General features: G+C 60.1%; 108 protein-coding genes and 2 pseudogenes (1 of these 110 only partly in view). 61 read left to right on the forward strand and 49 right to left on the reverse strand.

Translation table 11 applies throughout. From position 1 onward, the window contains the following. From rho to KGB23_RS00550, 3 genes are all read right to left on the reverse strand, one after another. A protein-coding gene (rho, locus tag KGB23_RS00540; RefSeq protein ID WP_007942421.1) for a transcription termination factor Rho crosses the window boundary here: on the reverse strand, positions 1 to 1,251 show its 5' portion. Its footprint begins 9 nt before the window's first position; the window shows 1,251 of its 1,260 coding nt (coding positions 1-1,251); its start codon is at positions 1,249 to 1,251; the stop codon falls past the left edge of the window. A gap of 248 nt (positions 1,252 to 1,499) precedes the next feature. Continuing rightward, positions 1,500 to 1,829: a thioredoxin TrxA gene (trxA, locus tag KGB23_RS00545; RefSeq protein WP_008150340.1), complete on the reverse strand. Its 330-nt coding sequence runs from the start codon at positions 1,827 to 1,829 to the stop codon at positions 1,500 to 1,502. Between the two features lie 120 nt (positions 1,830 to 1,949). Further along, on the reverse strand, positions 1,950 to 2,657 hold the full coding sequence (locus tag KGB23_RS00550; RefSeq protein ID WP_223429507.1) for a FadR/GntR family transcriptional regulator: 708 nt from the start codon (positions 2,655 to 2,657) through the stop codon (positions 1,950 to 1,952). Between the two features lie 256 nt (positions 2,658 to 2,913). On the opposite strand from KGB23_RS00550, the gene KGB23_RS00555 reads away from it, so the two are divergent. From KGB23_RS00555 to ppx, 5 genes are all read left to right on the forward strand, one after another. Next, complete coding sequence (locus tag KGB23_RS00555; protein ID WP_223429508.1) at positions 2,914 to 3,699, forward strand: transporter substrate-binding domain-containing protein; 786 nt, start codon at positions 2,914 to 2,916, stop codon at positions 3,697 to 3,699. 21 nt (positions 3,700 to 3,720) lie between these two features. Further along, positions 3,721 to 4,389: an amino acid ABC transporter permease gene (locus tag KGB23_RS00560; protein WP_223429509.1), complete on the forward strand. Its 669-nt coding sequence runs from the start codon at positions 3,721 to 3,723 to the stop codon at positions 4,387 to 4,389. Continuing rightward, a complete protein-coding gene (locus tag KGB23_RS00565; RefSeq protein WP_033060645.1) occupies positions 4,386 to 5,036 on the forward strand; it encodes an amino acid ABC transporter permease in 651 nt (216 codons plus the stop codon). Before KGB23_RS00560 ends, KGB23_RS00565 begins: the two co-directional genes overlap by 4 nt. Next, positions 5,023 to 5,760 carry an amino acid ABC transporter ATP-binding protein gene (locus tag KGB23_RS00570; protein ID WP_140894860.1) on the forward strand — a complete coding sequence of 246 codons (738 nt, stop codon included), beginning with the start codon at positions 5,023 to 5,025 and terminating at the stop codon, positions 5,758 to 5,760. The genes KGB23_RS00565 and KGB23_RS00570 overlap by 14 nt, the downstream gene beginning before the upstream one ends. A 231-nt stretch (positions 5,761 to 5,991) precedes the next feature. After that, positions 5,992 to 7,494: an exopolyphosphatase gene (gene ppx, locus KGB23_RS00575; protein WP_223429510.1), complete on the forward strand. Its 1,503-nt coding sequence runs from the start codon at positions 5,992 to 5,994 to the stop codon at positions 7,492 to 7,494. A 179-nt stretch (positions 7,495 to 7,673) separates the two neighbouring features. Here ppx and ppk1 read toward each other — a convergent pair whose 3' ends face one another. Both ppk1 and hemB read right to left on the reverse strand, forming a co-directional pair. Next, a complete protein-coding gene (ppk1, locus tag KGB23_RS00580) occupies positions 7,674 to 9,896 on the reverse strand; it encodes a polyphosphate kinase 1 (protein WP_223429511.1) in 2,223 nt (740 codons plus the stop codon). An 18-nt stretch (positions 9,897 to 9,914) separates the two neighbouring features. Continuing rightward, a complete protein-coding gene (gene hemB / locus KGB23_RS00585; protein WP_008150323.1) occupies positions 9,915 to 10,928 on the reverse strand; it encodes a porphobilinogen synthase in 1,014 nt (337 codons plus the stop codon). A 208-nt stretch (positions 10,929 to 11,136) separates the two neighbouring features. Between hemB and KGB23_RS00590 the strand changes: the two genes are divergently transcribed. Beyond that, entirely contained in the window at positions 11,137 to 11,769 is a 633-nt protein-coding gene (locus tag KGB23_RS00590; protein ID WP_008150321.1) for a DedA family protein, read from the forward strand. Here the strand turns inward: KGB23_RS00590 and KGB23_RS00595 are convergent. Then, a complete protein-coding gene (locus KGB23_RS00595; RefSeq protein WP_223429512.1) occupies positions 11,750 to 12,985 on the reverse strand; it encodes a sterol desaturase family protein in 1,236 nt (411 codons plus the stop codon). The genes KGB23_RS00590 and KGB23_RS00595 overlap by 20 nt on opposite strands. 115 nt (positions 12,986 to 13,100) lie before the next feature. Here KGB23_RS00595 and elbB point away from each other — a divergent pair, with 115 nt between their 5' ends. Further along, complete coding sequence (elbB, locus tag KGB23_RS00600) at positions 13,101 to 13,769, forward strand: isoprenoid biosynthesis glyoxalase ElbB (RefSeq protein ID WP_223429513.1); 669 nt, start codon at positions 13,101 to 13,103, stop codon at positions 13,767 to 13,769. 132 nt (positions 13,770 to 13,901) lie between these two features. Here the strand turns inward: elbB and KGB23_RS00605 are convergent, their stop codons facing one another. After that, positions 13,902 to 14,357, reverse strand: a complete 456-nt coding sequence (locus KGB23_RS00605) for a YaiI/YqxD family protein (protein ID WP_223429514.1) — start codon at positions 14,355 to 14,357, stop codon at positions 13,902 to 13,904. Positions 14,358 to 14,384: 27 nt separating this feature from the next. Continuing rightward, the gene (locus KGB23_RS00610; RefSeq protein ID WP_223429515.1) at positions 14,385 to 16,283 is read right to left on the reverse strand and encodes a cytochrome c/FTR1 family iron permease; all 1,899 of its coding nucleotides are present in this window, start codon (positions 16,281 to 16,283) and stop codon (positions 14,385 to 14,387) included. Between the two features lie 166 nt (positions 16,284 to 16,449). Between KGB23_RS00610 and KGB23_RS00615 the strand changes: the two genes are divergently transcribed. The 4 genes from KGB23_RS00615 to KGB23_RS00630 are packed head-to-tail and all read left to right on the forward strand — an operon-like array spanning position 16,450 to position 19,595. Beyond that, the gene (locus KGB23_RS00615; protein ID WP_223429516.1) at positions 16,450 to 17,847 is read left to right on the forward strand and encodes a COG3014 family protein; all 1,398 of its coding nucleotides are present in this window, start codon (positions 16,450 to 16,452) and stop codon (positions 17,845 to 17,847) included. Between the two features lie 12 nt (positions 17,848 to 17,859). Then, positions 17,860 to 18,234 (forward strand): YcfL family protein, encoded by a 375-nt coding sequence (locus tag KGB23_RS00620; RefSeq protein ID WP_223429517.1) that lies wholly within the window; start codon positions 17,860 to 17,862, stop codon positions 18,232 to 18,234. 23 nt (positions 18,235 to 18,257) lie between these two features. Further along, positions 18,258 to 18,848: a penicillin-binding protein activator LpoB gene (lpoB, locus tag KGB23_RS00625; RefSeq protein ID WP_008150305.1), complete on the forward strand. Its 591-nt coding sequence runs from the start codon at positions 18,258 to 18,260 to the stop codon at positions 18,846 to 18,848. Between the two features lie 3 nt (positions 18,849 to 18,851). After that, on the forward strand, positions 18,852 to 19,595 hold the full coding sequence (locus tag KGB23_RS00630; RefSeq protein ID WP_223429518.1) for a penicillin-binding protein activator LpoB: 744 nt from the start codon (positions 18,852 to 18,854) through the stop codon (positions 19,593 to 19,595). A 55-nt stretch (positions 19,596 to 19,650) separates the two neighbouring features. Here KGB23_RS00630 and KGB23_RS00635 read toward each other — a convergent pair whose 3' ends face one another. The 3 genes from KGB23_RS00635 to KGB23_RS00645 form a co-directional block, all read right to left on the reverse strand. Beyond that, the gene (locus KGB23_RS00635; protein ID WP_223429519.1) at positions 19,651 to 20,283 is read right to left on the reverse strand and encodes a LysE family transporter; all 633 of its coding nucleotides are present in this window, start codon (positions 20,281 to 20,283) and stop codon (positions 19,651 to 19,653) included. Positions 20,284 to 20,398: 115 nt separating this feature from the next. Next, positions 20,399 to 20,980 carry a mechanosensitive ion channel family protein gene (locus tag KGB23_RS00640; RefSeq protein WP_223429520.1) on the reverse strand — a complete coding sequence of 194 codons (582 nt, stop codon included), beginning with the start codon at positions 20,978 to 20,980 and terminating at the stop codon, positions 20,399 to 20,401. After that, positions 20,980 to 22,890, reverse strand: coding sequence for an ATP-binding cassette domain-containing protein (locus KGB23_RS00645; protein ID WP_046045102.1), 1,911 nt, complete (start codon positions 22,888 to 22,890; stop codon positions 20,980 to 20,982). The genes KGB23_RS00640 and KGB23_RS00645 overlap by 1 nt, the downstream gene beginning before the upstream one ends. Before the next feature lie 50 nt (positions 22,891 to 22,940). On the opposite strand from KGB23_RS00645, the gene KGB23_RS00650 reads away from it, so the two are divergent. After that, on the forward strand, positions 22,941 to 23,405 hold the full coding sequence (locus tag KGB23_RS00650; RefSeq protein WP_223429521.1) for a TIGR02444 family protein: 465 nt from the start codon (positions 22,941 to 22,943) through the stop codon (positions 23,403 to 23,405). Here KGB23_RS00650 and KGB23_RS00655 read toward each other — a convergent pair. Further along, positions 23,402 to 24,550 carry an AlgP family protein gene (locus tag KGB23_RS00655; RefSeq protein ID WP_223429522.1) on the reverse strand — a complete coding sequence of 383 codons (1,149 nt, stop codon included), beginning with the start codon at positions 24,548 to 24,550 and terminating at the stop codon, positions 23,402 to 23,404. The genes KGB23_RS00650 and KGB23_RS00655 overlap by 4 nt on opposite strands. 192 nt (positions 24,551 to 24,742) lie before the next feature. On the opposite strand from KGB23_RS00655, the gene KGB23_RS00660 reads away from it, so the two are divergent. Continuing rightward, a complete protein-coding gene (locus KGB23_RS00660) occupies positions 24,743 to 25,408 on the forward strand; it encodes an FKBP-type peptidyl-prolyl cis-trans isomerase (protein ID WP_223429523.1) in 666 nt (221 codons plus the stop codon). Between the two features lie 63 nt (positions 25,409 to 25,471). Here KGB23_RS00660 and KGB23_RS00665 read toward each other — a convergent pair whose 3' ends face one another. The 8 genes and pseudogenes from KGB23_RS00665 to KGB23_RS30300 form a co-directional block, all read right to left on the reverse strand. Then, the gene (locus KGB23_RS00665; protein WP_033053386.1) at positions 25,472 to 25,930 is read right to left on the reverse strand and encodes an Rsd/AlgQ family anti-sigma factor; all 459 of its coding nucleotides are present in this window, start codon (positions 25,928 to 25,930) and stop codon (positions 25,472 to 25,474) included. 179 nt (positions 25,931 to 26,109) lie between these two features. Then, positions 26,110 to 26,661 (reverse strand): disulfide bond formation protein B, encoded by a 552-nt coding sequence (locus KGB23_RS00670; RefSeq protein ID WP_223429524.1) that lies wholly within the window; start codon positions 26,659 to 26,661, stop codon positions 26,110 to 26,112. Positions 26,662 to 26,891: 230 nt separating this feature from the next. Further along, positions 26,892 to 28,130, reverse strand: a complete 1,239-nt coding sequence (locus KGB23_RS00675) for a heme biosynthesis protein HemY (RefSeq protein WP_223429525.1) — start codon at positions 28,128 to 28,130, stop codon at positions 26,892 to 26,894. Next, on the reverse strand, positions 28,127 to 29,281 hold the full coding sequence (locus tag KGB23_RS00680; protein ID WP_223429526.1) for a uroporphyrinogen-III C-methyltransferase: 1,155 nt from the start codon (positions 29,279 to 29,281) through the stop codon (positions 28,127 to 28,129). Before KGB23_RS00680 ends, KGB23_RS00675 begins: the two co-directional genes overlap by 4 nt. Positions 29,282 to 29,297: 16 nt before the next feature. Beyond that, entirely contained in the window at positions 29,298 to 30,065 is a 768-nt protein-coding gene (locus KGB23_RS00685; RefSeq protein WP_223429527.1) for a uroporphyrinogen-III synthase, read from the reverse strand. Continuing rightward, on the reverse strand, positions 30,062 to 31,003 hold the full coding sequence (hemC, locus tag KGB23_RS00690) for a hydroxymethylbilane synthase (protein WP_056738742.1): 942 nt from the start codon (positions 31,001 to 31,003) through the stop codon (positions 30,062 to 30,064). The genes KGB23_RS00685 and hemC overlap by 4 nt, the downstream gene beginning before the upstream one ends. 138 nt (positions 31,004 to 31,141) lie before the next feature. After that, positions 31,142 to 31,888, reverse strand: a complete 747-nt coding sequence (locus KGB23_RS00695) for a LytR/AlgR family response regulator transcription factor (protein WP_046045093.1) — start codon at positions 31,886 to 31,888, stop codon at positions 31,142 to 31,144. After that, positions 31,885 to 32,204, reverse strand: a pseudogene (locus KGB23_RS30300) (sensor histidine kinase); the annotation flags it as partial. The pseudogene KGB23_RS30300 and the gene KGB23_RS00695, both read right to left, overlap by 4 nt. A 143-nt stretch (positions 32,205 to 32,347) precedes the next feature. Between KGB23_RS30300 and argH the strand changes: the two are divergent. Continuing rightward, positions 32,348 to 33,742, forward strand: coding sequence for an argininosuccinate lyase (gene argH, locus KGB23_RS00705; RefSeq protein ID WP_010465079.1), 1,395 nt, complete (start codon positions 32,348 to 32,350; stop codon positions 33,740 to 33,742). 116 nt (positions 33,743 to 33,858) lie between these two features. Here the strand turns inward: argH and KGB23_RS00710 are convergent, their stop codons facing one another. After that, positions 33,859 to 34,518, reverse strand: coding sequence for a glutathione S-transferase family protein (locus KGB23_RS00710; RefSeq protein WP_223429528.1), 660 nt, complete (start codon positions 34,516 to 34,518; stop codon positions 33,859 to 33,861). Between the two features lie 124 nt (positions 34,519 to 34,642). Here KGB23_RS00710 and KGB23_RS00715 point away from each other — a divergent pair, with 124 nt between their 5' ends. From KGB23_RS00715 to KGB23_RS00725, 3 genes are all read left to right on the forward strand, one after another. Next, entirely contained in the window at positions 34,643 to 34,939 is a 297-nt protein-coding gene (locus KGB23_RS00715) for a hypothetical protein (RefSeq protein WP_046045090.1), read from the forward strand. A 215-nt stretch (positions 34,940 to 35,154) separates the two neighbouring features. Next, complete coding sequence (locus KGB23_RS00720) at positions 35,155 to 35,400, forward strand: TIGR02647 family protein (protein WP_008150272.1); 246 nt, start codon at positions 35,155 to 35,157, stop codon at positions 35,398 to 35,400. 205 nt (positions 35,401 to 35,605) lie between these two features. Next, positions 35,606 to 38,452 carry a class I adenylate cyclase gene (locus KGB23_RS00725; protein ID WP_223429529.1) on the forward strand — a complete coding sequence of 949 codons (2,847 nt, stop codon included), beginning with the start codon at positions 35,606 to 35,608 and terminating at the stop codon, positions 38,450 to 38,452. A gap of 5 nt (positions 38,453 to 38,457) precedes the next feature. On the opposite strand, the gene rnk is transcribed toward KGB23_RS00725, so the two are convergent. From rnk to cyaY, 3 genes are all read right to left on the reverse strand, one after another. Continuing rightward, positions 38,458 to 38,868 carry a nucleoside diphosphate kinase regulator gene (rnk, locus tag KGB23_RS00730; protein WP_046045088.1) on the reverse strand — a complete coding sequence of 137 codons (411 nt, stop codon included), beginning with the start codon at positions 38,866 to 38,868 and terminating at the stop codon, positions 38,458 to 38,460. Positions 38,869 to 38,994: 126 nt separating this feature from the next. Beyond that, entirely contained in the window at positions 38,995 to 39,219 is a 225-nt protein-coding gene (locus KGB23_RS00735) for a DUF1289 domain-containing protein (RefSeq protein ID WP_150657861.1), read from the reverse strand. Between the two features lie 4 nt (positions 39,220 to 39,223). Continuing rightward, positions 39,224 to 39,556, reverse strand: coding sequence for an iron donor protein CyaY (gene cyaY / locus KGB23_RS00740; protein WP_223429530.1), 333 nt, complete (start codon positions 39,554 to 39,556; stop codon positions 39,224 to 39,226). A 239-nt stretch (positions 39,557 to 39,795) separates the two neighbouring features. Between cyaY and lptM the strand changes: the two genes are divergently transcribed. The 6 genes from lptM to KGB23_RS00770 are packed head-to-tail and all read left to right on the forward strand — an operon-like array spanning position 39,796 to position 44,412. After that, on the forward strand, positions 39,796 to 39,978 hold the full coding sequence (lptM, locus tag KGB23_RS00745) for an LPS translocon maturation chaperone LptM (protein WP_223429531.1): 183 nt from the start codon (positions 39,796 to 39,798) through the stop codon (positions 39,976 to 39,978). Between the two features lie 9 nt (positions 39,979 to 39,987). Beyond that, the gene (lysA, locus tag KGB23_RS00750; protein WP_223429532.1) at positions 39,988 to 41,235 is read left to right on the forward strand and encodes a diaminopimelate decarboxylase; all 1,248 of its coding nucleotides are present in this window, start codon (positions 39,988 to 39,990) and stop codon (positions 41,233 to 41,235) included. 4 nt (positions 41,236 to 41,239) lie between these two features. After that, entirely contained in the window at positions 41,240 to 42,070 is an 831-nt protein-coding gene (gene dapF / locus KGB23_RS00755) for a diaminopimelate epimerase (RefSeq protein ID WP_223429533.1), read from the forward strand. A gap of 13 nt (positions 42,071 to 42,083) precedes the next feature. Beyond that, on the forward strand, positions 42,084 to 42,809 hold the full coding sequence (locus KGB23_RS00760; RefSeq protein ID WP_046045082.1) for a DUF484 family protein: 726 nt from the start codon (positions 42,084 to 42,086) through the stop codon (positions 42,807 to 42,809). Between the two features lie 2 nt (positions 42,810 to 42,811). Beyond that, a complete protein-coding gene (gene xerC / locus KGB23_RS00765) occupies positions 42,812 to 43,711 on the forward strand; it encodes a tyrosine recombinase XerC (RefSeq protein ID WP_223429534.1) in 900 nt (299 codons plus the stop codon). Next, complete coding sequence (locus tag KGB23_RS00770) at positions 43,708 to 44,412, forward strand: HAD family hydrolase (protein ID WP_223429535.1); 705 nt, start codon at positions 43,708 to 43,710, stop codon at positions 44,410 to 44,412. The genes xerC and KGB23_RS00770 overlap by 4 nt, the downstream gene beginning before the upstream one ends. A gap of 201 nt (positions 44,413 to 44,613) precedes the next feature. Here KGB23_RS00770 and sutA read toward each other — a convergent pair whose 3' ends face one another. The 4 genes from sutA to glnK all read right to left on the reverse strand — a co-directional run bounded on the left by sutA (position 44,614) and on the right by glnK (position 47,386). Beyond that, on the reverse strand, positions 44,614 to 44,934 hold the full coding sequence (sutA, locus tag KGB23_RS00775) for a transcriptional regulator SutA (RefSeq protein WP_223429536.1): 321 nt from the start codon (positions 44,932 to 44,934) through the stop codon (positions 44,614 to 44,616). Between the two features lie 102 nt (positions 44,935 to 45,036). Next, a complete protein-coding gene (locus tag KGB23_RS00780) occupies positions 45,037 to 45,462 on the reverse strand; it encodes a secondary thiamine-phosphate synthase enzyme YjbQ (RefSeq protein WP_111448318.1) in 426 nt (141 codons plus the stop codon). A 212-nt stretch (positions 45,463 to 45,674) separates the two neighbouring features. Then, positions 45,675 to 47,012, reverse strand: a complete 1,338-nt coding sequence (locus KGB23_RS00785; RefSeq protein ID WP_150657653.1) for an ammonium transporter — start codon at positions 47,010 to 47,012, stop codon at positions 45,675 to 45,677. Between the two features lie 35 nt (positions 47,013 to 47,047). Beyond that, a complete protein-coding gene (gene glnK, locus KGB23_RS00790; protein WP_002555808.1) occupies positions 47,048 to 47,386 on the reverse strand; it encodes a P-II family nitrogen regulator in 339 nt (112 codons plus the stop codon). Between the two features lie 418 nt (positions 47,387 to 47,804). On the opposite strand from glnK, the gene KGB23_RS00795 reads away from it, so the two are divergent. The 3 genes from KGB23_RS00795 to KGB23_RS00805 all read left to right on the forward strand — a co-directional run bounded on the left by KGB23_RS00795 (position 47,805) and on the right by KGB23_RS00805 (position 50,972). Beyond that, the gene (locus KGB23_RS00795) at positions 47,805 to 48,065 is read left to right on the forward strand and encodes an accessory factor UbiK family protein (protein WP_008076132.1); all 261 of its coding nucleotides are present in this window, start codon (positions 47,805 to 47,807) and stop codon (positions 48,063 to 48,065) included. Positions 48,066 to 48,374: 309 nt separating this feature from the next. After that, the gene (locus KGB23_RS00800; RefSeq protein ID WP_223429537.1) at positions 48,375 to 49,250 is read left to right on the forward strand and encodes a TylF/MycF/NovP-related O-methyltransferase; all 876 of its coding nucleotides are present in this window, start codon (positions 48,375 to 48,377) and stop codon (positions 49,248 to 49,250) included. 228 nt (positions 49,251 to 49,478) lie between these two features. After that, positions 49,479 to 50,972, forward strand: coding sequence for a YifB family Mg chelatase-like AAA ATPase (locus tag KGB23_RS00805; protein ID WP_223429538.1), 1,494 nt, complete (start codon positions 49,479 to 49,481; stop codon positions 50,970 to 50,972). Positions 50,973 to 50,978: 6 nt separating this feature from the next. On the opposite strand, the gene KGB23_RS00810 is transcribed toward KGB23_RS00805, so the two are convergent. After that, positions 50,979 to 52,193: an aldose 1-epimerase family protein gene (locus tag KGB23_RS00810; protein ID WP_223429539.1), complete on the reverse strand. Its 1,215-nt coding sequence runs from the start codon at positions 52,191 to 52,193 to the stop codon at positions 50,979 to 50,981. A gap of 266 nt (positions 52,194 to 52,459) precedes the next feature. Between KGB23_RS00810 and KGB23_RS00815 the strand changes: the two genes are divergently transcribed. The 11 genes from KGB23_RS00815 to KGB23_RS00865 are packed head-to-tail and all read left to right on the forward strand — an operon-like array spanning position 52,460 to position 68,870. Next, positions 52,460 to 53,833 carry an SrfA family protein gene (locus KGB23_RS00815; protein WP_223429540.1) on the forward strand — a complete coding sequence of 458 codons (1,374 nt, stop codon included), beginning with the start codon at positions 52,460 to 52,462 and terminating at the stop codon, positions 53,831 to 53,833. A 17-nt stretch (positions 53,834 to 53,850) separates the two neighbouring features. Continuing rightward, the gene (locus tag KGB23_RS00820) at positions 53,851 to 56,916 is read left to right on the forward strand and encodes a virulence factor SrfB (RefSeq protein WP_223429541.1); all 3,066 of its coding nucleotides are present in this window, start codon (positions 53,851 to 53,853) and stop codon (positions 56,914 to 56,916) included. After that, entirely contained in the window at positions 56,913 to 59,624 is a 2,712-nt protein-coding gene (locus KGB23_RS00825) for a putative virulence factor (protein WP_223429542.1), read from the forward strand. Before KGB23_RS00820 ends, KGB23_RS00825 begins: the two co-directional genes overlap by 4 nt. A 3-nt stretch (positions 59,625 to 59,627) precedes the next feature. After that, on the forward strand, positions 59,628 to 60,659 hold the full coding sequence (locus tag KGB23_RS00830) for a hypothetical protein (protein WP_223429543.1): 1,032 nt from the start codon (positions 59,628 to 59,630) through the stop codon (positions 60,657 to 60,659). Further along, entirely contained in the window at positions 60,659 to 62,653 is a 1,995-nt protein-coding gene (locus KGB23_RS00835; protein ID WP_223429544.1) for a vWA domain-containing protein, read from the forward strand. Before KGB23_RS00830 ends, KGB23_RS00835 begins: the two co-directional genes overlap by 1 nt. Before the next feature lie 10 nt (positions 62,654 to 62,663). Then, positions 62,664 to 63,365, forward strand: a complete 702-nt coding sequence (locus tag KGB23_RS00840) for an ABC transporter ATP-binding protein (RefSeq protein WP_056738715.1) — start codon at positions 62,664 to 62,666, stop codon at positions 63,363 to 63,365. Further along, on the forward strand, positions 63,349 to 64,572 hold the full coding sequence (locus KGB23_RS00845) for an ABC transporter permease (RefSeq protein WP_223429545.1): 1,224 nt from the start codon (positions 63,349 to 63,351) through the stop codon (positions 64,570 to 64,572). Before KGB23_RS00840 ends, KGB23_RS00845 begins: the two co-directional genes overlap by 17 nt. Then, a complete protein-coding gene (locus tag KGB23_RS00850; protein WP_223429546.1) occupies positions 64,562 to 66,106 on the forward strand; it encodes an SUMF1/EgtB/PvdO family nonheme iron enzyme in 1,545 nt (514 codons plus the stop codon). The genes KGB23_RS00845 and KGB23_RS00850 overlap by 11 nt, the downstream gene beginning before the upstream one ends. 34 nt (positions 66,107 to 66,140) lie before the next feature. After that, a complete protein-coding gene (locus KGB23_RS00855; protein ID WP_223429547.1) occupies positions 66,141 to 66,875 on the forward strand; it encodes a hypothetical protein in 735 nt (244 codons plus the stop codon). 4 nt (positions 66,876 to 66,879) lie between these two features. Next, on the forward strand, positions 66,880 to 67,386 hold the full coding sequence (locus tag KGB23_RS00860) for a hypothetical protein (protein ID WP_150657666.1): 507 nt from the start codon (positions 66,880 to 66,882) through the stop codon (positions 67,384 to 67,386). A 56-nt stretch (positions 67,387 to 67,442) separates the two neighbouring features. Continuing rightward, a complete protein-coding gene (locus KGB23_RS00865) occupies positions 67,443 to 68,870 on the forward strand; it encodes a vWA domain-containing protein (protein ID WP_223429548.1) in 1,428 nt (475 codons plus the stop codon). A gap of 143 nt (positions 68,871 to 69,013) precedes the next feature. On the opposite strand, the gene KGB23_RS00870 is transcribed toward KGB23_RS00865, so the two are convergent. Both KGB23_RS00870 and KGB23_RS00875 read right to left on the reverse strand, forming a co-directional pair. Beyond that, positions 69,014 to 70,990 (reverse strand): methyl-accepting chemotaxis protein, encoded by a 1,977-nt coding sequence (locus KGB23_RS00870; RefSeq protein ID WP_223429549.1) that lies wholly within the window; start codon positions 70,988 to 70,990, stop codon positions 69,014 to 69,016. A gap of 180 nt (positions 70,991 to 71,170) precedes the next feature. Then, the gene (locus KGB23_RS00875) at positions 71,171 to 72,091 is read right to left on the reverse strand and encodes a LysR substrate-binding domain-containing protein (protein ID WP_046045061.1); all 921 of its coding nucleotides are present in this window, start codon (positions 72,089 to 72,091) and stop codon (positions 71,171 to 71,173) included. A 159-nt stretch (positions 72,092 to 72,250) separates the two neighbouring features. Here KGB23_RS00875 and KGB23_RS00880 point away from each other — a divergent pair, with 159 nt between their 5' ends. Then, a complete protein-coding gene (locus KGB23_RS00880; protein WP_223429550.1) occupies positions 72,251 to 73,648 on the forward strand; it encodes a NorM family multidrug efflux MATE transporter in 1,398 nt (465 codons plus the stop codon). A gap of 108 nt (positions 73,649 to 73,756) precedes the next feature. Here KGB23_RS00880 and KGB23_RS00885 read toward each other — a convergent pair whose 3' ends face one another. Further along, positions 73,757 to 75,430, reverse strand: a complete 1,674-nt coding sequence (locus KGB23_RS00885) for a putative bifunctional diguanylate cyclase/phosphodiesterase (RefSeq protein WP_223429551.1) — start codon at positions 75,428 to 75,430, stop codon at positions 73,757 to 73,759. Between the two features lie 262 nt (positions 75,431 to 75,692). On the opposite strand from KGB23_RS00885, the gene rep reads away from it, so the two are divergent. Together rep and KGB23_RS00895 are read left to right on the forward strand one after the other, a co-directional pair. Next, positions 75,693 to 77,702, forward strand: coding sequence for a DNA helicase Rep (gene rep / locus KGB23_RS00890; protein WP_223429552.1), 2,010 nt, complete (start codon positions 75,693 to 75,695; stop codon positions 77,700 to 77,702). A 56-nt stretch (positions 77,703 to 77,758) separates the two neighbouring features. After that, positions 77,759 to 78,331, forward strand: a complete 573-nt coding sequence (locus KGB23_RS00895; protein WP_007934646.1) for a xanthine phosphoribosyltransferase — start codon at positions 77,759 to 77,761, stop codon at positions 78,329 to 78,331. A 68-nt stretch (positions 78,332 to 78,399) separates the two neighbouring features. Here KGB23_RS00895 and KGB23_RS00900 read toward each other — a convergent pair whose 3' ends face one another. The 6 genes from KGB23_RS00900 to dadA form a co-directional block, all read right to left on the reverse strand. Then, positions 78,400 to 80,322, reverse strand: a complete 1,923-nt coding sequence (locus KGB23_RS00900; protein WP_223429553.1) for an acetyl-CoA hydrolase/transferase C-terminal domain-containing protein — start codon at positions 80,320 to 80,322, stop codon at positions 78,400 to 78,402. A 134-nt stretch (positions 80,323 to 80,456) separates the two neighbouring features. Next, positions 80,457 to 80,873 (reverse strand): c-type cytochrome, encoded by a 417-nt coding sequence (locus tag KGB23_RS00905; RefSeq protein WP_111448290.1) that lies wholly within the window; start codon positions 80,871 to 80,873, stop codon positions 80,457 to 80,459. Positions 80,874 to 81,054: 181 nt separating this feature from the next. After that, positions 81,055 to 81,603 (reverse strand): cupin domain-containing protein, encoded by a 549-nt coding sequence (locus tag KGB23_RS00910; RefSeq protein ID WP_008150195.1) that lies wholly within the window; start codon positions 81,601 to 81,603, stop codon positions 81,055 to 81,057. A gap of 127 nt (positions 81,604 to 81,730) precedes the next feature. Then, entirely contained in the window at positions 81,731 to 82,804 is a 1,074-nt protein-coding gene (gene alr, locus KGB23_RS00915; protein ID WP_223429554.1) for an alanine racemase, read from the reverse strand. 96 nt (positions 82,805 to 82,900) lie between these two features. Beyond that, entirely contained in the window at positions 82,901 to 83,254 is a 354-nt protein-coding gene (locus tag KGB23_RS00920; RefSeq protein WP_008150191.1) for a RidA family protein, read from the reverse strand. Further along, complete coding sequence (gene dadA, locus KGB23_RS00925; protein WP_223429555.1) at positions 83,226 to 84,530, reverse strand: D-amino acid dehydrogenase; 1,305 nt, start codon at positions 84,528 to 84,530, stop codon at positions 83,226 to 83,228. The genes KGB23_RS00920 and dadA overlap by 29 nt, the downstream gene beginning before the upstream one ends. A gap of 157 nt (positions 84,531 to 84,687) precedes the next feature. Here dadA and KGB23_RS00930 point away from each other — a divergent pair, with 157 nt between their 5' ends. Continuing rightward, the gene (locus tag KGB23_RS00930) at positions 84,688 to 85,176 is read left to right on the forward strand and encodes an Lrp/AsnC ligand binding domain-containing protein (RefSeq protein WP_003177284.1); all 489 of its coding nucleotides are present in this window, start codon (positions 84,688 to 84,690) and stop codon (positions 85,174 to 85,176) included. Positions 85,177 to 85,197: 21 nt separating this feature from the next. Here KGB23_RS00930 and KGB23_RS00935 read toward each other — a convergent pair whose 3' ends face one another. Beyond that, positions 85,198 to 85,551 carry a YkgJ family cysteine cluster protein gene (locus KGB23_RS00935; protein ID WP_007947437.1) on the reverse strand — a complete coding sequence of 118 codons (354 nt, stop codon included), beginning with the start codon at positions 85,549 to 85,551 and terminating at the stop codon, positions 85,198 to 85,200. A gap of 147 nt (positions 85,552 to 85,698) precedes the next feature. On the opposite strand from KGB23_RS00935, the gene KGB23_RS00940 reads away from it, so the two are divergent. Next, on the forward strand, positions 85,699 to 87,012 hold the full coding sequence (locus KGB23_RS00940; protein WP_223429556.1) for an NAD(P)/FAD-dependent oxidoreductase: 1,314 nt from the start codon (positions 85,699 to 85,701) through the stop codon (positions 87,010 to 87,012). A gap of 159 nt (positions 87,013 to 87,171) precedes the next feature. On the opposite strand, the gene KGB23_RS00945 is transcribed toward KGB23_RS00940, so the two are convergent. Beyond that, positions 87,172 to 87,417, reverse strand: coding sequence for a DUF1127 domain-containing protein (locus KGB23_RS00945; RefSeq protein WP_223429557.1), 246 nt, complete (start codon positions 87,415 to 87,417; stop codon positions 87,172 to 87,174). Between the two features lie 179 nt (positions 87,418 to 87,596). Here KGB23_RS00945 and KGB23_RS00950 point away from each other — a divergent pair, with 179 nt between their 5' ends. Beyond that, positions 87,597 to 89,018, forward strand: a complete 1,422-nt coding sequence (locus tag KGB23_RS00950) for a PLP-dependent aminotransferase family protein (RefSeq protein WP_223429558.1) — start codon at positions 87,597 to 87,599, stop codon at positions 89,016 to 89,018. Positions 89,019 to 89,074: 56 nt separating this feature from the next. After that, positions 89,075 to 90,655 (forward strand): phospholipase D family protein, encoded by a 1,581-nt coding sequence (locus KGB23_RS00955; RefSeq protein ID WP_223429559.1) that lies wholly within the window; start codon positions 89,075 to 89,077, stop codon positions 90,653 to 90,655. A 166-nt stretch (positions 90,656 to 90,821) separates the two neighbouring features. On the opposite strand, the gene KGB23_RS00960 is transcribed toward KGB23_RS00955, so the two are convergent. Together KGB23_RS00960 and KGB23_RS00965 are read right to left on the reverse strand one after the other, a co-directional pair. Next, a complete protein-coding gene (locus tag KGB23_RS00960; protein ID WP_223429560.1) occupies positions 90,822 to 91,967 on the reverse strand; it encodes an MFS transporter in 1,146 nt (381 codons plus the stop codon). Positions 91,968 to 92,158: 191 nt separating this feature from the next. Beyond that, on the reverse strand, positions 92,159 to 93,652 hold the full coding sequence (locus KGB23_RS00965; RefSeq protein ID WP_223429561.1) for an aldehyde dehydrogenase: 1,494 nt from the start codon (positions 93,650 to 93,652) through the stop codon (positions 92,159 to 92,161). Positions 93,653 to 93,879: 227 nt separating this feature from the next. Between KGB23_RS00965 and KGB23_RS00970 the strand changes: the two genes are divergently transcribed. Further along, on the forward strand, positions 93,880 to 94,242 hold the full coding sequence (locus KGB23_RS00970; protein WP_046045049.1) for a cupin domain-containing protein: 363 nt from the start codon (positions 93,880 to 93,882) through the stop codon (positions 94,240 to 94,242). 72 nt (positions 94,243 to 94,314) lie between these two features. Here KGB23_RS00970 and rpmG read toward each other — a convergent pair whose 3' ends face one another. Continuing rightward, complete coding sequence (gene rpmG, locus KGB23_RS00975) at positions 94,315 to 94,470, reverse strand: 50S ribosomal protein L33 (RefSeq protein ID WP_007894709.1); 156 nt, start codon at positions 94,468 to 94,470, stop codon at positions 94,315 to 94,317. An 11-nt stretch (positions 94,471 to 94,481) separates the two neighbouring features. Further along, entirely contained in the window at positions 94,482 to 94,715 is a 234-nt protein-coding gene (gene rpmB / locus KGB23_RS00980; RefSeq protein ID WP_007894701.1) for a 50S ribosomal protein L28, read from the reverse strand. 446 nt (positions 94,716 to 95,161) lie between these two features. Between rpmB and KGB23_RS00985 the strand changes: the two genes are divergently transcribed. Continuing rightward, positions 95,162 to 96,748 (forward strand): ABC transporter substrate-binding protein, encoded by a 1,587-nt coding sequence (locus KGB23_RS00985; protein ID WP_223429562.1) that lies wholly within the window; start codon positions 95,162 to 95,164, stop codon positions 96,746 to 96,748. Positions 96,749 to 96,875: 127 nt separating this feature from the next. Here KGB23_RS00985 and radC read toward each other — a convergent pair whose 3' ends face one another. Then, positions 96,876 to 97,550, reverse strand: coding sequence for a RadC family protein (gene radC / locus KGB23_RS00990; RefSeq protein ID WP_223429563.1), 675 nt, complete (start codon positions 97,548 to 97,550; stop codon positions 96,876 to 96,878). Positions 97,551 to 97,686: 136 nt separating this feature from the next. Between radC and coaBC the strand changes: the two genes are divergently transcribed. The 7 genes and pseudogenes from coaBC to KGB23_RS01025 all read left to right on the forward strand — a co-directional run bounded on the left by coaBC (position 97,687) and on the right by KGB23_RS01025 (position 103,377). Then, positions 97,687 to 98,895, forward strand: coding sequence for a bifunctional phosphopantothenoylcysteine decarboxylase/phosphopantothenate--cysteine ligase CoaBC (gene coaBC, locus KGB23_RS00995; protein WP_223429564.1), 1,209 nt, complete (start codon positions 97,687 to 97,689; stop codon positions 98,893 to 98,895). A 5-nt stretch (positions 98,896 to 98,900) separates the two neighbouring features. Then, positions 98,901 to 99,356, forward strand: a complete 456-nt coding sequence (dut, locus tag KGB23_RS01000; RefSeq protein ID WP_223429565.1) for a dUTP diphosphatase — start codon at positions 98,901 to 98,903, stop codon at positions 99,354 to 99,356. Positions 99,357 to 99,696: 340 nt separating this feature from the next. After that, positions 99,697 to 101,073: pseudogene (locus KGB23_RS01005) on the forward strand (phosphomannomutase/phosphoglucomutase); the annotation flags it as partial. Between the two features lie 25 nt (positions 101,074 to 101,098). Then, positions 101,099 to 102,004, forward strand: coding sequence for an acetylglutamate kinase (gene argB / locus KGB23_RS01010; RefSeq protein ID WP_008007602.1), 906 nt, complete (start codon positions 101,099 to 101,101; stop codon positions 102,002 to 102,004). A 203-nt stretch (positions 102,005 to 102,207) separates the two neighbouring features. Further along, on the forward strand, positions 102,208 to 102,417 hold the full coding sequence (locus KGB23_RS01015) for a hypothetical protein (RefSeq protein ID WP_223429566.1): 210 nt from the start codon (positions 102,208 to 102,210) through the stop codon (positions 102,415 to 102,417). Between the two features lie 17 nt (positions 102,418 to 102,434). After that, positions 102,435 to 103,007: a hypothetical protein gene (locus tag KGB23_RS01020; RefSeq protein ID WP_223429567.1), complete on the forward strand. Its 573-nt coding sequence runs from the start codon at positions 102,435 to 102,437 to the stop codon at positions 103,005 to 103,007. Further along, positions 102,994 to 103,377, forward strand: coding sequence for a hypothetical protein (locus tag KGB23_RS01025; RefSeq protein WP_223429568.1), 384 nt, complete (start codon positions 102,994 to 102,996; stop codon positions 103,375 to 103,377). Before KGB23_RS01020 ends, KGB23_RS01025 begins: the two co-directional genes overlap by 14 nt. Before the next feature lie 43 nt (positions 103,378 to 103,420). Here the strand turns inward: KGB23_RS01025 and pyrE are convergent, their stop codons facing one another. Further along, positions 103,421 to 104,065 carry an orotate phosphoribosyltransferase gene (pyrE, locus tag KGB23_RS01030; protein ID WP_095633618.1) on the reverse strand — a complete coding sequence of 215 codons (645 nt, stop codon included), beginning with the start codon at positions 104,063 to 104,065 and terminating at the stop codon, positions 103,421 to 103,423. Between the two features lie 82 nt (positions 104,066 to 104,147). On the opposite strand from pyrE, the gene KGB23_RS01035 reads away from it, so the two are divergent. Further along, positions 104,148 to 104,927 (forward strand): exodeoxyribonuclease III, encoded by a 780-nt coding sequence (locus tag KGB23_RS01035; RefSeq protein ID WP_007934608.1) that lies wholly within the window; start codon positions 104,148 to 104,150, stop codon positions 104,925 to 104,927. A 61-nt stretch (positions 104,928 to 104,988) separates the two neighbouring features. On the opposite strand, the gene KGB23_RS01040 is transcribed toward KGB23_RS01035, so the two are convergent. Next, positions 104,989 to 105,357, reverse strand: coding sequence for a DUF4870 domain-containing protein (locus KGB23_RS01040; RefSeq protein ID WP_095126911.1), 369 nt, complete (start codon positions 105,355 to 105,357; stop codon positions 104,989 to 104,991). A gap of 28 nt (positions 105,358 to 105,385) precedes the next feature. After that, a complete protein-coding gene (gene rph / locus KGB23_RS01045; RefSeq protein WP_046045041.1) occupies positions 105,386 to 106,108 on the reverse strand; it encodes a ribonuclease PH in 723 nt (240 codons plus the stop codon). 269 nt (positions 106,109 to 106,377) lie between these two features. Between rph and KGB23_RS01050 the strand changes: the two genes are divergently transcribed. The 6 genes from KGB23_RS01050 to KGB23_RS01075 all read left to right on the forward strand — a co-directional run bounded on the left by KGB23_RS01050 (position 106,378) and on the right by KGB23_RS01075 (position 111,686). Then, positions 106,378 to 107,241, forward strand: a complete 864-nt coding sequence (locus KGB23_RS01050; RefSeq protein ID WP_223429569.1) for a YicC/YloC family endoribonuclease — start codon at positions 106,378 to 106,380, stop codon at positions 107,239 to 107,241. Positions 107,242 to 107,253: 12 nt separating this feature from the next. Next, positions 107,254 to 107,874, forward strand: a complete 621-nt coding sequence (gene gmk, locus KGB23_RS01055) for a guanylate kinase (RefSeq protein ID WP_223429570.1) — start codon at positions 107,254 to 107,256, stop codon at positions 107,872 to 107,874. Positions 107,875 to 108,041: 167 nt separating this feature from the next. Next, a complete protein-coding gene (gene rpoZ, locus KGB23_RS01060) occupies positions 108,042 to 108,305 on the forward strand; it encodes a DNA-directed RNA polymerase subunit omega (protein ID WP_007894670.1) in 264 nt (87 codons plus the stop codon). A 56-nt stretch (positions 108,306 to 108,361) separates the two neighbouring features. Then, positions 108,362 to 110,467: a bifunctional GTP diphosphokinase/guanosine-3',5'-bis pyrophosphate 3'-pyrophosphohydrolase gene (gene spoT / locus KGB23_RS01065; RefSeq protein ID WP_008150141.1), complete on the forward strand. Its 2,106-nt coding sequence runs from the start codon at positions 108,362 to 108,364 to the stop codon at positions 110,465 to 110,467. A 24-nt stretch (positions 110,468 to 110,491) separates the two neighbouring features. Next, on the forward strand, positions 110,492 to 110,872 hold the full coding sequence (locus KGB23_RS01070) for a RidA family protein (RefSeq protein WP_003229509.1): 381 nt from the start codon (positions 110,492 to 110,494) through the stop codon (positions 110,870 to 110,872). A gap of 73 nt (positions 110,873 to 110,945) precedes the next feature. Continuing rightward, positions 110,946 to 111,686, forward strand: a complete 741-nt coding sequence (locus KGB23_RS01075; RefSeq protein ID WP_223429571.1) for a hypothetical protein — start codon at positions 110,946 to 110,948, stop codon at positions 111,684 to 111,686. Between the two features lie 74 nt (positions 111,687 to 111,760). Here KGB23_RS01075 and KGB23_RS01080 read toward each other — a convergent pair whose 3' ends face one another. Then, complete coding sequence (locus KGB23_RS01080; protein ID WP_223429572.1) at positions 111,761 to 112,618, reverse strand: SDR family oxidoreductase; 858 nt, start codon at positions 112,616 to 112,618, stop codon at positions 111,761 to 111,763. A 189-nt stretch (positions 112,619 to 112,807) separates the two neighbouring features. On the opposite strand from KGB23_RS01080, the gene exbB reads away from it, so the two are divergent. Further along, positions 112,808 to 113,770 (forward strand): tonB-system energizer ExbB, encoded by a 963-nt coding sequence (gene exbB / locus KGB23_RS01085; protein ID WP_223429573.1) that lies wholly within the window; start codon positions 112,808 to 112,810, stop codon positions 113,768 to 113,770.

Here is a 113,770-nt window from a genome sequence, read left to right on the forward strand (position 1 = left end):
TTTCATCGACAGGAAGAACTCATCGTTGGTCTTGGTCGTTTTCAACTTGTCGACCAGGAACTCGATGGCAGCGATTTCGTCCATCGGGTGCAGCAGCTTGCGAAGGATCCACATGCGCTGCAACTCGTCGTCGGCAGTCAGCAACTCTTCGCGGCGGGTGCCGGAACGGTTGATGTTGATGGCCGGGAAGACGCGTTTTTCAGCGATACGACGATCCAGCGGCAGTTCCATGTTGCCCGTGCCTTTGAATTCTTCGTAGATCACTTCGTCCATCTTCGAGCCGGTTTCAACCAGCGCGGTGGCGATGATGGTCAGCGAACCGCCTTCTTCGATGTTCCGCGCGGCGCCGAAGAAACGTTTCGGTTTCTCCAGGGCGTGGGCATCGACACCACCGGTGAGCACTTTGCCGGAGCTCGGGATCACGGTGTTGTAGGCGCGAGCCAGACGGGTGATGGAGTCGAGCAGGATCACCACGTCCTTCTTGTGTTCGACCAGGCGCTTGGCCTTCTCGATCACCATTTCGGCAACCTGCACGTGGCGGGTTGGCGGCTCATCGAACGTCGAGGCAACCACTTCGCCGCGCACGGTGCGCTGCATTTCGGTTACTTCTTCCGGACGTTCGTCGATCAGCAATACGATCAGATGAACTTCAGGATTGTTACGCGCGATGTTGGCTGCGATGTTCTGCAGCATGATGGTTTTACCGGCTTTCGGCGGTGCAACGATCAGACCGCGCTGGCCTTTGCCGATCGGGGCGCACAGGTCGATGACACGACCGGTCAAGTCTTCGGTGGAACCGTTGCCGGCTTCCATCTTCATGCGCACGGTCGGGAACAGCGGGGTCAGGTTCTCGAAGAGAATCTTGTTTTTCGCGTTCTCGGGACGATCGTAGTTGATCGTGTCGACCTTGAGCAGCGCGAAATAACGCTCGCCTTCCTTTGGAGGACGGATCTTGCCAACGATGGTGTCACCGGTGCGCAAGTTGAAGCGACGGATCTGACTCGGCGAGACGTAGATATCGTCTGGGCCGGCGAGATAGGAAGCGTCAGCGGAGCGAAGGAAGCCGAAGCCGTCCTGGAGAATCTCCAGCACGCCATCACCGGAGATTTCCTCGCCGCTTTTAGCGTGCTTTTTGAGCAGGGAGAAAATCACGTCCTGCTTGCGCGAACGGGCCATATTTTCTATGCCCATCTGTTCGGCCAATTCGAGCAGTTCGGTAATCGGCTTTTGCTTGAGTTCAGTCAGATTCATATAGGAATGACGTAATCATTTATGGAGGGGGGGAAATTAAGCTTTTGGCTTAATGAGGCCGCGCCGCAGAGAAGGCGACAGGATCGCGTACTTATTCGAAAAGGAGTGCGTCGGCGACGGCTAGCAGGGGGCAGTGGAGAAACCAGTGCGGGGCCGAATGTACCACCTGAGTTTCGGAGCGTCTAGCCCTCAATAACGAAAAGGCCCCGCGATGTGCGGGGCCTTTTTGATGACGCTTTAAACGACGCTTAGATGTTGGCGTCGAGGAAGGCAGCCAGTTGCGACTTCGACAGTGCGCCGACCTTGGTCGCTTCAACGTTGCCGTTCTTGAACAGCATCAGAGTCGGGATACCACGCACGCCATGCTTGGCCGGGGTTTCCTGGTTTTCGTCGATGTTCAGTTTGGCAACGGTCAGCTTGCCTTTGTAGGTTTCAGCAATTTCGTCCAGAACAGGAGCGATCATTTTGCAAGGGCCGCACCATTCAGCCCAGTAGTCGACCAGTACAGCGCCTTCGGCCTTGAGGACGTCGACGTCGAAGCTAGCGTCGGTGACGTGTTTAATAAGATCGCTGCTCATGGAAGTCTCCAGGTTGTAAGCAAAAAAACGTGGCCCATCATAGCCGCCCTTCCCTCGTTCAGGAAGGTGCAGATGATTGAGTCTCGCTATGGTGCCGCATGAGTTTGGGTATAGACCAAGTCACGAGGTGGCGGGAGCGACGAAGGCAATTCCGGTGCGCAGTGCCGCGTTACGCACATGTTCGTGCATGGCCTTCTGCGCTGCGCCGGACGCCCGCCGGGCTAGCGCACGAAGGATTTTGCGGTGTTCCTGCCAGGTTTCCATGGCCCGCTCGGCCCGGATGAACGGTAGTTTCTGGCTCTCTAGAAAGATGTCGGCGCTGGCGGTCAGGATGCTCAGCATCGCCTGATTGCCGCTCGCCAGCAGGATGCGCCGATGAAATTCGAAATCCAGTCGCGCCGCGGCCTCGAAGTCACCGGCCTTCAATTCGATGCGCATGGCGGCGACGTTATCTTCCAGTGCATCGAGCTCGTGAGTACTCAGGGTCACCGCCGCCAAACCGGCCGCAAAGCCTTCCAGGGCATAGCGCAACTGAAAGATGTCCAGCGGCGAGGCTTGCGCCGCAAATGGCCAACTCAGCGTCGCATCACCTCGCGGCAAATCAACCGGCGACTGCACGAACACACCTTTGCCAGGCTGGATGCTGATCACCCCCAACGCACTCAATGACGACAACGCTTCGCGCAACGACGCCCGACTGACCCCCAATTGCACCGCCAAATCCCGTTGCGAGGGCAAGGCATCCCCAGGCCCGAAGCCCTGTTCGGCGATCAGTTTACGGATGGCTTGCAGCGCCACTTCAGGTACGGCGCGGGAGATCGAGTTCATGGTTTTTCAGACGAACCAGGCCAATGAGCGGTTAGTTGTAAAGCTATTCGCGACGCCCGGCAAGTCGTGCCCCATGGGGGTTCGGAGATTTTCATGGATGCGCTATCGGGGTGCGAAACGCCGCTCAACTGTTCAGACCAGTAAGACCGAGAAACATCAGCAAAACCGTGGCCTTGCGCCCCCAAAACCCGATGTTGGCACGGCCCATGCTCTGTCGATCCGCAGAATTCACTTCTCGCCGATTCGGAGATTTGCCATGACCCAGCGTTACAGCGCCCTCCTCGCAGCCCTGTTTGCCAGCCTGATGCTGAGCCAGGCGCCCGCCCACGCCGACGGTCTGGAGGATGTGGTCAAGCGCGGCGTCCTCAAGGTGGCCGTGCCTCAGGACTTTCCGCCCTTCGGCTCGGTCGGCCCGGACATGAAACCGCGCGGCCTCGATATCGACACCGCCAAGCTGCTGGCCGACCAACTCAAGGTCAAACTCGAACTGACGCCGGTCAACAGCACCAACCGCATCCCGTTCCTGACCACCGGCAAAGTCGATCTGGTGATCTCCAGCCTCGGCAAGAACCCCGAGCGCGAGAAGGTCATCGACTTCTCCCGTGCCTACGCGCCGTTTTACCTTGCCGTATTCGGTCCGCCGGATGCCGACATCAAAGACCTGGACGACCTCAAGGGAAAAACCATCAGCGTCACCCGTGGCGCCATCGAAGACATCGAGCTGACCAAAGTCGCGCCCGAAGGCGTGACCATCAAGCGCTTCGAAGACAACAACTCGACCATCGCCGCTTACCTCGCCGGGCAAGTTGACCTGATCGCCAGTGGCAACGTGGTGATGGTGACCATCAGCGAACGCAACCCGAAACGCATTCCGGCGCTGAAAGTGAAGCTCAAGGATTCGCCGGTCTACGTCGGTGTGAACAAAAACGAGCCGGCGCTGCTGGACAAGGTCAACCAGATCCTCGCCACCGCCAAGACCGACGGCGCGCTGGAGAAGAACTCCCGGACCTGGCTCAAAGAGCCGCTGCCAGCCGATCTCTGATCGTCGTTGCGGAGACTGAACATGGCTTATCAGTTCGATTTCATACCGGTGGTGCAAAACACCGACCTGCTGCTGCGCGGTGCGCTGTTCACCCTTGAACTGACGGCCATCGGCGCGGTGCTCGGGGTGGGTCTGGGCATCGTCGGGGCGCTGGTGCGGGCGTGGAACATCCGCCCGTTCGCCGGCATTTTTGGGGTCTATGTCGAGTTGATCCGCAACACGCCGTTTCTGGTGCAGTTGTTTTTCATCTTCTTCGGCCTGCCGTCACTGGGTGTGCAGATTTCGGAATGGCAGGCGGCGGTGCTGGCGATGGTGATCAACCTGGGCGCTTATTCCACCGAGATCATCCGTGCCGGCATTCAAGCAATCCCTCGAGGACAGCTTGAAGCCGCTGCGGCGCTGGCAATGTCGCGTTTCGAAGCCTTTCGCCACGTGGTGCTGCTGCCGTCGCTGGGCAAGGTTTGGCCGGCATTGAGCAGCCAGATCATCATCGTGATGCTGGGTTCGGCGGTCTGCTCGCAGATCGCCACCGAAGAGCTGAGCTTCGCCGCCAACTTCATTCAGTCGCGCAACTTCCGCGCCTTTGAAACCTACGCCCTGACCACGCTGGTCTACCTGTGCATGGCGCTAATGATCCGCCAGTTGCTGAACTGGATTGGCCGCCGTTTTGTCGCAAGGAGCAGCCAATGAGCGATTTCACGTTCTGGGACGTCGTACGCAACCTGCTCACCGGCCTGCAATGGACCCTGGCGCTGTCGCTGGTGGCGTTTATCGGTGGTGGATTGATCGGCTTGCTGATCATGGTCATGCGCATCTCGAAAAAATCCCTGCCGCGCAGCTTCGCCCGCACCTATATCGAATTGTTCCAGGGCACGCCGCTGTTGATGCAGCTGTTTCTGGTGTTCTTCGGCGTGGCGTTGGCCGGGGTGGAGATTTCGCCGTGGATGGCCGCGGCGATTGCCCTGACGCTGTTCACCAGCGCCTACCTGGCGGAGATCTGGCGCGGTTGCGTCGAATCGATCCCCAACGGCCAGTGGGAAGCCTCGTCGAGCCTGGCCCTGAATCCGCTGGAGCAACTGCGTTACGTGATCCTGCCGCAAGCGCTACGGATCGCCGTAGCTCCGACGGTGGGTTTCTCGGTGCAAGTGGTCAAAGGCACCGCCGTCACCTCGATCATCGGCTTCACCGAACTGACCAAGACCGGCGGCATGCTCGCCAACGCAACCTTCGAACCGTTCATGGTCTACGGCCTCGTGGCCCTCGGTTATTTCCTGCTCTGCTACCCCTTGTCCCTCAGTGCCCGCTACCTGGAAAGGAGACTGCATGCCTCTGCTTAGAATCTCGGCCCTGCATAAATATTACGGCGACCACCACGTGCTCAAAGGCATCGACCTGAGTGTCGAGGAAGGCCAGGTCGTGGCGATCATCGGCCGCAGCGGCTCGGGAAAATCCACGTTGCTGCGCACCCTCAATGGCCTGGAATCGATCAACGACGGCGTGATTGAAGTCGACGGCGAATACCTCGACGCCGCCCGTGCCGATCTGCGCAGCTTGCGACAGAAAGTCGGGATGGTGTTTCAGCAGTTCAACCTGTTCCCGCACCTGACGGTCGGCGAGAACGTGATGCTCGCGCCGCAAGTGGTGCAGAAAGCGCCAAAAGCCAAAGCAGCCGAACTGGCGCGGGAGATGTTGGAACGGGTCGGGCTGGGGGAAAAATTCGATGCCTTCCCGGATCGATTGTCTGGCGGGCAGCAACAGCGAGTGGCGATTGCCCGGGCGCTGGCGATGTCGCCGAAGGTCTTGCTGTGCGATGAGATTACCTCGGCGCTGGACCCGGAATTGGTCAATGAAGTGCTGAGCGTGGTCCGGCAACTGGCCAAGGAAGGGATGACGTTGATTATGGTCACCCATGAGATGCGTTTTGCCCGGGAGGTTGGGGATAAGTTGGTGTTCATGCATCAGGGCAAGGTGCATGAGGTGGGAGACCCGAAGATTCTGTTCGCCAACCCGCAGACGGCGGAGCTGGCGAATTTCATTGGGACGGTGGAAGCAGCCGGTTAAGGCTTTTGTGGCGAGGGGGCTTGCCCCCGTTGGGCTACGAAGTAGCCCCAAAACCATTCACATCGACTCCAGATAGACCTCGCATGCAGGTTTTACGACTGCTGCGCAGCCGAACGGGGGCAAGCCCCCTCGCCACAGGGGTGAGCTGGATCAAGGCTTTGAACACTGCGCGTTGGCGGCAGCGTTTGATCGTGGCACGATGTCGAGGTTATCGACCGAGACCCCCTGACCATGCCGCAATCCCAAGCCAAGAATCTGTCCCTGATCGCCGCAATCGACCTGGGCTCCAACAGCTTTCACATGGTCGTGGCCAAGGCCCAGAACGGCGAAATCCGTATTCTCGAACGACTCGGGGAGAAGGTTCAGCTGGCCGCCGGCATCGACGATGAGCGTCAGCTCAGTGAAGAATCCATGCAACGCGGGCTCGATTGCCTGAAGCGTTTCGCCCAACTGATCAGCGGTATGCCGACCGGCGCCGTGCGGATCGTCGGCACCAACGCCTTGCGTGAAGCCCGTAACCGTGGCGAATTTATCCGCCGCGCTGAAGAAATTCTCGGCCACCCAGTGGAAGTCATCTCCGGCCGTGAAGAAGCGCGCCTGATCTACCTCGGCGTGTCCCACACCCTCGCCGACACCCCGGGCAAACGCCTGGTGGCCGACATCGGCGGCGGCAGTACCGAATTCATCATCGGCCAGCGCTTCGAACCGCTGCTGCGCGAAAGCCTGCAGATGGGCTGCGTCAGCTACACCCAGCGCTATTTCAAGGACGGCAAGATCACCCCGGCCCGCTACGCCCAGGCGTACACGGCGGCGCGGCTGGAGATCATGAGCATCGAACACGCCCTGCATCGCCTGACCTGGGATGAAGCCATCGGCTCCTCGGGCACCATCCGCGCCATCGGCCTGGCGCTGAAGGCCGGTGGTCATGGCACGGGCGAGGTGAACGCCCAAGGCCTGGCCTGGCTCAAGCGCAAGCTGATCAAGCTCGGTGATGTCGAGAAGATCGACTTCGAAGGCATCAAGCCTGACCGCCGGGCGATCTTCCCGGCGGGCCTGGCGATTCTCGAAGCGATCTTCGACGCACTCGAGCTGCAACGCATGGACCACTGTGAAGGCGCCCTGCGCGAAGGCGTGCTCTATGACCTGTTGGGCCGTCATCATCACGAAGACGTCCGCGAGCGCACCCTCAGCTCGTTGATGGAGCGTTATCACGTCGATCTGGAACAAGCGGTGCGCGTTGAGCGCAAGGCGCTGCATGCCTTCGATCAAGTGGCTGAGGATTGGGATCTGGATGACGGCGTATGGCGCGAACTGCTGGGCTGGGCCGCCAAGGTCCATGAAGTGGGCCTGGACATCGCTCACTATCACTACCACAAGCACGGCGCGTACTTGATCGAGCACTCGGACCTGGCCGGGTTCTCCCGTGAAGACCAACTGATGCTCGCGCTACTGGTGCGTGGCCACCGACGCAATATCCCCCGGGACAAGTTTGCCGACTTCGGCGATGAAGGCATCAAGCTGATTCGCCTGTGCGTGCTGCTGCGTTTTGCAATTCTGTTCCATCACATCCGCGGCACCCAGGAAATGCCTCAGGTCGTGCTGCAAGCCAATGGCGACAGCCTGGATGTGTTGTTCCCGGAAAACTGGCTGGACGAAAACCAGCTGACTCAGGCCGACTTCGGTCTGGAGGCGGAATGGCTGACCCGCGTTGGCTTCGTGCTCAACGTCCGCTAAAAACTGGAGCGAGCACAATCACTGTGGCGAGGGAGCTTGCTCCCGTTGGACTGCGTAGCAGTCGCTCTTTTTGGGGGCGCTTCGCACCCCAGCGGGAGCAAGCTCCCTCGCCACAGGTATGTAGTTAAAACAAAAATGGCGATCCGCAGGGATCGCCATTTTTTTAGCCGATGTTTGCGTTATCGGACCGCCAGAATCGGGCTACCCAAACGCTCCAGCAGTGTTGCCTGGGCGCTGCGCGGGTTCTGGTTGCCGGTCGGCGTGTTGCGGATGTAACGGCCGTCCGCCTGCAGGCTCCAGCTGTGGGTGTTATCGGTGAGATAAAGCTCCAGCTCTTTCTTGACCCGCAAGATCAGCTTCTTGCCCTCGACCGGGAAGCAAGTCTCGACGCGCTTGTCGAGGTTGCGCTCCATCCAGTCGGCGCTGGACAGGAACATCTGCTCTTCGCCGCCATTGAGGAAGTAGAAGACCCGGGTGTGCTCCAGGAAGCGACCGATGATCGAGCGCACGTGGATGTTGTGCGAAACCCCGGCGATGCCCGGACGCAAGCAGCACATGCCGCGCACCACCAGATCGATACGCACCCCGGACTGGCTGGCCTTGTACAGCGCGCGGATGATCTTCGGATCGGTCAGCGAGTTGAACTTGGCGATGATGTGCGCCGGTTTGCCGTCGAGGGCGAACTGGGTCTCCCGGGCAATCATGTCGAGCATGCCCTTCTTCAGCGTGAACGGCGCGTGCAGCAGCTTCTTCATGCGCAGGGTTTTACCCATGCCGATCAGCTGGCTGAACAGTTTGCCGACGTCTTCGCACAAGGCGTCATCCGAGGTCAGCAAGCTGTAGTCGGTGTACAGACGGGCGTTGGCCGCGTGGTAGTTGCCGGTCCCCAAGTGGGCGTAACGGACAATCTCGCCAGCCTCACGACGCAAGATCAGCATCATCTTGGCGTGGGTCTTGAAGCCGACCACGCCATAGATCACCACCGCACCGGCCGCTTGCAGACGGCTGGCCAGTTGCAGGTTGGACTCTTCGTCGAACCGCGCACGCAACTCGATCACCGCAGTGACTTCCTTGCCGTTACGCGCCGCATCGACCAGCGCATCTACGATTTCCGAGTTGGCGCCGGAGCGGTACAGGGTCTGACGGACCGCCAATACATGCGGGTCCTTGGCAGCCTGGCGCAGCAGGTCGACCACCGGAGTGAAGGACTCGAACGGGTGCAGCAACAGGATGTCCTGCTTGCTGATCACGCTGAAGATGTTCTCGCTGTTCTGCAGCAGTTTCGGGATCTGCGGGGTGAACGGCGTGTATTGCAGCGCTCGCTGGCTGTCCAGACCGGTGATGCTGAACAGGCGGGTCAGGTTGACCGGACCGTTGACCTGATACAGCTCGGTCTCGTGCAGGTTGAACTGCTTGAGCAAGTAGTCGGACAGGTGTTTCGGGCACGTGTCGGCGACTTCCAGGCGCACCGCATCACCGTAGCGACGCGAGAACAACTCACCGCGCAGGGCGCGGGCCAGGTCTTCTACATCTTCGGTGTCGACGGCGAGGTCGGCGTTTCGGGTCAGACGGAACTGGTAGCAGCCCTTGACCTTCATGCCCTGGAACAGGTCATCGGCGTGAGCGTGGATCATCGACGACAGGAACACGTAGTTGTCGCCCGAGCCGCCCACTTCTTCCGGCAACTTGATGACCCGCGGCAGCAGACGTGGCGCCGGGATGATCGCCAGACCGGAATCGCGGCCGAAGGCGTCGATACCTTCGAGCTCGACGATGAAGTTCAGGCTCTTGTTCACCAGCAACGGGAACGGGTGCGTCGGGTCGAGGCCGATCGGGGTAATGATCGGCGCGATCTCGTCGCGGAAATAGCGGCGCACCCAGGTTTTGATCTTGGTGGTCCAGTGACGCCGACGGATGAAGCGGACCTGATGCTTTTCCAGTTCCGGCAACAGAATGTCGTTGAGGATCGCGTACTGGCGGTCGACGTGACCGTGCACCAGTTCGCTGATGCGCGCCAGAGCCTGGTGCGGTTGCAAGCCATCGGCGCCGGCCTGTTCACGGGCGAAGGTGATCTGCTTCTTCAGGCCGGCCACACGAATCTCGAAGAACTCGTCCAGGTTGCTGGAGAAGATCAGCAGAAACTTCAGCCGCTCCAGCAACGGGTAGGATTCATCCAGCGCCTGCTCCAGCACGCGGATGTTGAACTGCAGTTGCGAGAGCTCGCGATGGATGTACAGGCTGCTGTCATCCAGGCCGGGAATGGCAATCGCTGGCGCCGCTATTACGGGCTCGGCCACCACCGCGGGTGGAGCAGGCTCCAGTTCCGGCGGGGTTTCGGCGATTTGCTCCACCACAGGTTGAGCATCTTTTACGGCAACTTCAGTGAGTACTTCGGTATTCATCGAATGTTCCTGGGAGGGCTATTTTTGCTCTCGTAACAATTGAGCAGCACGGACGGCAAAGTAAGTCAGGATGCCATCAGCGCCTGCACGTTTAAAAGCGGTCAGGGATTCGAGGATAACCCCTTCGCTCAACCAGCCATTCTGGATCGCCGCCATGTGCATGGCATATTCACCGCTGACCTGATAAACAAAGGTCGGCACTTTAAATTCTTCTTTGACCCGGTAGAGGATGTCCAGATACGGCATGCCTGGCTTGACCATGACCATGTCCGCGCCTTCTGACAAGTCCGCCGCCACTTCGTGCAGGGCTTCGTTGCTGTTGGCCGGGTCCATCTGATAGGAGGCCTTGTTGGCCTTGCCCAGGTTCAGCGCCGAACCGACCGCATCGCGGAACGGGCCGTAATAGGCGCTGGCGTACTTCGCCGAGTAGGCCATGATCCGCACGTTGACGTGGTCGGCCAGCTCCAGCGCTTCGCGGATCGCCTGGATGCGACCGTCCATCATGTCCGACGGGGCCACCACCTGAGCGCCGGCTTCGGCGTGGGACAGCGCCTGCTTGACCAGTGCGTCGACGGTGATGTCGTTCTGCACGTAGCCTTCTTCGTCGAGGATACCGTCCTGCCCGTGGGTGGTGAACGGGTCCAGGGCGACATCGGTGATCACACCCAGCTCAGGGAACTGCGCCCGCAATGCGCGAGTGGCGCGCTGGGCAATGCCGTTGGGGTTCCAGGCTTCGGCGGCGTCCAGCGACTTGAGCTCCGGCGGCGTCACCGGGAACAACGCCAACGCCGGAATCCCCAGCTCGACCCATTTGGCCGCTTCTTCAAGCAACAGATCGATGGTCAGGCGCTCGACACCCGGCATCGAGGCCACCGCTTCGCGACGGTTTTCACCGTCCAGCACGAACACCGGCAGGATCAGATCGTCGACGGTCAGAACGTTTTCACGGACCAGTCGACGCGAAAAATCATCACGACGGTTGCGACGCAGGCGGGTTGCTGGAAACAAACGGTTGGCGGGGGTAAAGCTCACGGCAGACTCCTGAGCCCGCGCTGGCGGGCGAGCGTGACAGTTATAAGCGGCCATTATGACCAACGTATGACAGCTGTGTGCATCCCTGCGTCACGTAGCCGCATTCCATTGTCCTTGTAGGAAATGTTCACGTCGAGACACATTTGGACACTTTCATGAATGTTCCCGAAGGGTTAGGCTGCGCGTTCATTTCGCCAGCATCCAGACAATGCTCCAACAATTTCTTCAGGAATTCGGCTACTTCGCCCTCTTTCTCGGCACGTTTTTCGAAGGCGAAACCATTCTGGTGCTCGCAGGCTTCCTCGCGTTCCGCGGATACATGGACCTCAAAGTGGTCATGATCGTGGCGTTCCTCGGCAGTTATGCCGGTGATCAGCTGTGGTATTTCCTGGGGCGCAAGCACGGCCGCAAGTTGCTGGCGCGCAAACCGCGCTGGCAATTGATGGGTGACCGGGCCCTGGAACACATCCGCAGGCACCCGGACATCTGGGTACTGAGCTTCCGCTTTGTCTATGGCCTGCGCACGGTGATGCCGGTGGCGATCGGCTTGTCGGGCTATCCGCCAGGACGTTATCTGCTGCTCAACGGGATTGGTGCCGCGATCTGGGCCGCGGCGCTGGCTGCCGCCGCCTATCACTTCGGTGCGGTGCTCGAAGGCATGCTCGGCAGCGTCAAGAAGTACGAGCTGTGGGTGCTCGGCGCCCTGCTGATACTGGGCTTTTGCCTGTGGTTGCGCCGACGCCTCAAGAACGCCCGTCTGGCGAAGAAGATCTACGCCGACGAGCAGGCCTTGAAAGCCGAACAAGCCAAAACCAACGAACCTACGACGCCAGTCGAGTGAAACGGTTTCTGCAACAGTAGAGACCGATACCGCTGAGCAGGCTGTAACTCAGCAGGCCGACCCAGCCCACCGCGCTGGCCGGCCACAGCCCAACGACTGGCGCCAGCCACACCAGCGGCACATTCGACGCCAGGCGCAGCAGCTCCAGCTTCAGCGCCCACGGGCGATTCTCCAGGGCCACGCCCAACGTAAACAAACCCAGCGCCACGGCACTCCAGCCGAGTACCAGCGCGGCGGTTGGCAAACTCTGCTCCAGGTTCATCAAGTAGCTGCCCAGCGCGATGTAGACGCAGAACTGCAACACGACGTAAAGCTGCTGACGCCCGTCCAGCGGCACCTCGAATTTACGGAACTGACTCAGGTCTGGCTTGTTCATCGGGTACCTGGCCGCCACATCCGTCGGCCGCCAACCGGTGCGCATGAACCAGATGCGCAGCTTGTCCCATTTGCTTTGCGCACGCCGCGCGTCATCCCACAGCTGCGCATAGAACTGCACGTTCGCCCACAACGGATTCCAGTTCGCCAGCGGCGTGGTGACGCCGAAAATCACCGGTTCGTTGTCGTCCTCTTCCTGGAACGAGCCGAATAGACGGTCCCAAATAATGAACACCCCGCCGTAGTTGCGATCCATGTAGAGAGCGTTCTGTGCATGGTGAGCGCGATGATTGGACGGCGTGACGAAGAACCACTCGAACCAGCCGAGCTTGGGAATGTGTTTGGTATGCACCCAGAATTGGTACAGCAAGTTCAGCGAGGCGACGCTGATGAACACCAGCAGCGGCACGCCGAGCACGGCCATCGGCAGGTAGAAGATCCAGCTCAGCAGGAAGCCGGTACTGGTCTGGCGCAGCGCCGTGGAAAGGTTGTAGTCCTCGCTCTGGTGATGCACCGAATGCGCCGCCCAGAGGATGTTGCGTTCATGGCCCATGCGATGCAGCCAGTAGTAGCAGAAGTCGTAGAGGACAAAGGCGAAAACCCAGACCCAAACACTGTCGGCCGAGAGCTCGAACAGCGCCAGGTGCTTGAGAGCAAACGCATACGTCACCAGGCCGACGCCTTTGGTCAACAGGCCGGTGGTCGTCGACAGCACGCCGGTGCTCATGCTGTTGATCGCGTCCGCCACGCGATAATTGCTCACTCCGCGCCAACGGTCGGCCAGCAGTTCGACGGCAATCAGCACAAAGAAAAACGGCACCGCATACAGAATGAAGTCCATGACGCGCCCTGATCGGAATCTTGAGGACAGATCCTAGGTGTAGCCGCGAATTAACCCTATGGCAACGAGTGACAAATTAGTGGACATTTAACGCCATGAATCTGGAGAAAAGCCCATGAGCAAAAAAATTGCAGTGATCCTATCCGGCTGTGGCGTGTACGACGGCGCCGAGATCCACGAAAGCGTGATCACCCTGCTGCGTCTGGACCAGCGGGGTGCTCAGGTGCAGTGTTTCGCACCGAACATCGCGCAGCTGCACGTGATCAATCACCTGACCGGCGAAGAAATGCCCGAGTCGCGCAACGTACTGGTGGAATCGGCGCGGATCGCCCGAGGCAACATCAAGGATATCCGCGAAGCGGACGTGGAAGACTTCGATGCGCTGATCGTTCCGGGCGGTTTCGGGGTGGCCAAAAACCTGTCGAACTTTGCCGTCGAAGGCGCCGGCTGCACCGTGCAACCGGAAGTCCTGGCGCTGGCTGAAGCCTTTGCCGAGGCCGGCAAACCGGTCGGGCTGATCTGCATCTCGCCGGCGCTCGCGGCGAAGATCTATGGACCGGGCGTGACCTGCACCATCGGCAACGACGCCGATACTGCCGCCGCCATGAACAAGATGGGCGCTACCCACGCAGACTGCGCGGTAACTGACATCGTTGAGGACAAAGCACGCAAACTGGTCAGCACTCCGGCGTACATGCTGGCGCAATCGATCAGCGAAGCGGCATCCGGCATCAACAAACTGGTCGACCGCGTTCTGGAACTGACCCACGAAAACGACGCCTGACACAGTTCAAATGTGGGAGCGGGCTTGCTCGCGAAGGCGGAGTGTCAGTCGACATCAATGTTGAATGTCAGGGCCTCTTCGCGAGCAAGTCGAATCGTCGCACCGCCGCTCCCACAGTGATCCCAGCTTGGCTCAGGCTTTGCGGGATAGCCGCGTGAGGATCCGGTCCAGCGCATTGGCAAACGCCTGCTTCTCACGCTCGCCAAACGGCGCTGGCCCGCCGCTTATCTGCCCCTGTTCACGGAGATCGGTAAACAGGTTACGCACCGCCAATCGATCGCCCATGTTCTGCGCATCGAACTCTTTGCCCCGTGGATCCAGCGCCGCAACGCCCTTTTTCACCAGACGGTCGGCCAGCGGCACATCGCTGCAGATCACCAATTCGCCGGGGACCGCGTGTTCCACCAGGTAGTCGTCGGCGGCATCCGGACCGCTTGGCACCACGATCAGTTTCACCAGGGCCAAACCCGGTTTGATCTGCGGCTGTCCGGCCACCAACACCACTTCGAACTGGCGCTTGAGGGCGAACTTCACCACCAGATCCTTGGCCGCCCGAGGGCAGGCGTCGGCATCGATCCAGACACGCATTTTTTTACCTCTTGTGGATCACTCGGATCAGGAAACCTGCACCCGCCGCTTCTCAGCCAGCCGACTACGGCTATACAGCACAATGATCGCGATAATCGCCACCGCCTGCGCACTCAGCGAATACGCATCAGCGTGGATCCCCAGCCAGTCGAAGTCAAAGAACGGCACCGGCCGGGTGCCGAAAATCCCGGCTTCCTGCAACGCCTTCACGCCATGCCCGGCAAACACCACGGACAACGCACACAACAGACCGGCGTTGATACTGAAAAACAGCGACAGCGGCAGCTTCGCCGAGCCACGCAGAATCACCCAGGCCAGCCCCACCAACAACACCAACGCCGTCGCACCACCCGCCAGTACCGCGTTATGGCCCGCTGGACCTGCCTGCAGCCACAAAGTCTCGTAGAACAGAATCACTTCAAACAGTTCGCGATACACCGAGAAGAACGCCAGCGTCGCAAACCCGAAACGCCCACCGCCGCCCACCAGGCTGCTCTTGATGTAATCCTGCCAGGCCGCTGCGTGACGACGGTCGTGCATCCACACGCCGAGCCAAAGCACCATGACGGCGGCGAACAATGCCGTCGCACCTTCCAGCAATTCGCGCTGCGAGCCGCTGACATCGATCACGTACGCCGCCAGCGCCCAAGTCCCGAGGCCGGCCAGCAGCGCCAGCCCCCAGCCGGCGTTGACACTGCGCACTGCTGATTGTTGGCCGGTGTTGCGCAGGAACGCGAGGATCGCCGCCAGCACCAGAATTGCTTCCAGGCCTTCGCGCAACAGAATCAACAAACCGGAGATGTAGCTCAGGGACCAGCTCAAGCCATCGCTGCCCAGCAGACCGGCAGACGTCTTCAACTTGGTCTTGGCCGCATCCAGTCGCTCCTGAACCTGGGCCACCGGCAAACCGTCCTGCAACGACTGACGGTAAGCCATCAGCGATTTTTCAGTGTCTTTACGCACATTGGCGTCGACGTTATCCAGAGAACTTTCGACCAGTTCGAAACCCTCCAGATAAGCCGCCACCGACAGGTCATAAGCCTGATCGTGATCACCGGCAAGGTAAGCGGCGATGCTCTTGTCCAGGGTCGCGGCGGTGTAGTCGAGCAACTGCGCCGGACCACGCTTGACCTGCGGCGGTTGCGCCCGCTGCGTACGGAAGGTCGCCGCAGCTTGCAGCCCCTCGGCAACCTGCACTTCTGCGGGAGTCTGACGGGCCAGGTCGGCGATGTTGTAGGTCTTTTCGGATTTTGCAGCAGCCGGATCGGCGCTGAAGCTGGCGATGTAGGTCGCCAGGTCCCACCGCTGACGATCGTCCAGCTGATCGGCGAAGGCCGGCATGTCGGTGCCTTCGACACCAAGGCCCAGGGTGCTGTAGATCGCGTAGAGGCTCAGGTGATCCAGCCGCGCCGCATCACGCAGATTGGACGGTGGCGGCATCAGACCGACACCCGCCGGGCCATCCCCGGCACCCGCGTCGCCGTGGCACACCGAACAATGCTGAGCGTACAACGGCGCACCACGGGTCGGATCCGGCGTAATGATCGGCGCCTGACTGACTTCATAGGTCACCGCCAGCTTCGCGCCGAGTTGCCGTGCCTGACGGCCGACGTCCGCGCCGTCCTGACGCGCAGTGATCGCGTTGCGCAGCGTGCTGACGCCCTGCTCCAGCCCGGCTTTTTCCGGTTTGGCCGGCATTGCGGCGATCAAGCCTTGCAGCGCCTTGATAAATTCCAGCTGCTCTTGGTATTCGGACTCATTAATGACCTTGTCCGCTTGCACCGTTTCCGGGTAATCCGCACCGATGTAATCGAGCAAATGCAGCGCTTGCGGCGCGCCTTCCACGGTGTCGGCCAGCAGGTTGAAACTGCACAGGGCAAACAACGGCAACATCAGCCAGGCCAGAAAACGGGACGGGGCAGTCATGAATGAATCTCAATTGGAAATACGAAGTAACACATTGTTCACTTCCAATGACTTTCACTCAAGCTTTGTATGCGGCAGCCGCTGGAGTACAGGAACAAAGTGCCATCATCCAAGTCTATAAGTTGCCGCCTCATGGCGGCTTGTTTTCAAGGAAGACATACCGCAAATGGCCACCCGCCTGCGCTTCATATTTGTACTCAGTGCCTGTTTGCTACTGAGCGGCTGTCCCACCCTGCGTGACTACAACGCGGAGCTGGGAGAAACACTCGAGTATTTCAAGGCCGGGCAGCTCGACGGTGCGGTTGCCGTACTCGACCGCAACAATCCCATTCCCCCGGGCGACTTGCTTTACCACTTCGAAAAAGGCGAATTGCTGCGCCTCACCGGCAATTTCCCCGACAGTTATCAACATTGGGACTACGCCGACCGGTTGATCGAAGGGTGGGACAATTCGCCCATGTTCGTCCCCTTCAAAAAATTCACCGAGTTCAACAGTTACAGCGCCAACGACAAGGTGCGCTTATACGATGGCTACGATTTCGAGAGAGTCGCCCTGACTACGCAAATGGCCCTGATGCTGCTCTCCGGCTCTGAAACGGAACTGGCGCGCGTCATGATCAAGAAAACCCACGAGCGCGAAGCAACCATTGCCGACAAACGTGACAAGCAATACCTGGAACTGGAAAACCAGGCGAAGGAAGAAGGGGCCGCGATGAAATTCCAGGACCTTCAGGGCTACCCGGTAGCGACCCTCGACGCCCCCGAAGTGATCGCGCTGAAGAACAGCTACCAGAGTGCGTTCAGCCATTACCTCGCCGGCTTCATTTATGAATCGTTGAACGAGAAAGACCTCGCCGCGCCGGGCTATCGCCAGGCCATCGAGCTGCGCCCCAATACGCCGCTGCTCGAACAAGCCTTGCGCAACCTGGCCAAATCCCCGCTGAAGGCGGGCGAGGCCGACGTTCTGCTGATCGTGCAAACCGGCCTGGCGCCGGCGCGCAGCTCGGTGCGCGTGCCGATTTCGGTGGACGTCGAAGGTGAAACCTACATCACCAACATGTCGTTCCCGATCCTCCTCCCCGACACCTCCACGCCACCGGTGGACTTCATCATGGTGGACGGCAAAAAACACAAGCTGACATTGCTCAACAGCTTTGGTGATATGTCGCGTCGCACCTTGCGTGATGACATGCCGGGTATTATCCAGCGCACGCTCCATCGTGCCCGGTCCAATGTCGAATACCTGGCCTATCTGAAAAAGCACAGACCCGAAAAGCTTGAGGAAACGCTCCTGCAGCAGCTTCAACGCGAGGATGCCGATACCCGCGGCTGGCGTACGTTGCCGGACAAGACGCTGGTCGCCCGCCTGCGGCTCAAGAAAGGCCTGCATCAACTGACGCTGCCCAACGCGCCGGACGCTGCACCGGTCAGGTTCAAGCTGGATCAGACACATCAAGCCTTCAGCCTGCGCGCGGTGGGTGACCGCCGATTCGCCGCCGATGTTGCCCTGCAGATCGATACCCTTCCCGCACCGCAGGCTGCAATCAGCCTTGCCCAACCCTGAACGGAGATTTTCATGAGATTGAAATGCTTCGCCGTTGTCGCGCTGGCCCTGTTGGCCGGTTGCGCCACCCCGCCACCTCCGCCGGAACCGGGCAGTGCCGCCAGCAAAGTCATGGCCACCGGACCGATCGAGAACGTGGCCATCGGCCCGATGCGCATGGCCAGGGAAAACGGTTTCCTGACCATCAACACGCAGTTGAGCAACACCGACACCCACAACCGAACGCTGTATTACCGCTATCTTTGGCTGGGACCGGAAGGCTTTCCCGTGGCCGAAGCCGACACCTGGAAAAGCCTGACCCTGTATGCCGAGCAGACCAGCTTCCTGCCGGCCATCGCTCCCGTGCCCCAAGCCGTGGATTTCCGCCTGGAGATCAATACGCCGTGAACCGACCACTTGAGACCTTGCCCATGTTTGTACGCGTTTCGCTCCTTGCCCTGGCTGCGCTGCTGATCGGTGGCTGTGCCGAAAACCGCTCGCCGGTATTGGGCAGTGGCAACATCAGCTATGGCGACCCGAAAGCCGTGGAACTGGTCACCAACGAATTCGGCTCGACCGACCTGCAGATGATCGCGCAAAGCATGACCCGTTCCCTGGCCCAGTCCGGCGTTCTGAAAGGTCGCCCGGTGGTTCAGGTGTACGACGTGATGAACAAGACCAGCGAGTACATCGACACCCGGGAAATCACCACGTCGATCAAAACGCAGCTGATGCACTCCGGCACCGCGCGTTTTGCCAGCGACAACACCGATATGCAAAGCCAGGTTGATCAGCTCAAGCTGCAAAACCAGAGCGGCCTGTACAAGAAAAGCACCGTGGCCAAAACCGGCAACATGATCGCCGCCCGATATCGTCTGGAAGGCTCGATCAGCTCCATCGTCAAGCGCAGCAACGATTACAAGGACGTCTTCTACAAATTCAGCCTGCAATTGATCGACGTCGAAAGCGGGCTGGCGGAGTGGATGGACGAGAAAGAAATCCGCAAGACCACGGAGCGCTGAGCAATGCGTGTATGGATTGGCATCATGGCCCTGGCTTGCGCCGTTGGCGCCCAGGCAGCGCCGAAAATCGCGGTGACCGACTTGGCTTATGAAGCGAGCGTGGATCAATACGTTCACGTGATCTCGGCCCGGGACAATCATCAGCAGGACTATTACGGCACCAGTGGCTCGTCCAGTTATGACGAGTACACGACGCAGAACAGCTATCTGGAACAGACCGAAATCAGGCGTTTCAGTGGTGACATCAAAGGTCAGATGCTCAAGACCGGGATGTTCCAGCTGATTCAGGGCACGCCGTACACCTCCAGCGCTAAAAGCGATGTGTATGACGTGATCAAACGCATCAAGGCCGGCCACTTCAAGGGGGCCGACTACGTGCTGTTCGGCACGCTGTCGGACATCGACTTCACCCAGGACATGAACGAACTGGCCAATACCGACAGCTATTCGGCAGTGCTGGCACTGACTTTGGTGGCCGACTTCAGCCTGATCAACACCAGGACTTACGAGATAACGTCGGCCTTTACCGCCATGGGCGAGGCTCAGGACACCAAACTGGTGAACGACCGGGATATCCACGTTTCATTGAACCGCCCGCGGGTGGTGCGTGAAGTTTCCCGGTCTCTGGGCGAGGATGTGGCCCGACAATTGAGCGAACAGCTCGGGGATGGAAGTTATGAGCCGTCAGGACAACCGGAGCCGCGCAATGACCTGCCACCGGATACCGCGCCGGTCATCCTGCGCTGATCCGTAAAACAAAAAAGGCGACCCCAAGGGTCGCCTTTTTTTTTGCCCAGCGGTTTTACACCACCGCTTTGCGCAGCGTCGCCATGAATGCCGCCGCACCAATGAACAGTCCGGCAAACGTGCGGTTCATGCGTCTCTGCTGCTTGGGCGTGCGCAACATCCGCAGCACCTTCGATGCAAGTCCGGTGTAACCGGCCATGACGATCAGGTCGACGCAGATCATGGTCACACCGAGGATCAGGTACTGCGCCACCAGCGGTGCATGCGGATCAATGAATTGCGGCAGCACCGCGAGCATGAACACCAACGCCTTGGGATTGCTGACATTCACCAGGAAACCCCGGAACACCAGCGCCATCGGCTTGCCGATTTGCCGGACGGCCGCGTCGTCGCTCATGTCATTGGGCAGTGCGCGCCATTGCTTGACCGCCAGGTAAACCAGATAGGCCACGCCAAACCATTTGATCGCGTAGAAAGCGGTGGCCGACGCCGCGAGGATTGCACCAACACCGGCGGCGACAATCGCAATCTGTAGCGCCAGGCCCAGTTGCAGGCCCAGGGCGTTCCAATAACCGCGCCAGAAACCGTATCGCAGACCGCTGGACATCGACGCAATGGCGCCGGCACCGGGAGACAGACTGATCACCCAGCAGGCGGCAAAAAACGCCAGCCATGTTTGAAGCACCATCGCACACCTCGACTCAGACTCGTGACAGATGTCTAAGCTAATGCGGCTTTGGGCCGATGACTACCGATTTTTTGCAGGACAGAACAGCTGCCGACCAGCGTGGTCGGCATTTCGGCTACTTTTCGAAACCGTTGGAAGGGAATACATCGCTGCCGCGCCAGCGTCGAACCGAGCGCTGGAAGAACAGGCTATTGGGCACTTGCACCATGGCGCTGCCGGTACCGAGTTCTTCGGCTTCGATCAGCGTGGTGTAGAGCAGATTGATCGCAACGACCCGGCCTTTGACGCCAGGCTTGTCGGTGGTGTCCACCAACTCGACCACGTCACCGAGGCGGAACGGGCCGACGGTGAAGATCAGGATTGCGCACAACAGATTCGAGAGCACACTCCACATGGCGAAGAACGCCACTGCCGCTACCGCGACAAACCCGGACAACGCGGTCCAGAGCACCGTCGCCGATACCCCGAGGCGTTCCAGGACGAAGATCAGCGCGCTGCCCATGATCAGCCAGCGCAAACCACCACGCAGCGGCATCAGAAATTGTGGCGGAAACGGATAGCGCTCGCCCAGACGCGTCAGGCACTTGGCCACGAAGCGCTGAGCGATGTAGCCCGCCAACAAGATCAGCAGGATTTGCCCAAAGAGCCACAGAGGCTCGATCCACACGGCAGGCAATGGCAGCTTGAAGGCTTCCATCAAGACAGCGCCTCCAGCTCCGCCTGCATGCTTTCAAGCAGTTCCAGCGCTTCCATCCAGGCTTCTTCCAGCTCGGCTTCACGGACCTTCAGCTTGGCCTGTTCGGCCAACAGATCACGCAAGTCGTTTTTGCGCGCTGGCTCGTAAATGTCGCTGTCGCCGAGGCTGGTATCGATCTTCGCCAGTTTCTCGTGCAGTTTGCCCAGCTCGGCTTCGAGCTTGTCAGCCTCGCGCTTGTGCGGTGCCAGTTGCTGACGCAACGCGGCCGCCGCCTGGCGCTGGGCCTTCTTGTCGGTCTTGTCCGGATTGACCGGCGTATTGCTGACCGGGGCGTTGCGCTGACGGTAGTCCACCAGCCAACGGGTGTAGTCTTCCAGGTCGCCGTCGAATTCCTCGACCTTGCCGTCCGCCACCAGATAGAAATTGTCGGTGGTGCTTTTGAGCAAATGGCGATCGTGGGAGACCACCAGTACCGCGCCGCTGAATTCCTGAAGGGCCATGGTCAGCGCCAGGCGCATTTCCAGGTCCAAATGGTTGGTCGGTTCGTCGAGCAGCAACAGGTTCGGCCGGCCCCAGGCGATCAACGCCAGCGCCAGACGGGCCTTTTCGCCACCGGAGAAGTTCAGCACCGGCTCATCGATCCGCGCGCCGCGGAAGTCGAAACCCCCGAGGAAGTCGCGCAGCGTCTGCTCGCGCTCGGTCGGCGCCAGGCGCTGCATGTGCAGCAACGGGCTGGCCTTGGAGTCGAGTGAGTCCAGTTGATGCTGGGCGAAGTAGCCGACGACGGTGTTCTCGCCACGGGTCAGTCGGCCGGACAACGGCTCGAGTTCACCGGCAAGGTTTTTGATCAGGGTCGATTTACCGGCACCGTTCGGGCCGAGCAAACCGATCCGCGCACCGGGGGTCAGTTGCAGCTTGACCTTCTCCAGCACGGCTCTCTCGCCGTAACCCAGTCGGGCGTCGGAGAGGTCAATCAACGGGCTGGAGATTTTCACTGATTCGCGGAAAACGAAATCGAATGGCGAATCGACGTGGGCGGCGGACAGTTCTTCCATCCGCTCCAGCGCCTTGATCCGGCTCTGGGCCTGACGGGCCTTGGTGGCCTGGGCCTTGAAGCGGGCGATGTAGCTTTCCATGTGCGCACGTTGCGCCTGCTGCTTCTCATAGGCCTGCTGTTGCTGGGCCAGACGTTCGGCACGGGCGCGTTCGAAGGCGCTGTAACCACCGCGATACAGGGTGATCTTGCGCTGATCGACGTGAGCCACATGATCGACCACGGCATCGAGGAAGTCCCGGTCGTGGGAAATCAGCATCAAGGTGCCGGGATAGCTTTTGAGCCATTCTTCGAGCCAGATGATGGCGTCGAGGTCCAAGTGGTTGGTCGGTTCGTCGAGCAACAACAAGTCCGAGGGGCACATCAAAGCCTGCGCCAGGTTCAGACGCATCCGCCAACCACCAGAGAAATCTCCTACCTGGCGATCCATCTGTTCATTGGTGAACCCAAGGCCGGCCAGCAACTTGCGGGCCCGGGCGTCGGCGGTGTAACCGTCGGCGCTGTCGAGTTCCGAGTGCAGCCGGGCCTGAGCGGTACCGTCATGGGCCGCTTCGGCTGCGGCGAGGTCGCGTTGCACCTCGCGCAGGCGCAGGTCGCCATCGAGCACATAGTCGACCGCCACGCGATCGAGGGTGTCGATCTCCTGGCGCATGTGGGCGATGCGCCAGTCCGCCGGCAGGAAGCAATCACCCGAGTCCGGGTGCAGGTCACCCAGAAGCAAGGCGAACAGGCTCGATTTGCCGGCGCCGTTGGCACCGATGAGGCCGGCTTTGTGGCCGGCGTGCAGGGTCAGCTCGGCGTCTTCTAGCAGACGTTGCGGGCCACGCTGTAAAGTCAGGTTCTGAAGTCGAATCATAATGGCGGCGGAGTCTACCAGCTTCGCTCGCAACTGGCGCGAGTAGCACTATGTCCTCTGACCTGTGGAGCTTTTCCCTTAGTACTTACGCCCGTCCCGGCGTTGAACCCGCATGCCTGCGATTGCAGTCAGCGGGTATCAATGTGTGCTTGCTGCTCTGCGGGCTGTGGCTGGGAGAACGTGGCGTCGCCTGTAACGAACACCGATTGCAGCAACTGCGTAGCGTGGCCGAGCCGTGGGATGCAGACGTGGTGCGCCCGCTGCGAGCCTTGCGGGTGAATTGGAAAGTCGTCGCCGCCGACGATGGCGAACTGAATGCTTTGCGCGAGCAAGTGAAGGCACTCGAACTGGAGGCCGAGCGACATCTGTTGGTGCGACTGGAACGAGCGGCGTTGAGTTGGCCGCAGGGTGAGGAGACCGATCTATCGGCCTGGCTGGAAGGTGTAGCGGCAGACACCGCCCACCTGCACCGCGACGCGCTGCATCAGCTGCGCGTCGCGGTAAGCAGCACTTAGGAAGCGCTGGTTGGGGTGGTTGCTGCGATCGATGCGGCGGCCGGCGTTGGCGCTGGCGTGGCTGTCGAGGTGGCTGCTGCTAAAGCAGACGTTGCTGCCGGAGCCGGGTTGGCTGGCTTGGCAACTGGCGCGGCAGCCGGCTTGGCAACTGGCGCGGCGGCCGGCTTGGCGGCAACCGGTTTTTTCACTGCTGGTTTTGCAGCTGGCTTGGCGGCTGGTTTTGCAGCCGGTTTGGCAGCGGCAGGTTTGGCGGCTGGTTTCGCTGCAGCAGGTTTTGCAGCAGGTTTTGCAGCAGCAGTTTTGGCAGCCGGTCTGGCTGCAGCTTTTGCAGCTGGCTTGGCAGCAGTTTTAGTCGCGACTGATTTCGCGGCAGGCTTGGCAGCAGGTTTCGCAGCGGCTGTTTTTGCAGCCGGTTTTGCGGCCGGTTTGGCAGCTGCTTTCGCCGCTGCAGTTTTCGCCACCGCCGGTTTGGCAGCAGCAGTTCTTGCAGCCGGTTTAGCGGCAGCTGTTTTGGCAGCGGCTGGCTTGGCGGCAGGTTTGGCGGCGGCTGTTTTTGCAGCCGGTTTTGCAGCCGGTTTTGCAGCGCTAGCAGCGACTGGTTTTTTTGCCGCAGGTTTAGCGGCAGGTTTTGCTGCGGCTTTCACCGGTGCTTTGGCAGCCGGTTTGGCAGCAGGCTTGGCCGGTGCTTTTGCAGCAGCCGGTTTGGCAGCGGCTTTCTTGGCAGGAGCCGCAGCAGGCTTGGCCGAACGCAGGGACAACGCCTTGCCGACAGCCTCTTGTACACGACCGACGCCCTGGGCCAGTTTCAGGCTTTCTTGAGCATCGCGCTTGAGTTGCAGAATGTAGCTGCGAGTTTCGGATTGACGATCCTTGAGGGCATCGAGCAGGTCCTCAAGCTCCTTCACCGCGCCCTTGGCTTTGGCTTGTGCCTTGGCCTTGCCGGCCGCCGCAGCGTCCTGCAATTTGGTACGGGAGTTGTGCAGTTTTTCTTGCGCTTTTCCGCGTTGCTTTTCCAATTTGGCGAGCAGTTTTTCAGCATCAGCCAAGGCTTGGGAACAAGCGTTTTCCAGATGCTCGAGCAAGCTGCCCGAGAGTTGTTGGAGTAAGTGCAACGGAGTATTTACAGGCTTCTTGGTGGCCGACATGGTTTACCTCCTGGCTGACGTGGGTGCGGCTCATACTAGACCTCTGCTGCTACCGCCGCTAGGGCATGTTGACAGTATCCAAAGCGCGACGTTGCAACGGATTGAAATTCTTCTGCGCCTGCGTAAAACCAGTTCACCGTAGAGCACATTCACACTGGCATAATCCCCCGCATCTCAGGTTGGAGAGTGCCCATGTCGCGCTACCTTTTTTTATCACTGTGCGTGTTTTTTTCCGTGGCCCAGGCCGCCGAAAAAACCAAAGAAAATGACACTCATGATCTCTCTTACAGCCTGGGCGCGAGTCTGGGCGAACGCCTGCGCCAGGAGGTTCCGGATCTGCAACTTCAGGCGCTGATCCAAGGCTTGCAACAAGCCTATCAAGGCAAACCCCTGGCGCTGAAAGATGAGCAGATCGAACAGATTCTTGCCGAGCACGAAGCCCAGGTCGCCTTGCAACCGACCCTGCCGCAAAGCGACGTCGCCCTCGAAAAAGAGCAGGCTTTTCTCGCCGAGGAAAAAGCCAGACCGGGCGTTCGTGAGCTGGCCGATGGAATATTGCTGACGGAGTTGGCGCCAGGCACTGGCGCCAAAGCTGGCCCCAACGGCAAAGTCCAGGTGCTGTATATCGGTCGCCTTCCCGACGGCACGGTGTTCGATCAGAACAGTCAGCCGCAGTGGTTCAGTCTCGACAGTGTGATTAGCGGATGGCGCAGCGCGTTGCAGCAAATGCCGGTCGGTGCGAAATGGCGCCTGGTGATTCCATCGGCCGAAGCCTATGGCGCCGAGGGTGCCGGCGACCTGATTGCGCCGTTCACACCACTGGTATTCGAAGTCGAATTGCGCGGTGCCACAAGCTGAATACCGGACACGAAAAACGGCGCGCATAGCGCACCGTTTTTGGAGGTCTTGCAGGAAGGGGGTTCAGGCCTGAACCGGGTCCTCTTCCTTGTGAGCGGTGTGCAGCACTTCGATCAGGCAGTCTTCCAGTTCGAAGCGCTCGTGCAACAGGCCACCCAGTTCTTTGAATTTCTCTGCCACGCACTGACCTGCATCACACAGGTCATTGAACGCGAGCAGCTTCTCGGTGATGACGTCGATGCGAGGGTAGATGGTCTCGGCCAACTCCAGTCCGCGAGTGTCACCAAAGGCCTTGGCTTCGCCGGTCAGCTGTTCGTAGATCTCGAAGTGCCCGGCAGACACGTAATCTACCAGCACGCCGCAGAACTCCTGCAACGGCTTGCGGTTCTCACCCAGCGCCTCAGGCTTGGCGCCGAGAGCATCATAGGCCCGAACCAGTTCGTGACGCTCCTGCAACCAGCGATCGATCAGCAGATGCACTCCACCCCAACGTTCCTGAGCATTCTGACAACTTTCGAGCATGGTGATCTCTCTTCCCTTGTGGGTCATGCTGCCCTACACCCGTCGCCACACTTGAAGGTCAAGTATCGGCCAGGCAGAGCGTCATTCGAGCAACATAATTCCAATGACACGTGCGGGCCAGATTATGCCCGCGCGACAATGGCTTCAAGGTACGCAGGAGATAAAGTTCATACAAGTGTTTAATCACCCGCCAGCGCCCGGTGCGACGAACCGCCGTTGAGCGGTCGCAGACAGGCTTTCCAGACAACGCGCAGCAGCTGATAAATTCCCAGAATTGTCATCGCCATGAAGAACAGCAGACTCCATTCAGGAATGCTCAGGTCGAACAGTGTCCAGGAAATCTCCGCGCACTCCGCCTCCCCTTTAAACATCTGTGTCACCTGGCAAAACCAGGGCATGTCCTCGTACTGAACAGCCAGATTAGGCGGGCACGTCAACAGCTGATGCGCTGGATCGCTCTGCAGCAATACCTGCCGCCACGCCGTGACCGTACCCGCCAGACTGCAAAACAGCCCGAGCAGCCAATACAGGAAAGACCCGAAGCGGCCCGGCCCATGCACCGAAGCCACCAGGCAGATACCCGTGAACAACGCGAGGCAAAAGCGCTGCAACAGGCACAACCCGCAAGGCTTGAGGCCGACCGCATATTCCAGGTAATAGGACACGCCCAGGGCCAGGGCACCTGCAATGAAAGCCATGAAAAACAAGGAGCGTGAGCAGGCCAAAGACATGGCATTTCCGTAACAGTAGAGACAGGCGGTTACGGTAGAGGAAAGCGCTGCAGCCTTTCAAGGCAGGCCAGCGGGGACACTTCAACAGAAGTGTAGGGAATTCCCGACAGGAACGAGAGGATTAGGTGTAGTCCTCTGTAGGACTCTGCCGTTGACGGACTACAAAGGTAAAATTCCGGCAGTTTGCAGGCGACGGGATCGCTCCTTCGAAGCGACCCGTCGTCCACTCTTCAAGCGTGAACAGGAACCGGCAACGGTGCCGCCAGCAAGCGCTCGTCCAACAAGCCCAAGCCCTCCTGGAACAACTGATTGCTGCGCTCTGTGTCACCCAGCTGCGCCAGCAGCCGCGCCAGTTCCGCGCAGGCTTCCGGGTTGCGCTGCACTCGCAGGCTGCTCTCCAGATAGTCCCGGGCCTTGCCCCAAAGGCTGCTTTGCAGACACAAGCGCCCCAAGGTCAGCAACAGGCTTGGGTCGGCCGGATGCTCCTTGAGCCAGCCCTCGGCGGTGTGCAGTTGACGTGCCGGATCACTGCCGCGAACGAGTCCGTAGAGGCGCGCCAGATGACTGTCGTAGTTGCGCTTGAGCGCCGTTCGCAGGATCTCCTCGGCCTCGACCTGAGCACCCAATTGCCGAAGTTGCTCGGCATAAGCGAGCACCAGTTGCGGCTCCTGACGCTGAGCTGAGGTCAACTGCTGCCAGGCGCGATTGAGCGATTGCAAGCCTACCGTCCCGTCTTCTTCCTGATGCGCCGCCAGGGACAGGTTCTCACCCCAGGCCCGGCGTTCAAGTTCTGCCAGCTCGGCCGGCGGCAGGACCTTGTCCTTGCGTAGCTCCGGCAGCAGACGAATCACCGCCGACCAGTCGCCCCGCTGTTGGTGCAAGCGCTGCAACTGGCGCAAGGTCTGGACGTTGCGAGGATGACGCTCGTGCATGGCTTGCAGGGTCACCAGGGCGCCTTCGGTATCGCCGCGGTCAGTCTGTAATTGCGCGTGGCTAAGGGCAATCGCCAACTCTGCCTGGGGTTGTCGCTCAAGAGCGCGCTCCAGCAGGTTGTCGCTTTCCTCGTATTGACCTTGTTCGTTCGCGGCCCGGGCAGCGCCGAGGTAGTAAAGCAAAGGCTGGCGCTCGGCTTCCGCTGCCCGATGCAGATGACGCTGCGCACTGGCCCAGCGACCTTCGGCCAGATCCAGCTGACCGTGTTCAATCGCCACCTGCACACGGCGACTGCGATTGCGCCGCGACCAGGGATTGACCACGCCGCTGGAGGTCGTCACCAATTCGATCAACGCCTTGATGCCCCAGAACACCAGCCAGAGCACGGCGACCAACGCCAGGGTTGCCCACAGGCTCGACTCATAGCGAAAGCTTTTGTAGGCGATCAGCACGTAACCGGAATGCTCCGCAATCGCCAGCCCCAGCGCGGCAGCCGCGGCGATTACCAGGAACATGATCACATAGAGGCGCTTCATGGTGCTGCCTCCTGAGCGGTGTCCGCGGCAGGTTTGGCCATCGGTTTGATTGAGTCCTCGGCGTTGACATTACGCCGCTCCAGATACCCCTGAACCGCACTCAGCGTGCCGGTCAGGTCTGGCGTGACAACGGTGACCGGTTGCTTGCTCAACTCGCCAACCTGCTCAAGCATCACTTTGCTCTGAGGGTTGTCCGGGTTGAAGTTGCCCTTGAGCACGTCCCGCGCCTCGGCCAGCGCCTGGGTATAAACCGCGGCCTGGCCATTGAGCGCGGCCCATTGCGCCTGCTCCAGCGCCAGGCTCAGAGCCAGGCGCACCTGGCTCAGGCTCTGCCCGGCCAGCAACGGACGCACATTCTTGTCGGCATTAAAGTCGATGCGGATGTAGCGCGAGACCTGATCCCACCATTGCGCCCAGCGACTGGCGCCGTCGCCATCGGCGGTGAGCCCCAGCAGGGATTCACCACGATCCTTGTACTCGGGCGCCAGCTCGGTGAGGCTGATCACCTGATCGCGCAGCGCCCCAAGTCGCAGGAACAGACCGGTGCGATCCGGCTGTTGGGTGCTACGCAATGCCACCAACGTTTTGGCCACTTGCTCGCGAGCGGCAAAAGAGCCCGGGTCGTTCTGTTCGCGCAGAATTTCATCGGCGCCCTGCACCAAAGCCTGGGCACTGCTGATGTCCTGCAACGCGGAAAGACGCAGGCTGGCCAGACGCAGCAGGTGCTCGGCCTCGGCGAGACGCCAATCCTTGCGACTGGCGCCGAGAACCGTTTCGAGGCGTTGATTCAAGCGTTGCTGATCACCTTGAAGTTGAGTAACCAAACGACTGCGTGCATCGAGCTCGGCGGCGGCAGGCATTTGTTCCAGGCGAGCAGTCAGGCGTTGTTCATTGAGCTTCAGGTCCTGCGCCTGATCGTTCAATGCCTGGACCTGACTCAACTGCAGTTGAGTATTGGCTTGCAGGTGACGCACCTGCCAGACTCCCCAACCGCCCACGGCGACACCGGCGGCGCCCAGCAATAGCGCGACGATTGCCAGCCCATTGCCTCGGCGCTGCACTGCAGCAGGTGGCCCGGTTTCAACCGGTGCTTCAACCGGTGCATCGAGCACTGGCTGGACGTCATCTTTAGGCAAGGCTGTTTCGCTCACGTATCCATCCTTTGCATTAGAGAACGGGTCCGGGATGCTCCCGTAACGCCGTCAGCAAAGCCGCGGCACTGGCGCCACGACAATCCACAACTGTTTGGGCCCCGGCGGCACGTGCCAGCTCGGCGACCCTGGGGCTTGGAACAAACAACGGCAACCGCGCCAATTGCGGCCAGGCATCGCCGGCCAATTGATGCAGGTGCTCAAAACCCTGCCCACTGCTGACCACCAGCCCGTTCAAGCGTTCCGCCTCGATCAGGTCAGGCAGCGCTGCCGGCGGGTAGTGCGGCAGGTCGCGGCGGTACAACTCCAGATACTCGACACTAGCACCAAGCTCGCGCAAACGCTCAGCCAGCAACTCGCGCCCGCCCTCCCCGCGCATGATCAGCACGCGTGGACCGGGCCGCGCGATTGCCTCGCGCAACTGAGGAAGTTCAAGCAAGGCTTCGCTGTCATCGCCATCCACCGGGAAGCTGATGTCCAACCCGCGATCCTCGAGGATCTGCGCGGTGGCTGCGCCCACGCTGAACCACTTCAAACGAGGGGGTTGCGGCCGATACCGGTCGAGCAGATCCACGGCAATTCTGGCGGCCGGTTTACTGACCACGATCACCGCGCAGTAGCGATCCAGCCCCAGAATCACCTCGCGCATTGTGTCAGAGGCAGGAATCGGCTCGATCTCCAAAAGCGGCAAACTGCTGCTGAAAATCCCCTTTTCGGTCAAAAAACTGCTCAGCGCCGCCGACTCATCCGCGGGACGCGTCAGCAGCAGGCGCCAGCCCGTCACTCGTGACCTGCCTCGCCGTAGACTGCTTTCAGAATGTCGTTGGCGCCTTGACTCAGCAGGTCTTCAGCCACTTGCACGCCCAGGGCCTCGGCGTCGCTGCGTGGCGCACGAGCCTCGGCGCTGAGCAGCAGACCGCCGTTCGGATCACCGACAAGACCACGCAACCAGATCTGCTCGCCTTCAAGCACCGCATAGCAGGCGATGGGCACTTGGCAGCCGCCATTCAAATGTTTGTTGAGAGCACGTTCGGCGGTCACGCGGATCGCAGTGTCCTGGTGATGCAGCGGTGCCAACAGCGCGTGAATTTCGCTGTCGACGCTGCGGCATTCGATGCCCACCGCGCCTTGGCCACCGGCCGGCAGACTGTCGTCGACACTGATGGCCGAGGTAATCCGATCTTCAAAGCCGAGACGAATCAGGCCGGCAGCAGCGAGGATAATGGCGTCATATTCGCCGGCATCGAGCTTGGCCAGGCGCGTGTTGACGTTGCCGCGCAGGAAGCGAATCTCCAGGTCCGGACGACGGGTCAGCAACTGGGCCTGACGGCGCAGGCTGGAGGTGCCGACGATGCTGCCTTGCGGCAATTCGTCCAGGCTGGCGTAGGTGTTGGAAACGAAGGCATCACGCGGGTCTTCTCGCTCGCAGATGCAAAACAGACCGAGGCCTTCAGGAAAGTCCATCGGCACGTCTTTCATCGAGTGCACGGCGATGTCGGCTTCGTTTTCCAGCAGCGCGGTTTCCAGTTCTTTGACGAACAGGCCCTTGCCGCCGATTTTCGACAGTGGCGAGTCGAGCAACTTGTCACCGCGACTGACCATGGGCACCAACGTCACGAGCAGACCCGGATGGGCCTCTTCCAGACGGGCTTTGACGTATTCGGCCTGCCACAGGGCGAGTGCACTTTTACGGGTGGCGATGCGGATTTCGCGAGAGGACATGGATCAATCCGTACTGAATAGATACGGCGGATAATAACAGCTCAGCCAAATCCACTTTGACTTGTATCAGGTATTGCCTGGCCTCCCTGGCCCCGGATGTCCGGCAATCGGGTGTGAAATACGCCTGTGAGCGGCGAATTAAAGCTGCTGCATCATTTTGCGCACGCCGGCCACATGCCGTCGGCTGACGATCAGGGCGTCGCCGTTCAAGCCTTTGAGGAACAGCTGAAAATGCCCCAGAGGCGTGCGTTGCAGGCGTTCGATGCGTTCGCGGGCGACCAGCGCGTTGCGGTGGATTCGCACGAAGCGATCGCCAAATTCATCTTCAAGGGCCTTGAGTGGCTCATCCAGCAGCACTTCGCCGCCTTCGTGGCGCAAGGTCACGTATTTGTGATCCGCAATGAAGTAGACCACCTGTCCCAACGGGATCAATTCGATACCTTTACGGGTACGGGCGCTGATGTGGCTGCGCGGGCCGCTGCCACTTTCGGCGGCGGGACGGGTCAGGGCCGCGAGCTGGACGCGATTGGGCCGCTCGGCTTTTTTCAACGCTTCATGCAATTGTTCTGTACGCACAGGTTTCACCAGATAGCCTACGGCGCTGGCCTGTAAGGCTTCCACGGCAAATTCATCGGGCCCTGTGCAAAACACCACGGCGGGCGGGGTTTCGCGTTCGCACAATCGTGCAGCCACTTGCAGGCCATCGAGGCCCGGCATGCCGATATCGAGCAGCACGATATCGGGTTTGTGGCTGTCGATCAGAGCCAACGCCTCATCGCCGTTCGTGGCGCTAGGCTCCAGGACACTGTATCCCTCGAGTTCGCCAACCATTCGGCTCAGGCGCTCGCGGGCAAGGGGTTCGTCATCAACGATCAGGACATTCATATTGCGCTGGATTCCTGCGTGAGTCTCGCACAAGGATAGCGTAGACAGGTGAAGTGACGTCCGTCACCGCGATCCACGCTAAGACTAGCGCGAGGGCCAAAAAGTGCCGCCCGACCGACGGCTAAATTTTTATCTGTCGTGCGTTTGGCGGCCCAGGCCCGCGTTGGCGAGGCATCGCCGTAGGGTTTGTTGATACACAATATGAACACCCCCTCTTCTTATAGTCAGCTGCAGCGTCTGGAAGTGCGCTGATCCTACTGTCCAACTGTAGACGGTTGCCGGCACGATATTGCTCAATTGAAAAATATCGTTGCGCGAATCCCCTCGGCGTTGATTCGAGTATGGACCGCCGCCTGAGAAAAAAACGTATCGACCAGTGTCAGCGACAGGATTGGCAACCCTGTTATTATCCGCGACAGCTTTCTACGCCATCTTTCTTCAGCCGACACGAGCGAATTCATGAGCACTGACAAGACCAATCAGTCCTGGGGCGGCCGCTTCAGTGAACCCGTCGACGCCTTCGTCGCCCGCTTCACCGCCTCCGTCACTTTCGACCAGCGCCTGTATCGCCACGACATCATGGGCTCGATCGCTCACGCCACAATGCTGGCCAAGGTCGGCGTGCTGACCGATGCCGAGCGCGACAGCATCACCGATGGCCTGAAGACCATCCAGGGTGAAATCGAGGCCGGCCAGTTCGACTGGCGCATCGACCTCGAAGACGTGCACATGAACATCGAGGCGCGTCTGACCGACCGCATCGGCGTCACCGGTAAAAAGCTGCACACCGGTCGCAGCCGTAATGACCAGGTCGCCACCGACATCCGCCTGTGGCTGCGTGACGAGATCGACCTGATCCTGAGCGAAATCACCCGCCTGCAAAAAGGCTTGCTGGAGCAGGCCGAACGCGAAGCCGGCAGCATCATGCCGGGCTTCACTCACCTGCAAACCGCGCAGCCGGTGACCTTCGGGCACCACATGCTGGCCTGGTTCGAAATGCTCAGCCGCGACTACGAGCGCCTGGTCGACTGCCGCAAACGTACCAACCGCATGCCACTGGGCAGCGCCGCACTGGCGGGCACCACCTACCCGATCGACCGCGAATTCACCGCCCAACTGTTGGGCTTCGACGCTGTTGGTGGTAACTCACTGGACAACGTGTCCGATCGTGACTTCGCCATCGAGTTCTGCTCGGCCGCGAGCATCGCGATGATGCACTTGTCGCGCTTCTCCGAAGAGCTGGTGCTGTGGACCAGCGCGCAGTTCCAGTTCATCGATCTCCCGGACCGTTTCTGCACCGGCAGCTCGATCATGCCGCAAAAGAAAAACCCGGACGTTCCAGAGCTGGTGCGTGGCAAGACCGGCCGCGTATTCGGCGCGCTGATGGGCCTGCTGACCCTGATGAAAGGCCAGCCACTGGCCTACAACAAGGACAACCAGGAAGACAAAGAGCCGCTGTTCGACGCCGCCGACACGTTGCGCGACTCGCTGCGGGCCTTTGCCGACATGATCCCGGCGATCAAACCCAAGCACGCGATGATGCGTGAAGCAGCCCTGCGCGGTTTCTCCACCGCCACCGACCTGGCCGACTACCTGGTTCGCCGCGGTCTGCCGTTCCGTGACTGCCACGAAATCGTTGGCCATGCCGTGAAGTACGGCGTGGAAAGCGGTAAAGACCTGGCGGAAATGAGCCTGGAAGAACTGCGCAAGTTCAGCGACCAGATCGACCAGGACGTGTTTGCCGTGCTGACCCTGGAAGGCTCGGTGAATGCCCGTGACCATATCGGCGGGACTGCGCCGGCACAGGTCAAGAAGGCTGTGGCTCGCGGTCAGGCATTGCTCGCCAGCCGCTAAACCGCCAAAAGCTTCGTCGGAACGCCGCCCGGAGCAAGCCCGCTCCCACATTTGGAATGCGTTCCCCCTGTGGGAGCGGGCTTGCTCGCGAAAGCGGTTTAAGGCGCCCCAAAAATCTACTTCTTGGACGCGACCATCGCCAAAAACGCTGGCATCGCCGCTTCCTTGTCCTTTGCAATCCGCTGCACATTCGGATTCTGCCCCAGACGCTCCAGCAGCGCCTTGGCCGCCGGCATCTCGGCCAGCAAATCCAGGTCAAACAGCTTCTGCGCCACCGCACAGGCCAGCGGCACGCTGTAGAGGAAATACAAATCCGCAATGCTCAGGCTGTCGCCTGCCACATAAGGGGCGAACTTGCCGTGCCTGCCCAGTGAGGCAAACCCCAGCAGCAACTCGGCTTTGGTCTTGTCCTTGATCGCATCCGGCACCGTCATGCCGAAAAATGCTTCGCCGTAGCAGGCTCGCCCCGGCAATTCGATGTACAGCTCGATTTCCTTGGCCAGTGCCAGGACCTGCGCCCGCTCAAAGGGATCGCTCGGCAACAGCCGCGTGCCTTTCTGGCTGTGCTCGAGGTATTCGAGAATCACGCTGGTTTCGTTGACGAAACCCTGTTCGACGCCCAGCACCGGCACCTTCCCGCGCGGGCTGATGGCTAACGCCTCGGCGCTCGGCCCCGGGTAAAACAGCACCTCTTCTAACGGCAGTCCCTTCTCGAGCAACGCCAGCTTGACCATGTTGTAGTAGTTGCTGACGGAAAATCCATAAAGCTTGAGCATCACATAGCCTCCAGGCCGTGCGGGGTTGGCTGGTGCCTTTTATAGAACGCCGCGACGTTTCTTGCCAGCAGCATCACAGCGCTGAATGCAGGTAAACTGGCCGCCTTAACTTGAGGAGCCTGCCATGAGCGAGCCAACCCCCGGCATCAACAACGACGACATCGACGAAGAAGAGTTCGCCGAAAACACCCTGGTCGAAGCCATCGAAAACCAGATCGAAAGCGACAACCCGCCAGCCGCCAAGGCGACCTTCAACAAGCTGACATTGGTGGGTTACGAGCGTGAAGAAATCCTCAATCTGATGGCCCACGTTCTGGCGGTGGAAATCGACGCGATCCTGGAAGAAGACCGCGCGTTCAACACCGAATGGTACGAAGCTGCGTTGCGTGCATTGCCAGAGTTGCCGCCGGAAAAGAAATAAAATCAAAGATCGCACCTGTTGAAGGTTGCGATCTTTTTCATTTCAGACAACCGTTTCTCAGACCCTGACTACACTGTATCCACCCCGCTGCCGCACCACCCACCGGGGAATGCTTCCCAAGGCGAAAAAACCCTGTCGCGAGCACTGGACATGCCGCCCGAGTGGGATCACCTTAGGGACGCTGTCGTCCAATTCCTAGAAAGTCTGGAGTCCTTATGTCGCTTACCCCTGAGTTGGTTGCCGAACTGGAAATCCTCGCACTCTTCAACCTGGACAGTTCCCAGGAAGGTTTGAAAATTCATCAAACCGCTGCCCCGAAAGCCATTGCCGCCGCCCAACGCCTGTTCGACAAAGAACTGATCACTCAGCCCGATGGCGGTTATCTGACCAGCCTGGGCCGTGACGCCGCGCAAAATGTGCAAACCGTTCTGACCATTCTCAACGTCCGGGAAACTGCCTGAGCATTACCGCAGCGCCCACGGAAACCCCTGCTACGGGATTTCCGCGGGCACATTTCGTTACTTGCCCTGTTGCCTGCCGTCGCCCCGCGATAAAAATCTGACGCCAGAAAAACAAAATCAGCTTAAAAGTCCTGGAGCCGAGGCGCTAAACTGCCCTCATCCGCAGACACCCACGTCTGAACCCCGCGAGCCGGTTTGAGCTGACATGACCCGCCACCATGAAATCCGCCCCGATCTGGACGAGGGAATCGACCGCAAGGTTCTCAGCCAACTGCGCGCACGTTTTCTGAAGCTCAATGAAGGCCGTATGGCCCGCGCCATGGAAGGGTTGTCGACCCGCCAGCAAGCGGTACTGACCCTGTTGCCGCTGTTTTTCCACGTCAATCATCCGCTGTTGCCGGGGTACGTTTCGGGCAGCACGCCAGCCGGGCTGTCGGATTACGAACCCGACGCCAACACCCTCGCCGAAGCCCAGCGCCTGACCCGCTCGTTTTCCTATAAGCCCCGCCATGGCAGCAATCCGCCGCGACCAATTCACGGCTTGTTCCTGATGGGCAGCCTCGGCACCCTCGCCCAGGCCGACCAAAGCGACATGGACGTGTGGGTCTGTCACGGGCCGGACTTGAGCGAAAGCGAGCTCGCTGAACTGCGCAAAAAATGCCAGCTCCTCGAAGTCTGGGCTGCCAGCCAAGGCGCCGAGGCGCATTTCTTCCTGATCGACCCGACCCGTTTCGTACGCGGTGAACGTGATGCGCAACTGAGCTCGGAAGACTGCGGCACCACCCAGCACTATCTGCTACTGGACGAGTTTTATCGCACCGCGATCTGGCTGGCCGGACGCACGCCCATCTGGTGGCTGGTGCCGGTCTACGAAGAAGCGAGCTACGACCGTTACACCCACACGCTGATGTCCAAGCGCTTCATCCGTGCCGACGAAACCCTGGACCTGGGGCATCTGGCCTATATCCCGCCTGGCGAATACATCGGCGCCGGACTCTGGCAGTTGTTCAAGGGCATCGAGTCGCCGTACAAATCGGTACTCAAACTTCTGCTGACCGAGGTCTATGCCAGCGAACACCCCAAGGTTCATTGCCTGAGCCTGCGCTTCAAGCAAGCGGTGTTTGCCAATCGGCTCGACCTTGATGAGCTGGACCCGTACGTCGTGGTCTACCGGCGCATCGAGGAATACCTGACCGCCCGTGGCGAGCCGGAACGGCTGGAGCTGGTACGCCGGGCGTTGTACCTGAAGGTCAATCGCAAACTCACCGGCAGCAGCAGTCGCACTCAGAGCTGGCAGCGTTCGTTGCTCAAACGCCTGGCCCACGAATGGCAGTGGGACCATCGTCAACTGGCCCTCCTCGACAGCCGCAGCCAGTGGAAAGTCCGTCAGGTCGGCTCTGAACGAAGGGCCTTGGTCAACGAACTCAATTACAGCTACCGCTTCCTGACCCAGTTCGCCCGCAACGAACAGACCGCCAGCCTGATCAACAAGCGCGACCTCAACGTGCTGGGTCGACGGCTGTACGCGGCTTTCGAGCGCAAGGCCGACAAGGTCGAGTTCATCAACCCTGGCATCGCCCCGGATCTGGCCGAAGATACCCTCACGCTGGTGCATGCGCCGAACAAAAAAGAATCGGGTCAAACTCAGTGGGGTTTGTACAACGGCAGCCTGACGGCCCTCGAATGGGAGCATTTCGCACCGATCAAGCGCAGCCGCCAATTGCTGGAACTGCTGACCTGGTGTCACCGCAATGGCGTGATCGACAGCAGCACTCGCCTGGCCTTGCATCCTGGCAGCAGCGATTTGAGCGAGTTCGAGCTGTTCAACCTGCTCGGCAGCCTGCAACAGAGCATCGTCCTGCCGCTGACGACCGTCGCCGAAGAACCGTTGCTGCGCGCCAGCGAGCCGAGCGAAGTGCTGATTCTGGTGAACGTCGGCGTCGATCCACTCAAGCACCACCGCGACCTGAACATCCTGATGACCACCGAGCGCACCGATTCCCTCAGTTACGCCGGCGTCCGGGAAAACCTGGTGCTGACCCTGGATCAGGTCACGCTCAATAGTTGGAACGAAGTGCTGGTCAACCGCTTCGACGGCCCTCACGCGCTGCTCGACTGCGTGCGTGATTACCTCAACAACCTGCCCGGCGGGCTACAACAACCCACGTTGCGGGTTCGGTGCTTCTGCCACAACCGTGCGCAGTTTATTGCCCGGCGGGTCGAAGAGATCCTCGACACCGCGCAGAACCTGCTGTTAAGCAAACTCAATCATCGCTACCTGATTCAGGTCCAGCAGCACTACCACGTGCTGGAGCTGGTGCCCGGCCAAGTCAATCATGTCGCCCTCGCCACGCTGCCGGCGCTGGTCGATTACCTGGGCGAAGAGCGGCCAAGCTACAGCCCACTGCACCTGGACCCGATGGCACTGGAAGACCACGACCTGGCGCTGGTCCTGCCGATGGGCCAGCCCGATTGCATTCAGGTGTTCTACCGGATCAACGAATACCACGCCGACCTGTACGTGCTGGATGAATTCAATGCCCTGTGGCAGCAGCGCTTGCCCTACCACGACGAGCAAAGCCTGCTGGTGCCGCTGCAACGTTTCCTGCAATCGATCCAGTACCGGCGCGACGCCTTGCTGCCGATGGACGTCGCCCAGCCGTTGAGCCTGGACACCTTGTATTACCAACTGCTGCCCTCCGGCCCCGTGCGGGCGCGTCGGGTCGAAGCTCGGCCAGCGCCGCAAACCCCGGTCAACAAACCGTTCTACGACGTGCAGGCGATTGTCGGCAAAGCCGCACCGGGACAGGTGCAGGTCACGTTGTATTGCAATCAGCGGGAATTTTCAGAGCTGGAACATGGCGACCAACTGTTCAGCGTGGTCGCCCGGGAAATCGTCGAGCAGCGCCGTGAAACCGAACGCTATCGCTGCTACATCACCGACCTGGACCTGTCGGGCCTGCTCGGTGATGGTCAGAGTTCAAGCATTTTGTATTTGCGCTACAAGGCTGACCTGGAGCGCGCATTGAACGAGGCGCTCGAGCAGGTCTGAGGGGTTTATTCCGGAAAGTGGCCGCCCTCGGCCGGCTGCGATTCGACTTCCAGCAAGGTCAGTTTGAGGGTCTTGCCGCCTGGAGCCGGCCAGTCGATGTGCTGACCCACCTTGAGGCCGAGCAAGGCACTGCCCACTGGCGCCAGAATGGAAATCTTGCCTTCGTCGGCATTGGCATCCTTCGGATAAACCAGCGTCAGGTGATAGTCCTTGCCGCTGCCTTCTTCGCGGCAATGTACGCGGGAATTCATGGTCACGACATCGGCGGGTACTTCATCGTGACCGACCAGGGTATCGGCGCGGTCCAGCTCGGTTTGCAGCGCGATAACGCCCGGCAGCGTGTCATCCAGGCTGTCGATCAGGCGCTCCAGACGTTGCACGTCCAGACGGGTAAGGGTGATTGAAGGTGCGGTCATGATTTGGGCAGACTCCTTTCTTCTGCACAGAAAAAGCAAAACCCCGCCAGAAAAAGGCGGGGTTTTCACGAGCCTCGATGGGTTGAGGCGTTTCTCGACACTATCACAGCTCAATAAATATACAAGTCAGGCCCCGTCGACCTGTTTGCGCTGTGTAGCCTGGGCGCAGATAACCCGCCGCCGATCGTCATCGGCCGAGCGCCATTCGCGGATGTCTTCGACATGGCGAAAACACCCAAGGCAGACCTTCTGCTCATCCAGCCGACACACGCCGCTGCACGGCGAAGCCACCGCCGGGCTGACATTGCTGTAGAGCGGTTTGGGCGGACGAACGGGCACAGGCTGGGTCACGATCTCACAGGCCTTCGAAATCGAGTTCGACGTCAGCCTGCTGCTTGACGATGCGCTCGAGCATCTCGCCGAGTTGTTCGTCGCTCTTGTCACACATCCAGCGCTTGCTCTCTTCGTCGTAATCGAAGTGGAACCCGCCGGACACGGCCGCCAGCCACAGCTGCCGCAGCGGTTCCTGACGGCTGAAGATCAACTGGCTGCCGTTTTCGAACTTGACGGTGAGCACACCGGCCGAGCTCTCCAGATCGATATCCAGGTCACACTCGTCAAAAATATCTTCCAGCGTCTGCTGGGTGGCATCGACCAGGTCGTGGAAACGGGCTTCAGTCAAACTCATTGCGGGAACCTCAAAAAGTGTCTACTCACGCTCAAGCGCCGCAAGATACGGCCGAGCCCCGGTGATTGCAAAGGATAACGACCAAGGGCCCGATAGCGTTACGAAATATCCACGTACGGCGCAGGACAAGTTACCGCGCTACGGTCCAAGCCCCGCCGGACGGGAGCCCCGTCGCATAGGCAAGCTGCCGGGTGGCCGGTATACTCCGGCGCAATTAATGCATTTTCAAGGATTTCGCCATGAAGCGCCTGATCTCTTCCCTTGCTGCGCTCGCTTCGCTCGTCGCTTTTGTCAGCTTATTATCGGCCTGTGGTCAAAAAGGCCCGCTGTACCTGCCCGATGACAGCCAGGATCCTGCCGAGCAGGCCAAGTCGTCACAGCAATCTCCGTCGAAAGCACACAAGCACGACGTCTACCAATAAGGGAACGCCATGGACGCTTTTAACTACCGTGACGGCGAGCTGTTCGCGGAAGGTGTTGCCCTGTCCGCCATCGCCGAACGCTTTGGCACACCGACCTACGTCTACTCCCGTGCGCACATCGAAGCCCAGTACCTGGCATTCGCCGATGCGCTGGCCGGCATGCCGCACCTGGTCTGCTTTGCGGTCAAGGCCAACTCCAACCTGGGTGTTCTGAATGTCCTGGCGCGTTTGGGCGCCGGTTTCGACATCGTCTCCCGTGGCGAGCTGGAACGCGTACTGGCCGCTGGCGGCAGCGCCGACAAAATCGTTTTCTCCGGTGTCGGCAAGACCCGTGACGACATGCGTCGTGCCCTGGAAGTCGGCGTGCACTGCTTCAACGTCGAATCCACCGATGAGCTGGAACGTCTGCAAGTGGTCGCTGCCGAGCTGGGCGTTCGCGCGCCGATCTCGCTGCGCGTGAACCCGGATGTCGACGCTGGCACCCACCCGTACATTTCCACCGGTCTTAAAGAGAACAAGTTCGGCATCGCCATCGCTGACGCCGAAGACGTGTACATCCGCGCCGCCCAACTGCCAAACCTGGAAGTGGTCGGTGTCGATTGCCACATCGGTTCACAACTGACCACCCTGCCACCCTTCATCGACGCCCTCGACCGCCTGCTGGGCCTGGTCGACCGCCTCGGCGATTGCGGCATTTACCTGCGCCACATCGATCTCGGTGGTGGTTTGGGCGTGCGTTATCGCGATGAAGAGCCGCCATTGGCTGCCGACTACATCAAAGCCGTGCGCGAGCGTCTCGACGGTCGTGACCTGGCGCTGGTATTTGAGCCGGGCCGCTTCATCGTCGCCAACGCCGGCGTGCTGCTGACCCAGGTCGAGTACCTCAAGCACACCGAACACAAAGACTTCGCCATCGTCGACGCGGCCATGAACGACCTGATCCGCCCGGCGCTGTACCAGGCCTGGATGGACGTCACCGCCGTGCGCCCGCGCAATTCCGCTGCCCGCGCCTACGACATCGTCGGACCGATCTGCGAGACCGGCGACTTCCTGGCCAAGGATCGTCAGCTGGCCCTGGAAGAAGGCGACCTGCTGGCCGTGCATTCGGCCGGTGCCTACGGGTTTGTCATGAGTTCCAACTACAACACCCGCGGCCGTGCCGCTGAAGTGTTGGTGGACGGTGATCAGGCATTTGAAGTGCGTCGCCGTGAGACGGTAGCCGAGTTGTTTGCTGGCGAAAGCCTGCTGCCGGAGTAAAACCATGCTGCTGCGTTTTACCAAGATGCACGGCCTGGGCAATGACTTCATGGTCCTTGACCTGGTCAGCCAGCATGCGCACATCCTGCCCAAACACGCCAAGCAATGGGGCGATCGGCATACGGGTATCGGTTTCGACCAGTTGCTGATCGTCGAAGCGCCCAGCAACCCGGACGTGGATTTCCGCTATCGGATCTTCAACGCCGACGGCTCCGAAGTGGAACAGTGCGGCAACGGTGCGCGCTGTTTCGCACGCTTCGTGCTCGACAAGCGCCTGACCGCGAAGCGGCAGATCCGCGTCGAGACCAAAAGCGGCATCATCGAACTGGATATCCGCAGCGACGGGCAGATCGGTGTCAACATGGGCGCGCCGCGCCTGGTGCCGGCCGAGATTCCATTTGAAGCGCCGGAGCAGGCCACAAGCTATCAGGTTGACGTCGACGGCACCCTGGTCGACCTGGCCGCCGTGTCCATGGGCAACCCCCATGCCGTGCTGCGGGTCAACGACATCAACAATGCACCGGTGCATGAACTGGGGCCGAAAATCGAAAACCATCCGCGCTTCCCGGCGCGGGTCAATGTCGGTTTTCTCCAGGTCATCGACCGAAGCCGCGCGCAGTTGCGCGTCTGGGAGCGCGGGACCGGGGAAACCCAGGCTTGCGGAACCGGCGCCTGCGCTGCCGCAGTGGCCGCGATCAGCCAGGGGTGGATGGATTCGCCGCTTTTGATCGACCTGCCCGGCGGGCGTTTGTCCATTGAATGGGCAGGCCCTGGCCAACCGGTCATGATGACCGGCCCGGCAGTGCGCGTTTATGAAGGACAAGTGCGTCTTTGAGAGAGTCGAATCCATGAAAGATAAGCCCCAGGTTCCCGCCCTACAGCCCGACGAATCCCCTTCCGAAAGCCTTGAGGCGGCGGCGATTGCCGCGTACCTGGAGGCTCATCCGGATTTCTTCGTCGAGCATGAAGAACTGCTCGCCACCTTGCGCATTCCGCACCAGCGCGGCGACACCATTTCGCTGGTCGAACGGCAGATGAGCATCCTGCGCGACCGCAATATCGAGTTGCGTCATCGCCTCTCGCACTTGATGGACGTGGCCCGCGACAACGACCGCCTCTTCGACAAGACCCGCCGCCTGATTCTCGCGCTGATGGACGCCACCAGCCTGGAAGACGTGGTGATCAGCGTCGAAGACAGTCTGCGCCAGGACTTCCAGGTGCCTTTCGTCAGCCTGATCCTGCTGGGTGACAACCCGATGCCGGTCGGCCGCTGGGTCACGCATGCCGACGCGCAAACGGCCATCGGCGGCTTGCTCTCGGAAGACAAAAGCGTCAGCGGCAGCCTGCGTGAACACGAACTGGACTTCCTGTTTGGCGAAGAACAGCGCAAACAGATCGGTTCCACCGCCGTCGTCGCCATCAGCTACCAAGGCATCCACGGCGTCCTGGCCATCGCCAGCCGCGACCCGCAGCACTACAAGAGCTCGGTGGGCACACTGTTCCTCAGCTACATCGCCGAAGTCATGGGCCGTGTGCTGCCACGGGTCAACACCTCCCTGCGCTCGGTACGCTGATCGTGGAACGGCAACTGGACGCTTACTGCGAACACCTGCGCAGTGAGCGGCAGGTGTCGCCTCACACGCTGTACGCCTACCGTCGCGACCTCGACAAAGTGCTGGGCTGGTGCGCCAAACAGAACATCAGCAGTTGGGCGGCCCTGGACATCCAGCGCCTGCGCAGCCTGATCGCACGCCTGCATTCACAGGGCCAATCTTCGCGTAGCCTGGCGCGGCTGCTGTCGGCGGTGCGCGGGCTCTATCATTATCTGAACCGCGAAGGCCTCTGCGACCACGACCCGGCCAACGGCCTGGCACCGCCGAAGGGCGAACGTCGGCTGCCAAAAACCCTCGACACCGATCGCGCGCTGCAACTACTTGAGGGCGCGGTGGAGGATGATTTTCTGGCGCGTCGGGATCAGGCGATACTGGAGCTGTTCTATTCCTCGGGTTTGCGGCTGTCGGAACTGACCGGGCTCAATCTGGATCAGCTGGACCTGGCCGACGGCATGGTTCAAGTGCTCGGCAAGGGCAGCAAGACCCGACTGCTGCCGGTCGGCAAAAAAGCTCGCGAAGCGCTGGAGTTGTGGCTGCCGCTACGGGCCATGACCAATCCGGCGGACGACGCGGTGTTTGTCAGCCAGCAAGGCCGGCGCCTCGGCCCACGGGCGATTCAGGTGCGGGTTAAAGCCGCTGGCGAGCGCGAACTGGGGCAGAACCTGCATCCGCACATGCTGCGACACTCCTTCGCCAGCCATTTGCTGGAGTCCTCCCAGGACCTGCGGGCGGTGCAGGAATTGCTCGGCCACTCGGACATCAAAACCACCCAGATCTACACCCACCTGGACTTCCAGCACCTGGCGACGGTTTACGACAGCGCCCATCCAAGGGCCAAACGCATCAAAGGCGATGAGTCATGAGAATTCAATTGATCACCTTCGACCTCGACGACACCCTGTGGGATACCGCGCCGGTGATCGTCAGCGCCGAAGCCGTATTGCGTGAATGGCTGACCGAGCATGCACCGAATCTGGGCGCCGTGCCGGTGGAGCATTTGTGGGCGATTCGAGAGCGGATCCTCAGCAGCGAACCAAGCCTCAAGCACCGCATCAGCGCCCTGCGTCGCCGAGTCTTGTTCCACGCGCTGGAAGAGGCCGGTTACGACCAGGGTCAGGCCTCAGACCTGGCCGATCAGAGTTTTGAAGTGTTTCTGCATGCCCGGCATCAGCTGGAAATCTTCCCGGAAGTACAACCGACCCTGGAGACGCTGGCCAATCACTATGCCCTCGGCGTGGTCACCAATGGCAACGCCGATGTGCGCCGCTTAGGGCTGGCGGATTACTTCAAGTTTGCCTTGTGCGCCGAAGACATCGGCATCGGCAAACCGGATGCGCGACTGTTTCATGAGGCGTTGCAGCGTGGTGGTGCGACGGCCGAGACGGCCGTGCATATCGGCGATCATCCGGGTGACGACATTGCCGGCGCCCAGCAGGCGGGATTGCGGGCGATCTGGTTTAACCCGGCGGGCAAAGTGTGGGAAGCCGAGAAGGCACCGGATGCCGAGATCCGCAGCCTGAGCGAGTTGCCGGCGTTGCTGGCCCTTTGGAACGCCCAACACTAACCCTGAGATCACCGATATTCCCCTTGTGGGAGTGAGCCTGCTCGCGATAGCGGAGTGACATTCAGTATTTATATTGCCTGACACACCGCTATCGCGAGCAGGCTCACTCCCACAGGGGATCGACGCAGGCCCAAGATTTTTGTTTCACCCATGAAAAAGCCCGCAGCGACGGCGGGCTTTTTCAGCAAGCAAGTAGCAGGCTCAGATAGGCCGGCTGCCATACTTGTTGTCAGGCTTCTTGGGCGGATCGGCGACCACATTGGCCTCCACTTCCTGCACCTTGCCGCCCTTGGCCAGGAACTCTTCCATGGCCCGCGCCAGAGCATCACGCTCCTTGTTTTTTGCTTCGACGCTCGGCAGCTCATCGACCGATACCGCTGCCTTGGCTTTGCCTTTGGCGGTCGGAACGGGCGCTTCACCGCCATCGTCGTCAGCAACGTCTTCCGCTGCTGTTTCCAGACCTTCTTCGGTTTCGTCGTCGCCTACTTCGAGGTCGTCGTTTTCCAGATCATCGTCGCTCATGTTCTACCTCATGACTTGCGAAAAGCAGATTAGTTATAGCCCAGCTTCGCCGTCTGTCGAAGGCCGCTGGAAAAAATTCTACAACCGCTGGCAACCAGTGGTTTATGCCTCTTCACCGTGCACGGTGGCGAGGACTTTACGGGCACCGCCAAAATCACGGTGCTCGCCCAGATAAACGCCTTGCCAGGTCCCCAGCGCCAGTCGGCCTGCCGAAATCGGCAAACTGAGCTGACAGCCAAGCACGCTGGCCTTGAAGTGCGCCGGGAGGTCGTCCAGGCCTTCGTCGTTATGCTCATAGCCGTCTGCTCCTTGTGGGATCAGACGATTGAAAAATCGTTCGAAGTCGCGACGTACCGCCGGATCGGCGTTCTCGTTGATGGTCAACGACGCCGAGGTATGCTGCAGCCACAAATGCAACAGACCGACCCGACATGCCTTGAGTTCAGGCAGGCCGGCGAGTAACTCGTCCGTTACCAGATGAAAGCCCCGGGGCCTCGCCCGCAGGGTAATCAGAGTCTGTTGCCACATACAGTTCTCCGCACGTTCGGGGCGCATTCTAGCGCGCTCTGGGAAAAAACAAAGGCCCTAATATTCCTTCAATCATGTAAGCCATTGGCCGCGGAAAAACGCTCGTCGTAAACGCCACTAAACATGTACGAAAAAACCTTTCAGCAGTTCCTTCACTGACAAACTCCAGACAAAAAAATGCCCGGCAAGCCGGGCATTTTTTTTGTGCGTACTTACAAGTTGTAGCCGCGTTCGTTGTGGAGTGCCAGATCGATGCCGACAGCCTCTTCTTCTTCGGTGATACGCAGACCCATGACAGCGTCCAGGACCTTGAGGATGATGAAGGTGACGATTGCGGTGTAGATCACCGTGAAGCCCACGCCTTTGCACTGAATCCAGACTTGTGCGGCGATGTCGGTGACGGTGCCGAAGCCGCCCAGCGACGGTGCAGCGAAGACACCGGTCAGGATCGCGCCGAGGATACCGCCGATACCGTGAACGCCGAAGGCGTCCAGGGAGTCGTCATAGCCGAGTTTGCGTTTCAGGGTGGTGGCGCAGAAGAAGCACACCACGCCGGCTGCCAGACCGATGACCAGAGCGCCCATCGGGCCCACGGTGCCAGCGGCTGGGGTGATTGCAACCAGACCGGCCACAACACCCGAAGCGATACCCAAGGCACTTGGTTTACCGTGAGTGATCCACTCGGCGAACATCCAGCCCAATGCAGCGGCGGCGGTTGCGATCTGGGTCACCAGCATCGCCATGCCGGCAGTGCCGTTGGCGGCTGCGGCGGAACCGGCGTTGAAGCCGAACCAGCCAAACCACAGCATGGCAGCGCCCATCAGGGTGTAACCGAGGTTGTGCGGCGCCATCGGGGTGGTCGGGAAGCCTTTGCGTTTGCCCAGTACCAGACAGGCAATCAGACCGGCCACACCGGCGTTGATGTGCACCACGGTGCCGCCAGCGAAGTCCAGCACACCCCAGTCCCACAACAGGCCGCCGTTACCGGACCAGACCATGTGCGCGATAGGTGCATAAACCAGGGTGAACCAGACGCCCATGAAGATCAGCATGGCGGAGAACTTCATCCGCTCGGCGAAGGCACCGACGATCAGCGCAGGGGTGATGATGGCGAAGGTCATCTGGAAGGTGATGAACACCGCCTCAGGGAACAGCGCCGCGGGACCGGTCAGGCTCGATGGCGTGACACCGGCGAGGAATGCCTTGCCCATGCCGCCGAAGAACGAGTTGAAGTTGATGACGCCCTGTTCCATGCCGGTGGTGTCGAACGCGATGCTGTAGCCATAAATGACCCACAGGATGCTGATCAGACCGGTAATGGCGAAGCACTGCATCATCACGGAAAGAATGTTTTTGGAGCGAACCATGCCGCCGTAGAACAGCGCGAGGCCGGGAATGGTCATGAACAGCACGAGGGCTGTCGAGGTCATCATCCAGGCAGTGTCGCCGGAATTGAGGACTGGGGCTGCCACTTCGTCTGCCGCCATAGCCAGGCTGGGCATTACGAGGGACAACAGGGCTCCTAGCCCTGCGAATTTACGCAGAGTCATATTGTTTTCTCCTGGGGCGTTGGGTTTGTGGCGGCTTAGATTGCGTCGGTATCGGTTTCGCCGGTACGGATGCGAATCGCCTGTTCCAGATTGACCACGAAGATCTTGCCGTCCCCGATCTTGCCGGTGTTGGCAGCCTTGGTTATCGCCTCGATAACCCGGTCCAGATCCTTGTCGTCAATGGCGACATCGATCTTCACCTTTGGCAGGAAATCGACCACGTACTCCGCGCCGCGGTACAGCTCGGTGTGACCCTTCTGCCGACCGAAGCCTTTGACTTCAGTAACGGTAATGCCCTGCACGCCGATCTCGGACAGCGACTCGCGTACGTCGTCCAGTTTGAACGGCTTGATGATGGCAGTGACTAGCTTCATGAAAACTCTCTCCCGAATTGGTGGACTTGCCCCAGGAAAACAAACCCGACTCAAGTCTAAGCGCAGTGCCTGGCTTTGTAACGCATCGTCGGCCTTACCTGCCCGTCCGACGCCTGCTAACCACTCCGCACGAAACACTTCCCCCGTTCCGCTTGGCGCACTGCATTCGTCACAGCGACTGCATCAGTGCATGGGTCACTACCGACTAAGCAGAAAGCTTGCCATCTCGCCAAAACCCACTGATTTCAAGCCTTTGGCCGCTGCTGCAAGCTCCTCCGCGCAAATGATCCGACGTATACGCACAACAACAGTGCGCGGCCGCCCGTCCGCATGCGCGAAAAGCGTGCACCCCTGGCGGCGAGATTGACTATAGACACTGCGTGATACACTGCCCGCCATTGTTGACAGGACATTTCCCATGCTCGCACCCAAAGACTTCCTCGATGCCCTGAGCGGCACCGCCTCCCGCCTCTTCAGCGGCGACACCCCACTGCCGAAAAGCGAAATCGAAAGCCAGTTCAAGGCGCTGTTGCAGAGCGGCTTCAGCAAGCTGGATCTGGTGAGCCGGGAAGAGTTTGATAGCCAGATGGTCGTGCTTGCACGGACCCGTGCACGGTTGGAGAGTCTTGAAGCGAAGGTGGCGGAGCTTGAAGCGAAGCTGAATCCGCCTGCCGAGTAACCCTCCCCTCGATCGCGCCTGCTCCGCGTGGGCATCCGCCTGAAAGATCTATGCTGCATTCGATATGCAGGCCGTTTCAAATACTCAGCTAAAGCCCTGGCCGTTGCGACCGATAGCATTGCAACAACGCATAAACGGTGACGACCTTGCAGTCGTTAACTGGCGGAAAGTTCTCATGAGCATGGGTGGGCAATCGACTGGCCAACCTGTGCGAAAAATCAGACTCACTATCAAGTTTTGAGCGACTTCTGACGGCTGCCTCTCCGAGAGCCATGGTTCTGTAAAAGCAAAAGAAGAATGGAGCTTTTAATGTCGTTACCTGAAGATTTTTCCCCCGCTAAATACTTAGAGCTTCACCCCGATGTCAGCAGGGCAGGGTACGATCCGGCCGATCACTACTTGAGATTCGGTTTGATGGAAGGGCGCGCTTACAAGGGTGACGCGCGTTACGTTGCAGAGAAAGAATACAATCCGCTGCATCCGAAAATCGAAGGCGCTTATCAATACGACGGGCTGGCGTCCAAACACAATCATGACTTCATGGTTGATCCCGCCTTTATGTCGGCCTATGGTCGCGGCGTCGCCGCAGCGGGCGGCGATTATAAATGGTTCTGGAGAGTTCATCTGGGGCTTTGGGCCGCAAGGTCAGCAGCCAAGTACACCGGAGACTTCGTGGAGTGTGGCGTGAATCGTGGCTTCTTGAGCTCCGCGATCATGCATGACCTGGATTGGAACAACACCGGAAGAACCTTTTATCTATTGGACACTTTTGCCGGTCTTGATGAACGTTACTTGTCGGATGACGAAAGGACCGCGGGCGTCTTTGAGCGCAATCGCAAAGAGCTCGCGTCTGGTTTTTACACAACCAATCTCGACTCGGTGAAACAAAATTTTGCAGAGTGGCCCAATGCAAAAATTATTCAGGGCAGCATTCCGGATACTCTTTCCCAGATTGAATCAGACCGAATTGCGTTTTTGCACATTGACTTGAACTGCACTATTCCAGAAGTCGCTGCCATTGATTACTTGTGGGATCGCCTGGTGTCTGGAGCATTTGTTTTGCTGGATGATTACGCCTATTTTGGCTATCAACCTCAAAAGGAAGGCATGGATGAATGGGCTGCAAAAATGAACCTGTCGATTGCAAGCTTACCGACCGGTCAAGGTCTATTGATCAAACCCTGAGCAACTGGACAATCTGATGTCCCTTCCATGGAAACCGCCTGACTGGCGGTTTTTTTTCGCCCTGCCGGGCCTTCACAGCGTGCGGTCACGCAGAGCCGACTTTGTCTTGAGATTCGCGTCGAAACATTCAGCGCAAATTTGAAGGCCAGGTTTTCATGCCAGCGCTCTACCTCCCGTCTACCCTTCAAGAAACCGCAGGAAGCGGTCTCGTCAGCTCAAGGAATGATCATGTCTCTGGCCATCGTTCACAGTCGCGCCCAGATTGGTGTGGAGGCGCCCGCCGTCACCGTAGAAGTCCATCTGGCCAACGGCTTGCCGTCGCTGACGATGGTCGGTTTACCCGAAGCGGCAGTGAAGGAAAGCAAGGATCGAGTACGCAGTGCGATCATCAACTCAGGCCTGCAATTCCCGGCACGCCGCATCACCTTGAATCTCGCGCCCGCCGACTTGCCAAAAGACGGCGGGCGCTTCGATCTGGCGATTGCCTTGGGGATTCTGGCAGCCAGCGTGCAGGTGCCGACTCTGACGCTGGATGATGTGGAGTGCTTGGGGGAGTTGGCGCTCTCAGGCGCCGTGCGGGCAGTTCGGGGGGTATTGCCGGCAGCGCTCGCCGCGCGCAAGGCCGGGCGTTCTTTGATGGTGCCACGGGCGAATGCCGAGGAGGCGTGCCTGGCTTCGGGGTTGAAGGTGATTGCGGTGGATCATTTGCTCGAAGCGGTCGCGCATTTCAATGGCCACACGCCGGTTGAACCTTATGTGTCCAATGGATTGCTCTACGCCAGCAAACCCTATCCCGATTTGAATGAAGTGCAGGGCCAACTCGCGGCCAAGCGTGCGCTGCTGATTGCGGCGGCGGGTGCTCATAATTTGTTGTTCAGTGGACCGCCGGGCACGGGAAAAACCCTGCTGGCGAGCCGTTTGCCGGGGCTGTTGCCACCCTTGGCCGAGAACGAAGCGCTGGAAGTCGCGGCGATTCAATCGGTCACCAGTTGTGTACCGCTGAGTCATTGGCCGCAGCGTCCCTTCAGACAACCCCACCACTCTGCCTCAGGTGCGGCGCTGGTAGGCGGCGGATCGAAACCGCAACCCGGCGAAATCACCCTCGCCCACCATGGCGTTCTATTCCTGGATGAGCTGCCGGAATTTGATCGCAAAGTATTGGAGGTTTTAAGGGAGCCTCTGGAGTCCGGGCACATCGTGATTTCCCGCGCCCGTGACCGCGTACGATTCCCGGCGCGATTTCAGTTGGTTGCCGCGATGAATCCCTGCCCTTGTGGATACCTTGGCGAGCCGAGCGGCCGCTGCTCTTGTACGCCGGACATGGTCCAGCGCTACCGCAACAAACTGTCGGGCCCGCTGCTGGATCGCATCGACCTGCACCTGACCGTCGCGCGGGAAGCTACGGCGCTGAACCCAGCGCCGAAAGCCGGCGACGATACGGCCACTGCCGCTGTTCTGGTCGCCGATGCACGAGAACGGCAACACAAACGCCAGGGCTGCGCCAACGCCTTTCTCGATCTGCCAGGCCTGCGCCGCCACTGCTACTTATCCACAGTCGACGAAACCTGGCTGGAAACTGCGTGTGAACGACTGACTTTGTCGCTGAGGTCAGCCCATCGACTGCTCAAAGTGGCGCGCACCCTAGCGGACCTTGAGCAAGTCGACGGCATCACCCGCGAGCATCTGGCCGAAGCGCTGCAATACCGGCCGAGCACAAATTAGCGGGGATTATTCCTTGGTGAGATCCACCAACGGCGTTTGCCGCACCTCAGTCTGCCGCCCGCCCTGAATCTCGTTCACTCGCTTCAACGCGTTATCCACAGCCCCCTTGTCTGCCAGCAAGCTGTAGCTGATCTGGAACTGCTTCTGCTCCTTGGCCGCAATCGTCGGCACCAGATTCAGCGGTCGTTGATACCGACGGTTGTAGGAAAAGCTCGTTCCTGGCTCAAGACCCGTGACATAGCCCTGCCCTTGGGTGTCCGTGTTTTTCCACAGCGAGAACACCGGCAACTGTTGAGTATTGAAACCCACGGAAACCCCAAGGCTGCCCGCCTTGTTATGCAGCACGGTCAGGGTGTCACCCTTGGCATCGGCATACGGCACGACGTTGTAAACCGTCTCGTCGTAGTCCTTGGTCGGCGCGCGATAGGTTTGCCAGTCCGGCAGATCCCCTTTGGCCTTGTCGTTGAACGGCGAGACCTGTTTCACCGGTGCGGCGAAACGGGCGCCCTGCTCCAGGAATGGGGTGCTGAAGTTGCTGTGGTACAGCGCCTGGTATTCCTTCGGATAATCGCCATTGTTGGTGAGGGTATCGTTGAGGGCGAACGCTACGCTGCCGGGCTCGGTGACCAGTTCGGTCGCGACGGAGAAGTCGACTTTCTTGAATGCCTGCTCTTTCAGTTCGCCGCGCAGGGTGATTGCATACGGTGGTTTTTCATCGATGTGCAGGGTGACTTTGTTCGCGGGGATGTTGGCGGCGCGGCCGTGCAGGGTCAGCAATTCACCATTGTCCATGCCGGGGTGGCCGACCCATTCATAGCCACAGCGGGTGACCAGTTCATTGAAACCTTCCAGCCAGCCCAGCCCGCCGCGACCGTTGAGTTCGATGAAGGACGGGTTGACCACTTCCTTGACCGGCGAATCCCAGCCCATGCGCACATTGCCGACCGACGCCTGCAGGACGTTCATCCCGCGGGTCGGCACTACCGAGAGTTTCATGTTGCCGTTATCGATGTCGACGATGCTGACGCCCTCTTGCCGACCGCCGTGCAAGGTGCGAAGGGTCACGGAGAAGGGTTTGCCGGTTTTTACCCCCAATTGCTGGCTGGTGATCTGCCAGTTTTGGGAAGCTTTGTCGGTGTCGAGCAGGACGTAATCCCAGGCCATGGCGTGGGAAGCAGCGGACAACGCGCTAAAGGCAACGACGAGTTTGAGCGGATTCATGGGTAAGCCTTTCTTGGAGTTGTGCATTTTTTATAACGCTGATGAAACGATTCAGCAAGCTTAAAAAGCACACCTCTGAGCCTTCCCGAGTCAATTCACATTGACCTCATGCAACCTCCGTACACTTACGCTAGTCTCATACGGTTTTGAACCTCCGGCAGATTGACGGCGACATCATTATGACATTAAGGTCGCCAGCTAATTGCAGGAGCAAGAACAGACACCTTTGTCTGTCATTTTTGCGCAACAGAACATAGGGAGTTTGAATGCGCGGGGCACTATTACGCAGCGGTAAGAGCGGGTCATTCACTGCCCTGGGCGAAACAGGTCAACCGGTATACCGGGCGGCCCTGCAATTGCGCGAAGCCATTCGCCGCAAAAACCCTGAAATGGTCGATCATCTGGCCATCCCTCAAAGCGATGAGCTCGGTAACCAGATCGACTGGTACAGCGGCCTCGACGGCGATGTGATCCCGTGGAGCAGTGCGACCGAAGAAGAACGCGCCCCTGCCCGCCGCCAACTTGAAGCGCTGAAGACCGCGCTCGACGAATTGAGCCAGCGTTTCCTGGGCACTGATTCCGGCGAACAGCAGCAAGGCGACAAAGCCGTGTTCGGCAAGCTGCTCAAGCGTGTGATTCATTTCCCCGACGAAAACTTCGTCTATCTGGTGCAAGGCAAACCGGTGCTGACCTTTTGGGGTTTCGAGCATTCCGGTACCGGCAATCGCGATCCTCTGCACTGCCTCTATCAAGTTCCGCCCGCGTTTACGCTGCCACCCGTGGTCGAAGCCGCGCCCGTGGTTGCGCCCGTCGTGCCGGTGGTTGCTCGTCCGTGGTGGCGGCGCTGGTGGTGGTGGCTGTTGCTGCTGCCGTTCCTGCTGCTGCTTTTGTGGCTGTTGCTCGGTCTGCGTGGTTGCGTCCCGATTCCGTTGGTGGCGGTAGACCTGCTGCCTGAGGGCATTGTGCCGGTGGAAAAACAGCTGGAAGAGCCGCAACTGACCGGCAATGTCACGACGCTCAATGGCGTTCCTGTGACGGGCACCGTTGTAGGCTCCACCACGGGAACCGGCACCGCTGTGACCGGAACGAATGGCGTGGAAGCGCCGGCCGTCGAGGGTAACGAGGCTGATGCCGCACCGGCAGACCTGGCCAAAGACCCAGCCAAAGACCCGGCAGCCGAAGCCCCAACCGCGCCACCCGAGAACAAAACCGCGCCGCCGGATGTCACATCGCCCGAAGCAGAAAAATCCGCCGCCGCAAAACCCGGCCCTCCCCTGAGCATTCCGCCAGACGCCGCCGACGGTGCCGCCAAGTTCCTCGACGGCCAGTTCCGCGCCGGTGCCGGTATTCAGGACCGCCGGACCGGCAAACCCCTGCGTCTGGAATACCAGCTCAAGGACGGTAAGGGCGAAGTCACCGTACATCAGGCCGACGGCACCAAATGCAGCGGGCCGGTGAGCGCTACCATGAAGGGTGGCAGCCTGGCTATCGACAGTCAGGGCCAGGCCGTGTGTGGCGATGGCAGCACTTACGACATGCCCAAGGTCAACTGCCGCAAAGGGGCGACCACAGTCGCAGACTGCACCGGCGGTTACGGAAAAGAACAATTCCCCATGTCCATGCGGCACGTGGCCGAATAAAAACGGAATAACCCGACATGTTGCCTGAAGTCACCCAATTCGAAGACACCGTCACGCTGGTCAGCGACACCGGCATCCAGTTCATGGATTTCGCGCTACGCCTGGATCCTCGCAAGGAACCGGCCGGCGAGTTCGCGCCGATGATCAGCGGGCTGATCTGCCGCTTGGCATACAACGAAGAGAAAGACTTCTTTTTCTACGAACCTGAACCGGAAAAGGTCGAGAAAGCCAAACCTGCGTTCAGCGTCGACATGAAAAGCAGCCTCGAGTTGCTGGACGGTGTCTGGCTGCCGACCCCGTTTTTCCGCTTCATGCCGCCGCATCGTTTCGACGAAGGTCCGACCAACTGGTCGCGCATGCGTCTGGTGAAGCTGGCGACGCCCGACATCGACGGCAACACCCACCGCCTGACGATGGCGTTCGACAGCCGCGTGATGCCCAAGCGTGACGGCACCGCCTACCTGGCGCCGAACGAAGAAGACATCAGCTCCGGCGTGTCTTTCAAACTGGCAACCAAGGCCAGCGAAACCCGCTGGTTCCTGGCGCAGCCGTGGGTCAACGAGTGGCTGCTGGAAGTGTTCAACGAGGGCAATGCCCACCGCTCGCGCGCAGAGCTGGACACCGACATCCGCGCCAACTATCACCTGGCGCACTACCTCAACTTGCTCAGCCTGTTGAGCAAGCCATCAGCCGCCCAGCAGTCGACGGCCCGTGCGAAAGTTGAAATCCCCGAGCTGAAAGTAGTCGCCAACGACAGCAATGGCCTGGTCAAACCGATTCCGGTGGACCTGGTGCTGGACGTCGGCAACTCGCGCACCTGCGGCATCCTGATCGAGAACCACGGCCAGGCCGGTTCCGGGCTGAAGCAAAACTACGTGCTGGAACTGCGCGACCTGATCACCCCCGAACACACTTACAACCTGCCGTTCGAAAGCCGCGTGGAATTCGCCCAGGCGTATTTCGGCAAGGACCACTGCTCGGTCAAGAGCGGCCGTCACGATGCGTTTCAATGGGCCACGATTGCCCGCGTCGGCAATGAGGCCAGCCGTCTGGCCAGCCGTCGTCGCGGCACCGAAGGGTCCACTGGCCTGTCCAGCCCGAAACGCTATCTGTGGGATGAAAACGCCTACGGCCACGGCTGGCGCTTCAACTGCTCGTACATCAAGACCGACAGCGAGCCGTACGCCACGGCCGCGCCGTTCTCGCACCTGATCAATGAAACCGGCGAGGCGCTGTACAGCCTCGAAGAAGACGATCGTCTGCCAGTGTTCATGCCGCGTTACTCGCGCAGCTCGCTGATGACCTTCATGCTCGCCGAAGTACTGGCCCAGGCGCTGTCGCAAATCAACAGCCCGGCCCAGCGTTCACGCCAGGGTCACACCCGCGTGCCGCGCCAGCTCAACAGCATCACCCTGACCGTGCCGCCGGGCATGCCGCAGGCCGAGCGCAGCATCCTCAACGAACGCATGCTGCAAGCCATCGGCCTGGTGTGGAAGAGCCTCGGCTGGCATGCCGGCGAGGAAGATCCGCATCAGGATCAGGCCGTCAGCCCGCGCACGCCGATCCCGAGCATCCGCGTGGAATGGGACGAAGCCTCCTGCGGCCAGTTGGTGTACCTGTACACCGAGGTCAACGAGAACTTCGCCGGTCACCCGGAAGAGTTTTTCGACACCATCGCCCGCCCCGACAAGACCGACCGCGAACGCATCACCCTGGCAACCATCGACATCGGCGGCGGCACCACCGACCTGGTGATCACCGACTATCGCCTAGACCGCGCCGGCAACACCGGCAGCGGCAGCAACGTGCACATCGTGCCCGAGCAGCGTTTTCGCGATGGCTTCAAAGTGGCCGGCGATGACATCCTGCTGGACGTGATTCAGGACTTCATCCTGCCGAGCTTCGAAAAAGCCTTGCAGAACGCCGGCGTGAAAGCCCCGGACTCGCTGATGTCACGCCTGTGTGGCGATGAATCGGTCAGCGCCCAGGACATGATTCTGCGCCAGCAACTGAACCTGCAGGTGTTCGCACCGCTGGGTCTGGCGCTGCTCAAGGCGTACGAGCATTACGATCCGCAAGTGCCGCAAGAAGTCACCCCGCAAAGCTACCGCCAATTGCTCGGCGACAATGCGATCAGCCAGACCGTGCTCGACTACGTCAACGCCGCCGTGCGCCGCGATGTCGGCGGTCAGAGCGGTTTCGACCTGTATGACGCGCCGATCAGTTTCGACCTGCAGAAGCTCCACGCCGCGTTCCTCAACGACCAAATCAACATAACCAAGATTCTCGGTGCGCTGTGTGAAGTGGTCGCGCATTACCCGTGCGATGTCTTGCTGCTGACCGGCCGCCCTTCGCGCCTGCCCGGCATCCAGGCGTTCATTCGCAAGGTACTGCCGCTGCCACCGGGGCGCATTCTGGCGCTGCAAAACTACCGCACCGGCGGCTGGTATCCGTTCCACAAGAACGGCCGGATCGACGACCCGAAAAGCACCGCGTCGGTGGGCGCCATGCTCTGCCTGTTGTGCGCCAACCACAGCGTGCCGAACTTCTACTTCCGTGCTTCGGCGCTCAAGCCGTATTCGACCGTCAAGCACATCGGCGTCATTGACCTGAACAACGTGATCAAGGATGCCGACGTGCTGTACCGCGACATCCAGTCCGAAGACTACAAAATCAAGCTGCCGGAAATCGGCGTTGGCGATGCTGCCGACACGCCACAACTGGAAATGCGCGGCGATCTGCGCCTCGGTTTCCGTCAGTTGGCCGCCGATCGCTGGGCCGCCTCGCCGCTGTACACCTTGCGGTTCACCAAGGCCGGTCGGGAGAAGTTTTCCCGCGCGATCGGTGAAAACGGCAGCGCGCCGCTGCTCAAGGTGCGGTTCGAGGTCAAACCGGCGGACAAATACACGCGCAAGCAGGATCTGGTCAGCGACCGCCTCTCGGTTCGCGACATCGAATCCAACAGTAACAACGTCAACTTCAACCCGCGCAGCGACCTCGAGCTGGAACTCAACACCATGCTCGACGCCGGCCTGAGCGAGACCAAGTACTGGCTCGACAGTGGAAGTGTGAAACGCAAATGAATGATCTGACCCCCGATCAAACTCAGCTCTCTGCCAGTTGGGCCGCTGTTTATAACGGTGCCGGTCAGGCTCTGGACTGGATTGGCCAGACGCGCGGCAACGCGCCGCGCCTGGACAGCGAAGCCGACAACCTGAACATCCGCCTGCACCGTGCCCGCAACCTGGCTCAAAGCCTCGGTCGCGTGGCCTGCACGCCGATGACCATCGGCTTTTTCGGCTTGTCCCAGGCCGGCAAGTCCTACCTGATTTCTGCCCTCGCGGCCGGTCAGAACGGCAAACTGGAAACCGATTTCGGTGGCCAGCGCCTGGACTTCATCAAGCACATCAACCCGGTGGGTGGCGGCAAGGAAGCCACCGGCCTGGTGACGCGCTTCAGCCGTCGCGCCACGCCGAGCCAGGATCCGCAGTTCCCGGTCGAGCTGACCCTGTTCAAGGAAATCGAGCTGGCGAAAATTCTGGCCAACTCCTGGTTCAAGGATTTCGACCTTGAACGGATTTCCTACGAGATCGACGAAGAACGCATCCTGCGCGTGCTGAAACCGTTCGAAGGTCGGGAAACCGGGCCGCTGCAACCGGGTGTCAACGCCGACGATCTGGTGTCGCTGTGGGATTACCTGCGGGACAACTTCCGCAATTCGGTGAAGAAACTCGAACACCTGTATTGGCCCACGGCGTTGCAACTGGCGCCACGGCTGAATTTCCAGGAACGTGCCGAGCTGTTTTCAATCCTGTGGGGTGAGCAAAGCGAACTGACGCGCGTGTACCAGCAACTGGCCGGCACGCTGCACAAGCTGGGCCTGCCCGAGACCGTGTTCGCCCCGCTGCATGCCTTGGTGAGTTTCGAAAACGACACTTACAGCCAGCGCGACAGCATCATGAACGTCGACATCCTCGAGCGCTTCGGCAGCCCGCTGGACTTGCCGATAGACGTGCGGCCCCAGGTCGACGGACGCCTGCAAAACAGTCAGGGCATTGCGGTTGCGCAATTGGCGGCACTGACCGCCGAGATGACCTTCGGCCTGATCGAAGCCCCGGCGGACGACATCGTCAACCAGGTCGACTTGCTGGACTTCCCCGGTTATCGCGGGCGCAAGAAACTGCACGAGATCGCCGACTCCAACGACCCGCAATCCGCCACCAAGGACAACTCCGTTTCGCAGCTGATCCTGCGTGGCAAGGTCGCCTACCTGTTCGAACGCTACACCGATAACCAGGAAATGAACGCGCTGGTGGTCTGCACCGGCTCGACCAAGCAGAGCGACGTCAACGACGTCGGCCCGGTGCTGACGCGCTGGATCGAAAAGACCCAAGGCGCCGACTCGGCCGCTCGCAGCAAGCGCGACACTGGTCTGATCTGGGCGCTGACCATGCTCGACCTGCGCATCACCAACTCCCTGAGCCTGACGCCTGATCAGTACGACGAGAGCTGGAACGGCATGGTCAAGCTGACCATGCTGGAGCGCTTCGGCAGCTTGAGCTGGATGAACGACTGGGCCGGTACGCCGTTCCAGAACACCTTCCTGGTGCGCAAACCGCGCATGGACGCGGCGTTCATCGAACAAGACGCGACGGGTGCCGAAACCGGCCTCAATGCCAGCTACCAGGAGCGCGTCGACGCCCTGGGTACAAGCTTTGCCGGCAACGACCTGGTGTGCAAACACATCCACGATCCTGCCAACGCCTGGAAAGAAATGCTGCGCAACGATGACGGTGGCATCAGCCACTTCAGCGGTAGTTTCAAGGGCGTAGCCAATATCGAATTCAAACTGCAGCGCATCCGCGAGCAATTGAGCGAATGCCTCGAAGGCCTGACCACTCATGGCCTGAGTACCTGGTACCACGCCGACGGCGACGGTGCCGCTGCCGCCAAGAAAGCCCAGGCGCAGATGATTCTGTCCGGCCTGGGACGTCGTCCGGCGGTACTCGGCGAGTTGATCGATCAACTCGACATGCCGAGTGAAGAGGTCCGCGACCTGTACCTCAGTGGCGTGTACGAAACTGATGACGAGTCGGCCGCGAACGATGAGCCAGTCGCCCCGACACCGAGCCAGAGCCTGTATGGCAACGACGCCGGTTTCGATTTCGATTTTGGTGACGACACGAGCCCTGACACGCCGGTCAGCAGCAACACCGGCACCCCGGCACCCGAACTGCAAAGCAACGAGCACCGTTTCGCCAAAGCCGCGTTCAAGGCCTGGATCGCACACCTGCGTGAACTGACCACCCGCCAAAGCCTGCTCAACCTGCTCGGTCTGGAAAAGGCCTTGTTGGAAGCGGTGGTCGACGAACTGATCACCGCCGGTTATCGCCAGGACTTGCCGGGGCAACTGAGCCGCGCAGTCCTCAAACGTGCACAAAGTGGCGCGCGGCGCGATCAACTGGTCGAGCGCCAGGTCCTGGAAGTGCAACGGGTGCTGCGCGATTTCGTGTCGTGGTTCGGCTACCTGCAGAAGCCGGTGAGCGAGCGTCCGAACAGTCGCGCCGGAACCAAGGCGCCGCTGTTCTCGTTCTACACCGACATCAGTCCCGGACAAGTGCCCGTATTGTCGGCGCAACCGGCGAATCAGGCGCAGCGGTATCTCGGCGACTGGCTCTCGGGCCTGGCCTACATCACGCAGGACAACGCCGGCCATGGTGCCGGTCGCGAAATCACCCCTGAACAGAATGAACGGCTGGGCCAAGTGCTCACAGCCTTCACAGCGAGATAAGCAATGCCAATTCGTGTCGACCTGCTCGCGTTAGAGCCCAATGTGCCTGGCCAGGCCCGCCTCACTGTGAAGAAATGGCAGGGTGGCGAGGAACAGCTGGAGTTTTCCATTCAGCGTAACCAGGACGGTTTTTACCTCCAGGACCACAAGGCCTGGAGCAACAATCCATTCTGGTTCAAGGTCTCGCGCTTCAACGTCACGGCCAGCGGCGAAGGGCTGGAAGCGCAGGTCGGCCCGGACGTGGTCGACCCGCTGCTGGAAGGCGGCGCCAACTCGCAATTCCAGATCGAACTGCGCGAACAGAGCCAAGGTCACGCCGACAAAGGCGTGGTTCGGCCAGGTGTTGGCGTGTTGCCGTCCACGGCCGGCGGCCAGACGCGCTCGACCTACGGCGGCGCCGATCTGACGGCGCCGAGTGCACCGGCACCGGAAATCCCGGAAATCCCGGAGCTGCCTGAACTGGTCCTGTCCACCGCCGAGCCCGAAGTGGAATTGGAGTCGGTACTCACCGAGCGCGACTACACGCCGTCTCCCGCACCGGTGAAGAAAAGCAACAAAGGCCTGATCGGCCTATTGATTGTCGTGTTGTTGCTGCTGGCAGCGGGCGGCGGATTCTGGTTTTACAAACGCACTCCGGCGCCAGCCCCGGTGGCCGCAGCCCCTGCCGGCGCACCGGCCGGCGCTGACACTCAAGCCTGCACCCTCGAGAGCATGAACAGCCTGCCCGAATTGACCTTCGTCCAGACCTGCATCAAGGCTGCGCCCGACAGTGCCAAGTTGCTGGAGATCATCAACCAGGCCAAGGCCGGCAAACACTGCGGCGTCGCCCAGCGCTTGTACGCCAACCGTGCCCAGGCCGGTGACGCGCTGATCGCCAACGCTTATGCCCGCGAATACGACCCTAAATACCTGAAAGCCAGCGAGTGTTTCCCAGTCGCGGACAACGCCACTGCCGCCTATTGGTACGAAACGATCCTCACCCAGGACCCGAACAACGCCGAAGCCAAACAGCGTTTCGAGGAGTTGCAGAAGTGATGCGTTCGCCCCTGAGTCGATTCCTGTTGAGCGGTGCCACGTTGCTGGCGCTGTGCATTAGCCCGTTGTCCCAGGCCGATGACAAACCGCTGATCCAGGCCGGTAAAAAGACCTTGTTCCAGCGCGTGCTGACCACCCCGGGCTGCAAGCTCAGCCCGACGGCGGGCGGTGCCGCAGGTGACGCACAACCGGTCTTCAGCCGCTTTTATGTGTACGAGCGTGCTCAAGCGGCGAATGCCGAGTGGCTGAAAGTCGGCCCCGACAGCTACGGCAAAACCATTGGCTGGCTTCCTGCCAGCTGCACCACCGACTGGAAGATGCAGCTGACACTTGCCTTCACCAACCCGGCCAACCGCGACCGGTTGCTGTTCTTCAAGGACCGCGCCACCGTCGAAGGCATCCTCGATGCGCCGGACCCGGTCAGCAAAGTCGCGCCGCTGCGGGCCACGCTGAAAAAGGGCAAACAAGCACCGGGCGTACTGGCCGAAGAACCTGAATACTTCGTCGACCTGCAAAAGCAGTTCTACCTGCTGCCGGTGCTCAGTGGCGAAGAAGTCATGACCGAAAGCGGTTTCCGCACGCGCCTGCTCAATGTCGCTTCGGTCAGCAAGCCGGATGACAAGAACGCCAAGGGCGGCGGTGCTGCCAACAGCGCTGCCGGTGGCAAGGAAGCCGAAGACAAAACGGCCAGCCAACTGAAAGAATTCAGTGCGGCGGTGGTGTTTGTCATCGACTCGACGATTTCGATGGACCCGTACATTGACCGTACTCGTGAGGCGATCCGCAAGGTTTATCAGCGGATCGAAGCGCAGAACCTCGGCAAGCAGGTCAAGTTCGGCATGGTGGCTTTCCGCTCCAACACCCAGGCGGTGCCGGGGCTGGAATACACCACCAAGATGTACGCCGACCCTACCAAGGTGAAAGACAGCGCCGACTTTTTCGCCAAGATCGCCGACCTCAAACAGGCCACCGTCTCGAGCAGCAGCTTCGATGAGGACTCATTTGCCGGCGTCATGGAGAGCATCGACAAGGTCGACTGGAGCCAGTTCGGTGCGCGCTACGTGGTGTTGATCACCGATGCGGGCGCCATCGAGGGCGACGACAAACTGTCGAAGACCGGGTTGAGCGCAGCGCAGGTGCGTATCGAGGCCGCCAATCCGGGCGTAGCTATCTATACGCTGCACTTGAAAACCCCAGCCGGGGCCAAGGACCACACCAAGGCCGAGGCGCAGTACCGGGACCTGTCGACTTACCCTGGCACCAACACCTCGCTGTACTACCCGGTAAATGCGGGCGATGTGCAGGAGTTCGGCCGCAAGGTCGATGCACTGGCCGCCGCAATCACGACGCAGGTGAAAGCCGCCTACATGGGCGAAGACGCCATCGGCAGCGCGGCGAACGCCAAGCAGGACCCGGCCGAGAAGAAAATGCTCGAAGACGCGGCACTGATCGGCCACGCCATGCAACTCGCCTATCTGGGCGAGAAGACCAACAGCAAGGCGCCACCGGTGTTCAAGGCGTGGATCACCGACCGCGACCTGATCAAGCAGAACATCCCGACCACCGATGTGCGGGTGCTGCTGACCAAATCCCAGCTCAGCGACTTGAGCGACGTGATGAAGCAGATCCTCGACGCCGCCAACGAAGGCCTGATTTCGCCGACGGAAATGTTCGAGCGCCTGCGTTCGGTCGCTGCGACCATGGGCGCCGACCCGAATCAGCTCAAGCAGAACAGCAAAGCCAAACTGGCGGACATGGGTGTGCTCGGCGAGTACCTCGAAGACCTGCCGTATCAGAGCGAAGTATTGAACCTGGACGAAGAAACCTGGAAGAGCTGGGATGGCCTGGCGCAGGAGAAATTCATCCGCACGCTCAATACCAAGCTGCGGCACTACCAGCGTTACAACGCTGACGTCGACCGCTGGGTTGCTTTAGCCAAGGACAGCGATGCGCGGGACAACGTGTACCCCGTGCCACTCGAAATGATGCCTTAACGAGACGCTGATGCTCGATATCAAGAACTTGCTGGTGCGCCGTGGTGACGGCGCGTTGGCCCATCACGTGCGCCTGCCGCATTTGCAGGTCGGTGCCGGAGAAATCCTCGCCATCACCGGCGAGAGCGGCAGCGGCAAAAGCACGCTGCTCGAAGCCATCGGCCTGTTGCTGGCGCCGGTCGAACTCGAGCGTTTTCGGCTAGGCGCAACCCACGATCAGGACATCGCCCAACTGCTTGCCAGCGATGATCAGCCAGCCTTGGCGGCGGTGCGCTCCCGGCATTTGGGGTTCATTTTGCAGAGCGGCGGCTTGCTGCCGTTCCTCAGCGTGCGCGACAACATCAGCCTGCCGCGCCGTTTGCTCGGGATGTCGGTGAAGAGCGAGCACATCGACCACGCCGTTGACGTGTTGCGCCTGCAAGGGTTGCTGGATAAACAACCTCAGGCCTTGTCGATCGGCGAACGCCAGCGCGTTGCCTGTGTGCGCGCCATTGCCCATGAACCGCTGCTGCTGTTGGCCGACGAGCCGACCGCCGCGCTCGACCCTCACAGCGCCCGGCGTTTGTTCGAGTTGCTGCTGAGCCTGGTGTCGAACATGGGCCTGAGTGCGCTCGTCGTGTCCCATGACTGGGCCTTGCTGAAGGATTTCGGCTTACCGCGCCTCGGCGCTATCAGCCGTCAGGGAGAGACTCTGTTTGAACCGATGGACTGATCGCTTGCGCCTGCTGGGCTCACTGGCGCTGCAAGACCTCTGGCACGACCGCAAGGTCTCGCTGTGCATCGCCGCCTCCTTGGTGGCGGTGATCGCGCCGTTGCTGCTGCTGTTCGGGCTCAAGCACGGAGTGGTCAGCCAGTTGCAGGGCGAACTGCTGCGCGACCCACGCAACCTTGAAGTGAAGATGCTCAGCAACGGCAACTACGACACTGCATGGATCGAGCGTTTGCGCCTGCGCCCCGAAACCGGTTTTGCCCTCGGCCAGACGCGCTCGCTCAATACCCAGGCTGACCTGCTGATCGGCATGCAACGGTTTGTCGAAGGCGCTGAAATCATCGCCACCGAGCCGGGCGACCCACAACTGAACCTGGCGCCGCTCAACCCGGTCGGCAATCAAGTAATCCTCAGCGCCCGCGCCGCGCAACGCTTGCAGGCCAAGGTCGGCGACAGCGTGCAGCTGCGAGCCTTGCGCCGTCTGGAAGGTGTTAACGAGCGCGGCGAGATGACGCTGACGGTGCTGGCAGTGCTCGACGGCGCCCGCTTCGGCCGCGCTGCCGGGTTTGTCGCCCCGCCGCTGTTGCTGGATCTGGAGCGCTTTCGCGACGGTTATCAGGTCAGTGCGTTCGGCGTTGAGACCGGCAAGCCTCTGGGCAATCTGCAACCGCTGTATGCTCGCGCCCGTGTGTATGCGCGCGACATCGATCAGGTCGCGCCGCTGGAGCACTGGCTCAACGAACAACACATCGAAACCTCGAGCCGGCTGGCCGACATCGATAACGTCAAAGCCATCAACCATGTGCTGGGGCTGATCTTCGGCGTGATCGCCGTGGCGGCGCTGATCGGCTGCGTGGCGTCGATGGTCGGTGCGTTCCTGGCCAACATCGACCGCAAGCGTAAAAGCCTCGCGGTCCTGCGTCTGCTGGGTTTCAAGCGCCGGGCCGTCGGCGGTTTTGTGGTCTTGCAGGCGCTGGTGCTGAGCCTTGCTGGCTACGTCGGCGGGCTGGGGTTTTATGCCGTCGGCAGTCATTTGTTCGACTACCTGCTCGGCAGCAGCCAGGCCACCGGCACCTTCGTTTGCCACATCACTGTCTGGCATGGCATTGCCGCCCTGCTCCTGACCTTTCTGGTCGCCGCATTGGTGGCCGTGATCGGCGCCCTGCGAGCCATCAACATCCAACCTGCGGAGAGTCTGCGTGAGCTATAAACGTTTTGGCTTGCTGTTGCCCCTGAGCCTCGGCTACCTGCTCGACACCTCGGCGGCGGGCTGGGAAGAGAAATTTTACAACCCGATGCCGGATGCCGCCGACGTGGTGCTGCCGATGCCCTGCGAAGGCTCCATGGTATTTCGCAAGGTGTTCATTCCGGTGGCCGGCCCGCTCGACGACTATCCGATCAACATCGGTCAGGACGGCGCGGAATACGGCTACGTCGAACAGACCCGACCGACCTTTATCGCCGGCAGTTTCACTGGCGCGAAAAACGACAAATCCCGCTACTACCTGATGGCCAAGTACGAAATGAGTCAGTTGCAATACGCTGCGCTGACCGAAGCAACCTGCCCCACCGCCGCCACCAAAATGCGCGTGCCGCAAACGGCGGTGAGTTGGGTGCAAGCCATCGACGCCGCCGACAAATACAACCTGTGGCTGCGCAAAAACGCTGCCGGCAAATTGCCGAAAGAAGACGGCGCGCTGGGCTTCCTGCGCCTGCCGACGGAAGTCGAGTGGGAGTTCGCCGCTCGCGGCGGCCTGGAAGTCGGCGCGGCGGAATTTCGCGACACGCGTTACCCGATGCCCGACGGCATCAACGCTTACGAGTGGTTCGCCGGGGCGCAATCGTCCAACGGCAAAGTGCAGTTGTCCGGCCTGCAAAAACCCAATCCATTGGGCCTGCACGACATGCTCGGCAACGTCGACGAGATGATGTTCGAACCGTTTCGCCTGAACAAACTCGACCGCCAGCACGGCCAGGCCGGCGGCTACGTCGTGCGTGGCGGCAACTACCTGACCGCGCAGGCCGACCTGCGAACTGCGTTGCGCAAGGAAGAGCCGTATTACAACGCCGACGGTCAGGTGAAAAACAAAACTACCGGCCTGCGACTGGTGCTGGTCTCCCCGACCCTCACCTCTCGCGAACGGGTCGCCAGCATCGAAAGCAGCTGGAAGAAACTCGGCACCGGCAGCAAGGAAACCGAATCCGCCGACAAAGGCACCGTGCAATCTCTGAACAGCCTGGCCTCGGGCGTCGAAGACAAAGCGCTCAAGGAAAAACTCCAGGCGCTGGAAAACCAGCTGCGCGCCAGTAACCAGCAGCAGGAAGAAACCCGTGACCAGGCGATTCGCGCCAGCCTCAATCTGGGCGCATTCTTGTGCACCAAGATGCTAGACGACGGCCAGTACGTGGACTTCCTGCAAAAAAACTACAAACTTAATTGCGAAGCCGCGGACAAAGATGCGAGCTGCGACATGCGCAAAGGCAAGCTTGACGAGCAGAAGGATCGCCTGCACAAACTCAGCCGTTACTACGCCAGCAGCCTGGTGGAATCGGCGACCTTGTACGGCCAGCCATTGCTTGAAACGCAGGTCCCGGTGATGGAAGAAATCATCACCCGCAACAAACAGCTGCAAGACCTCAAACCTTACTTGCGCACCCACTGGGCCAATCAGAAGACGTTCCTGCAAAAGCAGAAGATCGACACTGAAGCCTGGCTGAACAGCTGCAAAACCGTCACTCAATAACAACATGCCCACACCGTCACCTAGGAGTTTCACCATGTCGCGCAGCCTTTGGACTCGCTTCAAGCTACAGATCGCTTTCGTACTCGCCGGCAGCCTGCTGCTGACCGGTTGCGCCAACACCGGTAGCTCCATGCTCGGCGACAGCGACGGGACCGACCCGCGCCTGACCCAGGGTCAAGACGCAGAGTTCTTCAGCAAGTCCGGCTACCAGGCCTGCGCCGTCGGTGCCGGTGCCGGCATCCTCGCTTGCGCGCTGTCCAACAGCAGCAACAAAGCCGTGTGCGCCGTTGCCGCCGGTATTACCGCGTGTGGCGTGGCCATGGGCGCGAACTACTACCTGGATCAGCGTCGCAGCGAATACTCCGACACCACCACCCGCCTGGCTAAAATGAACAGCGACGTCGAACGAGACACCCAGAACGTGATCGCCCGTACCGAGACCGCTCAGCAAGTGATCAAAGATGACCAGGCGCAAATCGCCCAGATCAAAAAGGACATCGCCAACAAGAAAGTCGACAAGACCAAGGCCCAGGTGCAAATCGCCGAGATCGATTCGAACATCGCGCGCCTGCGTAAAGACCTCGGCAACATGCGCGTCAAAGTCACCGAGTACACCAAAGTGGCAGACGCCGAGCGTGCACAAGGTGCCGCCGGCGCCGAGATCAAGCAGGTGGACATGAACATTATGAAAATGAACCAGAAAGTCGCTGCCCTGCAGAAGGAAGTCGACGGTCTGTACAGCCAACGCTCCGCAATCACCCTGGGCTAAGCACATGACGCTACGACAACTGGCGGTCCTCACTGCCGTCCTGGCCTTGAGCGGTTGCGCGACCAAGCCGGGCGAATGCGATGCGACCAATCGCGACAGCAGCATGCTGACCAAGATGAACTGCGACTACTCCGGTGGTTACAGCGATCAGGTCAAGCAGAAGGAACTGGCCCTGAGCGAGTCCCGTCAGCAAAACGCAATGTTCCGAAAGGTGTACGAGGACATTCAGGCCCAGCAACTCAGCACGAAAACCGACCTGGCGAGCCAGCAGAAATCCCAGGCGGCGCTGAATCAGTCGCTGGGGCAACTGCTGACCTCACTCAAGGCCCGGCGCGGCAATGAAAGCCAGGTGCAGAAGCAGATTGCCGGCCTCGAGCAGCAGCTCAAGGCTTCGCAAGCGGCGCCAATGGCCAAATCAACGCCAGCGACGCTGGCGGCCAAGCAGCAAGAACTGAAGGCGCTGCAGAAGAAGGTCAACCAGCTGCAATTCAGCCTCGGCTACGAAGAGTAACTTTTCACCCCGCAGGCCTCCCGACGGAGGCCTGCACTTTTTCAGGAATCGTCGTCATGCAGCGGGTCATCAGGGATGCGCAAGCCACACCGGAGGGGATGAGTGCGCTGCAAGCCAAAGTCGCCCTCATCCAGAAACACTTTCCGCCGACCGTCGCCAGCCTGTTTGCCATCCCGCGGATGGGCAGCGGCGACGTGCTGGAATGGTGGACCGAACTGGGTGGCCAACCCACGCCCTACGCCGACCTCAACGAGGACGCGCAACGACGTTTGCTGGAAACCTATGAAGTGCGTCAGACGTCCCTCGGACAGCTGGCGGACGAACTGCAAAAACGCGGTCAACCGACGGAAGCGCAAGACCTGCGCAGCCTGCTCGGCACGCCGGAGCTGGACAAACTCTACAGCCTCAACGGTGAGCCGTTGGTGGTGCGCTGGAACCTGCGTCCGCCCAAACCGATCGTGCCGCCGGTGGTTCCAGTGGTGCCGGTTGTTCCGCCGTCGCGCCGTGGCTGGTGGATCGCGGCGGCCTTGCTTGCGCTGCTGTTGCTGCTGGCGCTGTGGCTCTGGTGGTTCCTGCACCGTGAACCGGTGGTCGTGGTTCCACCGGTAGCGCCGGTAGCGCCAGTGGTGACGCCAGTGGAAAAACCGGTTGAGCCGGTACCCGAGCCTGTCGTGGAACCGGAACCTGCTCCAGCACCAGAACCAGTACCCGCGCCAGAACCGGTACCGCCACCCAAGCCGGTCCCACCACCAAAACCGGTAGTGGCCGCGCCGCCACCGCCACCGCCGCCACCTCCAGCCCCGACGCTGGACAACTACGCGTGCCGTAAAAAAGCGCCTGATGCCGTGCCCCCGCAATTTGTGGTGGTACTCGACACCTCGGGTTCGATGGATTTGAACATCAAGTCGGTGAAATCCGATGAGGACTGGTTCTTCGGCAATGAGATGAACAAGTACCTGGACCCGAACCGCACCATGCAGATCTTCGCCAAGCCCAGCCGCATGGACGTCGCCAAGGACTCGCTGGCCGGCATGATCAATGGCCTGGACCCGAAGATCGACACGCGCCTGATCACCTTCGCCGGTTGCGAAAGAACACCGGACCAGGGCGTGTTCAAGTTTGGCGACCGCCCGCGGCTGATCAACGGGATTCGCGGTCTGGTTCCCAACGATGGCACACCGCTGGCCGACAGCCTGGCCTACGCCGCCAGCAAGGTCGACGGGCGCAATAACGATGCCGTAATCGTGATGTTCGTCGACGGCGAGGACGGTTGCGATAAAGACGCCTGCGCCGTGTCCCGCCAAATCGCCAGGGAACAACCGCGTCTGCGGGTTAACGTGGTGAAAATCGGCGCCGGTGGCCCGTCGCGCTGCATCGCCGAAAACACCGGTGGCAGGGTTTACAACAGCACCAATGCGGCTGAATTGGCCAAACAGTTGAAACTGGCGAGCAAGGAAGTATCGAGCAATGCCAAGTGTGACTAGCTTGGGGGCAGATCCTGAATTGAGGTGACCCCATCGCGAGCAAGCCCGCTCCCACATTAGATCGGTGGTGAACACAAAATTTGTGATCACTGGAGATCAAATGTGGGAGCGGGCTTGCTCGCGAAAGCTATTTCAAAGGCGCCTCAACGAAACCGGTCAACCTCATGCCGCAAGTCCGCCGCGAGCTTCTCCAGCTCTTTGGCCGTCACCGCCAGATTGGACACCACTTCCCGCTGCTCGCTGTTGGCCAACGCAATGCTTTGCAGGTTACTGCTGAGCAACGTCGCAGTACTGCTCTGTTCCTGGGTCGCCGTGGTAATCGCCGCAAACTGTTGACCGGCAGAACGGCTCTGCTCGTCGATCCGCGCCAGGGCTGAAGCCACATTGGCGTTGCGCGACAGGCCTTCCTGCATCAATACGTTGCCCTGCTCCATGGTGCTGATGGCATTACCGGTTTCCAGCTGAATACTCTGGATCATCCCGGAAATCTCGTCCGTCGCCTGGCGAGTACGTGACGCCAGGTTGCGAACTTCATCGGCCACGACCGCAAAACCACGACCCTGCTCGCCGGCACGAGCGGCTTCGATGGCGGCGTTGAGCGCCAGCAGGTTGGTTTGATCGGCAATCGAGGTAATCACACCGACAATGCCGCCGATTTCCTGGGAGCGCTGACCCAAGGTATTGATCACCGTCGCCGTGCTGTTCAGCGCGCCAGCGATTTGCTCCAGGGACGAGGACGCTTCGTCCATCGACGTACGACCGATCTGGGTTTGCTGTGCGTTTTCCTGGGCCAAACGCTGAGTGCTGCCCATGTTGTCGGCAATGTTCAGGGAGGTGGCGCTGAACTCTTCCACGGCGCCGGCCATGCTGGTGATTTCGCCCGACTGCTGCTCCATCCCTTCATAGGCACCACCGGACAGACCGGACAAGGCCTGGGCGCGGCTGTTGACCTCTTGCGAGGCCTTGCGGATGTGCTCGACCATGGTCGACAGCGCTTGGCTCATCTGGTTAAACGCGCGAGCCAGCTGACCGATTTCGTCATTGCTCGATACGTTCAGACGCACGCTCAAATCACCGGCGCCCAAGGCTTCGGCCTGACGCACCAGATCACCCAGCGGCGCGAGTTTGCTGCGCAACAGCCAGACGGCCGAACCCACAGCGATCAACATTGCCAGCAGACTGCCAATCGCCAATTGAATGCCGACGCTCCAGGTCACGGCACGAATTTCGGTTTTCGGCATGCTCGCCACGACCGACCACGGCCCGCCTTCAAACGGTACGGCAATGCTGTAGAAATCTTCGGACTTGTCACTCCAGAACTCGCCCTTGCCCGGCGTCTTCGCCAAGCCAACGATGGTCGGAGCCGCCTGATCCAGCGCTTGTACGCCCGCGATCGGCACCAGCCATTTGCTCTGTTCATCCAGCAGCGCCAGGGAACCGGTCTGGCCGATACGGAAACGCTTGAGGTTGGCGAACTGCGCGTTCTGCGCGTCGGTGTAGTCGAATCCTACGAACAGAACGGCAATCACCTTACCGCCGCTGTCACGTACGGGGGTGTACTGAGTCATGTAGGAGCGTTCGAACAGCAGGGCGCGACCGACGTAGGCCTGCCCCGCCATCAAGCGGGCATAGGCCGGGTTCGCGTGATCGAGCAGCGTACCGATGGCCCGGCTGCCGTCCTGTTTGCTCAGGGACGTGCTGACCCGGATGAAGTCTTCTCCGCTGCGCACAAACACCGTCGCCACGCCGGCGGTCATTTGCTTGAACTCGTCCACTTCCTTGAAATTGTTGTTCAGCACTTCGCTGCCCAGGTGCAGCCCCGGCGTCTGCGCGCCCGCTACCGCCACCGGTTCATCCGGGTGCACGCTCAAACCGGCGCTGAAGCGCTTCTCGAACAGACCGCTGAGGCGCTGGGTGCTTTCACGCAACGTGCCGTGAAAGGTGCTCAACTGATCGGCCAGCAACCGGGCTTCACTGGCCAGGTGCTCTTCGCGGGTGGCGAGGTTGGCGCTGTCCAGCGAACGCAGGGCGAACACGGTACTGCCGCTGATGACAATCGCCAGTATCACGGCAAGCGCAAGACCAAGCTGTGAGGCGATCCGGGCACGAGGTTGAGACATGACAGCTCCTGGCCGAGTGACCGGATCATCCTGATCACGACGCACACTCAGCGAAATTTCTAATGGGAATTACGTCGAACCTGCACGAAGGTTCCACCTGCATTTTCGGCGGAAAATCTGAATACTTGAGTAATTAGCCGGGATATGGCTCGAGGCCGCCATTGCGGCGGCTCTATCGATTCAGCCCAAGTGTTGAACGTCGGGCAATTCCATTGCTCGGGCTTCGCCTTGCAGGAAGTCGCTGAGCCTGCGCAAACGTTCACCACCGGGGCGAGTTTTCGGCCAAACCAGGTAATATTTCTCACCGCTGGCGACGGCCGTCGGCCACGGCAGACTCAGACGTCCCTGAGCCACATCTTCCGCCACCATCAGCAGATCGCCCATGGACACGCCATAACCTCGGGCGGCGGCGATCATGCCCAGTTCCAGCGTGTCGAACACCTGCCCGCCCTTGAGCGACACCTGATCCGCCAGCCCCATGCGTTCCAGCCAACTGCGCCAGTCGCGACGATCCGGTGTCGGGTGCAGCAGTTCGGCATTGGCCAACCGTGCGACATCCCACGGTTGATCCTGCAGAAGATTCGGCGCGCCGACTGGAATCAGCTCTTCCGGGAACAGGAAACTCGCCTCCCAGTCCGGCGGGAAATTTCCGTTGCTGAGAATGACAGCGCAGTCGAACGGTTCATGGTTGAAGTCCACCGAGTCGACGTCCATCCAGGCGCTGGTCAATTGCACCTCGTTGCCCGGTTGCAGGTGCCGAAAGCGGCTGAGCCGTGCCAGCAGCCAGCGCATGGTCAGGGTCGACGGCGCTTTCATGCGCAGGATGTCATCTTCGGCGCGCAAGGTATTGCAGGCCCGCTCCAGGGCGGTGAAGCCTTCTCGAATGCCGGGCAGGATCAGCCGCGCCGACTCGGTCAGTTGCAGATTGCGTCCGCTGCGGTGAAACAGCCGACAGGCAAAATGCTCTTCGAGCGTACGAATGTGCCGGCTGACCGCGCTTTGGGTGATCGACAGTTCTTCAGCAGCGCGGGTAAACGAACTGTGCCGCGCCGCCGCTTCGAATGCGCGCAGGGCATACAAGGGAGGAAGACGACGGGACATCGGGAAAGCTCCTATAGCGAGATTCGGTCACCCTAGCAGAAACTCTCCAGCATGAGTTTGAATCATGCAACCCATCCTTTTTATCCCTTTGTGCAAACCCCGTAGAGCGCCGAGAATCGACGCTTTCCTGTCCCTCTTTAATTATCGAGCGTGATGACCATGCAGCATCCAGCACGTACCGAACTCTGGGCCATCCTGCGGCTGTCGGGGCCGTTGATTGCCTCGCAGTTGGCGCACATGCTGATGGTCCTCACCGACACCTTGATGATGGCGCGCCTGAGTCCAGAGGCGCTGGCCGGTGGCGGTCTGGGCGCAGCGACTTACTCGTTCGTGTCGATTTTCTGCATTGGCGTGATCGCCGCGGTCGGCACCCTCGTGGCCATCCGTCAGGGAGCCGGCGACATCGTCGGCGCCACCAGGCTGACCCAGGCCGGGTTATGGCTGGCGTGGTTGATGGCGTTGGTGGCCGGGCTGCTGCTGTGGAACCTCAAACCGGTGTTGCTGCTGTTCGGCCAGACCGAAACCAATGTCCACGCGGCCGGTCAGTTCCTGCTGATCCTGCCGTTCGCCCTGCCCGGCTACCTGAGCTTCATGGCCCTGCGCGGCTTCACCAGCGCCATTGGCCGCGCGACGCCAGTGATGGTCATCAGCCTCAGCGGCACCGTGGCCAACTTCCTGCTGAATTACGCGTTGATAACCGGCATGTTCGGCCTGCCGAAACTGGGGCTGATGGGCATCGGGCTGGTCACCGCTGTTGTCGCCAACTGCATGGCGCTGGCGCTGGCCTGGCACATCCGTCGACATCCGGCCTACGACGCTTTTCCCTTGCGTCAGGGCCTGTCGCGACCTGACCGTCAATACCTCAAGGAACTGTGGCGCCTGGGACTGCCGATTGGTGGCACCTACGCGGTGGAAGTCGGACTGTTTGCGTTCGCCGCGCTGTGCATGGGCACCATGGGCAGTACGCAAATGGGCGCACACCAGATTGCCCTGCAAATCGTCTCGGTAGCATTCATGGTTCCGGCGGGGATTTCCTATGCGATCACCATGCGCATCGGCCAGCACTACGGCGCCGGGCAACTGCTGAATGCACGGCTGGCCGGACGGGTCGGCATCGCCTTTGGCGCGGCGGCGATGCTGGCCTTCGCCATGGTCTTCTGGTTGCTGCCGAATCAGTTGATCGGTTTGTTCCTGGACCACAACGACCCGGCGTTTCGCGACGTCATCAACCTGGCTGTGAGCCTGTTGGCGGTCGCCGCGTGGTTCGAGCTGTTCGACGGCACGCAAACCATCGCCATGGGCTGCATTCGCGGGCTCAAGGATGCCAAGACCACGTTCCTGGTGGGTTTGGGCTGCTATTGGCTGATTGGCGCGCCAGCCGCCTGGTGGATGGCCTTCCATTTGAATTGGGGGCCGACAGGCGTCTGGTGGGGATTGGCGCTGGGACTGGCGTGCGCGGCGGTGAGCCTGACGCTGGCGTTTGAGTGGAAGATGAAAAAGATGATCCGTCGGGAGCCTGCGCCGCGGAATAGTTTCCCGGTCGCCCAGCCGGACTGAGATCCCTTGTGGGAGCGGGCTTGCTCGCGAAGGCGGTGTGTCAGTCGGCATTGATGTTGACTGACACGGCCTCTTCGCGAGCAAGCCCGCTCCCACATTTGTCCGTGGTTAGTTCACGACTTCCAGTGCAGGCTGCTGACTGCTGCCAAAGCTCAAATACTCAACCAGCTCCGCCAGCGGCAACGGCTTGCTGATCAAATACCCTTGCACCTGATCGCAGCCAAACCCGCGCAACAGATCCAGTTGCTCCGGCGTTTCTACGCCTTCGGCGACCACTTCAAGATTGAGGTTGTGCGCCAGATTGATCATCGCGTGGACCAGTTTGCGATTCTCTTCGCGCTGTTCCATGCCGCCGACAAAGCTCTTGTCGACCTTCAACAACGCAATCGGCAGGCTGTTGAGGTGCACAAACGAAGAGAAACCGGTGCCGAAGTCGTCCAGGGAAAAGCGCACACCCAGACGCCCCAACGCATCCATGGTCTGTTTGACCAGATCGCTGCGGCGCATCACCGCGGTTTCAGTCAGTTCGAACTCCAGCCATTGCGCATCGACGCCGCGCTCGGCAATCAACCGACTCAGTGTCGAGAGTAACTGGCTGTCCTGAAACTGCCGGAACGACAGGTTGATCGCCATGTGCAACGCCGGCAAACCCCGTTCACGCAACGCTTGCATGTCGCGCAAGGCGCGGGAAATCACCCAGTAACCGAGCGGCACTATCAAGCCGCTTTGCTCGGCCAGCGGCACGAATTCGCTGGGTGGCAGCAAGCCGCGCTCGCCATGACGCCAGCGCACCAAGGCTTCGAGACCGACGATCTGCCCGTCCTCAAGGTTCAGGCGTGGCTGGTAATGCAGTTCCAGTTCATCCCGGCGCAACGCCCGGCGCAGCTCGCTTTCGAGGTCGGCTATGCTGCGGGCATTGCGATTGATGCGTTCGTTGAAGATGTGGAAGGTACAGCCCTGAGTACTTTTGGCCTGCTGCATGGCGATGTGTGCGTGCCACATCAGCGGGTCGGCGCCGGCCTGGGCCCGGGCGTGGGCGATGCCTAGGCTGGAACCGATCAACAGGCTTTCGCCGTCGACCCAGTAAGGCTCGGCCAGCGCTTCGGTAATGCGCTCGGCCATCCATTCGGCGCGCTGAGGCGCGCGGCGGGTGTCGATCAGCAGGGCGAACTCATCACTGCCCAGTCGGGCCAACTGATCGCTGGCCTCAAGCTGGCTTTTCAGCCGCGCGACCACTTGCAAGATCAACCGGTCACCGGCCTGGTGGCCGAGGGCATCGTTGGCGTGACGGAAGTTGTCGAGATCAAGGTGACCGAGGGCCAGCCCGCGGCCGTCGTTTTCCGCCAGGCGTGCCGCCAGCAAGGTCTGGAAACCCTGGCGGTTGGCGATGCCGGTCAGCGGATCTTGCTCGGCCAGGCGCTGCAGGGTGTTTTCCAGCAGGCCGCGCTCACGCACATGGCGCAGGCACCGGCGCAACATGCCGGGATCAAGGTGATCGCGTACCAGCCAGTCGCTCACCCCATCGGGCGGCGCCAGTGGTTCATGCTCGAGCAGCAATACCGTCGGCAGGCTGCAACGGCCAGGTAGAGGTTGAAGCGCTGGAGTCGTCAACAACACCGCACCGCGGTTGTCATCGAACAGACTGCTGACCGACTCCCAGCTCGGCGCGCTGATCAGCACGGTCGAGCTCCCCATCGGAGCCAGACACTCGCGCAACAACGCTGCCCACGCTGGCTCTTCGGCCAGTAGCAGCAAACGCAAGGGTTCGACAGGCGTAGACAAGCTAGCTCCCTAGACTCTGCAAAGATGTAGGCGGCGGCATTATGCAGCGCCGATAACCAATGACCAAATGACACCGGTTAACAAACGCGGCTTTGTATCCGGAATTACGAACATTAGACGCAAACTCACCGCGCATCCTGCGTGAAAGTATCAAAACCGGCAAATATAGATAGCGTGCTGCGTCACAAGTCGGAGAGAGCAGCACAATTCGCTGAGCCTGTTAAAATGCCGGCCCATTTCGCAAACGACTCCCTGATTTCATATGTCCCGACTCAATCCCCGGCAGCAAGAAGCCGTGAGCTACGTCGGCGGCCCTCTTTTGGTGCTCGCCGGCGCAGGCTCCGGCAAGACCAGCGTGATCACGCGCAAGATCGCCCACCTGATCCAGACCTGTGGCATCCGCGCCCAGTACATCGTCGCCATGACCTTTACCAACAAGGCCGCGCGCGAGATGAAGGAACGGGTCGGCACCCTGCTCAAGGGCGGCGAAGGCCGCGGCCTGACCGTCTGCACCTTCCACAATCTGGGCCTGAACATCATCCGCAAGGAACACGTGCGGCTGGGCTACAAGCCGGGTTTCTCGATCTTCGACGAGACCGATGTCAAAGCCTTGATGACCGACATCATGCAGAAGGAATACTCGGGCGACGACGGCGTCGACGAGATCAAGAACATGATCGGCTCGTGGAAAAACGACCTGATCCTGCCGCCCGAAGCCCTGGAAAACGCGCGCAACCCCAAGGAACAGACCGCCGCCATCGTCTACACCCACTATCAGCGCACGCTCAAGGCGTTCAACGCGGTGGACTTCGACGACCTGATCCTGCTGCCGGTGAAGCTGTTCCAGGAACACGCCGACATCCTCGAAAAATGGCAGAACAAAGTCCGCTACCTGCTGGTGGACGAATACCAGGACACCAACGCCAGCCAGTATTTGCTGGTGAAGCTGCTCATCGGCATACGCAACCAGTTCACCGTGGTGGGCGATGACGACCAGTCGATTTATGCCTGGCGCGGCGCGCGGCCGGAAAACCTGATGCTGCTCAAGGACGATTACCCGTCCCTGAAAGTGGTGATGCTGGAGCAAAACTATCGCTCCACCAGCCGCATCCTGCGTTGCGCCAACGTGCTGATCTCGAACAACCCGCACGAATTCGAAAAACAGCTGTGGAGCGAGATGGGCCACGGCGACGAGATCCGCGTGATCCGTTGCCGCAACGAAGACGCCGAAGCCGAACGCGTGGCCGTGGAACTGCTGACCCTGCACTTGCGCACGGATCGGCCCTACAGCGATTTTGCGATTCTGTACCGCGGTAACTACCAGGCCAAGCTGATCGAGCTGAAGCTGCAACACCACCAGATTCCGTATCGACTTTCCGGCGGCAACAGCTTTTTCGGACGTCAGGAAGTGAAAGACCTGATGGCCTACTTCCGCCTGATCGTGAACCCCGACGACGACAACGCCTTCCTGCGGGTGATCAACGTCCCACGCCGGGAGATCGGTTCGACCACGCTGGAAAAGCTTGGCAACTACGCCACCGAACGCAAAATCTCGATGTACGCCGCCACCGACGAAATCGGTCTGGGCGAACATCTGGATACGCGCTTCACCGATCGTCTGTCGCGCTTCAAGCGCTTCATGGACAAGGTCCGCGAGCAATGCGCCGGCGATGACCCGATCTCGGCGCTACGCAGCATGGTCATGGACATCGATTACGAGAACTGGCTGCGCACCAACAGCTCCAGCGACAAGGCCGCCGACTACCGCATGGGTAACGTCTGGTTCCTGATCGAGGCGTTGAAGAACACCCTCGAAAAAGACGAAGAAGGCGAGATGACCGTCGAAGACGCCATCGGCAAACTCGTCCTGCGCGACATGCTGGAACGTCAGCAGGAAGAGGAAGACGGCGCCGAAGGTGTGCAGATGATGACCTTGCACGCCTCCAAAGGCCTGGAATTTCCTTACGTGTTCATCATGGGCATGGAAGAGGAAATCCTCCCGCACCGCTCCAGTATCGAAGCCGACACTATCGAAGAAGAACGTCGGCTGGCCTACGTGGGCATTACCCGCGCACGTCAGACCCTGGCCTTCACCTTCGCCGCCAAGCGTAAGCAATACGGCGAGATCATCGACTGCGCGCCGAGCCGCTTTCTTGATGAGCTGCCGCCGGACGACCTGGCCTGGGAAGGCACCGACGACACACCCGTCGAAGTCAAAGCCGTTCGCGGTAATACCGCATTGGCGGATATACGCGCGATGTTAAAGCGCTAGAATCGACTACTTTTTAACCAGCCTTAGACGCATAGCCGTCCGTAGAGGAAAGCTTCATGGAAGCACTGCACAAGAAAATCCGCGAAGAAGGCATCGTGCTTTCCGACCAGGTCCTGAAAGTCGACGCCTTTCTGAACCACCAGATCGACCCGGCCCTGATGAAGCTGATCGGCGACGAATTCGCCACGTTGTTCAAGGATTCGGGCATCACCAAGATTGTCACCATCGAAGCCTCGGGCATTGCACCGGCGATCATGACCGGTCTGAACCTCGGCGTGCCGGTGATTTTTGCGCGCAAGCATCAGTCCCTAACCCTGACCGAAAACCTGCTGTCGGCGACCGTTTACTCGTTCACCAAGCAGACCGAAAGCACCGTGGCGATTTCCCCGCGCCACCTGACCAGCAGCGACCGCGTGCTGATCATCGATGACTTTTTGGCCAACGGTAAGGCGTCGCAAGCGCTGATCTCGATCATCAAACAGGCCGGCGCTACCGTCGCGGGTTTGGGTATCGTGATCGAGAAGTCGTTCCAGGGCGGCCGTGCGGAACTGGACGCGCAAGGTTATCGCGTTGAATCCCTGGCTCGCGTGCAGTCGCTGAAGGATGGCGTTGTAACCTTCATCGAGTAACCTGCAGCACCGCATTTCCCCTGTGGGAGCCAGCCTGCTGGCTCCCACAGTTGGTTTTGCGTTGGACGTTATTGCGTGGTGGCTTTCAGGCCGGTGAGCAATAGCCGCTGAAACAAATCCTCTTTCAGCCCTTCCGGGTTGGTCAGCTGCATTCGTTCCAGATGTTCGGAAAACGATGAAGGTTCTGGCGCATCCAGCGCGGCCTTGCCCAGTTCCAGAATCTCCGTGAGCTTGAACTTGCTCTTCAACCAGTTCAGCGCCCGCAATAGGTCCTTCTCCTCAGCGGTGAAGTCACAGCCCAACGGATACTCCGGAAACAACTGCGGATGCCGCGCCTGAATGACCTGCAAACGCTGCGGACTGTTGTCGGCAAACCGTGGATCGATACGGAAATGCTTCGGTAACTTGCCGACTGCCTGAGCCTGTTCGATCAACCCCGGCTGGAAACGTGAGTCGCTGATGTTCAGCAACGCCTCGATCACCGCCGCATCGGTCTTGCCCCGCAGATCGGCGATACCGTACTCGGTGACCACGATGTCTCGCAGGTGTCGCGGGATCGTGCAATGGCCATACTCCCAGACGATGTTCGAACTGACCTCACCACCCGACTCGCGCCAGCTGCGCAGGAGCAGCACCGAACGCGCGCCCTCCAGTGCATGGCCCTGGGCGACGAAGTTGTATTGCCCGCCGACACCGCTGAGTACTCGCCCGTCTTCGAGCTGATCCGATACGGCTGCGCCAAGCAGGGTCATCGTGAAGGCGGTGTTGATGAAACGTGCATCGAGGCGCTGCAAGCGTTTAAGTTCTTCCTGACCGTAGAGCTCATTGATGTAGCTGATGCGGGTCATGTTGAACTCAAGCCGCTTGCTGTGCGGCAGCTCGCGCAGGCGCTCATAGAAACTGCGCGGCCCAAGAAAAAAACCGCCATGCACCGAGATGCCGTCAGTCTGCGCGGCTTCGTCCAGCGTGCCGGCATTCGCCTGTTGCTGGGTCGGCACATCCGGATAGACCTTGCGCCGCACGATCCCGGCATCGGCCAGCACCAGCAAGCCGTTGACGAACATTTCGCTGCAACCGTAAAGGCCTTTGGCAAAGGGTTCGACACCGCCTTCGCGGTCGATGAGTTGCGCCCACTGGCTGAGATTCACGTCCGTCAGCAACGCCTTGTAACCGTCATTGTCGGCCTGCCGCGCCAGCAGCGCAGCGGTCAGCGCGTCGCCCATGGCACCGATGCCGATCTGCAAGGTGCCGCCGTCGCGCACCAACGTGCTGGCATGCAGCCCGATGAAGTGATCCTGGAAACCCACCGGCATGTTCGGCGTGGAGAACAGCGTGGTGCTGTCCTTTTCGTCGATCAGCAGGTCGAACGTGTCGATACCGATTTCGGCATCACCGGGCATGTATGGCAAATCATTGTGTACCTGGCCCACCAGCAGGATCGTCTCACCCGCCGCCCGGCGTTTCGCGATCATGGGGAACAGGTCGAGGGTGATGTCCGGGTTGCAGCTCAGGCTCAGGCGGTCGGGATGTTCGCTGTGGCTGGCCACCAATTGCGCCACCAGGTTCAACCCGGCGGCGTTGATGTCTCGAGCGGCGTGGCTGTAATTGCTGCTGACGTAATCCTGCTGGGCCTGTGCGCTGCGGAGCAGGCTGCCGGGCTGCATGAAAAATTGCTGGACATGGATGTTGGACGGCAGGCTGTCGCGATGCAGGTCGGCGAGGAAATCCAGTTCCGGATAATCGCCGAAAACCCGCTCGATGAAGGGTTCGAGAAAACGCTTTTGCAAACCGTCGCCCAAAGAAGGACGGCCCAGGCACAGGGCGGTGTAGATCGTCAGCTGCCGTTCGGGCAACTGCGCGATGCGTTGAAACAGCGCGTTGACGAAGTGGTTGGGTTTGCCCAGACCGAGGGGCAGGCCCATGTGGATATGCGCCGGCAACCGTGCCAGGACATCATCGACCGCTTGCTCGATAGAACACAGCTGCACCATCTGATCCTCCCTTACATTCCGTGAATTGGGGTTGGATCGAGCTTGCCGGGTCTTTGCTGCAATGAACAGTCTCAGGCGTAAATCGCAGGCACAAAAAAGCCGCTCGAAAGCGGCTTTTTGATGAAGATGGAGGCTTATTTCAGGCCGGACATCTTCTGGATGGCGCCTTTGAGCTCGGCGTCTGCGCAATCGGCGCAGGTGCCTTTTGGAGGCATTGCATTGAGGCCGGAGATTGCTTTCGCCAGTAAACCGTCAACACCGCCTTCCTTCTTGGCGCGCTCGCCCCAAGCGGCAGCATCACCGATTTTCGGCGCGCCCAACAGGCCGGTGCCGTGGCAAGCGTTGCAATGTTTGGCAATCACTTCGTCAGGAGTTTTGGCACCACCACCGCCGCCAGCAGAAGCAGCGACTTCCATCCCCTTGCACTCTTTACCCTGAACGCAAACCTGGCCGACTGGCTCAAGGCGTTTAGCAATTTCGTCGTTGGTCGCAGCTTGTGCGCTGACTGCCCAAAGGGCCAATACGGTTGCTGGTACGGCCAGCATTTTCATAATTAGATTCACGCGTTCACCCTCAATGGTGGCTAGTCACGCCCACGGCCACGGTTCGCAGGCGGGCGCAAGTATAACGATAAGCCCGCCACACTGAAACAACCCTAAAGTCGAAGGGGTCTTATGCGTGGCGGAAAAACAACTCGGGCACCTCCGCAATGCTCGCGGGACGCCTCTTTTCTTAGAAATTCGCTGGAGTCGCTGCGCTGATTAGTCGCGCTGGCGCATCGAACGGATTACGGAAACGGTGCGGTTTAGTACTTTCAAAGTAGTAGCTGTCGCCGGCTTCGAGCACAAAAGTTTCAAGCCCCACCACCAGTTCAAGCCGACCTTCAAGCAGAATCCCGGTTTCCTCGCCCTCATGGGTGAGCATCTCGTCACCGGTGTCGGCGCCTGGCGGGTAGATTTCGTTGAGGAACGCGATGGCCCGGCTCGGATGAGCCCTGCCGACCAGTTTCATGGTCACTGCGCCATCGGAAATATCGATCAGCTCGTTGGCTTTGTAGACGATCTGAGTCGGTTTTTCCTGCAGGATCTCTTCGGAAAAGAACTCGACCATGGACATGGGAATCCCGCCCAGTACCTTCCTCAGCGAACTGATCGAGGGGCTGACGCTGTTCTTCTCGATCATCGAAATGGTGCTGTTGGTGACGCCCGCGCGTTTGGCGAGTTCACGCTGGGAAAGTCCTTTGAGCTTACGGATGGATTGCAGTCGTTCACCGACGTCCAATGCTGGAGCCTCCAGGGATTCAGGTTGTTGGAATATTGAGCGTTATCATGGCGACAGCGTTCAGTATTTACAACACTTGGACCTGAATCCTGTTCGGCGAAGCGACTTTCGGTCGGCGTGCTTTGACCTAAGCCCCGGAATAGAGCATTGGCACCCGGCGCAGGTTGCAGAAGATCTGGTAAGGAATCGTGCCCGCAGCCGCGGCCACGTCACTGGCGAGTATGTTTTTGCCCCACAACTCGACGGTCGAACCGAGGCCGGCTTGCGGCACATCGGTCAGGTCAATGCAGAGCATGTCCATCGACACCCGGCCAATCAACTGGCTGCGCTGCCCGGCAACCATCACGGGCGTTCCTGTCGGTGCCTGACGTGGGTAGCCATCGGCGTAACCCATGGCCACCACGCCCACGCGCATCGGTTTCTGGGTGATGAATGTGGCGCCGTAACCGATCGGCTCGCCGGCCGGCAGTTCACGCACGCAAATCACTTTCGATTCGAGGGTCATCACCGGTTGCAGGCGGGACGCCACGGCGTTGGCTTCTTCAAACGGAGTCGCGCCGTAGAGCATGATGCCCGGGCGAACCCAGTCACTGGGAATCTGTGGCCAACCGAGCACTGCCGGCGAGTTGCGCAGGCTGACTTCAGCCGATAAGCCCTGACGCGCCGCTTCGAACACCGCGACCTGCTCGGTACTGGCCTGGCTGTGCAGCTCATCGGCCCGGGCGAAGTGGCTCATCAGTACAATCTTCGCCACCTTGCCGCTGGCCAGCAGCCGTTGATAGCCCGCCTGATAATCCTTTGGATGCAAGCCCACCCGATGCATGCCCGAATCGAGCTTGAGCCAGACCGTGATCGGCTTGCTCAGTGCAGCGTTCTCGATGGCTTCGAGCTGCCACAGCGAATGCACCACACACCAGAAGTCATGCTCGACGATCAGCGACAACTCATCGGCTTCAAAAAAACCTTCCAGCAACAACACCGGCGCACGAATGCCGGCAGCTCGCAGCTCCAACGCTTCTTCGATGCAAGCCACGGCAAACCCGTCCGCCTCGGCTTCCAGCGCCTGGGCGCAACGCACCGCGCCATGACCGTAGGCATCGGCCTTGATCACCGCGAGGGCCTTGGCCCCCGTGACTTCACGGGCGATTTGGTAGTTGTGACGCAGGGCTTGAAGGTCGATCAGGGCACGGGCTGGACGCATGGCGGCAGACTTCTAGGCGGTCATGGGAAGAAAAACCGGCGCTGGCTGACGGCGTGAACCGCCAGTAGCACCGGGAGAGGGATTTTTCAGACGGGTTTATGGCAGAGCGGCGACAACCGACAGCTCAACCAGGATTTCCGGTTCGCACAACTTCGATTCAACGGTGGCACGGGCCGGTGCGACGCCTTTTGGCAGCCACTTGTCCCAGACCGCGTTCATGCCTTCAAAGTGTGCATCAATGTCTTTCAAGTAAATCGTCACCGACAGCAAACGGCTCTTGTCGGTCCCGGCCAGATCCAGCAAACGCTCGATGTTGGCAAGCGTTTCACGGGTCTGCTGTTCAATCCCGGCGTTCATATCGTCGCCGACTTGCCCTGCCAGATACACGGTACCGCTGTGGACTACGATCTGGCTCATGCGCTCATTGGTGAGCTGGCGCTGGATTGACATGTTTTGCAGACTCCTGAAGTTTTTTTCCATAACGGGAAATATCGAGGCCTTCGGCGCTGATTTGCGGCGTTTTCTTCGCCATCAGATCGGCCAGCAAGCGACCGGAACCGCACGCCATGGTCCAACCAAGCGTGCCGTGACCCGTGTTCAAAAACAGATTGCTGAACGGCGTAGCACCCACGATCGGCGTGCCGTCCGGAGTGGTCGGACGCAGACCGGTCCAGAAACTGGCCTGGGCCAGATCGCCGCCCTGAGGATAGAGGTCGTTGACGATCATCTCCAGGGTTTCGCGCCGACGCGAGTTCAGCGACAGGTCAAAACCGGCTATTTCAGCCATGCCACCGACGCGGATGCGGTTGTCGAAACGGGTGATTGCGACCTTGTAGGTCTCGTCGAGGATAGTCGAGGTCGGAGCCATCGCCGGGTTGGTGATCGGCACGGTCAGGGAGTAACCCTTGAGCGGATACACCGGCGCCTTGATGCCCAGCGGCTTGAGCAGTTGCGGCGAGTAGCTGCCGAGCGCCAGCACGTAGCGGTCGGCGGTTTCCAGCTTGCCGTCGATCCATACGCCGTTGATGCGATCACCGGCGTAGTCGAGGCGTTGAATGTCCTGGTCGAAGCGGAATTCCACACCGAGGTTCGCAGCCATTTCCGCGAGCTTGGTCGTGAACATCTGGCAGTCGCCGGTCTGGTCGTTCGGCAGGCGCAGGGCACCGGCGAGGATGTTGGTGACGCTGGCCAGCGCCGGCTCAACGCGGGCAATGCCGGCGCGGTCGAGCAGTTCGAACGGCACGCCGGATTCTTTCAGCACGGCAATGTCTTTCCAGGCGCCGTCGAGTTGAGCCTGGGTGCGGAACAATTGGGTCGTACCGAGGCTGCGGCCTTCGTAGGCAATGCCGGTTTCGGCGCGCAATTCGTCGAGGCAGTCACGGCTGTACTCGGACAGGCGGACCATGCGCTCCTTGTTCACCGCATAACGGCTAGCGGTGCAGTTGCGCAGCATCTGCGCCATCCACAGGTATTGGTCGATGTCGGCGGTGGCCTTGATCGCCAGCGGCGCGTGGCGCTGCAACAGCCACTTGATGGCCTTGAGCGGCACGCCCGGTGCGGCCCACGGCGAGGCATAACCCGGCGAAACCTGCCCGGCGTTGGCGAAACTGGTCTCCATGGCAGCGGCCGGCTGACGGTCCACCACCACCACTTCAAACCCGGCACGCGCCAGATAGTAAGCACTGGTGGTACCGATGACGCCGCTACCCAAGACCATAACGCGCATTTTCATATCCCTCATCGCGGCTTGCCGCTGACGTTCGTAGTTGTCGAGCATTGATGTGCGCAGTGTAAAAAAGATTAGGCAGTGCTTTTCACTATATAAGTGCCTATATTTGGCGAGAATTCTCGGCAAAAACGCTTTTCACGGAGGCGCATCCCCTATGCGTACCAACACTCAGACCAAACGTGAGCTGGACAAGATCGACCGCAACATCCTGCGGATCCTGCAAGCGGACGGGCGTATCTCCTTCACCGAACTGGGGGAAAAGGTCGGGCTCTCGACCACGCCGTGTACCGAGCGGGTCCGGCGGCTGGAGCGCGAAGGGATCATCATGGGCTACAACGCCCGGCTCAATCCGCAGCACCTCAAGGGTAGTCTTCTGGTATTCGTCGAGATCAGCCTCGACTACAAATCCGGCGACACTTTCGAAGAGTTCCGACGCGCGGTGCTGAAACTGCCCCACGTGCTGGAGTGCCATTTGGTGTCAGGCGATTTCGACTATCTGGTGAAAGCGCGGATTTCCGAGATGGCCTCGTACCGCAAACTGCTGGGCGACATCCTGCTCAAGCTGCCGCATGTGCGCGAATCCAAGAGCTACATCGTGATGGAAGAGGTTAAGGAGAGTTTGAGCCTGCCGATTCCGGATTGAAGATCTTTTGGCTGGCGACGCCTAAACCAGAACCTGCCGCGTCGAAGCCATGTACTCATGAATCTGCTTCTCGACCCGCGGATGAATCAGCTCCACCGGCCCCCGCCCATTCGGGCACGGCAAGGTCTTGGTGGTGCCGAACAGTCGACAGATCAGCGGCCGCTCGTCATACACGGTGCAGCCGTTAGGCCCTAGGTGAACGCAATTGAGCTCATCCATCGCGGCATCCTGCTCGGCACGGGTCTTGCGCGGCAGGCGGGACATTTCTTCCGGCGAGGTGGTTACCGGTCCACAGCAGTCATGGCAGCCGGGCACGCACTCGAACGAGGGAATCTGCTGCCGTAGCGTGCGAATTTTCTGACTGTTGCAGCTCATCGAAGCGGTAACCAAAAGCGGAATAGAGCGGGATTCTGACGTAAAAGCCCCGATCCAGACAGCACCAACCGACCAGTGTTGCCCGTGTCCGAAGGTCCGGCTTATGCTCCGTCAAATTTTCTAAACACAAGAATCAGGAACACGCACATGAATGCCCGTGCTCAGCAACCGGCCCCGAACCACCAGCACCCTGCTTCTTACTACGCCGCCAGCAGCCTGCCGCAGCCCGATCATCCGGTGCTCACAGCTGACTTGGTGGCTGACGTGTGCGTGGTCGGTGGCGGGTTTTCCGGGTTGAACACGGCGCTCGAACTGGCCGAACGTGGCTTCAGTGTGATCCTGCTCGAAGCCCACAAAATCGGTTGGGGCGCCAGCGGACGCAATGGCGGGCAGTTGATTCGAGGCGTCGGCCACGGCCTCGATCAGTTCGCCAACGTGATCGGTGCGGACGGCGTGCGTCAGATGAAACTCATGGGCCTGGAAGCGGTGGAAATCGTCCGACAGCGCGTCGAGCGTTTTCAGATCCCTTGCGACCTGACCTGGGGCTATTGCGACCTGGCGAACAAGCCCCGGGACCTCGAAGGTTTTGCCGAAGACGCCGAAGAGCTGCGCAGTCTCGGTTACCGTTACGAAACCCGCCTGCTGCAAGCCAGTGAAATGCATTCCGTTGTGGGTTCCGACCGTTACGTCGGCGGTTTGATCGACATGGGCTCGGGGCATCTGCACCCGCTGAACCTGGCACTGGGCGAAGCGGCGGCCGCCCAGCAGTTGGGGGTGAAGCTGTTCGAACAATCGGCAGTCACCCGCATCGATTATGGCCCCGAGGTCAAGGTCCATACCGCCCAGGGCTCGGTCCGCGCCAAAACGCTGGTGCTGGGCTGCAACGCCTACCTCAATGAACTCAATCCCGAACTCGGCGGCAAGGTGCTGCCCGCCGGCAGCTACATCATCGCTACCGAACCGTTGAGTGAAGCGCTGGCTCACTCGCTGCTGCCGCAGAACATGGCGGTCTGCGATCAACGGGTGGCGCTGGATTACTACCGGCTCTCGGCGGACCGACGCTTGCTGTTTGGCGGCGCCTGTCACTATTCCGGTCGCGACCCGAAGGACATCGCCGCCTACATGCGGCCGAAGATGCTGGAGGTTTTCCCGCAACTGGCCGGGGTGAAGATCGACTATCAATGGGGCGGGATGATCGGCATCGGCGCCAACCGTCTGCCGCAGATCGGCCGGCTCAAGGATCAGCCGAATGTGTATTACGCCCAGGCTTATTCCGGTCATGGCGTGAATGCCACGCACCTCGCGGGGAAGTTGTTGGCTGAGGCTATCAGTGGTCAGCAGGGTGGTGGGTTTGATCTGTTTGCAAAGGTGCCGCATATCACGTTCCCTGGCGGCAAGCATTTGCGCTCGCCATTGTTGGCGTTGGGAATGTTGTGGCATCGGCTTAAGGAGTTGGTCTGAAAGAACAGTGGCGTTCTTTCGGACGTCTTCGCGAGCAAGTCGAATCGTCGCACCGCCGCTCCCACATTAGATTCTCAGTGAACACAGATTTTGTGTTCGGCAACGATCAAATGTGGGAGCGGGCTTGCTCGCGAATCGGTTCAAAGAACACCGCAAGATTCAGATCCGCCAGAACGGTTTAAGCCCCTCCTCCCGCGCCTGCTCCCGACTCAACCCGACATCCCTCAGTTGCTCAGTCGTGAGCTCCAGCAACACCTTGCGCGTGTGCAGACGATGCCAGAACAGACCCCAGCGACTCAGGCCGGTCGGTGCGTTGCGCATGACCGCCTCGCGTGCGCCGTTGATTTGCCCTGCCGCCAGTTCCTGACTGTGTAACGTCAGCCGCACATCGCTCAAGCCGTTCATTTTGATTGCTCCTGTTTACTTGGGTAGCTAGAGCTTTCATGATGCGCGGACGGAAAAAAGCATTACAGATTCAACAAGACTGTATTAACCCCATACAGATTTTGCATTTCAGCGTCTGAATTCCCTATTTTCGACCCATCTGTACTGGTAAGCCAAATAACCCACACCGAGACTGCGCCATGACCCTTTACGTCAACCTCGCCGAACTACTTGGTACGCGTATCGAACAGGGCTTCTATCGCCCCGGTGACCGGCTGCCGTCGGTGCGGGCGTTGAGTGTTGAACACGGCGTCAGCCTGAGCACGGTGCAGCAGGCCTATCGCGTGCTGGAAGACAGCGGCCTGGCGACACCCAAACCCAAGTCGGGTTACTTTGTACCGGTGGGTCGCGAACTGCCGGAGCTTCCGGTAATTGGTCGCCCGGCCCAGCGTCCGGTGGATATTTCCCAGTGGGATCAAGTGCTGGAACTGATCCGCGCCGTCCCGCGCAAGGATGTGGTGCAACTGGGCCGCGGCATGCCGGACATCACCACGCCGACCATGAAACCGCTGCTGCGCAGCCTGGCGCGAATCAGCCGGCGGCAGGACATGCCCGGTCTGTATTACGACAACATCTACGGCACCCTCGAACTGCGCGAACAGATTGCCCGTCTGCTGCTGGATTCCGGCTGCCAATTGACAGCCCACGACTTGGTGATCACTACCGGTTGCCACGAAGCGCTGTCCACCAGTATTCGCGCCATCTGCGAGCCGGGGGATATTGTGGCTGTGGACTCGCCGAGCTTTCACGGCGCCATGCAGACCCTCAAAGGCTTGGGCATGAAAGCCCTGGAAATCCCTACCGACCCGCTCACCGGGATCAGCCTTGATGCCCTCGAACTGGCCTTGGAACAATGGCCGATCAAAGCCATACAGTTGACCCCCAACTGCAACAATCCGCTGGGCTACATCATGCCGGAGTCGCGCAAACGCGCGTTGTTGACACTTGCACAGCGCTTCGACGTGGCGATCATCGAGGACGATGTGTATGGCGAACTGGCCTACACCTACCCGCGTCCGCGCACGATCAAATCCTTCGACGAAGACGGCCGCGTCCTGCTTTGCAGCTCGTTTTCCAAGACCCTGGCGCCGGGACTGCGCATTGGTTGGGTGGCACCGGGACGGTATCTGGAACGGGTGCTGCACATGAAATACATCAGCACCGGCTCCACCGCGCCGCAACCGCAGATCGCGATTGCCGAATTTCTCAAGTCCGGGCACTTCGAACCGCATTTGCGGCGGATGCGCACCCAATACCAACGCAATCGCGACGTGATGATCGATTGGGTCAGCCGCTATTTTCCGGCCGGTACCCGAGCCAGTCGTCCCCAGGGCAGCTTCATGCTCTGGGTCGAGCTGCCGGAGGGTTTCGACACCCTGAAACTGAATCGTGCACTGCACGATCAAGGCGTACAGATTGCCGTCGGCAGTATCTTTTCCGCCTCCGGCAAATACCGCAATTGCCTGCGGATGAACTACGCTGCCAAAACAACCCCGCAGATCGAAGAAGCAGTGCGCAAGGTCGGTGCGATGGCAATCAAACTGCTAGCGGAAACCGACTGACCTTTCTTCGGGATGCGGCGTCCATATGCTAACTGCCACCACCCGGAATACGCTCCGTGAGAATCAGACAGCCCTTGCTTGCTACTCTGTTACTCGCCTCGCTCCTTGGTGGTTGCACGACACTCAATGTCCCTAGCGAACCGAGTCAGGCCCTACCGGCAACGGACTCGGCCTTCGGCCGCTCGGTCCAGGCACAGGCCGCCCCCCATCAGGGCCGATCGGGTTTTCGCTTGCTCTCTGATAGCGCCGAGGCCTTCACCGCCCGCGCCGAGCTGATTCGCAACGCCCAAAGCAGCCTCGATCTGCAGTACTACATCGTCCATGACGGCATCAGCACACGAATACTGGTGAGCGAGCTGCTCAATGCCGCCGACCGTGGCGTGCGAGTGCGGATTCTGCTCGACGACACCACCAGCGATGGTCTGGACAGGATCATTGCGACCCTTGCCGCACATCCGAAGATTCAGATCCGCGTGTTCAACCCGCTACATCTGGGCCGCAGCACCGTCGTTACGCGAACCATGGGCCGGCTCTTCAACCTGTCGCTGCAACACCGGCGCATGCACAACAAACTGTGGGTGGCGGACAACTGCGCGGCGATCGTTGGCGGGCGCAACCTGGGGGACGAGTATTTCGATGCCAAGCCCAACCTCAATTTCACCGACATCGACATGCTCAGTGTCGGCCCGGTTGCAGAGCAGTTGGGGCACAGCTTCGACCAGTACTGGAACAGTGCCCTGAGCAAGCCGATCGAACAGTTTCTCTCGACCAAGCCGACAGCCAAGGATCTGAGAAACACCCGGACTCGACTGGACGAATCCCTGGAGGAAACGCGTAAACAGAACCACGCGCTTTATCAGCAGTTGATGGCCTACACCACTCACCCGCGTTTGGATGTCTGGCGCCGAGAGCTGATCTGGGCCTGGAACCAGGCGTTGTGGGACTCACCGAGCAAGGTGCTGTCCAAGGGTGAGCCGGAGCCGTACTTGCAGCTGACCACCCAGTTGGCGCCCGAGCTCAATGGGGTCAGCAAGGAGCTGATCATGGTCTCGCCCTACATCGTACCCACCCAACCGGGTCAGGTGTATCTGACCGGTCGCGCCGATGCCGGCGTGTCGGTGAGTTTGCTGACCAATTCACTGGAAGCCACCGACGTACCCGCTACGCACGGTGGTTACGCACCTTATCGCAAAGCCTTGCTGGAGCACGGCGTGCAATTGTTCGAATTGCGTCGTCAGCCCGGCGACAACGGTGGTAGCGGCAGCGGACCGAGCCTGTTTCACAGCAGGAGCAGCTCCTCCCGTAGTTCCGACTCCAGCCTGCACAGCAAGGCGATGATTTTCGACCGACAGAAAGCCTTCATCGGGTCGTTCAATTTCGACCCGCGCTCGGTGCTGTGGAACACCGAAGTCGGGGTCCTGGTGGACAACCCGCAGCTCGCCGGACGGGTGCGCGAATTGGCACTGGAGGGAATGGCGCCGCCCCTCAGCTATCAGGCCCGGCTGGAAAAGGGTCAGATCGTCTGGGTCACCGAAGATGACGGCAAGCTGCACACGCTGACCAAAGAACCGGGAAGTTGGTGGCAGCATTTCAATTCATGGCTCAGCAGCATGGTCGGCATGGAGCGGATGTTGTAGCCAGAAGGCTGGTGATGAATTGTGGCGAGGGAGCTTGCTCCCGCTCGGCTGCGCAGCAGTCGCAAACCGGCATCCGCGTTCTATCTGAATTAACGGTGGCGCATGATTTAGGGCCGCTGCGCGACCCAACGGGAGCAAGCTCCCTCGCCACAGGTTTGTGCAGCGATCAGGCCGGTTCGGCAACTGTCCCAAACGCGCCTTGCCGCGACAGCAGAATCACCAATCCAAATGCACCGGCTGCCATCAGCAGCGGCAACGCATGCCCGCTGATCCACTGACTACCGGCACCGGCCGCCAGCGGCCCGACCAGGCAACCGATACCCCACAGCTGCGCGATATGCGCATTGGCGCGCACCAGTGCATCGTCGCGATAACGCTCGCCGATCAGGATCAGTGACAAGGTAAACAAGCCGCCGGCACTGGCACCGAACAACACCCACAACGGCCAGATCAGCAACGTGTCGATCAATAACGGGATGGCCAGGCTCGATATCAACAGAACCACCGCACACCCGGTGAACAACGTACGTCGCGACAAGCGATCAGCCAGCGCGCCAATCGGTAATTGCAGCAAGGCATCACCGACCACTACCGTGCTGACCATCGCCAACGCAATTTCCGTGGTAAAGCCCTGACGCAGGCAATAAACCGGCAACAACGTCAGGATCATCGCTTCGAACGCCGCGAACAGCGACACCGCCCAGGCAATCGCCGGTAGGCCACGACAGAAGCCCAGCAAGTCGCTGAAGGTCACGCTGCAGGCTTCACTGGTCGGCGCGCCGCTGCGACCCAGCAACAGGAACGGTGCCGCCATCAGCAACCCGACACCGACCCAGAATCCGTAATCGTGCTCGGTGCCCACAACGCCAAGCAGCAACGGCCCGGCCAGCTGACTCAGCGCATAGCTGCTGCCATACAGCGCCACCAATCGCCCGCGCCACTCTTCAACCACAAGCTGGTTGATCCAGCTTTCGCCAAGGATGAAGACGAGGGTCAGGATCACCCCGATCATCAGCCGCAATACCAACCAAATCGGATAGCTCGGCAACAGCGCCAGCAAACCGATGGACAACGCCCCGGCCCACAGGCACAAACGCATCAGATTGGCTGTGCCCAGACGTGCGGCCAGATGGCTGGAGATCTTTGCCCCCAGCAATACGCCAATGGCTGGCATCGCAGCCATCACACCGATGGCGAACGAGCCGTAACCCCAGCCTTCCAGGCGAAACGACACCAACGGCATGCTGACGCCCAGCGCCAGGCCGACACTCAAGACAGACGCCAACACGGCGAAATAAGTCGCCCAACGCATTTCCCACGCTCCTGTGGATTGTTATTTTTTACAGGTCATACAAAGCAAATGTGGGAGCGGGCTTGCTCGCGAAGAGGCCATCACATCCAACATCTTCGTTGGCTGTTACGGCGCCTTCGCGAGCAAGCCCGCTCCCACAAGGGATCTGCGTCGTTCAGGAGTCCGATTGGTTGCCGGGCTCCTTCACTGGCTTACAACTTGATCCAGGTCGCCTTCAGCTCGGTGTACTTGTCGAACGCGTGCAGCGACTTGTCGCGACCGTTGCCGGACTGCTTGAAACCACCGAACGGGGCCGTCATGTCGCCGCCGTCATACTGGTTGACCCACACGCTACCAGCGCGCAATGCCTTGGCAGTCAGGTGGGCCTTGGAAATATCCTTGGTCCACACTGCTGCGGCCAAGCCGTAAGGGGTGTCGTTGGCAATCGCAATGGCTTCTTCGGCGGTATCGAAAGTGATCACCGACAGCACTGGGCCGAAGATTTCTTCCTGAGCGATTTTCATCGCGTTGCTGACGCCGTCGAAAATGGTCGGCTCAACGTAGGTGCCACCGGTTTCCTGAAGAATGCGCTTGCCGCCTGCCACCAGTTTGGCACCGTCGGTGTGGCCGGATTCGATGTAGGACAGCACGGTGTTCATCTGTTGGGTATCCACCAGCGCGCCGACATTGGTCGCCGGGTCCAGCGGGTTCCCCGGTTTCCAGGTTTTGAGGGCCTCGATCACCAGCGGCAGGAATTTATCCTTGATCGAACGCTCCACCAACAGGCGCGAGCCGGCGGTGCAGACTTCGCCCTGGTTGAAGGCGATGGCGCCGGCAGCCGATTCAGCGGCAGCTTGCAGGTCCGGCGCATCGGCGAACACGATGTTCGGGCTCTTGCCGCCGGCTTCGAGCCAGACGCGTTTCATGTTCGATTCGCCGGAGTAGATCAGCAGTTGCTTGGCGATTTTGGTCGAACCGGTGAACACCAGGGTGTCTACATCATTGTGCAGGGCCAGGGCCTTGCCGACGGTGTGACCGTAACCTGGCAGGACGTTCAACACGCCTTTCGGGATGCCGGCCTCAACGGCCAGCGCAGCGATGCGGATGGCGGTCAGCGGCGATTTTTCGGATGGCTTGAGGATCACCGAGTTACCGGTGGACAGCGCCGGGCCGAGTTTCCAGCACGCCATCATCAGCGGGAAGTTCCACGGCACGATCGCGCCGACTACGCCGACCGGTTCGCGGGTCACCAGACCCAGCTGGTCATGGGGAGTCGCGGCCACTTCGTCGTAGATCTTGTCGATGGCTTCACCGCTCCAGCTCAAGGCTTGCGCCGCGCCTGGAACATCGATGTACAGGGAATCGCTGATTGGCTTGCCCATGTCCAGGGTTTCAAGCAGGGCCAGCTCTTCGGCGTGCTGTTTCAGCAGGCCGGCGAAACGGATCATGGTGGCTTTGCGTTTGGTCGGCGCCAGACGCGACCAGACGCCGGAATTGAAGGTGGAGCGAGCGTTTTCAACAGCGCGCTGGGCGTCGGCGGCGTCACAGCTGGCAATCTTGCCCAGCAGACGGCCATCGACCGGGCTGATGCACTCGAAGGTCTCGGCGGAGACAGCATCGGTGTATTCGCCATTGATGTAGGCGCGGCCTTCGATCTTCAGATCGCGAGCCCGTTGCTCCCAATCGGCACGAGTCAGGGTGGTCATACGAGTGTCCTCCTCTTATTGAATACGAACGCTCCACGGTCTTCGCGGGCGCTGTCAGGAATTCTGCCCGGCCAGCCTGCTGTTTCGGCCCAAGGCAACTGCCACCCTAAACCAGTGGCCGGGGTTGTTTCAATATATTTGACACAAGGTCGGCAAACGGCCTTGCGGTGTTCATTTTAATAAACATAGACTTTGGACTTTTCAGGCAATCACGGGAAATTACAACAATGAATATCCAGGATGTCGTCGACTTCAGCCAGGCCACGACCGCGCCCGAGCGCTATCGACCAGACCCGACGAAAGTCCTCAAGGGCGATCCCGAGCAAGCGGTGTACAACCACTACAACAGCCCGTGCGGCCAGCTGAACGCCGGCGTATGGGAAGGCGACGTCGGGCAATGGACGGTGAACTTCACCGAACATGAATACTGCGAAATCGTTCAAGGGGTTTCGGTACTACGCGACAACGACGGCAACAGCAAAACCCTGCGCGCGGGTGACCGCTTCGTGATCCCGGCCGGTTTCCGAGGTACCTGGGAGGTATTGGAGCCGTGCCGCAAAATCTATGTGGCGTTTGAACAGAAGGCTTGAAACCTTTCTCGAGGCCACAAAAAAGGCCCGTATCTCGCGATACGGGCCTTTTTCGTAAGAGGGAAAAATCAATTACTTGATTTTGCCTTCTTTGTAGATCACGTGCTTGCGAACAACCGGATCAAATTTCTTGATCTCGATTTTGTCCGGAGTAGTGCGCTTGTTCTTGTCGGTAGTGTAGAAGTGACCAGTACCGGCGCTCGAAATCAAACGAATCAATTCACGCATGATTAGCTCCCTTAGATCTTGCCAGCTTTGCGGATTTCGGCCAGCACGACAGTGATGCCACGCTTGTCGATGATACGCATGCCTTTGGCAGATACGCGCAGACGCACGAAACGTTTCTCTTCTTCAACCCAGAAGCGGTGATGCTGCAGGTTCGGCAGGAAACGACGACGGGTTTTGTTGTTTGCGTGGGAAATGTTATTCCCAGTCACCGGACCCTTACCGGTAACTTGACATACTCTCGACATGCCTCAGCCCTCTAAAACCACATGCCCAACCCGGCATGGGTTGGCCGCTTAATCTCTCAGTCATTTGGCGCCAGGCGCCGCGTTTCTTTAGAGGTCTTACCGGCTACACCTACAGTGAAGGAACCGGGCCCCTAGAAAAGAGCGCTGCTTTATACCAGAAAGACTGGAGAGCAACAACATTCCGTGTGCACAGACTTAATAAAAACCCCGTTTTTCTGGCTCGGAGCGCCTTGGATAAAGGCTATCGTCGATGAAGACCGCTCGTCGCAGAGAATCGGCCAACAGGCCAATCCAGGGTTTTGCTCAACCGGTACTCACCGAAAACAATCGCCTATAGTCCCCTTAAAATGAAAAAGGGGATAGTCATTTACAAAAGAGCCCACTAGGGTAAGCCTTTTCCAGACTGCACTTGCAGATGGGCCTTCGATCTGTAAAGGAATCCGACCATGCGCCTCGCTGCCCTACCGTTGTTGCTCGCCCCTCTTCTGCTGAGCCCATTGGCCCATGCCGCCGCTCTGAGCGTTTGCACTGAGGCAAGCCCGGAAGGGTTCGACGTGGTGCAATACAACTCGCTGACCACCACCAACGCCTCGGCCGACGTGCTGATGAACAGTCTGGTGGACTTCGATACCGCCAGCGGCAAAGTGGTCGCCAGCCTCGCCGACAGCTGGGAAGTCACGCCCGACGGCCTGACCTATGTCTTCAAATTGCACCCGCAGGTGAAGTTTCACCGCACCGAATATTTCAGCCCGACGCGTGACCTGACCGCCGAAGACGTGAAGTTCAGCTTCGACCGCATGCTCGACCCGGCAAACCCTTGGCACAAAGTCGCCCAAAGCGGCTTCCCGCACGCCCAGTCGATGCAGTTGCCAGCATTGATCAAGAAAATCGACGCGCTGGACCCGCTGACAGTGCGCTTCACCCTCGATCACCCAGACTCGACCTTCCTCGCGACGCTGAGCATGGGCTTCGCCTCGATCTACTCCGCCGAATATGCCGACAAACTGATGAAGGCCGGCACCCCGGAAAAGCTCAACAGCCAGCCAATCGGCAGCGGGCCGTTCATCTTCACGCGCTTCCAGAAAGATGCCTCGATCCGCTACAAGGCCAACCCGGACTACTTCCGCGGCAAGCCTTCGGTGGATCCGCTGATTTTCGCCATCACCCCTGACGCCAACGTGCGTTTGCAGAAATTGCGCCGCAACGAGTGCCAGATCGCCCTGTCGCCCAAGCCTCTGGACGTACAGGCAGCGCTGAAAGAACCGACCCTGAAAGTGGAAAAGACTGACGCCTTCATGACCGCGTTCGTCGGCATCAACAGCCAGCATCCGCCGCTGGACAAGCCTGAAGTGCGCCAGGCGATCAACCTCGCGTTCGACAAGGCCAACTACGTCAAAGCCGTGTTCGAAGACACCGCCGAACCTGCCAATGGTCCATACCCGCCGAACACCTGGAGCTATGCCAAAGGCCTGCCGGGTTATCCGCACGACGTCGAAAAAGCCAAAGCCCTCATGGCGAAGGCCGGGCTCAAGGACGGTTTCCAGACCACCATCTGGACCCGACCTTCTGGCAGTCTGCTCAACCCGAACCCGAGCCTCAGCGCGCAAATGCTGCAATCGGACCTCGCGGAAATCGGCATCCAGGCCGAGATTCGGGTGATCGAGTGGGGCGAACTGATTCGCCGTGCCAAGGCCGGTGAACACGATCTGTTGTTCATGGGCTGGGCCGGCGACAACGGTGACCCGGACAACTTCCTCACGCCGCAGTTTTCCTGCGCCGCGGTCAAATCCGGCACCAACTTCGCACGCTACTGCAACCAGGACCTGGACAAGCTGATCAGCGCCGGCAAGACCACCGGCGAGCAAGGTGTGCGCACCAAGCTCTACGAACAGGCCCAGGCACAGATCCAGCAGCAGGCGCTGTGGCTGCCGCTGGCCCACCCGACCGCCTTCGCGCTGACGCGCAAGGACGTTGAGGGCTATCAAGTGAGCCCGTTCGGCCGCCAGGATTACTCGAAGGTCAACCTCAAGTAATCAGCGTCACCACCAAACCCTGTGGGAGCGGGCTTGCTCGCGAAAGCGGTCTGTCAGTAGACATTGATATCGACTGACACGACGCCTTCGCGAGCAAGCCCGCTCCCACATGGGTTTTCGTCGCTCACTACATCCACCCATACTCAGCCATGGACAGCGGATCGCCGTCACCGATGATGAAATGGTCGAGCACCCGCACATCGATCAGGTCCAGCGCCTCTTGCAGGCGCTTGGTCAGCGTTCGGTCGGCTTGACTGGGGTTGGTATTACCCGACGGATGGTTATGGCAGAGGATCAGCGCTGCGGCGTTGTGGGCCAACGCGCGTTTAACCACTTGCCTCGGATAGACACTGGTGCTGTCGATGGATCCGCGAAACAGCACTTCAAAGGTCAGCACTTGATGCCTGGAATCCAAAAACAGACAGCCGAACACCTCGTGAGGCTCATGGCGCAACATTGACTTCAGGTAATCACGAACCGCCTGCGGATTTTCCAGCGCCGATTTTTGGCGCGCACGTTCGGCCAAATGCCGCCGGCTCATTTCCTGGACCGCTTGCAACTGAGCGAATTTCGCCGGCCCGAGCCCCAACTGCCGGCTGAATGCTGCCTGATCGGCCTCGAGCAGTGAGCGCAGGCTGCCAAACCGACTCAACAGGTGTCGCGCCAGATCTACCGCGCTTTTACCCGACACACCCGTTCGTAAAAAAATCGCCAGCAGTTCGGCGTCCGAAAGGCTCCCCGAGCCCAACTCAAGCAACCTCTCCCGCGGCCGTTCCGCCGCGGGCCAATCACGAATACTCATAGCACCTCCCTGGTCTGTGGGCGCCGCTGTTCCGTAGCGGTCGCTGTGATATCGTAGCCCATCTTTTTTGCGGGCGATTTCACTCCTGGGGAGGGGGTATCGCCATGCAGTCATCAACGAAATGAAAGGCAGACCTATGCAGCGGCTGTATCGGAAACGCATCGTTCTGGGCGTCGGCGGCGGCATTGCTGCCTACAAGAGCGCCGACCTGGTTCGCCGACTGATCGACCAGGGCGCCGAAGTGCGCGTGGTCATGACCCGTGGCGGCAGCGAGTTCATCACCCCGCTGACCATGCAGGCCTTGTCCGGCCACCCGGTCCACCTCGACCTGCTGGACCCTGCGGCAGAAGCCGCGATGGGCCACATCGAGCTGGCCAAATGGGCCGACATGGTGCTGATCGCCCCCGCCACCGCAGACCTTATCGCCCGCCTGGCCCAAGGCATTGCCGACGACCTGCTGACCACTTTGGTGCTGGCCACCGATGCCGTGGTCGCCGTTGCCCCGGCGATGAACCAGGCCATGTGGCGCGACCCGGCGACCCAGGCCAACCTGCAAACCCTCGAAAGCCGTGGCCTGAAAACCTTTGGCCCAGCCTCCGGCAGCCAGGCCTGTGGCGACGTCGGCATGGGCCGCATGCTCGAAGCCACCGACCTCGCCCAGTGCGCGGCGGACTGCTTCCAGCGTCAGGCGCTGACCGGTAAACACGTGCTGATCACCGCCGGCCCGACCCAGGAAAACATCGACCCGGTGCGCTACATCACCAACCACAGCTCCGGAAAAATGGGCTTTGCCCTGGCCGAAGCCGCGGTGGAAGCCGGCGCCCGCGTAACGCTGATCACCGGTCCGGTGCACCTGCCGACCCCGGATCGCGTCACGCGCATCGACGTGGTCAGTGCTCGTGACATGCTTGCCGCCTGCGAAGCCGCGATCCCTTGCGACCTGTTCATCGCCTCGGCAGCGGTCGCGGATTACCGCCCGGAAGTCGTCGCCCCACAGAAACTCAAGAAAGACCCCACGAACGGCGACGGCTTGTTGCTACAGATGGTGCGTAACCCGGACATCCTGGCCACCATCGCCACTCGCCCTGACCGTCCGTTCAGTGTCGGTTTCGCCGCCGAAACCGAACACCTGCTCGACTATGCTGCACGCAAGTTGAAAGACAAGAACCTCGATTTGATCGTCGCCAACGACGTCGCCAACCCGAGTATTGGCTTCAACAGTGAAGAAAACGCCTGCAGCGTGATCGACCGCCAGTTACACGCCATACTTTTCGCCCAGACCAGCAAGAGCAAGATTGCCCGCCAGCTGATCACTTTTATCGCCGAACGTCTGAACCAGGTTTAATTTACATGCACACTTTGCAAGCCAAGATCCTCGACCCTCGCATCGGTACCGATTTCCCGCTGCCGCAGTACGCCACGCCAGGCTCCGCCGGCCTCGACCTGCGCGCCATGCTGGAAAAAGACACCATCATCAAGCCGGGCGAAACCCTCCTGATTCCTACCGGCCTGTCGGTGTACATCGGTGATCCAGGCCTGGCGGCGCTGATTCTGCCGCGCTCGGGCCTGGGCCATAAGCACGGCATCGTGTTGGGCAACCTGGTCGGCCTGATCGACTCCGATTATCAAGGCCCGCTGATGGTGTCGTGCTGGAACCGTGGCCAGACCGAATTCACCATGGTCGTTGGCGAACGTTTGGCCCAGTTGGTGCTGGTACCAGTGGTTCAAGCGCATTTCGAGATGGTCGAAGAGTTCGTTGAAACCGAGCGCGGCACCGGCGGCTTCGGCCACTCCGGCACCAAATGACCCGGTAGAAGCGCTAAACCCCTGTAGGAGCTGCCGAAGGCTGCGATCTTTTGACTTTAAAGACCAAGATCAAAAGATCGCAGCCTTCGGCAGCTCCTACAGGGGACAAGCTTGCTCTCCACAAAATCAAATTGTCATCTGCAAGGTTTAGCCCCGAAAATCAAGGCATTGGCTGGTCATTACCTCGCAAACGCAGGTGTCATGGCCTTTACACACCACGAACTCTCAGTGGAAAACGCCGTCATACCCTTCAGTTTGAACCGGCCGACGAGTTCTTCGCGGCAGGTCCAGCCACTTTCGAGATGGAGCATTCCTACAGATGAGCACCCCAGCCCAAGTCGCACCCAAGTTCCCCGACAGCATCTTCCGCGCCTACGACATTCGCGGCACCGTCCCGGAGTTCTTGAACGCTGAAACCGCTTATTGGCTCGGTCGCGCCATCGGCTCCCAGAGCCTGGCCCAGGACGAACCCAACGTGTCCGTCGGCCGTGACGGTCGCCTGTCCGGTCCAGAACTGGTCGAACAACTGATCAAAGGCCTCGCCGACAGCGGTTGCCACGTCAGCGACGTCGGCCTGGTGCCAACGCCTGCGCTGTACTACGCCGCCAACGTGCTGGCCGGCAAATCCGGCGTAATGCTCACCGGCAGCCACAACCCGTCGAACTACAACGGCTTCAAGATCGTCATCGCTGGCGACACCTTGGCCAACGAACAGATCCAGGCCCTGCACGAACGCCTCAAGACCAACAACCTGAGCAGCGGCAAGGGCAGCATCACCCAGGTCGAGATCCTCGACCGCTACAACACCGAAATCGTCCAGGACATCAAACTGGCTCGCCGCCTCAAAGTCGTGGTCGACTGCGGTAACGGCGCGGCCGGCGTGATCGCCCCGCAACTGATCGAAGCCCTGAACTGCGAAGTCATCCCGCTGTTCTGCGACGTCGACGGCAACTTCCCAAATCACCACCCGGACCCGGGCAAGCCTGAAAACCTCGTGGACCTGATCGCCAAGGTCAAGGAAACCAACGCTGACCTGGGCCTGGCCTTCGACGGCGACGGCGACCGCGTCGGCGTGGTGACCAACACCGGTAGCATCGTTTACCCGGACCGCCTGCTGATGCTGTTCGCCCGTGACGTGCTGGCGCGCAACGCTGACGCGGAGATCATCTTCGACGTCAAATGCACCCGTCGCCTGACGCCGCTGATCAAGGAATACGGCGGCCGTCCGCTAATGTGGAAGACCGGTCACTCGTTGATCAAAAAGAAAATGAAACAAACCGGCGCCCTGCTGGCCGGCGAAATGAGTGGGCACATCTTCTTCAAGGAGCGCTGGTTCGGTTTCGACGACGGCATTTACAGCGCCGCTCGTCTGCTGGAGATCCTCAGCAAAGAAAAATCCACCGCGGAAGAGCTGTTTGCGACCTTCCCGAACGATATTTCTACGCCGGAAATCAATATCCATGTGACCGAAGAGAGCAAATTCAGCATCATTGATGCTCTGCACGACGCGAAGTGGGGCGAAGGCGCCGACCTGACCACCATTGACGGCGTGCGAGTCGACTACGCCAAAGGCTGGGGCCTGGTGCGCGCGTCCAACACCACACCGGTGCTGGTGCTGCGCTTCGAGGCCGATGACGAGGCTGAACTGCAGCGCATCAAGGACGTTTTCCACGTCCAACTGAAGCGTGTTGCACCTGATCTCCAATTACCGTTTTGATTTAACGAAGCACCCGGAGCCCTGAATGACCCTCGAACGCGAAGCCGCCGCCAACACCGCCAAGGTCCTGTCCGAAGCGCTGCCTTACATTCGCCGCTATGTCGGCAAGACGCTGGTGATCAAATACGGCGGCAACGCGATGGAAAGCGAGGAGCTGAAAACCGGCTTCGCCCGCGACATCGTGCTGATGAAAGCCGTCGGCATAAACCCGGTGGTGGTTCACGGCGGCGGCCCGCAAATCGGCGATCTGCTCAAGCGTCTGTCGATCGAGAGCCACTTCATCGATGGCATGCGCGTGACTGACGCGCAGACCATGGACGTGGTGGAAATGGTCCTCGGCGGCCAGGTGAACAAGGACATCGTCAACCTGATCAACCGTCATGGCGGCAGCGCCATCGGCCTGACCGGTAAAGACGCCGAGCTGATTCGTGCGAAGAAACTCACCGTCACCCGCCAGACACCGGAGATGACCCAACCTGAAATCATCGACATCGGCCAAGTGGGCGAAGTGGTCGGGATCAACACCGACTTGCTGAACCTGCTGGTCAAAGGCGACTTCATCCCGGTCATCGCGCCAATCGGTGTCGGCGCCAACGGCGAGTCGTACAACATCAACGCCGACCTGGTGGCCGGTAAAGTTGCCGAAGCGCTGAAGGCTGAAAAGCTGATGCTGCTGACCAACATCGCCGGCCTGATGGACAAGTCGGGGACGGTCCTGACCGGCCTGACCACCCAACAGGTCGATGATCTGATCGCCGACGGCACCATCTACGGCGGTATGCTGCCGAAGATCCGCTGCGCATTGGAAGCAGTGCAAGGTGGCGTGGGCAGCTCGTTGATCATCGATGGTCGGGTGCCGAATGCCATTCTGCTTGAGATCTTCACCGATACTGGTGTGGGCACCTTGATCAGCAATCGCAAGCGTCACTGATTCAAACCTTAAAAAGATCGCAGCCTTCGGCAGCTCCTACGACAGCGGATTTTCGGATGTACGAAAACCCTGTAGGAGCTGACGAAGTCTGTGATCTTTTTTATGCGCGCAGGAAATGCCTGACCTGATTAAGCGAAACGTCCGACATCCCGCCAGCATTAGTCCGCATAGGATCTTCCCTGTATCCACAGGAGAACGACCCCATGCAAAAAGTTTACGCACCTAACGGCAGCGACGTTTCCGCAGGCACCTACGAATGCGCCGACTGCGGCTACGAATATTCCAACCAATCGAAAAAATCCTTGCCGCCCTGCCCGCAACGCCTGGATTCATTGCACATACAAAACGGCTGGAAAATCCTCAGCGGCCAAGGAGACGCAACGGACGACCCCTATCCGAAATCCGGTAAGTGATCACGGGAGACTCAGCCATGCAGATCTCGTTCACGATCGACGCCCAGGCTTTCGAGCAGGAGCAGAAGGAGCCGGTCAAAAAGACCCTGAAGATATCCGATAACGAAATCGCTCATGCCTTACAACGTATCGCCAAGGCGAGCCTGACCGAATACCTGAAAATGCTGGTAGAAGGCGGCATGCCGAGTCGGGCCGATGAAGCGAAACAGGACCGCTTGCTGTATCTGATTCAAAGCTACTTCGGGCAGACATTGCCGACCGAATCTCAGATATCGACGATTTTTCAGCTGACCCAGAGCCAAAGCAAAACCCTGCTGAAAAACACGGTTTCGCGCTTTCGCAATCAGCTGGACGATATTCTGCAGCACAGCATGCGAGCCGTGATCGAGTCTGCGGAACATGCGCAGACGGTGTACCTGGTGGTGATCAGTTCGGACGTCATTCGTGATGAGCTGAACATGCTGATCACACAGAACGAACCGACCTTCAAACCCATCACAAAACGTAAAGGCAGCGCCGGGCAGTTCGAAATCAGTGAGGATTCCCACGACTTGCTGTGCAGGACGCTTGGTCTGAATGCCGTTCAGTGACATTGTCGCGGTCAGCGGTTTGCTGCTGACCCTGACCACTTTCATGTTCAACCTGGCGTGGCCGAGACTGCATGAAGCACTGGAGCTGGATGAAAGCCAAACTGGCCCGCTCGCCAGAAAACGTAGCCGAAAAAAGGTAACGAACGTTTTGTTCGCCTGCGCCCTCCCTCTCACCAGCGCCTTCCTGGCGCTGTTTTACGTCAACCTTCCTGCTGCGGTGAGAATCATGGGCAGCAGCACGCTGGATCTTTGGGACTTTGACGTGGATCGCACACTTTACGTGATGGTTGTGTTTGCACTAATGGTGTTTGCGCTGTTCAACGCCCGGTTAACCCTGTGCCTGTGTGGGAAATGGCGCAGCCTGCGTTAATCGCCAGATGAAAAAAAGGCCCTGTAAAAACAGGGCCTTTGCGTTAAACGCCGAACTGCGCGCGGTAGGCTTCAACCGCCGGCAGGTGTTGCTTGAGCTGCGGATCGTCAGCCAGGAATTCGAGCACCTGGTTCAGCGAAACAATGCTGATCACCGGAATACCGAAGTCACGCTCCACTTCCTGGATGGCCGACAACTCGCCGTTGCCACGCTCCTGACGGTTCAGGGCAATGAGCACGCCCGCAGCCTTCGCCCCTTCCTGGGAAGCGATGATCTGCATCACCTCGCGGATGGCAGTGCCAGCGGTGATGACGTCGTCGATGATCAGCACGTCGCCGGTCAACGGTGCGCCGACCAGACTGCCGCCTTCGCCGTGAGCCTTGGCTTCCTTGCGGTTGAAGCACCACGGCAGGTCGCGGCCATGATGTTCGGCCAGGGCCACTGCGGTGGTCGCCGCCAAAGGGATGCCTTTGTACGCCGGGCCAAACAATACGTCGAACGAAATGCCGCTCTCGACGATGGCTGCCGCATAGAAACGACCCAGCTGCGCAAGGGCCGAACCCGAGTTGAACAGGCCGGCATTGAAGAAGTAAGGACTGGTGCGCCCGGACTTCAGGGTGAACTCGCCGAAGCGCAAAACGCCGCGATCGATGGCAAAACGAATGAAATCGCGCTGATACGCTTGCATGAAAAAAACCCCAAATACCACGGATTTAGCTAATTAGGTTGACGCCGTGTATCATACACGCACGCGATTTTTGGGGCCATTTATGCGGATCATCAGTGTGAACGTCAATGGTATTCAGGCTGCAGTGGAGCGAGGTTTGCTCAGTTGGCTGCAAGCACAGAATGCCGACGTCATCTGCCTGCAGGACACCCGCGCCTCCGCCTTTGAACTGGACGATCCAGCTTTCCAACTGGATGGCTACTTCCTTTATGCCTGCGAAGCCGAAGTTCCCGCCCAAGGTGGCGTGGCTTTGTATTCGCGGCTGCAACCGAAGGCAGTCATCAGCGGTCTCGGCTTCGAGACAGCCGACCGCTACGGGCGCTACCTGCAAGCCGATTTCGACAAGGTCAGCATCGCGACCTTACTGCTCCCTTCGGGGCAGAACGGCGATGAAGACTTGAACCAGAAGTTCAAGCTAATGGACGATTTCGCCCGTTACCTGGATAAACAGCGACGCAAACGTCGCGAGTACATTTACTGTGGCTCGCTGTACGTGGCACAACAGAAGCTGGATATCAAAAACTGGCGTGACAGCCAGCAATCCCCGGGCTTCCTGGCACCTGAACGTGCCTGGATGGACGAGATTGTCGGCAACATGGGCTATGTCGATGCCCTGCGCGAAGTCAGCCGTGAAGGCGACCAGTACAGCTGGTGGCCGGATAACGAACAGGCTGAAATGCTCAACCTCGGTTGGCGTTTCGACTATCAGTTGCTGACGCCGGGCCTGCGTCGCTTCGTACGTAGCGCACGCTTGCCACGTCAGCCACGGTTCTCGCAACATGCACCGCTGATCGTGGACTACGACTGGACGCTGACCATCTAAGCGTCGTTTCGCAGACACAAAAAAGCCGACATCAACTGTCGGCTTTTTTGTGGACAACGATTTATTTGATCAACCGCCAGGTGAACGGATACCGGTAAGGCACCCCTTCATTGGCCTTCACGCCGCCGATGATGGTCAGCACCAGCGCACCGATCGCCAACAGACCGAACAGGAAGAACCCGACGATCACCACCATCAGCAGGAAGCAGATGGCGGAGGCAATGGCGACGGTGATCTGAAAGTTCAGCGCCTCCTTGCCTTGAGCATCAACAAACGGGTCCATCTCGCGCTTCATCTGCCAAAGAATCAGCGGGCCGATCAGCGTACCGAACGGAATCCAGATCCCCAGCAAGGCGGACAGGTGACAAAACATCGCCCACTGCCGAACCTCTTTGCTCGGGGTGGGAAGCAGCTGTTGCTCGTCACTCATGGCGTCCTCCTTGCGTGGTGCGGTCCGATCAGTCGGCCAGTGCAGCTTTTTGCAGCTCGAAGATTTCGCTCATGCCTTTCTTCGCTAACTCAAGCATAGCGTTCAGTTCTTCCGGCTGGAACGGAGCGCCTTCGGCAGTGCCCTGGACTTCGATAAAACCACCCGTGCTGGTCATCACCACATTCAGGTCGGTCTCGGCGGCCGAGTCTTCCAGGTAGTCAAGGTCGAGTACCGGCTCACCCTGATACATGCCCACCGATACGGCAGCGATCATTTGCTTCAGCGGGTCGCCGCCTTTCAGGCCGCCGCGCTTCTTGATCACTTTCAAGGCATCGACCAGTGCAACCATGGCGCCGGTGATGGACGCGGTGCGGGTGCCGCCGTCAGCCTGGATCACGTCGCAGTCGACGTACAGGGTGACGTCGCCCAGCTTGGACATGTCCAGCGAAGCGCGCAGGGAACGACCGATCAGACGCTGGATTTCCAGGGTGCGGCCGCCTTGCTTGCCGCGGCTCGCTTCACGCTGGTTACGCTCGCCAGTGGCGCGCGGCAGCATGCCGTATTCAGCGGTCAACCAGCCCTGGCCCTGACCTTTGAGGAAGCGCGGCACGCCGTTCTCGACGCTGACGGTGCAGATGACTTTGGTATCACCGAACTCGACCAGTACAGATCCCTCGGCGTGTTTGGTGTAGTTGCGGGTAATGCGGATCGAGCGGAGCTGATCGGCAGCGCGACCACTTGGACGTTTCATAGGGAATACCTGTACGGGGGACGGAAAACTGCGGAGCATTATAGAGCCGCAGGGCCACGAGTGGGCACTTCTAAAAAATCCCCCGACGACTGAAGGCCCTGAACAGCGCTTTGCCGACGACCTGCAGCCCTTTGTCACACCGTGTGTTTGGGCGCATTCGCCCCACTGCGCTACAATCCTGCGCCTTTGCTGCCTCTGGGCTTAAATTCATATAGATCAGGCCTGCGAAACCTTTGGTAACGCATGAACCTGCATTGCGAGGTACCTCCATGGTGCACAGCATGACCGCCTTTGCCCGCGTCGAAAAAGCCGGCGCCCAAGGCACCCTGAGCTGGGAACTGCGCTCGGTCAACAGCCGCTACCTGGAGCCGCACCTGCGTCTGCCGGAGTCCTTTCGCGACCTCGAAGGCGCGGTCCGCGAAACACTGCGCCAGGGAATCTCGCGCGGCAAGCTCGAATGCACCCTGCGCTTTACCGAAGAAAATACCGACAAACCACTGCAAGTGGACCGCGAGCGCGCCGCGCAATTGGTCGCCGCCGCCGAGACCATCGCCAGCCTGATCAAAAATCCGGCCGCGCTGAACCCGTTGGAAGTCCTGGCTTGGCCCGGCGTGTTGGTGGGCGACGCGACCGACCCGCAAGCCCTGAATGCCGAAGCCCTGGCGCTGTTCAACGAAGGCCTGAAAGAACTCAAGGCCGGCCGCGAGCGCGAAGGCGCGGAGCTGGCGCGGTTGATCAATGATCGCCTGACCTCCATTGAAGAAGACGTGGTGACCCTGCGTGAACTGGTCCCGCAGATGCTTGCCACCCAGCGCCAGAAAGTCCTCGACCGCTTTGCCGACATGAAGGCCGAGATGGACCCGCAGCGGCTGGAGCAGGAAATGGTCATGCTCGCGCAAAAGAGCGACGTCGCCGAAGAACTGGATCGCCTGAGCACTCACATCATTGAAGTTCGCCGGGTGCTCAAATCCGGTGGCGCTGCCGGTCGGCGCCTGGACTTCCTGATGCAGGAACTCAACCGCGAAGCGAACACACTGGGCTCCAAAGCCTTCGACCCGCGCAGCACCCAGGCGGCGGTCAACCTCAAAGTGTTGATCGAGCAGATGCGCGAACAAGTGCAGAATATTGAGTAAGGCAACCCTGACATGACCCACAGCACCGGCACCCTGTACATCATTTCCGCACCTTCGGGCGCGGGCAAGAGCAGCCTGGTCAAAGCCCTGACCGACGCTGATCAGGAGATCCGCGTCTCCGTCTCCCACACCACCCGCGCCATGCGCCCCGGTGAAGTGAACGGCGTGAACTATCACTTCGTCTCCCGCGAAGCGTTCGTGAAGATGGGCGAACACGGTGACTTCCTGGAGCGCGCTGAAGTGTTCGGCAATCTCTACGGCACCTCGCAAAGTCACTTGCAGCAGACCCTGGACGCAGGCCACGACCTGATCCTGGAAATCGACTGGCAAGGCGCCGAGCAAGTACGCAAGTTGATGCCTCAGGCCCGTTCGATCTTCATTCTGCCGCCGTCCCTTCAGGCCTTGCACCAGCGGCTGACCAATCGCGGCCAGGACAGCGACGAGATCATCGAAGGCCGGATGCGCGAAGCCGTCAGCGAAATGAGCCACTACGTCGACTACGATTACCTGATCATCAACGACGATTTCGCCCACGCACTGCGCGATTTGCAGGCGATTTTCCGTGCCAATCAGCTGCATCAGAAGCGTCAGCAGCAGCGTAACGGAAAACTTTTGGCCGAATTGCTGGGTTAAACAGCTCTTCCCAAAACCGCTGCAAGGGCTTTACATTGGCACTTGCAGCGCGTTGAAGGGCTTGGTCAAAAAATCAGCGCTTCCCTAATCGCTGGTGATTTTTTAAACTGTTGAGTCCGCTCGCCCAACCGGGCAGCGCGCATATTGCATTCGCTCCGAGGAATACCATGGCCCGCGTAACCGTTGAAGATTGCCTAAACCACGTGGAAAACCGCTTTGAGCTGGTCATGCTGTCTACCAAGCGTGCCCGTCAACTGGCCACCGGCGGCAAAGAGCCACTGGTTCAGTGGGAAAACGACAAGCCTACCGTTGTAGCCTTGCGTGAAATCGCTGAAGGCCTGATGAGCTACGAGTTCATCGCCAACGCTGAAATCGTCGAAGACGAACCGCTGTTCGCAGCGTTCGAGGACGAGTCCAACGAGGCAGTCTAAGCCATGCCTGGTCGACGTAGCACGGCGCGGGGTCACAGCGAACGGCAGGAATTATCATGCCGAGCATAGACGCCCTCGCCGATCGCTTATCGACCTACCTCGGCAAGGACCAGGTCAACCTGGTCCGCCGAGCGTACTTCTACGCCGAACAAGCCCACGATGGCCAGCGCCGCCGTAGTGGCGAGGCGTACGTCACGCACCCACTCGCGGTTGCGAATATTCTTGCCGACATGCACATGGACCATCAGAGCCTGATGGCTGCGATGCTGCATGACGTGATCGAAGACACCGGTATTGCCAAGGAAGCGCTGCAAGCGCAGTTCGGCGAAACCGTGGCCGAACTGGTCGACGGGGTCAGCAAACTGACCCAGATGAACTTCGAGACCAAAGCCGAAGCCCAGGCCGAAAACTTCCAGAAAATGGCCATGGCCATGGCCCGCGACATTCGCGTGATCCTGGTCAAACTGGCCGACCGCCTGCACAACATGCGGACCCTGGAAGTCCTGTCCGGCGAAAAACGCCGACGGATCGCCAAGGAAACCCTGGAAATCTATGCGCCCATCGCCAACCGGCTGGGCATGCACGCCATCCGCATAGAATTCGAAGACCTCGGCTTCAAGGCGATGCACCCGATGCGTTCCGCACGGATCAACCAGGCGGTCAAACGCGCCCGGGGCAATCGCAAGGAAATCGTCAACAAGATCGAAGAGTCCCTCAGTCACTGCCTGGCCATCGACGAAATCCAGGGCGAAGTCAGCGGTCGCCAGAAACACCTCTACGGCATCTACAAGAAAATGCGCGGCAAGCGTCGGGCCTTCAACGAGATCATGGACGTCTACGCGTTCCGGATCATCGTCGACAAGGTCGATACCTGCTACCGCGTGCTGGGTGCTGTGCATAACTTGTACAAACCGTTGCCGGGGCGCTTCAAGGATTACATCGCGATCCCCAAGGCCAACGGCTACCAGTCGCTGCACACCACACTGTTCGGCATGCACGGTGTACCGATCGAGATTCAGATCCGCACCCGTGAAATGGAAGAGATGGCCAACAACGGTATCGCCGCCCATTGGCTCTATAAATCCAGTGGCGATGAGCAGCCAAAAGGCACTCATGCCCGCGCCCGCCAGTGGGTCAAAGGCGTGCTGGAGATGCAGCAACGGGCCGGCAACTCGCTGGAATTCATCGAGAGCGTGAAGATCGACCTGTTCCCGGACGAGGTCTACGTGTTCACGCCCAAAGGCCGGATCATGGAGCTACCGAAAGGCTCCACGGCGGTCGATTTCGCTTACGCGGTGCACACCGACGTGGGCAACAGCTGCATTGCCTGCCGGATCAATCGTCGTCTCGCACCGCTGTCCGAACCGCTGCAAAGCGGCTCAACGGTCGAGATCGTCAGCGCCCCCGGGGCACGACCGAATCCGGCGTGGCTCAACTTCGTGGTCACCGGCAAGGCGCGGACTCACATCCGCCATGCGCTGAAACTGCAACGCCGCTCCGAATCCATCAGCCTCGGCGAACGCCTGCTGAACAAGGTTCTCAACGGCTTCGACAGCTCGCTGGAGAAAGTCGCAGCCGAGCGCGTCAAGGCGATGCTCACCGAGTACCGCCTGGAACTGATCGAAGACCTGCTCGAAGACATCGGCCTGGGCAATCGCATGGCTTATGTGGTCGCCCGCCGACTGCTTGGTGAAGGCGAACAGCTGCCGAGCGCGGAAGGCCCGCTGGCGATTCGCGGCACCGAAGGCCTGGTACTCAGTTACGCCAAGTGCTGTACGCCGATCCCGGGCGACCCGATTGTCGGCCACCTGTCCGCGGGCAAAGGCATGGTCGTGCACCTGGACAACTGCCGCAACATCAGCGAAATCCGCCACAACCCGGAAAAATGCATCCAGCTCTCGTGGGCCAAGGATGTCACCGGCGAATTCAATGTCGAGCTGCGCGTCGAACTGGAACACCAGCGCGGCCTGATCGCTCTGCTGGCCAGCAGCGTCAACGCGGCCGACGGCAATATCGAAAAAATCAGCATGGACGAACGCGATGGTCGCATCAGCGTGGTCCAACTGGTGGTCAGCGTGCACGACCGCGTGCACTTGGCCCGCGTGATCAAGAAACTGCGTGCCCTGACCGGGGTGATTCGCATCACTCGCATGCGTGCGTAAGCCACTCATTACAAGGAGTCATTCATGACCAAAACAGTTATCACCAGCGACAAGGCCCCGGCCGCCATCGGCACTTATTCCCAGGCGATCAAGGCCGGCAACACCGTTTACATGTCGGGTCAAATTCCTCTGGACCCAAAAACCATGGAACTGGTTGAAGGCTTCGAAGCCCAGACCGTCCAGGTGTTCGAGAACCTCAAAGCCGTGGCTGAAGCCGCTGGCGGTTCGTTCAAGGACATCGTCAAACTGAACATCTTCCTCACCGACCTGAGCCACTTCGCCAAGGTCAACGAGATCATGGGCAAGTACTTTGACCAGCCTTACCCTGCCCGCGCCGCCATCGGCGTAGCGGCCCTGCCAAAGGGTTCGCAGGTTGAGATGGATGCCATTCTGGTCATCGAGTAAATGCGTACGGCGCAGCCTTTAAAGGGCTGCGCTGACCGATCTTGTAAAGAAAGGGTTCTGAAAGGATTCCAAAATGCGCAAAGCGCTAGCTCTCTCGCTGGTCGCCCTACTCTTGGGCGGTTGTGCCAGCAACCCTGCCGACCGCGACATCAGCGGCACCTGGATCAATCAGGTGGCAATCAATGCTGCAGCCAAAGGCGGCCCCCTGCGCGAAGCGCTCCAGGCCTATGGTCCAAACCTGGAATGGGACGTCAACACCAAGGCTGGTCAGGCCCGCTACACCAATGGTTTTGAAAACGTCGACGGCAAGCTGCTGGGCGAAGCGTCCGGCGCCTGGAAAGTCGACTTTTATGGCAGCTCCGCCAGCGAGCTGAAGCGTGACGGCAAGCAACTGAGCCAGGTCGCCAGCGACAATGAGCCGGAGCAAGTCTTCGACCGCGCGCAGGTTACGGTGCCGGACGGCGCACCGGTGGGTGCCAGTTTCGAACGCGCACTGTATTCGGCCTACATGGGCGGCAGCTGGAAAGTCGTCAGCGGTCCCGGTGAAGGCAATACCGTGCAATTCCAGGCTGACGGCCAGGTTGCCGGCCTGCCGGGGGCGGATCGCTATGCCCTGTGTCTGGCGGGCGATTGCGCGTCGATGAGCGGCGGCAACGACAACATGTGGCTGCAACTCAACGGCCAGGGCAATACCTGGATCTTTGCGCGCAAGGGCAAAGAGCTGGAGATCTTCCAGACCATGAACACCGCTCAGGCGGACGAGATGCCACAGTTCACTCCGAGTGAGCGCAAATGGTTGCTCGAAAAGCAGTAACCCGGCCATAAGGCCAACGCATGATCAATGTGGGAGCGAGCTTGCTCCCACATTTGGTTTGTGGTGACAGGAAGTCAGCTGCGGCCTTCAAGGATCGCGGCGTAGCCTTCGCGATAGCTTGGGTACTTCGGCGTCCAGCCCAAGGCTTTCGCCCGAGCATTGCTGCATCGCTTACTGCCAGTGCGACGCACGCTCGCGTCTTCGGCCCATTCGGTCACGCCCAGATACTCACGCAACCAGCCCACCACTTCGGCCAACGGCGCAGGCGCATCGTCCACACCAATGTAGACGTCATCCAGCGCCACACCGCGACGATCCGCTTCAAGCAGGCACGCCATCAACCCCGCCGCGTCATCGGCGTGAATGCGATTGCCGTACAACGGTGGATCGACGGCCACGCGATAACCCCGACGCACCTGCGTCAACAACCGTTCGCGCCCCGGACCGTAAATGCCGGTCAAACGTACGATGCTGGCCGGGATGCCGCTATCGAGCGCCACTTGCTCCGCCTCTAGCATCAATCGACCCGAATAGCCTGTTGCAATGGTCGGCGAAGTCTCATCGATCCACTCGCCATCCTGCTGGCCATACACACTGCTGCTGGAAACAAACAGCAGGCGATCGGGCACCTGCCCGTAATCGTCCAGCCACTCCAGCACATGCTTCAAGCCCTGAACATAAGCGGCGCGATAACCGGCTTCATCGTGATCGGTGGCGGCCGCGCAATACACCAGGTAATCCACCGCACCGACTGGCCAGGTCGCTGGACAGTCTTCATTGAACAAGTCACCGGCAACGCCAATTACCCCCTTGGGCAGTCGTGAGACGTCACGCCTCAGGCCATGAACCTCCCACCCGCAAGCCAGCAATTGCGTAGCCAGACGACTACCAACATCACCACAGCCGGCGATCAAAACAGAAGGCGCGGACATCAGAAAACTCCCATCAGAAAGGCACAGACTAGCGCCGGCAAAGGACGAGCGGCTAGCAATGAAGGAAAAAAAGATACTCTATTACTTTTGTTAACAAGAATTACTTGCAATAATGCCTGCCACTTTTGTTCTCGGCCTCACGAGGCCTGGAAGAACATTTACCGTCTTTTTCTCTCAGGTCCGGCCAGCATGACACGCAATCAATTCCCCGCTTCGCCAACCAAACGACCTCGCGCCTGGAGCGCGGTGGCCGCCCTGCTGCTCAGCCTGATGCTGGCACCGACCGCCGCTTTCGCTGACGCACAAGCGCCAGCCGCTCCGGCAGCCACTGCTGCTCCAGCTCCTGCCGCTCATGTTACCCCGGCTGCGACCGACCCGGCCCAAGCCGTAGACACCACTGCCGAAGACGTTCCGGAAGTCCTCGAAGCCGACAACACCCTGGGCATGGCCCACGACCTGTCGCCGTGGGGCATGTACCAGAACGCCGACATCATCGTGAAAATCGTGATGATCGGTCTGGCTATCGCCTCGATCATCACCTGGACCATCTGGATCGCCAAGGGCTTCGAGCTGATGGGCGCCAAGCGTCGTCTGCGCACCGAAATCGTCCATTTGAAAAAAGCCACCACCCTTAAAGAAGCCAGTGTGACAGCCACCAAGCAAGGCACCCTCGCCAATTTGCTGGTGCATGACGCCCTGGAAGAGATGCGTTTGTCGGTCAATAGCCGCGAGAAAGAAGGCATCAAGGAACGCGTCGCCTTCCGCCTCGAGCGTCTGGTTGCAGCCTGCGGTCGCAACATGAGCAGCGGCACCGGCGTGCTCGCCACCATCGGTTCAACCGCGCCGTTCGTCGGCCTGTTCGGTACCGTGTGGGGCATCATGAACAGCTTCATCGGCATCGCCAAAACCCAGACCACCAACCTCGCCGTCGTGGCTCCCGGCATCGCCGAAGCCCTGCTGGCAACCGCGTTGGGTCTGGTTGCAGCGATTCCGGCCGTAGTGATCTACAACGTATTTGCCCGCTCCATTGCCGGTTACAAGGCGCAAGTATCCGATGCCTCGGCTGAAGTCCTGCTGCTGGTCAGCCGTGACCTCGATCACCTGCCGACCACCGAACGCTCCGCGCAACCGCACATGGTCAAAGTAGGGTAA

It is taken from the genome of Pseudomonas sp. GL-B-26 (assembly GCF_019947405.1).
Lineage (GTDB): Bacteria > Pseudomonadota > Gammaproteobacteria > Pseudomonadales > Pseudomonadaceae > Aquipseudomonas.

Coding starts and splice junctions, on each gene's coding strand:
- trxA (WP_008150340.1), bottom strand. CDS start 1,829: ATGAGCAGCGATCTTATTAAACACGTCACCGACGCTAGCTTCGACGTC.
- KGB23_RS00550 (WP_223429507.1), bottom strand. CDS start 2,657: ATGAACTCGATCTCCCGCGCCGTACCTGAAGTGGCGCTGCAAGCCATC.
- KGB23_RS00555 (WP_223429508.1), top strand. CDS start 2,914: ATGACCCAGCGTTACAGCGCCCTCCTCGCAGCCCTGTTTGCCAGCCTG.
- KGB23_RS00560 (WP_223429509.1), top strand. CDS start 3,721: ATGGCTTATCAGTTCGATTTCATACCGGTGGTGCAAAACACCGACCTG.
- KGB23_RS00565 (WP_033060645.1), top strand. CDS start 4,386: ATGAGCGATTTCACGTTCTGGGACGTCGTACGCAACCTGCTCACCGGC.
- KGB23_RS00570 (WP_140894860.1), top strand. CDS start 5,023: ATGCCTCTGCTTAGAATCTCGGCCCTGCATAAATATTACGGCGACCAC.
- ppx (WP_223429510.1), top strand. CDS start 5,992: ATGCCGCAATCCCAAGCCAAGAATCTGTCCCTGATCGCCGCAATCGAC.
- ppk1 (WP_223429511.1), bottom strand. CDS start 9,896: ATGAATACCGAAGTACTCACTGAAGTTGCCGTAAAAGATGCTCAACCT.
- KGB23_RS00590 (WP_008150321.1), top strand. CDS start 11,137: ATGCTCCAACAATTTCTTCAGGAATTCGGCTACTTCGCCCTCTTTCTC.
- KGB23_RS00595 (WP_223429512.1), bottom strand. CDS start 12,985: ATGGACTTCATTCTGTATGCGGTGCCGTTTTTCTTTGTGCTGATTGCC.
- elbB (WP_223429513.1), top strand. CDS start 13,101: ATGAGCAAAAAAATTGCAGTGATCCTATCCGGCTGTGGCGTGTACGAC.
- KGB23_RS00605 (WP_223429514.1), bottom strand. CDS start 14,357: ATGCGTGTCTGGATCGATGCCGACGCCTGCCCTCGGGCGGCCAAGGAT.
- KGB23_RS00610 (WP_223429515.1), bottom strand. CDS start 16,283: ATGACTGCCCCGTCCCGTTTTCTGGCCTGGCTGATGTTGCCGTTGTTT.
- KGB23_RS00615 (WP_223429516.1), top strand. CDS start 16,450: ATGGCCACCCGCCTGCGCTTCATATTTGTACTCAGTGCCTGTTTGCTA.
- KGB23_RS00620 (WP_223429517.1), top strand. CDS start 17,860: ATGAGATTGAAATGCTTCGCCGTTGTCGCGCTGGCCCTGTTGGCCGGT.
- lpoB (WP_008150305.1), top strand. CDS start 18,258: ATGTTTGTACGCGTTTCGCTCCTTGCCCTGGCTGCGCTGCTGATCGGT.
- KGB23_RS00630 (WP_223429518.1), top strand. CDS start 18,852: ATGCGTGTATGGATTGGCATCATGGCCCTGGCTTGCGCCGTTGGCGCC.
- KGB23_RS00635 (WP_223429519.1), bottom strand. CDS start 20,283: ATGGTGCTTCAAACATGGCTGGCGTTTTTTGCCGCCTGCTGGGTGATC.
- KGB23_RS00640 (WP_223429520.1), bottom strand. CDS start 20,980: ATGGAAGCCTTCAAGCTGCCATTGCCTGCCGTGTGGATCGAGCCTCTG.
- KGB23_RS00645 (WP_046045102.1), bottom strand. CDS start 22,890: ATGATTCGACTTCAGAACCTGACTTTACAGCGTGGCCCGCAACGTCTG.
- KGB23_RS00650 (WP_223429521.1), top strand. CDS start 22,941: ATGTCCTCTGACCTGTGGAGCTTTTCCCTTAGTACTTACGCCCGTCCC.
- KGB23_RS00655 (WP_223429522.1), bottom strand. CDS start 24,550: ATGTCGGCCACCAAGAAGCCTGTAAATACTCCGTTGCACTTACTCCAA.
- KGB23_RS00660 (WP_223429523.1), top strand. CDS start 24,743: ATGTCGCGCTACCTTTTTTTATCACTGTGCGTGTTTTTTTCCGTGGCC.
- KGB23_RS00665 (WP_033053386.1), bottom strand. CDS start 25,930: ATGCTCGAAAGTTGTCAGAATGCTCAGGAACGTTGGGGTGGAGTGCAT.
- KGB23_RS00670 (WP_223429524.1), bottom strand. CDS start 26,661: ATGTCTTTGGCCTGCTCACGCTCCTTGTTTTTCATGGCTTTCATTGCA.
- KGB23_RS00675 (WP_223429525.1), bottom strand. CDS start 28,130: ATGAAGCGCCTCTATGTGATCATGTTCCTGGTAATCGCCGCGGCTGCC.
- hemC (WP_056738742.1), bottom strand. CDS start 31,003: ATGTCCTCTCGCGAAATCCGCATCGCCACCCGTAAAAGTGCACTCGCC.
- KGB23_RS00695 (WP_046045093.1), bottom strand. CDS start 31,888: ATGAATGTCCTGATCGTTGATGACGAACCCCTTGCCCGCGAGCGCCTG.
- argH (WP_010465079.1), top strand. CDS start 32,348: ATGAGCACTGACAAGACCAATCAGTCCTGGGGCGGCCGCTTCAGTGAA.
- KGB23_RS00710 (WP_223429528.1), bottom strand. CDS start 34,518: ATGCTCAAGCTTTATGGATTTTCCGTCAGCAACTACTACAACATGGTC.
- KGB23_RS00715 (WP_046045090.1), top strand. CDS start 34,643: ATGAGCGAGCCAACCCCCGGCATCAACAACGACGACATCGACGAAGAA.
- KGB23_RS00720 (WP_008150272.1), top strand. CDS start 35,155: ATGTCGCTTACCCCTGAGTTGGTTGCCGAACTGGAAATCCTCGCACTC.
- KGB23_RS00725 (WP_223429529.1), top strand. CDS start 35,606: ATGACCCGCCACCATGAAATCCGCCCCGATCTGGACGAGGGAATCGAC.
- rnk (WP_046045088.1), bottom strand. CDS start 38,868: ATGACCGCACCTTCAATCACCCTTACCCGTCTGGACGTGCAACGTCTG.
- cyaY (WP_223429530.1), bottom strand. CDS start 39,556: ATGAGTTTGACTGAAGCCCGTTTCCACGACCTGGTCGATGCCACCCAG.
- lptM (WP_223429531.1), top strand. CDS start 39,796: ATGAAGCGCCTGATCTCTTCCCTTGCTGCGCTCGCTTCGCTCGTCGCT.
- lysA (WP_223429532.1), top strand. CDS start 39,988: ATGGACGCTTTTAACTACCGTGACGGCGAGCTGTTCGCGGAAGGTGTT.
- dapF (WP_223429533.1), top strand. CDS start 41,240: ATGCTGCTGCGTTTTACCAAGATGCACGGCCTGGGCAATGACTTCATG.
- KGB23_RS00760 (WP_046045082.1), top strand. CDS start 42,084: ATGAAAGATAAGCCCCAGGTTCCCGCCCTACAGCCCGACGAATCCCCT.
- KGB23_RS00770 (WP_223429535.1), top strand. CDS start 43,708: ATGAGAATTCAATTGATCACCTTCGACCTCGACGACACCCTGTGGGAT.
- sutA (WP_223429536.1), bottom strand. CDS start 44,934: ATGAGCGACGATGATCTGGAAAACGACGACCTCGAAGTAGGCGACGAC.
- KGB23_RS00780 (WP_111448318.1), bottom strand. CDS start 45,462: ATGTGGCAACAGACTCTGATTACCCTGCGGGCGAGGCCCCGGGGCTTT.
- KGB23_RS00785 (WP_150657653.1), bottom strand. CDS start 47,012: ATGACTCTGCGTAAATTCGCAGGGCTAGGAGCCCTGTTGTCCCTCGTA.
- glnK (WP_002555808.1), bottom strand. CDS start 47,386: ATGAAGCTAGTCACTGCCATCATCAAGCCGTTCAAACTGGACGACGTA.
- KGB23_RS00795 (WP_008076132.1), top strand. CDS start 47,805: ATGCTCGCACCCAAAGACTTCCTCGATGCCCTGAGCGGCACCGCCTCC.
- KGB23_RS00800 (WP_223429537.1), top strand. CDS start 48,375: ATGTCGTTACCTGAAGATTTTTCCCCCGCTAAATACTTAGAGCTTCAC.
- KGB23_RS00805 (WP_223429538.1), top strand. CDS start 49,479: ATGTCTCTGGCCATCGTTCACAGTCGCGCCCAGATTGGTGTGGAGGCG.
- KGB23_RS00810 (WP_223429539.1), bottom strand. CDS start 52,193: ATGAATCCGCTCAAACTCGTCGTTGCCTTTAGCGCGTTGTCCGCTGCT.
- KGB23_RS00815 (WP_223429540.1), top strand. CDS start 52,460: ATGCGCGGGGCACTATTACGCAGCGGTAAGAGCGGGTCATTCACTGCC.
- KGB23_RS00820 (WP_223429541.1), top strand. CDS start 53,851: ATGTTGCCTGAAGTCACCCAATTCGAAGACACCGTCACGCTGGTCAGC.
- KGB23_RS00825 (WP_223429542.1), top strand. CDS start 56,913: ATGAATGATCTGACCCCCGATCAAACTCAGCTCTCTGCCAGTTGGGCC.
- KGB23_RS00830 (WP_223429543.1), top strand. CDS start 59,628: ATGCCAATTCGTGTCGACCTGCTCGCGTTAGAGCCCAATGTGCCTGGC.
- KGB23_RS00835 (WP_223429544.1), top strand. CDS start 60,659: ATGCGTTCGCCCCTGAGTCGATTCCTGTTGAGCGGTGCCACGTTGCTG.
- KGB23_RS00840 (WP_056738715.1), top strand. CDS start 62,664: ATGCTCGATATCAAGAACTTGCTGGTGCGCCGTGGTGACGGCGCGTTG.
- KGB23_RS00855 (WP_223429547.1), top strand. CDS start 66,141: ATGTCGCGCAGCCTTTGGACTCGCTTCAAGCTACAGATCGCTTTCGTA.
- KGB23_RS00860 (WP_150657666.1), top strand. CDS start 66,880: ATGACGCTACGACAACTGGCGGTCCTCACTGCCGTCCTGGCCTTGAGC.
- KGB23_RS00865 (WP_223429548.1), top strand. CDS start 67,443: ATGCAGCGGGTCATCAGGGATGCGCAAGCCACACCGGAGGGGATGAGT.
- KGB23_RS00870 (WP_223429549.1), bottom strand. CDS start 70,990: ATGTCTCAACCTCGTGCCCGGATCGCCTCACAGCTTGGTCTTGCGCTT.
- KGB23_RS00875 (WP_046045061.1), bottom strand. CDS start 72,091: ATGTCCCGTCGTCTTCCTCCCTTGTATGCCCTGCGCGCATTCGAAGCG.
- KGB23_RS00880 (WP_223429550.1), top strand. CDS start 72,251: ATGCAGCATCCAGCACGTACCGAACTCTGGGCCATCCTGCGGCTGTCG.
- rep (WP_223429552.1), top strand. CDS start 75,693: ATGTCCCGACTCAATCCCCGGCAGCAAGAAGCCGTGAGCTACGTCGGC.
- KGB23_RS00895 (WP_007934646.1), top strand. CDS start 77,759: ATGGAAGCACTGCACAAGAAAATCCGCGAAGAAGGCATCGTGCTTTCC.
- KGB23_RS00900 (WP_223429553.1), bottom strand. CDS start 80,322: ATGGTGCAGCTGTGTTCTATCGAGCAAGCGGTCGATGATGTCCTGGCA.
- KGB23_RS00905 (WP_111448290.1), bottom strand. CDS start 80,873: ATGAAAATGCTGGCCGTACCAGCAACCGTATTGGCCCTTTGGGCAGTC.
- alr (WP_223429554.1), bottom strand. CDS start 82,804: ATGCGTCCAGCCCGTGCCCTGATCGACCTTCAAGCCCTGCGTCACAAC.
- KGB23_RS00920 (WP_008150191.1), bottom strand. CDS start 83,254: ATGTCAATCCAGCGCCAGCTCACCAATGAGCGCATGAGCCAGATCGTA.
- dadA (WP_223429555.1), bottom strand. CDS start 84,530: ATGCGCGTTATGGTCTTGGGTAGCGGCGTCATCGGTACCACCAGTGCT.
- KGB23_RS00930 (WP_003177284.1), top strand. CDS start 84,688: ATGCGTACCAACACTCAGACCAAACGTGAGCTGGACAAGATCGACCGC.
- KGB23_RS00935 (WP_007947437.1), bottom strand. CDS start 85,551: ATGAGCTGCAACAGTCAGAAAATTCGCACGCTACGGCAGCAGATTCCC.
- KGB23_RS00940 (WP_223429556.1), top strand. CDS start 85,699: ATGAATGCCCGTGCTCAGCAACCGGCCCCGAACCACCAGCACCCTGCT.
- KGB23_RS00945 (WP_223429557.1), bottom strand. CDS start 87,417: ATGAACGGCTTGAGCGATGTGCGGCTGACGTTACACAGTCAGGAACTG.
- KGB23_RS00950 (WP_223429558.1), top strand. CDS start 87,597: ATGACCCTTTACGTCAACCTCGCCGAACTACTTGGTACGCGTATCGAA.
- KGB23_RS00960 (WP_223429560.1), bottom strand. CDS start 91,967: ATGCGTTGGGCGACTTATTTCGCCGTGTTGGCGTCTGTCTTGAGTGTC.
- KGB23_RS00965 (WP_223429561.1), bottom strand. CDS start 93,652: ATGACCACCCTGACTCGTGCCGATTGGGAGCAACGGGCTCGCGATCTG.
- KGB23_RS00970 (WP_046045049.1), top strand. CDS start 93,880: ATGAATATCCAGGATGTCGTCGACTTCAGCCAGGCCACGACCGCGCCC.
- rpmG (WP_007894709.1), bottom strand. CDS start 94,470: ATGCGTGAATTGATTCGTTTGATTTCGAGCGCCGGTACTGGTCACTTC.
- rpmB (WP_007894701.1), bottom strand. CDS start 94,715: ATGTCGAGAGTATGTCAAGTTACCGGTAAGGGTCCGGTGACTGGGAAT.
- KGB23_RS00985 (WP_223429562.1), top strand. CDS start 95,162: ATGCGCCTCGCTGCCCTACCGTTGTTGCTCGCCCCTCTTCTGCTGAGC.
- radC (WP_223429563.1), bottom strand. CDS start 97,550: ATGAGTATTCGTGATTGGCCCGCGGCGGAACGGCCGCGGGAGAGGTTG.
- coaBC (WP_223429564.1), top strand. CDS start 97,687: ATGCAGCGGCTGTATCGGAAACGCATCGTTCTGGGCGTCGGCGGCGGC.
- dut (WP_223429565.1), top strand. CDS start 98,901: ATGCACACTTTGCAAGCCAAGATCCTCGACCCTCGCATCGGTACCGAT.
- argB (WP_008007602.1), top strand. CDS start 101,099: ATGACCCTCGAACGCGAAGCCGCCGCCAACACCGCCAAGGTCCTGTCC.
- KGB23_RS01015 (WP_223429566.1), top strand. CDS start 102,208: ATGCAAAAAGTTTACGCACCTAACGGCAGCGACGTTTCCGCAGGCACC.
- KGB23_RS01020 (WP_223429567.1), top strand. CDS start 102,435: ATGCAGATCTCGTTCACGATCGACGCCCAGGCTTTCGAGCAGGAGCAG.
- KGB23_RS01025 (WP_223429568.1), top strand. CDS start 102,994: ATGCCGTTCAGTGACATTGTCGCGGTCAGCGGTTTGCTGCTGACCCTG.
- pyrE (WP_095633618.1), bottom strand. CDS start 104,065: ATGCAAGCGTATCAGCGCGATTTCATTCGTTTTGCCATCGATCGCGGC.
- KGB23_RS01035 (WP_007934608.1), top strand. CDS start 104,148: ATGCGGATCATCAGTGTGAACGTCAATGGTATTCAGGCTGCAGTGGAG.
- KGB23_RS01040 (WP_095126911.1), bottom strand. CDS start 105,357: ATGAGTGACGAGCAACAGCTGCTTCCCACCCCGAGCAAAGAGGTTCGG.
- rph (WP_046045041.1), bottom strand. CDS start 106,108: ATGAAACGTCCAAGTGGTCGCGCTGCCGATCAGCTCCGCTCGATCCGC.
- KGB23_RS01050 (WP_223429569.1), top strand. CDS start 106,378: ATGGTGCACAGCATGACCGCCTTTGCCCGCGTCGAAAAAGCCGGCGCC.
- gmk (WP_223429570.1), top strand. CDS start 107,254: ATGACCCACAGCACCGGCACCCTGTACATCATTTCCGCACCTTCGGGC.
- rpoZ (WP_007894670.1), top strand. CDS start 108,042: ATGGCCCGCGTAACCGTTGAAGATTGCCTAAACCACGTGGAAAACCGC.
- spoT (WP_008150141.1), top strand. CDS start 108,362: ATGCCGAGCATAGACGCCCTCGCCGATCGCTTATCGACCTACCTCGGC.
- KGB23_RS01070 (WP_003229509.1), top strand. CDS start 110,492: ATGACCAAAACAGTTATCACCAGCGACAAGGCCCCGGCCGCCATCGGC.
- KGB23_RS01075 (WP_223429571.1), top strand. CDS start 110,946: ATGCGCAAAGCGCTAGCTCTCTCGCTGGTCGCCCTACTCTTGGGCGGT.
- KGB23_RS01080 (WP_223429572.1), bottom strand. CDS start 112,618: ATGTCCGCGCCTTCTGTTTTGATCGCCGGCTGTGGTGATGTTGGTAGT.
- exbB (WP_223429573.1), top strand. CDS start 112,808: ATGACACGCAATCAATTCCCCGCTTCGCCAACCAAACGACCTCGCGCC.